The sequence below is a fragment of the Sphingomonas sp. genome (genome assembly GCF_035910975.1).
In the GTDB taxonomy this organism is placed as follows: domain Bacteria; phylum Pseudomonadota; class Alphaproteobacteria; order Sphingomonadales; family Sphingomonadaceae; genus Sphingomonas.
The window spans coordinates 166,631-280,747 of record NZ_JAMHWM010000039.1; the positions used below are offsets into that span (position 1 = coordinate 166,631).

The 114,117-nt window shown below is 67.5% G+C and carries 108 protein-coding genes, 1 tRNA gene and 3 pseudogenes (2 of these 112 only partly in view); 63 read left to right on the forward strand and 49 right to left on the reverse strand.

Features of this window, described 5'->3' with window-relative positions; all coding sequences use genetic code 11:
* From VYI76_RS14115 to VYI76_RS14135, 5 genes are all read right to left on the reverse strand, one after another.
* Positions 1-137, reverse strand: the start of a protein-coding gene (locus VYI76_RS14115; protein ID WP_326525430.1) for a malonic semialdehyde reductase. 457 nt of this gene lie to the left of the window's left edge; only the first 137 of its 594 coding nucleotides appear in the window; it begins with the start codon at positions 135-137; its stop codon lies beyond the left edge, outside the window.
* 20 nt (positions 138-157) lie between these two features.
* Complete coding sequence (locus VYI76_RS14120) at positions 158-727, reverse strand: NifU family protein (protein WP_326525431.1); 570 nt, start codon at positions 725-727, stop codon at positions 158-160.
* Between the two features lie 61 nt (positions 728-788).
* On the reverse strand, positions 789-1,676 hold the full coding sequence (locus VYI76_RS14125) for an alpha/beta fold hydrolase (RefSeq protein WP_326525432.1): 888 nt from the start codon (positions 1,674-1,676) through the stop codon (positions 789-791).
* Between the two features lie 46 nt (positions 1,677-1,722).
* Positions 1,723-2,622 carry a pirin family protein gene (locus tag VYI76_RS14130; RefSeq protein WP_326525433.1) on the reverse strand — a complete coding sequence of 300 codons (900 nt, stop codon included), beginning with the start codon at positions 2,620-2,622 and terminating at the stop codon, positions 1,723-1,725.
* Complete coding sequence (locus VYI76_RS14135; protein WP_326525434.1) at positions 2,619-2,924, reverse strand: BolA family protein; 306 nt, start codon at positions 2,922-2,924, stop codon at positions 2,619-2,621. The genes VYI76_RS14130 and VYI76_RS14135 overlap by 4 nt, the downstream gene beginning before the upstream one ends.
* A gap of 30 nt (positions 2,925-2,954) precedes the next feature.
* Between VYI76_RS14135 and VYI76_RS14140 the strand changes: the two genes are divergently transcribed.
* Complete coding sequence (locus VYI76_RS14140; RefSeq protein ID WP_326525435.1) at positions 2,955-3,575, forward strand: J domain-containing protein; 621 nt, start codon at positions 2,955-2,957, stop codon at positions 3,573-3,575.
* A 13-nt stretch (positions 3,576-3,588) separates the two neighbouring features.
* Here the strand turns inward: VYI76_RS14140 and pgi are convergent, their stop codons facing one another.
* Positions 3,589-5,082, reverse strand: a complete 1,494-nt coding sequence (pgi, locus tag VYI76_RS14145; RefSeq protein WP_326525733.1) for a glucose-6-phosphate isomerase — start codon at positions 5,080-5,082, stop codon at positions 3,589-3,591.
* Positions 5,083-5,159: 77 nt separating this feature from the next.
* Between pgi and lepB the strand changes: the two genes are divergently transcribed.
* Genes lepB through VYI76_RS14170 form a run of 5 tightly spaced genes read left to right on the forward strand, consistent with a single transcriptional unit; the run spans position 5,160 to position 9,758 of the window.
* Entirely contained in the window at positions 5,160-5,984 is an 825-nt protein-coding gene (gene lepB, locus VYI76_RS14150) for a signal peptidase I (protein WP_326525436.1), read from the forward strand.
* Entirely contained in the window at positions 5,939-6,652 is a 714-nt protein-coding gene (gene rnc / locus VYI76_RS14155; protein WP_443018979.1) for a ribonuclease III, read from the forward strand. The genes lepB and rnc overlap by 46 nt, the downstream gene beginning before the upstream one ends.
* Positions 6,653-6,695: 43 nt before the next feature.
* Entirely contained in the window at positions 6,696-7,604 is a 909-nt protein-coding gene (gene era / locus VYI76_RS14160; protein WP_326525437.1) for a GTPase Era, read from the forward strand.
* Positions 7,605-7,616: 12 nt separating this feature from the next.
* On the forward strand, positions 7,617-8,552 hold the full coding sequence (trhO, locus tag VYI76_RS14165) for an oxygen-dependent tRNA uridine(34) hydroxylase TrhO (RefSeq protein ID WP_326525735.1): 936 nt from the start codon (positions 7,617-7,619) through the stop codon (positions 8,550-8,552).
* Positions 8,553-8,594: 42 nt separating this feature from the next.
* Positions 8,595-9,758 carry an acyl-CoA dehydrogenase family protein gene (locus VYI76_RS14170; RefSeq protein ID WP_326525438.1) on the forward strand — a complete coding sequence of 388 codons (1,164 nt, stop codon included), beginning with the start codon at positions 8,595-8,597 and terminating at the stop codon, positions 9,756-9,758.
* A gap of 21 nt (positions 9,759-9,779) precedes the next feature.
* On the opposite strand, the gene VYI76_RS14175 is transcribed toward VYI76_RS14170, so the two are convergent.
* From VYI76_RS14175 to VYI76_RS14215, 9 genes are all read right to left on the reverse strand, one after another.
* The gene (locus tag VYI76_RS14175; protein WP_326525439.1) at positions 9,780-10,130 is read right to left on the reverse strand and encodes a HesB/IscA family protein; all 351 of its coding nucleotides are present in this window, start codon (positions 10,128-10,130) and stop codon (positions 9,780-9,782) included.
* A gap of 1 nt (position 10,131) precedes the next feature.
* Positions 10,132-10,578 (reverse strand): SUF system Fe-S cluster assembly protein, encoded by a 447-nt coding sequence (locus VYI76_RS14180; RefSeq protein WP_326525440.1) that lies wholly within the window; start codon positions 10,576-10,578, stop codon positions 10,132-10,134.
* The gene (locus VYI76_RS14185) at positions 10,575-11,852 is read right to left on the reverse strand and encodes a cysteine desulfurase (protein ID WP_326525441.1); all 1,278 of its coding nucleotides are present in this window, start codon (positions 11,850-11,852) and stop codon (positions 10,575-10,577) included. The genes VYI76_RS14180 and VYI76_RS14185 overlap by 4 nt, the downstream gene beginning before the upstream one ends.
* A gap of 62 nt (positions 11,853-11,914) precedes the next feature.
* Positions 11,915-12,994 carry a SufD family Fe-S cluster assembly protein gene (locus VYI76_RS14190; RefSeq protein ID WP_326525442.1) on the reverse strand — a complete coding sequence of 360 codons (1,080 nt, stop codon included), beginning with the start codon at positions 12,992-12,994 and terminating at the stop codon, positions 11,915-11,917.
* Complete coding sequence (locus tag VYI76_RS14195) at positions 12,994-13,359, reverse strand: hypothetical protein (RefSeq protein WP_326525443.1); 366 nt, start codon at positions 13,357-13,359, stop codon at positions 12,994-12,996. The genes VYI76_RS14190 and VYI76_RS14195 overlap by 1 nt, the downstream gene beginning before the upstream one ends.
* The gene (gene sufC / locus VYI76_RS14200; RefSeq protein ID WP_326525444.1) at positions 13,356-14,252 is read right to left on the reverse strand and encodes a Fe-S cluster assembly ATPase SufC; all 897 of its coding nucleotides are present in this window, start codon (positions 14,250-14,252) and stop codon (positions 13,356-13,358) included. Before sufC ends, VYI76_RS14195 begins: the two co-directional genes overlap by 4 nt.
* A gap of 10 nt (positions 14,253-14,262) precedes the next feature.
* Positions 14,263-14,577: a hypothetical protein gene (locus VYI76_RS14205; protein ID WP_326525445.1), complete on the reverse strand. Its 315-nt coding sequence runs from the start codon at positions 14,575-14,577 to the stop codon at positions 14,263-14,265.
* A gap of 154 nt (positions 14,578-14,731) precedes the next feature.
* Entirely contained in the window at positions 14,732-16,195 is a 1,464-nt protein-coding gene (sufB, locus tag VYI76_RS14210; protein ID WP_326525446.1) for a Fe-S cluster assembly protein SufB, read from the reverse strand.
* The gene (locus tag VYI76_RS14215; RefSeq protein ID WP_326525447.1) at positions 16,195-16,611 is read right to left on the reverse strand and encodes an RrF2 family transcriptional regulator; all 417 of its coding nucleotides are present in this window, start codon (positions 16,609-16,611) and stop codon (positions 16,195-16,197) included. The genes sufB and VYI76_RS14215 overlap by 1 nt, the downstream gene beginning before the upstream one ends.
* A 212-nt stretch (positions 16,612-16,823) precedes the next feature.
* Here VYI76_RS14215 and VYI76_RS14220 point away from each other — a divergent pair, with 212 nt between their 5' ends.
* The 13 genes from VYI76_RS14220 (at position 16,824) to VYI76_RS14280 (ending at position 30,864) form a co-directional block, all read left to right on the forward strand.
* The gene (locus tag VYI76_RS14220) at positions 16,824-17,843 is read left to right on the forward strand and encodes a quinone-dependent dihydroorotate dehydrogenase (protein WP_326525448.1); all 1,020 of its coding nucleotides are present in this window, start codon (positions 16,824-16,826) and stop codon (positions 17,841-17,843) included.
* Between the two features lie 144 nt (positions 17,844-17,987).
* Positions 17,988-19,781, forward strand: a complete 1,794-nt coding sequence (gene ggt / locus VYI76_RS14225) for a gamma-glutamyltransferase (protein WP_443018970.1) — start codon at positions 17,988-17,990, stop codon at positions 19,779-19,781.
* 106 nt (positions 19,782-19,887) lie between these two features.
* On the forward strand, positions 19,888-21,669 hold the full coding sequence (locus tag VYI76_RS14230; RefSeq protein ID WP_326525737.1) for an AMP-dependent synthetase/ligase: 1,782 nt from the start codon (positions 19,888-19,890) through the stop codon (positions 21,667-21,669).
* Between the two features lie 10 nt (positions 21,670-21,679).
* Positions 21,680-22,978, forward strand: coding sequence for an acetamidase/formamidase family protein (locus tag VYI76_RS14235; protein ID WP_326525449.1), 1,299 nt, complete (start codon positions 21,680-21,682; stop codon positions 22,976-22,978).
* Positions 22,979-23,039: 61 nt separating this feature from the next.
* Positions 23,040-24,311: a multidrug effflux MFS transporter gene (locus tag VYI76_RS14240; protein WP_326525450.1), complete on the forward strand. Its 1,272-nt coding sequence runs from the start codon at positions 23,040-23,042 to the stop codon at positions 24,309-24,311.
* Between the two features lie 54 nt (positions 24,312-24,365).
* Positions 24,366-24,710: a DNA primase gene (locus VYI76_RS14245; protein ID WP_326525451.1), complete on the forward strand. Its 345-nt coding sequence runs from the start codon at positions 24,366-24,368 to the stop codon at positions 24,708-24,710.
* 38 nt (positions 24,711-24,748) lie between these two features.
* Positions 24,749-25,342 (forward strand): YdeI/OmpD-associated family protein, encoded by a 594-nt coding sequence (locus VYI76_RS14250; RefSeq protein ID WP_326525452.1) that lies wholly within the window; start codon positions 24,749-24,751, stop codon positions 25,340-25,342.
* 11 nt (positions 25,343-25,353) lie between these two features.
* Entirely contained in the window at positions 25,354-25,638 is a 285-nt protein-coding gene (locus VYI76_RS14255; protein ID WP_326525453.1) for a hypothetical protein, read from the forward strand.
* Positions 25,639-25,719: 81 nt separating this feature from the next.
* Entirely contained in the window at positions 25,720-26,154 is a 435-nt protein-coding gene (locus VYI76_RS14260; RefSeq protein ID WP_326525454.1) for an ExbD/TolR family protein, read from the forward strand.
* Between the two features lie 33 nt (positions 26,155-26,187).
* Complete coding sequence (locus VYI76_RS14265; RefSeq protein WP_326525455.1) at positions 26,188-26,580, forward strand: acyl-CoA thioesterase; 393 nt, start codon at positions 26,188-26,190, stop codon at positions 26,578-26,580.
* Between the two features lie 421 nt (positions 26,581-27,001).
* Positions 27,002-27,406 carry a DUF2946 family protein gene (locus VYI76_RS14270; protein WP_326525456.1) on the forward strand — a complete coding sequence of 135 codons (405 nt, stop codon included), beginning with the start codon at positions 27,002-27,004 and terminating at the stop codon, positions 27,404-27,406.
* A gap of 39 nt (positions 27,407-27,445) precedes the next feature.
* Positions 27,446-28,711, forward strand: coding sequence for a PepSY-associated TM helix domain-containing protein (locus VYI76_RS14275; protein WP_326525457.1), 1,266 nt, complete (start codon positions 27,446-27,448; stop codon positions 28,709-28,711).
* Entirely contained in the window at positions 28,708-30,864 is a 2,157-nt protein-coding gene (locus VYI76_RS14280; protein WP_326525458.1) for a TonB-dependent receptor, read from the forward strand. Before VYI76_RS14275 ends, VYI76_RS14280 begins: the two co-directional genes overlap by 4 nt.
* A gap of 58 nt (positions 30,865-30,922) precedes the next feature.
* Here the strand turns inward: VYI76_RS14280 and VYI76_RS14285 are convergent, their stop codons facing one another.
* The 10 genes from VYI76_RS14285 to VYI76_RS14330 all read right to left on the reverse strand — a co-directional run bounded on the left by VYI76_RS14285 (position 30,923) and on the right by VYI76_RS14330 (position 42,092).
* Entirely contained in the window at positions 30,923-32,716 is a 1,794-nt protein-coding gene (locus VYI76_RS14285) for a M14 family metallopeptidase (RefSeq protein ID WP_326525459.1), read from the reverse strand.
* A gap of 30 nt (positions 32,717-32,746) precedes the next feature.
* Positions 32,747-34,678, reverse strand: a complete 1,932-nt coding sequence (locus VYI76_RS14290) for a TonB-dependent receptor domain-containing protein (protein WP_326525460.1) — start codon at positions 34,676-34,678, stop codon at positions 32,747-32,749.
* Entirely contained in the window at positions 34,675-35,964 is a 1,290-nt protein-coding gene (locus VYI76_RS14295) for a DUF3526 domain-containing protein (RefSeq protein WP_326525461.1), read from the reverse strand. Before VYI76_RS14295 ends, VYI76_RS14290 begins: the two co-directional genes overlap by 4 nt.
* A complete protein-coding gene (locus tag VYI76_RS14300) occupies positions 35,961-37,400 on the reverse strand; it encodes an ABC transporter permease (protein WP_326525462.1) in 1,440 nt (479 codons plus the stop codon). The genes VYI76_RS14295 and VYI76_RS14300 overlap by 4 nt, the downstream gene beginning before the upstream one ends.
* On the reverse strand, positions 37,397-38,134 hold the full coding sequence (locus tag VYI76_RS14305; RefSeq protein ID WP_326525463.1) for an ABC transporter ATP-binding protein: 738 nt from the start codon (positions 38,132-38,134) through the stop codon (positions 37,397-37,399). Before VYI76_RS14305 ends, VYI76_RS14300 begins: the two co-directional genes overlap by 4 nt.
* Before the next feature lie 48 nt (positions 38,135-38,182).
* Complete coding sequence (locus VYI76_RS14310; protein WP_326525464.1) at positions 38,183-40,285, reverse strand: TonB-dependent siderophore receptor; 2,103 nt, start codon at positions 40,283-40,285, stop codon at positions 38,183-38,185.
* Positions 40,286-40,379: 94 nt separating this feature from the next.
* Positions 40,380-40,838, reverse strand: a complete 459-nt coding sequence (locus VYI76_RS14315; RefSeq protein WP_326525465.1) for a MerC domain-containing protein — start codon at positions 40,836-40,838, stop codon at positions 40,380-40,382.
* Positions 40,839-40,972: 134 nt separating this feature from the next.
* The gene (locus tag VYI76_RS14320) at positions 40,973-41,326 is read right to left on the reverse strand and encodes a hypothetical protein (RefSeq protein WP_326525466.1); all 354 of its coding nucleotides are present in this window, start codon (positions 41,324-41,326) and stop codon (positions 40,973-40,975) included.
* Between the two features lie 221 nt (positions 41,327-41,547).
* Positions 41,548-41,862 (reverse strand): DUF5615 family PIN-like protein, encoded by a 315-nt coding sequence (locus tag VYI76_RS14325; protein WP_326525467.1) that lies wholly within the window; start codon positions 41,860-41,862, stop codon positions 41,548-41,550.
* Positions 41,859-42,092: a DUF433 domain-containing protein gene (locus VYI76_RS14330; RefSeq protein ID WP_326525468.1), complete on the reverse strand. Its 234-nt coding sequence runs from the start codon at positions 42,090-42,092 to the stop codon at positions 41,859-41,861. Before VYI76_RS14330 ends, VYI76_RS14325 begins: the two co-directional genes overlap by 4 nt.
* 161 nt (positions 42,093-42,253) lie before the next feature.
* On the opposite strand from VYI76_RS14330, the gene VYI76_RS14335 reads away from it, so the two are divergent.
* The 4 genes and pseudogenes from VYI76_RS14335 to VYI76_RS14350 all read left to right on the forward strand — a co-directional run.
* Complete coding sequence (locus VYI76_RS14335; RefSeq protein ID WP_326525469.1) at positions 42,254-42,490, forward strand: hypothetical protein; 237 nt, start codon at positions 42,254-42,256, stop codon at positions 42,488-42,490.
* Positions 42,487-43,743 carry a hypothetical protein gene (locus VYI76_RS14340; RefSeq protein ID WP_326525470.1) on the forward strand — a complete coding sequence of 419 codons (1,257 nt, stop codon included), beginning with the start codon at positions 42,487-42,489 and terminating at the stop codon, positions 43,741-43,743. The genes VYI76_RS14335 and VYI76_RS14340 overlap by 4 nt, the downstream gene beginning before the upstream one ends.
* A complete protein-coding gene (locus tag VYI76_RS14345) occupies positions 43,685-45,088 on the forward strand; it encodes an MFS transporter (protein WP_326525471.1) in 1,404 nt (467 codons plus the stop codon). Before VYI76_RS14340 ends, VYI76_RS14345 begins: the two co-directional genes overlap by 59 nt.
* Before the next feature lie 71 nt (positions 45,089-45,159).
* Positions 45,160-45,477, forward strand: a pseudogene (locus VYI76_RS14350) (transposase); the annotation flags it as partial.
* An 81-nt stretch (positions 45,478-45,558) separates the two neighbouring features.
* Here the strand turns inward: VYI76_RS14350 and VYI76_RS14355 are convergent.
* Positions 45,559-46,854 carry a lipopolysaccharide biosynthesis protein gene (locus tag VYI76_RS14355; RefSeq protein ID WP_326525472.1) on the reverse strand — a complete coding sequence of 432 codons (1,296 nt, stop codon included), beginning with the start codon at positions 46,852-46,854 and terminating at the stop codon, positions 45,559-45,561.
* 79 nt (positions 46,855-46,933) lie between these two features.
* Here VYI76_RS14355 and VYI76_RS14360 point away from each other — a divergent pair, with 79 nt between their 5' ends.
* From VYI76_RS14360 to VYI76_RS14375, 4 genes are all read left to right on the forward strand, one after another.
* Positions 46,934-48,109, forward strand: a complete 1,176-nt coding sequence (locus VYI76_RS14360) for a hypothetical protein (RefSeq protein ID WP_326525473.1) — start codon at positions 46,934-46,936, stop codon at positions 48,107-48,109.
* Between the two features lie 71 nt (positions 48,110-48,180).
* The gene (locus VYI76_RS14365; RefSeq protein WP_326525474.1) at positions 48,181-49,233 is read left to right on the forward strand and encodes an acylglycerol kinase family protein; all 1,053 of its coding nucleotides are present in this window, start codon (positions 48,181-48,183) and stop codon (positions 49,231-49,233) included.
* Positions 49,230-50,117: a hypothetical protein gene (locus VYI76_RS14370; protein WP_326525475.1), complete on the forward strand. Its 888-nt coding sequence runs from the start codon at positions 49,230-49,232 to the stop codon at positions 50,115-50,117. The genes VYI76_RS14365 and VYI76_RS14370 overlap by 4 nt, the downstream gene beginning before the upstream one ends.
* Entirely contained in the window at positions 50,114-50,869 is a 756-nt protein-coding gene (locus VYI76_RS14375; protein WP_326525476.1) for a nucleotidyltransferase family protein, read from the forward strand. Before VYI76_RS14370 ends, VYI76_RS14375 begins: the two co-directional genes overlap by 4 nt.
* On the opposite strand, the gene VYI76_RS14380 is transcribed toward VYI76_RS14375, so the two are convergent.
* Positions 50,850-51,518 carry an HAD family hydrolase gene (locus tag VYI76_RS14380; RefSeq protein WP_326525477.1) on the reverse strand — a complete coding sequence of 223 codons (669 nt, stop codon included), beginning with the start codon at positions 51,516-51,518 and terminating at the stop codon, positions 50,850-50,852. The two genes, VYI76_RS14375 and VYI76_RS14380, sit on opposite strands and share 20 nt — an antisense overlap.
* An 84-nt stretch (positions 51,519-51,602) precedes the next feature.
* Here VYI76_RS14380 and VYI76_RS14385 point away from each other — a divergent pair, with 84 nt between their 5' ends.
* Positions 51,603-53,621, forward strand: a complete 2,019-nt coding sequence (locus tag VYI76_RS14385) for a glycoside hydrolase family 97 protein (RefSeq protein WP_326525478.1) — start codon at positions 51,603-51,605, stop codon at positions 53,619-53,621.
* Between the two features lie 3 nt (positions 53,622-53,624).
* Here the strand turns inward: VYI76_RS14385 and VYI76_RS14390 are convergent, their stop codons facing one another.
* On the reverse strand, positions 53,625-53,786 hold the full coding sequence (locus VYI76_RS14390) for a hypothetical protein (protein WP_326525479.1): 162 nt from the start codon (positions 53,784-53,786) through the stop codon (positions 53,625-53,627).
* Positions 53,787-53,998: 212 nt separating this feature from the next.
* Here VYI76_RS14390 and hemA point away from each other — a divergent pair, with 212 nt between their 5' ends.
* Entirely contained in the window at positions 53,999-55,243 is a 1,245-nt protein-coding gene (gene hemA / locus VYI76_RS14395) for a 5-aminolevulinate synthase (RefSeq protein ID WP_326525480.1), read from the forward strand.
* A 6-nt stretch (positions 55,244-55,249) separates the two neighbouring features.
* Here hemA and VYI76_RS14400 read toward each other — a convergent pair whose 3' ends face one another.
* A complete protein-coding gene (locus tag VYI76_RS14400) occupies positions 55,250-55,726 on the reverse strand; it encodes a hypothetical protein (protein WP_326525481.1) in 477 nt (158 codons plus the stop codon).
* Positions 55,727-55,861: 135 nt separating this feature from the next.
* Between VYI76_RS14400 and rpiB the strand changes: the two genes are divergently transcribed.
* Genes rpiB through nrdR form a run of 4 tightly spaced genes read left to right on the forward strand, consistent with a single transcriptional unit; the run spans position 55,862 to position 58,290 of the window.
* Complete coding sequence (rpiB, locus tag VYI76_RS14405; RefSeq protein WP_326525482.1) at positions 55,862-56,314, forward strand: ribose 5-phosphate isomerase B; 453 nt, start codon at positions 55,862-55,864, stop codon at positions 56,312-56,314.
* Positions 56,311-57,621, forward strand: a complete 1,311-nt coding sequence (glyA, locus tag VYI76_RS14410; protein ID WP_326525483.1) for a serine hydroxymethyltransferase — start codon at positions 56,311-56,313, stop codon at positions 57,619-57,621. Before rpiB ends, glyA begins: the two co-directional genes overlap by 4 nt.
* An 8-nt stretch (positions 57,622-57,629) precedes the next feature.
* Positions 57,630-57,821, forward strand: coding sequence for a hypothetical protein (locus VYI76_RS14415; protein ID WP_326525484.1), 192 nt, complete (start codon positions 57,630-57,632; stop codon positions 57,819-57,821).
* Between the two features lie 7 nt (positions 57,822-57,828).
* Positions 57,829-58,290: a transcriptional regulator NrdR gene (nrdR, locus tag VYI76_RS14420; RefSeq protein ID WP_326525485.1), complete on the forward strand. Its 462-nt coding sequence runs from the start codon at positions 57,829-57,831 to the stop codon at positions 58,288-58,290.
* Between the two features lie 121 nt (positions 58,291-58,411).
* Here nrdR and VYI76_RS14425 read toward each other — a convergent pair whose 3' ends face one another.
* The 3 genes from VYI76_RS14425 to hrcA all read right to left on the reverse strand — a co-directional run bounded on the left by VYI76_RS14425 (position 58,412) and on the right by hrcA (position 62,897).
* Positions 58,412-61,153, reverse strand: coding sequence for a [protein-PII] uridylyltransferase (locus tag VYI76_RS14425; RefSeq protein ID WP_326525486.1), 2,742 nt, complete (start codon positions 61,151-61,153; stop codon positions 58,412-58,414).
* A gap of 115 nt (positions 61,154-61,268) precedes the next feature.
* Entirely contained in the window at positions 61,269-61,832 is a 564-nt protein-coding gene (grpE, locus tag VYI76_RS14430; RefSeq protein ID WP_326525487.1) for a nucleotide exchange factor GrpE, read from the reverse strand.
* 24 nt (positions 61,833-61,856) lie between these two features.
* A complete protein-coding gene (gene hrcA, locus VYI76_RS14435; RefSeq protein ID WP_326525488.1) occupies positions 61,857-62,897 on the reverse strand; it encodes a heat-inducible transcriptional repressor HrcA in 1,041 nt (346 codons plus the stop codon).
* 63 nt (positions 62,898-62,960) lie between these two features.
* Here hrcA and rph point away from each other — a divergent pair, with 63 nt between their 5' ends.
* On the forward strand, positions 62,961-63,677 hold the full coding sequence (rph, locus tag VYI76_RS14440; RefSeq protein WP_326525489.1) for a ribonuclease PH: 717 nt from the start codon (positions 62,961-62,963) through the stop codon (positions 63,675-63,677).
* Complete coding sequence (rdgB, locus tag VYI76_RS14445) at positions 63,674-64,303, forward strand: RdgB/HAM1 family non-canonical purine NTP pyrophosphatase (RefSeq protein ID WP_326525490.1); 630 nt, start codon at positions 63,674-63,676, stop codon at positions 64,301-64,303. Before rph ends, rdgB begins: the two co-directional genes overlap by 4 nt.
* A gap of 164 nt (positions 64,304-64,467) precedes the next feature.
* Here rdgB and VYI76_RS14450 read toward each other — a convergent pair whose 3' ends face one another.
* Positions 64,468-64,713: a hypothetical protein gene (locus VYI76_RS14450; RefSeq protein ID WP_326525491.1), complete on the reverse strand. Its 246-nt coding sequence runs from the start codon at positions 64,711-64,713 to the stop codon at positions 64,468-64,470.
* A 167-nt stretch (positions 64,714-64,880) separates the two neighbouring features.
* Between VYI76_RS14450 and VYI76_RS14455 the strand changes: the two genes are divergently transcribed.
* Together VYI76_RS14455 and VYI76_RS14460 are read left to right on the forward strand one after the other, a co-directional pair.
* Complete coding sequence (locus tag VYI76_RS14455; RefSeq protein WP_326525492.1) at positions 64,881-65,894, forward strand: hypothetical protein; 1,014 nt, start codon at positions 64,881-64,883, stop codon at positions 65,892-65,894.
* 51 nt (positions 65,895-65,945) lie between these two features.
* Positions 65,946-67,517 (forward strand): sodium:solute symporter, encoded by a 1,572-nt coding sequence (locus VYI76_RS14460; RefSeq protein WP_326525493.1) that lies wholly within the window; start codon positions 65,946-65,948, stop codon positions 67,515-67,517.
* Here VYI76_RS14460 and VYI76_RS14465 read toward each other — a convergent pair.
* Positions 67,471-68,145: a YoaK family protein gene (locus VYI76_RS14465; protein WP_326525494.1), complete on the reverse strand. Its 675-nt coding sequence runs from the start codon at positions 68,143-68,145 to the stop codon at positions 67,471-67,473. The genes VYI76_RS14460 and VYI76_RS14465 overlap by 47 nt on opposite strands.
* A gap of 98 nt (positions 68,146-68,243) precedes the next feature.
* Here VYI76_RS14465 and VYI76_RS14470 point away from each other — a divergent pair, with 98 nt between their 5' ends.
* A complete protein-coding gene (locus tag VYI76_RS14470; protein WP_326525495.1) occupies positions 68,244-69,422 on the forward strand; it encodes an MBL fold metallo-hydrolase in 1,179 nt (392 codons plus the stop codon).
* A gap of 12 nt (positions 69,423-69,434) precedes the next feature.
* Positions 69,435-69,863 carry a hypothetical protein gene (locus tag VYI76_RS14475; RefSeq protein ID WP_326525496.1) on the forward strand — a complete coding sequence of 143 codons (429 nt, stop codon included), beginning with the start codon at positions 69,435-69,437 and terminating at the stop codon, positions 69,861-69,863.
* Between the two features lie 4 nt (positions 69,864-69,867).
* Here VYI76_RS14475 and VYI76_RS14480 read toward each other — a convergent pair whose 3' ends face one another.
* Positions 69,868-70,263, reverse strand: coding sequence for a VOC family protein (locus VYI76_RS14480; RefSeq protein WP_326525497.1), 396 nt, complete (start codon positions 70,261-70,263; stop codon positions 69,868-69,870).
* Positions 70,264-70,280: 17 nt separating this feature from the next.
* Complete coding sequence (locus VYI76_RS14485; RefSeq protein ID WP_326525498.1) at positions 70,281-70,820, reverse strand: DUF3617 domain-containing protein; 540 nt, start codon at positions 70,818-70,820, stop codon at positions 70,281-70,283.
* Positions 70,821-70,877: 57 nt separating this feature from the next.
* Here VYI76_RS14485 and uvrB point away from each other — a divergent pair, with 57 nt between their 5' ends.
* A complete protein-coding gene (gene uvrB / locus VYI76_RS14490; protein ID WP_326525499.1) occupies positions 70,878-73,076 on the forward strand; it encodes an excinuclease ABC subunit UvrB in 2,199 nt (732 codons plus the stop codon).
* 94 nt (positions 73,077-73,170) lie between these two features.
* On the opposite strand, the gene VYI76_RS14495 is transcribed toward uvrB, so the two are convergent.
* Genes VYI76_RS14495 through manD form a run of 4 tightly spaced genes read right to left on the reverse strand, consistent with a single transcriptional unit; the run spans position 73,171 to position 76,789 of the window.
* Positions 73,171-73,896, reverse strand: a complete 726-nt coding sequence (locus VYI76_RS14495) for a FadR/GntR family transcriptional regulator (protein WP_326525500.1) — start codon at positions 73,894-73,896, stop codon at positions 73,171-73,173.
* A complete protein-coding gene (locus VYI76_RS14500) occupies positions 73,893-74,636 on the reverse strand; it encodes a FadR/GntR family transcriptional regulator (protein ID WP_326525738.1) in 744 nt (247 codons plus the stop codon). The genes VYI76_RS14495 and VYI76_RS14500 overlap by 4 nt, the downstream gene beginning before the upstream one ends.
* A gap of 27 nt (positions 74,637-74,663) precedes the next feature.
* On the reverse strand, positions 74,664-75,590 hold the full coding sequence (locus VYI76_RS14505) for a DUF4861 family protein (RefSeq protein ID WP_326525501.1): 927 nt from the start codon (positions 75,588-75,590) through the stop codon (positions 74,664-74,666).
* Positions 75,578-76,789, reverse strand: coding sequence for a D-mannonate dehydratase ManD (gene manD, locus VYI76_RS14510; RefSeq protein ID WP_326525502.1), 1,212 nt, complete (start codon positions 76,787-76,789; stop codon positions 75,578-75,580). The genes VYI76_RS14505 and manD overlap by 13 nt, the downstream gene beginning before the upstream one ends.
* Positions 76,790-76,917: 128 nt before the next feature.
* Between manD and VYI76_RS14515 the strand changes: the two genes are divergently transcribed.
* The 6 genes from VYI76_RS14515 (at position 76,918) to VYI76_RS14540 (ending at position 87,800) form a co-directional block, all read left to right on the forward strand.
* Positions 76,918-79,380 carry a glycoside hydrolase family 3 protein gene (locus tag VYI76_RS14515; RefSeq protein ID WP_326525503.1) on the forward strand — a complete coding sequence of 821 codons (2,463 nt, stop codon included), beginning with the start codon at positions 76,918-76,920 and terminating at the stop codon, positions 79,378-79,380.
* Positions 79,371-80,507, forward strand: a complete 1,137-nt coding sequence (locus VYI76_RS14520; protein WP_326525504.1) for a glycoside hydrolase family 88/105 protein — start codon at positions 79,371-79,373, stop codon at positions 80,505-80,507. The genes VYI76_RS14515 and VYI76_RS14520 overlap by 10 nt, the downstream gene beginning before the upstream one ends.
* Positions 80,504-82,375, forward strand: coding sequence for a hypothetical protein (locus VYI76_RS14525; RefSeq protein ID WP_326525505.1), 1,872 nt, complete (start codon positions 80,504-80,506; stop codon positions 82,373-82,375). The genes VYI76_RS14520 and VYI76_RS14525 overlap by 4 nt, the downstream gene beginning before the upstream one ends.
* Positions 82,376-82,468: 93 nt before the next feature.
* A complete protein-coding gene (locus VYI76_RS14530) occupies positions 82,469-85,450 on the forward strand; it encodes a TonB-dependent receptor (RefSeq protein WP_326525506.1) in 2,982 nt (993 codons plus the stop codon).
* On the forward strand, positions 85,447-86,718 hold the full coding sequence (locus tag VYI76_RS14535) for an alginate lyase family protein (RefSeq protein ID WP_326525507.1): 1,272 nt from the start codon (positions 85,447-85,449) through the stop codon (positions 86,716-86,718). The genes VYI76_RS14530 and VYI76_RS14535 overlap by 4 nt, the downstream gene beginning before the upstream one ends.
* A gap of 113 nt (positions 86,719-86,831) precedes the next feature.
* Positions 86,832-87,800 (forward strand): aldose epimerase family protein, encoded by a 969-nt coding sequence (locus VYI76_RS14540; protein ID WP_326525739.1) that lies wholly within the window; start codon positions 86,832-86,834, stop codon positions 87,798-87,800.
* A gap of 93 nt (positions 87,801-87,893) precedes the next feature.
* Here VYI76_RS14540 and VYI76_RS14545 read toward each other — a convergent pair whose 3' ends face one another.
* Genes VYI76_RS14545 through VYI76_RS14560 form a run of 4 tightly spaced genes read right to left on the reverse strand, consistent with a single transcriptional unit; the run spans position 87,894 to position 95,070 of the window.
* Positions 87,894-88,808 (reverse strand): LysR family transcriptional regulator, encoded by a 915-nt coding sequence (locus VYI76_RS14545; RefSeq protein WP_326525508.1) that lies wholly within the window; start codon positions 88,806-88,808, stop codon positions 87,894-87,896.
* A gap of 9 nt (positions 88,809-88,817) precedes the next feature.
* Positions 88,818-90,620, reverse strand: coding sequence for a CocE/NonD family hydrolase (locus tag VYI76_RS14550; RefSeq protein WP_326525509.1), 1,803 nt, complete (start codon positions 90,618-90,620; stop codon positions 88,818-88,820).
* Positions 90,617-92,170 carry an AbgT family transporter gene (locus VYI76_RS14555; RefSeq protein WP_326525510.1) on the reverse strand — a complete coding sequence of 518 codons (1,554 nt, stop codon included), beginning with the start codon at positions 92,168-92,170 and terminating at the stop codon, positions 90,617-90,619. Before VYI76_RS14555 ends, VYI76_RS14550 begins: the two co-directional genes overlap by 4 nt.
* A gap of 29 nt (positions 92,171-92,199) precedes the next feature.
* The gene (locus tag VYI76_RS14560; RefSeq protein ID WP_326525511.1) at positions 92,200-95,070 is read right to left on the reverse strand and encodes a TonB-dependent receptor; all 2,871 of its coding nucleotides are present in this window, start codon (positions 95,068-95,070) and stop codon (positions 92,200-92,202) included.
* 164 nt (positions 95,071-95,234) lie between these two features.
* Between VYI76_RS14560 and VYI76_RS14565 the strand changes: the two genes are divergently transcribed.
* A complete protein-coding gene (locus tag VYI76_RS14565) occupies positions 95,235-96,260 on the forward strand; it encodes a CapA family protein (protein ID WP_326525512.1) in 1,026 nt (341 codons plus the stop codon).
* Between the two features lie 85 nt (positions 96,261-96,345).
* Positions 96,346-96,960, forward strand: a complete 615-nt coding sequence (locus VYI76_RS14570; RefSeq protein ID WP_326525513.1) for a hypothetical protein — start codon at positions 96,346-96,348, stop codon at positions 96,958-96,960.
* Between the two features lie 420 nt (positions 96,961-97,380).
* Here VYI76_RS14570 and VYI76_RS16835 read toward each other — a convergent pair.
* Positions 97,381-97,716: pseudogene (locus VYI76_RS16835) on the reverse strand (DDE-type integrase/transposase/recombinase); the annotation flags it as partial.
* Positions 97,717-98,466: a DUF1134 domain-containing protein gene (locus VYI76_RS14580; RefSeq protein ID WP_326525514.1), complete on the reverse strand. Its 750-nt coding sequence runs from the start codon at positions 98,464-98,466 to the stop codon at positions 97,717-97,719.
* Between the two features lie 172 nt (positions 98,467-98,638).
* Between VYI76_RS14580 and VYI76_RS14585 the strand changes: the two genes are divergently transcribed.
* From VYI76_RS14585 to VYI76_RS14655, 15 genes are all read left to right on the forward strand, one after another.
* A tRNA-Ser gene (locus tag VYI76_RS14585) sits at positions 98,639-98,728 on the forward strand.
* Between the two features lie 175 nt (positions 98,729-98,903).
* On the forward strand, positions 98,904-100,178 hold the full coding sequence (locus VYI76_RS14590) for a tyrosine-type recombinase/integrase (protein WP_326525515.1): 1,275 nt from the start codon (positions 98,904-98,906) through the stop codon (positions 100,176-100,178).
* Between the two features lie 110 nt (positions 100,179-100,288).
* A complete protein-coding gene (locus VYI76_RS14595) occupies positions 100,289-100,774 on the forward strand; it encodes a hypothetical protein (RefSeq protein WP_326525516.1) in 486 nt (161 codons plus the stop codon).
* 134 nt (positions 100,775-100,908) lie between these two features.
* The gene (locus VYI76_RS14600) at positions 100,909-101,148 is read left to right on the forward strand and encodes a helix-turn-helix transcriptional regulator (protein WP_326525517.1); all 240 of its coding nucleotides are present in this window, start codon (positions 100,909-100,911) and stop codon (positions 101,146-101,148) included.
* 9 nt (positions 101,149-101,157) lie between these two features.
* Positions 101,158-101,403: a hypothetical protein gene (locus tag VYI76_RS14605; RefSeq protein ID WP_326525518.1), complete on the forward strand. Its 246-nt coding sequence runs from the start codon at positions 101,158-101,160 to the stop codon at positions 101,401-101,403.
* Between the two features lie 218 nt (positions 101,404-101,621).
* A complete protein-coding gene (locus VYI76_RS14610; RefSeq protein ID WP_326525519.1) occupies positions 101,622-101,927 on the forward strand; it encodes a hypothetical protein in 306 nt (101 codons plus the stop codon).
* Positions 101,893-104,061 carry a phage/plasmid primase, P4 family gene (locus VYI76_RS14615; RefSeq protein ID WP_326525520.1) on the forward strand — a complete coding sequence of 723 codons (2,169 nt, stop codon included), beginning with the start codon at positions 101,893-101,895 and terminating at the stop codon, positions 104,059-104,061. Before VYI76_RS14610 ends, VYI76_RS14615 begins: the two co-directional genes overlap by 35 nt.
* Before the next feature lie 305 nt (positions 104,062-104,366).
* Entirely contained in the window at positions 104,367-104,747 is a 381-nt protein-coding gene (locus VYI76_RS14620) for a hypothetical protein (protein ID WP_326525521.1), read from the forward strand.
* Positions 104,748-104,776: 29 nt separating this feature from the next.
* Positions 104,777-105,292 (forward strand): hypothetical protein, encoded by a 516-nt coding sequence (locus VYI76_RS14625; protein ID WP_326525522.1) that lies wholly within the window; start codon positions 104,777-104,779, stop codon positions 105,290-105,292.
* A gap of 2 nt (positions 105,293-105,294) precedes the next feature.
* Complete coding sequence (locus VYI76_RS14630; protein ID WP_326525523.1) at positions 105,295-105,546, forward strand: hypothetical protein; 252 nt, start codon at positions 105,295-105,297, stop codon at positions 105,544-105,546.
* A gap of 223 nt (positions 105,547-105,769) precedes the next feature.
* The gene (locus tag VYI76_RS14635) at positions 105,770-106,174 is read left to right on the forward strand and encodes a hypothetical protein (protein WP_326525524.1); all 405 of its coding nucleotides are present in this window, start codon (positions 105,770-105,772) and stop codon (positions 106,172-106,174) included.
* Positions 106,175-106,252: 78 nt separating this feature from the next.
* The gene (locus VYI76_RS14640; protein ID WP_326525525.1) at positions 106,253-107,458 is read left to right on the forward strand and encodes a phage major capsid protein; all 1,206 of its coding nucleotides are present in this window, start codon (positions 106,253-106,255) and stop codon (positions 107,456-107,458) included.
* 339 nt (positions 107,459-107,797) lie between these two features.
* Positions 107,798-108,283 (forward strand): Panacea domain-containing protein, encoded by a 486-nt coding sequence (locus tag VYI76_RS14645; protein WP_326525526.1) that lies wholly within the window; start codon positions 107,798-107,800, stop codon positions 108,281-108,283.
* Positions 108,261-108,767, forward strand: coding sequence for a hypothetical protein (locus VYI76_RS14650; protein WP_326525527.1), 507 nt, complete (start codon positions 108,261-108,263; stop codon positions 108,765-108,767). Before VYI76_RS14645 ends, VYI76_RS14650 begins: the two co-directional genes overlap by 23 nt.
* Before the next feature lie 132 nt (positions 108,768-108,899).
* Positions 108,900-109,622 (forward strand): toll/interleukin-1 receptor domain-containing protein, encoded by a 723-nt coding sequence (locus tag VYI76_RS14655; RefSeq protein ID WP_326525528.1) that lies wholly within the window; start codon positions 108,900-108,902, stop codon positions 109,620-109,622.
* 160 nt (positions 109,623-109,782) lie between these two features.
* Here VYI76_RS14655 and VYI76_RS14660 read toward each other — a convergent pair whose 3' ends face one another.
* The 3 genes and pseudogenes from VYI76_RS14660 to VYI76_RS14670 all read right to left on the reverse strand — a co-directional run.
* Positions 109,783-110,787 carry a hypothetical protein gene (locus tag VYI76_RS14660; RefSeq protein WP_326525529.1) on the reverse strand — a complete coding sequence of 335 codons (1,005 nt, stop codon included), beginning with the start codon at positions 110,785-110,787 and terminating at the stop codon, positions 109,783-109,785.
* 447 nt (positions 110,788-111,234) lie between these two features.
* Positions 111,235-111,969: pseudogene (locus tag VYI76_RS14665) on the reverse strand (IS5 family transposase).
* A gap of 119 nt (positions 111,970-112,088) precedes the next feature.
* On the reverse strand, positions 112,089-114,117 hold the 3' portion of the coding sequence (locus tag VYI76_RS14670; protein ID WP_326525530.1) for a TonB-dependent receptor. The gene runs 341 nt beyond the window's last position; only the last 2,029 of its 2,370 coding nucleotides appear in the window; the start codon falls outside the window, past its right edge — the gene reads right to left on this strand; it ends in the stop codon at positions 112,089-112,091.

Genomic DNA, 114,117 nt, shown 5'->3' on the forward strand with positions numbered 1-114,117 from the left:
GTCGGCCCCATCTTCACCAGCTCGTAGATCGCGTGGATATCGTCCTCGCTCACGCGGCTGTCGGGCAGATAGCCGTTGGCGGTACGCGCGCTGCGAAAGATCGTGTCGAGCGCGGTGTCGGTCAATTTCTCGGACATGGATGCTCCTTGAAGGCGGATCAGACCGCGCGAACCTCGGTCACTTCGGGGACATAGTGGCGCAGCAGCTGTTCGATCCCGTTCTTGAGCGTGGCGCTGGACGAGGGGCAGCCGGAGCAGGCGCCCTGCATCTGCAGGTAGACCTTGCCCTTGTCGAACCCGCGATAGACGATGTCGCCCCCGTCGTTGGCGACGGCGGGGCGGACGCGGGTGTCGATCAGCTCGCGGATCTGGGCGACGATATCGGCATCGGCGGGATCGTCGGCGAAATCGTCGGCCGGGACCGAGATGGCGGCGGCGGAACCGGGGCGGAACAGCGGCATGTTCGCGCTGAAATGATCGAGCAGAACGCCGAGCACGTCGGGCTTCAGCCCCGGCCAGTCGACGCCGGGCGCGGCGGTGACGCTCACGAAATCGCGGCCGAAGAACACGCCGGTCACGTCGCCCAGGCCGAACAGCGCCTCGGCCAGCGGCGAGGCCTCGGCCTCCTCGGGCGTCGCGAAGTCGCGCGTGCCGCCGTCCATCACGGCGCGGCCGGGCAGGAACTTCAGGGTCGCCGGGTTGGGCGTGGCTTCGGTTTCGATCAGCATAGGGGCCATGTGGGCCGCGCGCGGGCGCGGATCAAGCCGGGATCGGGAAACGATCGGTTGCTCAGGCACCCCAGTCGCGCATCGCCTGTACCACCGCCGGGCCGTTCTCCCACGGGACGAAGTGGCCGGCGTCCACCTTCACGACGGTCAGGTCCGGCACCAGCGCGCCAAGGCCTTCAAGCTGGACGGGGCGCAGCGCGGTGTCCCTCAGGCCCCAGATCACGAGCGTCGGCGGGACGACCGGCGGAAACGGGCCGTCGAGGAAGGCGGGGCGTTCCGGCGTCTCGCCGATGCCCGGCACGATGACGGCACTCGCGCGGTACCAGTTGAGCATCGCGGTCAGCGCGCCGGGCTGGCTCCACTGGTCGATATAGGTCGCGCGCTCCTCCGCCCCGACCTTCGACGTGTCGACGTGCGGCGCGAAGCTCTTGTCGTAGAAGCCGTCGATGCCGATGCCGGCGACGAACGTCTCGAAACCGGGGTTGCGGAACGCGGTGATATACTGGCTCGACGCACGCTGCTCCGCATCGTCGAACAGCGATTTCTGGAAGACGAACGGGTGCGGCGCGTTGACGATCACCAGCTTTGCCACCCGATCGCGATGCTGGAGCGCGGCCATCCAGGCGATCGCGCCGCCCCAGTCGTGGCCGACGAGGGTGAAGCGGTCGATGCCGAAGCGATCGGCCAGCGCCAGCAGGTCGGCGACGGGCCTGTCGGGCGCGTAATGCTCCACCCCTTCCGGCTTCGACGAGCGCGCGAAGCCGCGCTGGTCGGGCGCGAGGACGAAATGGTCGCGCGCCAGATCGGGGATCACGTCGCGCCACGTGCGATGCGATTCGGGAAAGCCGTGGAGCAGGATTACCGGCGGATCGGCCGGATCGCCCGCCACCGCGACGTCGAGTTCGATGCCGGTCGGAAGCGCCACGCGCTGCAGGTCGAAATCGGTCATCCTCTTCCTTTCACAAGCCGTTTTGCCGATAAGCGAACGGCCCTGGTTACGGATAGCTCACCGTGTTGGGCACTTCGGGGATCGGGATGAATTCCTCGCTGTCGCCGGGCACGACCGGAAACTCGCCCGCCTTCCACGCGCGCTTGGCCTCGTTGATGCGATCGCGGCGGGAGGAGACGAAGTTCCACCACACGTGGCGCGGCGTCATCGCCTCGCCGCCGCACAGCATCACCCGCGCGCCGCCCTCCGAGCGCAGGGTCGCCGCGACTCCGGGGCGCAGGACGTAGAGGTGGGTGCGGTCGAGCGGCACGCCGTCCAGAGTCGCCGCGCCGTCGCACAGATAGACCGCGCGCTCGTCCGCCTCGGCGTCGATCGGGATGGCGCCGGTCGGGCCGAGCAGGATGTCGGCGTAGATCGTGCCGGCATGGGTCGTCGTCGGCGCGGTGCGGCCCCACAGCGACCCCATGATGATGCGCGCGGTGGCGCAGCCATCCTCGATCACCGGCAGTTCCGCCTTGGTGACATGTTCGAACGCCGGATCGACTTCCTCGACGCGTTCGGGCAGCGCGATCCAGGTTTGGATGCCCGAAAGTTCCGGTCCCTTGGCGCGTTCGTCGCCGGGCGAGCGCTCGCTGTGGACGATGCCGCGCCCCGCCGTCATCAAATTGACCGCGCCGGGTTCGATCCGCGCCTTCGTCCCCAGCGAATCGCGATGGTCGATCGCCCCGCCGAACAGATAGGTGACGGTCGCCAGGTTGATGTGCGGGTGGGGCCGCACATCGATGCCCTGGCCGGCGTCGAGGATCGCCGGCCCCATCTGGTCGAAGAACAGGAACGGCCCGACCATCGTGCGGGATTTGGCAGGAAGCGTGCGATGGACCTTGAACCCGCCCAGATCGTGGGTGACCGGCGTCAGGATGGTTTCGAACAGATCGTCGTTGGTCATGCGGCGCCTCCCGGCGCGCGGGCCTTGATGGCGAGGGCATGGATACGGGTTTCGAGCAGGTCGGCCAGCGCCCGGTTGACCAGCCGCTGGCGTGCGACGCGGTTCTGCCCGGCGAAGGCCTCGCTTTCGATATCGACCGAGAAATGCGTCTCGCCCGTGCCGTCGTCGCCCATGTGGCCGGCGTGATGGTGGCTGTCGTTGGTGACGATCAGGTGCGACGGGGCGAGCGCATCCGTCAGGCGGGCGGCGATCACGCTTTCGAGCGGTTCGGGGGCGAGCGGAGCGGTGGCGGCGTCGGTCATCGGACCTATATAGGCCGTTTTCGCAAGGGAATGGGAGTGGGCGGGGACGAGCCGAAACGCGAGCGGCCGAAGGCGCGGTTCCACGGCCGGGTGGAAGCCGAAGGGCGGCTCTGCGCCGAACCGGGTTGCACCGAGCCGGGCGAGTTCCGCGCGCCCTTGCTGGAGGACGGTGGCACCGGTCGCGACGGGCCACGCCCCTATCGCTGGCTGTGCCTCGACCACGTTCGCGCCTTCAACGCGGGCTACAACTTCTTCACCGGAATGACCCCCGACGAGATCCACGATGCCCAGCGGCCGTACGCCGGGTGGGAGCGCGAGACCCGCGCCTTCGCGTCGTCCGGCGCCGATCAGGCGCCGAAATGGTCGGACTTCGCCGACCCGATCGACGCGATCGGCGCGCGGTTCAGGGAAAGGATGGCCGAGGCGAAGGGGCGGGCCGACGGCAAGCCGCTGTCGGGCGAGGATCGCCGCGCGCTGCGCACGCTGGACCTGTCACCCGATGCCGACCGCAAGGCGCTGCGCAGCCGCTATTCGGAGCTGGTCCGCAAGTTCCATCCCGACCGCAACGGCGGCGACCGCCGGCACGAGGCCGCGCTGCAGGCGGTGGTCGAGGCGTACCAGCACCTGAAGTCGGCGCCGGCTTTCGCCTGACCGGCCGCCGGCGTCAGTCGCCGAACGCGCGGGCGATCAAATCGCGGGTCGACGAATCGAGATCGCCTCCGCCCTCGCCCGCCGCGCGGGCCATTTCCTTACCCAGCTCGACGCCGAACTGGTCGAACGGATTGATGCCGAGCAGCGCGCCCGACACGAAGGTGCGGTGTTCGTAGAAGGCGATCAGCGCGCCCAGCGTCCGCGCGTCGAGCTGGTCGAGCAGGATCGTCGTCGACGGGCGGTCGCCGGGATAGGCGCGGGCCGGATCGGCGGCGTTCTCGCGCCCCTTCATCAGCGCTGCCCCTTGCGCGAAGGCGTTGAGCAGCAGCTGTTCGTGATGATCGGGGGCGAGCGCATCGCCCGCCTCGATCGCGGCGACGAATTCGACCGGCACGACATGGGTGCCCTGGTGGAGCAGCTGGAACACGGCGTGCTGCGCGTCGGTGCCGACCCCACCCCACACGATCGGCGACGACGGCCGGTCGAGCGGCACGCCCTGCGCCGTCACGCCCTTGCCGTTCGATTCCATCTCGAGCTGCTGGAGGTAGCTGGGCAGCAGCCGCAGCCGCTCGTCATAGGCGAAGGTCGCTCGCGTCTGGCAACCGCGCACCTGGGCGTAGAACAGGTCGGCGAAGGCGGCGAGCGCCGGTGCGTTCTCGTGCAGCGCGGTCAGGCGGAAATGGCGGTCCATCTCCGCCGCGCCCTCCAGCAACTGTTCGAACGCGTCCCAGCCCAGCGCCATCGCGGCGGGAAAGCCGATCGACGACCACAGCGAATAGCGCCCGCCGACCGAATCGGCGAAGGGCAGCACCCGCGTTTCGTCGACCCCCCATTCGACCGCCGCGTCGGGCGCCGCGGTCAGCGCGATGACGCGACCATAGGGATCGTCCACCCCGTCTTCGCGCAGCCACGCCAGCGCGCTTTCGGCATTGGTCATCGTTTCGGTGGTGGTGAAGGTCTTCGACGCGACGACGACGATCGTCGCCTGCGGGTCGAACGCGTCGAGCGCCTCCTCCAGCGCGACGCCGTCGATGTTCGAGACCACCGCCACGTCGTAGCGGTCGGCGTCGCGGCCCAGCGCGTCGACCAGCAGGTCCGGCCCGAGCGCCGACCCGCCGATGCCGATGTGCAGGATGTGGCGGACGGGGCCGAGCGCCTCGCCCTCGATCGCGTCGATCAGCGCGCGCATGCGGGCGCGGAGCATGGCGGCGCGGGCGACGTCCTCCTCGCTCCCCTCGCCGCGCTCGGCGGTGTGGGTGACGGCGCGCCCTTCCGTCACGTTGACCTTGTCGCCCGCGAACAGCGCGTCGCGCTTCGCCGCCAGTCCGGCGGATTTCGCCAGCCCCTCGAACGCGGCGAGCGCGGCGGCATCGAGGTGCGTCTTGGAGAAATCGAAATGGATGCCGGCGACATCGACCGAGAATTTCGCCACCCGATCCGTATCGGCCGCGAACAATTCGGTGAGCCTGGGCGGGTTGAGCGCTTCGACCTTCGACCAATCGACCATATGCACCTCGCTGACAATTGCCGCCGCTCTAGCCTGCAACGCTTGACGCGCAAGGCGTGGCGACACAGGACGATCGAATGGCCGAACCGACCACCGCCGCCAAGCCCGTATCCAAGTCCGAATGGCGCGATACGCTGAGCTTCCTCGTCAAGCTGGCCATCGTCGTGTTCATCTTTCGCAGTTTCGTGCTGTCGCCCTTTTCGATCCCCAGCCAGTCGATGCTGCCGCGCCTGATGATCGGCGACTATCTGTTCATCACCAAGTGGAACTACGGATATTCGCGGCACAGCCTGCCGTGGTCGCTGCCGCTGATCCCCGGCCGCATCTTTGCCGGCACGCCCGAACGCGGCGACGTGGCGGTGTTCAAGGCGCCGCCGGACGATGCGCAGGACTATATCAAGCGGGTGATCGGCCTGCCCGGCGACACGATCCAGATGGTGAGCGGCCAGCTGGTGCTGAACGGCCAGCGCGTGCCGAAACAGCGCATAGCCGATTTCGTCGTGCCCCTGACGCCCAACTATCCCGCATTCAAGGAATGCCCGGCCGCATTCCAGACCAGCGATGCCGGGCGCCAGGTGTGTCGGTACGAACAATATCGCGAGACGCTGCCCGGCGGGCGCAGCTATAACGTGCTCGATCGCGGCAACCTCGACGAAGCCGACAATACCGCCGTCTACACGGTGCCCGCCGGCCATGTGTTCATGATGGGCGACAATCGCGACGCCTCGGCCGACAGCCGCTTTCCGGCCAGTCCGGGCGGGGCGATCGGCATGGTTCCGATCGGCAACATCCAGGGCAAGGCGCTGGTCGGTTTCTGGTCGACCGACGGCAGTGCCGAGTGGATCAAGCCGTGGACCTGGGTGTCCGCCGCGCGCTGGAGCCGGATCGGGGAAGGCTTCTGAGCGGCCTGGACCTGGACGCCTGGCTGGCCGCGACCCTCGGCGCCGCGCCGCGCGACCGCGCCCGTTTCGTTCGCGCGCTGACCCACGGCAGCCAGTCGGGCGACAATTACGAGCGGCTGGAGTTCCTGGGCGATCGCGTGCTGGGGCTGACGATCGCCGACTGGCTGTACGAACGCTTTCCGAACGAGCCCGAGGGCGCCTTGTCGAAGCGGCTCAACGCGCTGGTGACCGGCGCGGCGTGCGCCGATGTCGCGCGCGCGCTGGGCGTGGTGCCGCACCTGAAGCTGGGCAAGCAGGCGCGCGACGACGGCGCCGCCGACAGCGACAATGTGCTGGGCGACGTGATGGAGGCGCTGATCGGCGCGCTGTACCTCGACGCCGGCTTTGGCGCGGCGCGTGATTTCGTGCGGGGGCTGTGGGCCGACCGCATCGACCACCAGGGCAAGGCGCCGCAGCATCCGAAGTCCGCATTGCAGGAATGGGCCGCCGCCAAGGGCCGCCGCCCGCCCGAATATGCGATTCTCGACCGCTCCGGCCCGCATCACGCCCCGCGCTTCACCGTGAAGGTATCGATCGGCAAGCTCGCCGAGGCGACCGGCGAGGGCGCGTCGAAACAGGAGGCGGAGACGGCGGCGGCGGTCGCGCTGCTGGCGGAGGTGGCGGGGTGAGGGTGCGGGACAAACGCCCTTCGACAAGCTCAGGACGAACGAAATGAATGAAAGTCTTTCCCCACAATCCTGCGGCCTGATCGCCGTGGTCGGCGCGCCGAACGCCGGCAAGTCGACGCTGGTCAACGCGCTGGTCGGGCAGAAGGTGGCGATCGTCAGTCCCAAGGCGCAGACCACGCGCGCGCGGCTGATGGGGATCGCGATCGAGGGCGACACCCAGTTGCTGCTGATGGACACGCCGGGCATCTTCGAACCGAAGCGCCGGCTGGACCGCGCGATGGTTTCGGCGGCATGGAGCGGCACCGAAGGGGCGGACCTGATCGCGCTGGTGATCGACGGCAAGGGCGGCGTCGCCAGCAAGGTCACCGAAATCATCGAATCGCTGAAAGGGCGGCGCGAGCCCAAGCTGCTGATCCTCAACAAGGTCGACATCGCCGACAAGCCGCGCCTGCTGGTCACCGCGGAGAAGCTGAACGCGCTGCTGGCGTTCGACGACACCTATTTCGTCAGCGCGACGACCGGGGACGGGGTGCCGGAACTGAAGGCCGCGTTCGCCGCGCGGATGCCGGCGGGGCCGTGGCATTTCCCCGACGATCAGGTCGCCGACATGACCGATCGCATGCTCGCGGCCGAGGTGACGCGCGAGCAGCTGTACCTGCAGCTCCACGCCGAGCTGCCCTACGACAGCGCGGTCGATACCGAGAAATACACCGAGCGCGACGACGGGTCGGTCGAGATCCACCAGCAGATCCTGGTCGCGCGCGATACCCAGCGCGCGATCGTGCTGGGCAAGGGCGGCAGCCGCATCAAGGAGATCGGCGCGAAGGCGCGGGCCGAACTCAAGACGCTGCTGGGCGTGCCCGTCCACCTCTACCTCCACGTCAAGGTGAACCCGAAATGGGAGGAGGATCGCGGCCTGTATCGCGATATCGGGCTCGACTGGGTGGATTGAGCCGTGGCCGACCTGCCGATCCGCGTGGCGGCGCTCTATCGCTTCGCTTCATTTCCAGACCCCGCCGCGCTCAAGCCCGGCCTGCTGGCGACATGCCTTGAACAGGGCGTCAACGGCACGCTGCTGCTGGCGGGCGAGGGGATCAACGGCACGATCGCGGGCAGCGACGACGGTATCGCGGCGGTGATCGACCATATCCGCACCTTCCCCGGTTGCGCGGGGCTGGAGGTGCGCGAATCGCGTGCCGCGACGCCGCCGTTCCACCGGATGAAGGTGCGTGTGAAGCGCGAGATCGTGACGATGGGCGTCGCGAGCGTCGATCCGGTCGCGGGGGCGGGCGCCTATGTGCTGCCCGCCGACTGGAACGCGCTGATCGCCGATCCCGACACGATCGTGATCGACACGCGCAATGACTATGAGGTGGGCATCGGCACCTTTGAAGGCGCCGTCGATCCCGCGACCGCCAGCTTCCGCGAGTTTCCCGACTGGGTCCGCGCCAATCGCGACCGGCTGGAGGGCAAGCGGATCGCGATGTTCTGTACCGGCGGCATCCGGTGCGAGAAGGCGACCGCGCTGGTGAGTGCGGAAGGGTTCGACGACGTCCATCACCTGAAGGGCGGCATATTGAACTATCTGGAGACGGTGCCGGAAAGCGAGAGCCTGTGGCGCGGCGAGTGTTTCGTGTTCGACGAGCGCGTCGCGGTGACGCACGGCCTGGCCGGGGGCACCCACGCGCTGTGCCGCGCCTGCCGGATGCCGGTGAGCGCGGCGGACCGCGCTTCGCCGCTCTACCGCGAGGGCATTGCCTGCCCCGCCTGCCATGATCGCCGGGATGACGCGCAGCGCGCGGGCTATGCCGAACGCGCGCGCCAGGCGGCGCTGGCCGAGGTGCGGGGCGAACGGCATGTCGGCGCGAGCTATCCCTTGCGCGGCGACGACTTGCCGTAAACGTCACCCTTGTGCGAGGCTGGCCGCCAAATAGGAGAGGCCATGTCCGCGATCGACGTTCCGCCACCGGCCTGCATGCGCGATCCCGAGCTGGAGATGCTCGCCGACAGCGCCGGCCGCTTCTTCGAGAGGAACGCTCCGCCGGAGCGCGTCGCGCGGTGGCGCGAGGACGGGCAGGTCGAGCGCGATTTCTGGCGCGAGGCGGGCGCGGCGGGGCTGCTGGGCGTCGCCATCCCGGCCGAATATGGCGGCGGCGGCGGCGATTTCCGCCACGACGTGGTGCTGGTCGAACAGGTCGCGAAGCACAATGTCGACGGTTTTGCGCTGTCGCTGCACAATGTCATCATCCTGCCCTATATCCTGGCGCACGGCACCGAGGATCAGAAGCGCCGCTGGCTGCCCATGCTGTGTTCGGGCGAGCGGGTATCGGCGATCGCGATGAGCGAGCCCGGCGCGGGCAGCGACCTGCAATCGGTGCGCACCACCGCCGTCAGGGACGGCGACGGATACCGGATCAACGGCGCCAAGACCTTCATCTCCAACGGCCAGATCGCCGACCTGATCGTCGTCGTCGCCAAGACCGATCCGAGCGCCGGCGGCAAGGGCGTGTCGCTGCTGATCGTCGACACCACCGAGGTGGAAGGATTCCGGCGCGGCGCCAAGCTCGACAAGATCGGGCAGGATGCGCAGGACACGTCGGAGCTGTTCTTCGACGACGTGTGGGTGCCGGCCGACCATCTGCTGGGCGGTGTCGAGGGGCGCGGTTTCGCGCAACTGATGGCCGAATTGCCGCGCGAACGGCTCATCATCGCGGTGGGTTCAGTCCAGACGATGGATAAGGCGATCGCGGCGACAATCGACTATGTCCGCGAGCGCAAGGCGTTCGGCCAGGCGGTGATCGAGTTCCAGAACACCCAGTTCGCGCTGGCCGACGCCAAGGCGAAGGCGACCGTCGCCAAGGTCTTCGTCGGCGACTGCATCGAACGCCAGATGGCCGGCACGCTCGATCTGACGACGGCGGCGATCGCCAAGTTGCGGGTGACGGAGACCGAGTGGGAGGTGCTTGACGTCTGCCTCCAGCTCCACGGCGGCTACGGCTATATCAACGACTATCCGATCGCGCGGATGTGGCGCGGGGCGCGGGTGCAGCGGCTGTACGGCGGGACCAGCGAGATCATGAAGCTGTTGATCGCGCGGTCGCTGTGATCCGGCCGCGCGGCGACGGCGTCAGACGGTGAAGCTTTCGCCGCAGCCGCACGCGCCCTTCGCATTCGGGTTGTCGAACACGAAACCGGCGGTGAAATCATCCTCCACCCAGTCCATCCGGCTGCCGACGAGATAGAGCACCGACGCGCCGTCGATGTAGAGCGTGCCGCCGGGTGTCGCGATCGCCTCGTCGAACGGTTTGGCCTCCGTCACATAGTCCACCGAATAGGCGAGCCCCGAACAGCCGCGGCGCGGTGTCGACAGCTTGACGCCGAGCGCGCCGTCGGGCGCCTTCGCCATCAGATCGGCGACGCGCGCCTGCGCACGATCGGTGAGGTTCAGAACGGCCGGGCGCGGACGGGTGGTGGCCATCTTACAGCATCCCCAGTTCGAGCTTGGCCTCGTCGGACATCTTCGACGGGTCCCACGGCGGATCCCAGACGAGGTTGACGTCGACGGTGCCGACGCCGGGCACGCCGCCGACGCGCAGTTCCACTTCGGCGGGCATCGATTCCGCGACGGGGCAGTGCGGCGTCGTCAGCGTCATGGTGACGACGGCGTGCCCGTCATCGGTCACCTCGACGCCGTAGATCAGGCCGAGTTCGTAGATGTTCACAGGGATTTCAGGGTCGAAGATGTCCTTCAGCGCGGCGATGATCGCCTCATAGGTTTCGCCGCCCGGCTCGCCGGCCTTCAGCCCCTCGGGCTTCTGCGCCAGGAAGCCGGTGAGATAGTCGCGCTTGCGCTCATAGCCATCGCGCGCGTCCTCGACCCGCGCGCGCGGCGGGGCCTCGACGCTCTCCACTTCCTCGACCTTCATCCGAATATCCTCGTGACCCGTTCGATTCCCCGCGCCAGTGCCGCGACGTCATCCAGCGAATTATAGACGCCGAAGCTGGCGCGCGCGGTCGCCGGAACGCCGAGCAGGACCATCAGCGGCTGGGCGCAGTGATGGCCGGCACGGATCGCGACCCGGCTTTCGTCCAAGATGGTGCCGATGTCGTGCGGATGCACCCCCTTCACCGCGAAACTGACGATGCCGGCGGAATCCTCCGGTCCGAACAATGTCACCGAATTGATCGCGCTCAGAGCGTCGCGAGTCGCCTGCACCAGCGCGGTTTCGTGCGCATGGATGCGCTCCAGCCCGACCCCCTCGACATAATCGATCGCGGCATGGAGCCCGAGCACGCCGACGATGTGCGGCGTCCCCGCCTCGAACCGGGCGGGCGGGGGGGCATAGGTGGTGCGTTCGAAGGTGACACGATCGATCATCGCCCCGCCGCCCTGGTACGGCGGCATCGCGGAAAGCAGGTCGGCGCGGCCCCACAACACGCCGATGCCGGTGGGGCCATAGAGCTTGTGGCCCGAGAAGACGTAGAAGTCGCAGCCGAGCGCCGCCACATCGACGGTCATGCGCGGTACCGCCTGGCAGCCGTCGACCAGCAGCTTCGCGCCGACGCCGTGGGCGAGAGCGGCGGCGCCGGCCACGTCGAGCACCGAACCGAGCACGTTCGAGACATGGGCGAGCGCGACCAGCTTATGCGCGGGGGTGAGCATCGCGGCCATCGCATCGAGGTCGATGCGGTGATCGTCGGTCAGCGGCACGACGTCGATCGCCAGCCCGTTCGCCTCCGCCACCATCTGCCACGGCACGATATTGCTGTGGTGCTCCAGCGCGGAGAGCAGGATGCGGTCGCCGGCGCGAAGCTGCGTCCCCGCCCAGCATTGCGCGACGAGGTTGATCCCCTCGGTCGCGCCGCGGACGAAGACGATTTCGTCTTCCTGCGCGCCGATGAAGCCGGCGACGCGGCGACGTGCCGCCTCATAGGCCAAGGTCATGTCGGCCGAGCGCTGGTACACGCCGCGGTGGACCGTCGCGTAATCCCGCGCATAGCCGCGCGTGATCGCGTCGATGACCGGCTGCGGCTTCTGCGCGGTTGCGGCGGTGTCGAGATAGGCCCAGCCGGCCGGGATCGCCGGGAAATCGGCGAGCGCGTCGAGCGGCGCAAACTCCTCCCCGGCACGGGGAGGGGGACCGCGGCGCGCAGCGTCGGGGTGAAGGGGGAGCGCCGCGAGCGACTCGCCAGGCGGCATGCCCCCTCCACCAGCTTCGCTGGTCCCCCTCCCCGTGCCGGGGAGGATCTGCCGCACCTCGCTCACAGCGCCGCCTCCAGCCACGCATCGGCATCTGCGGCGAACGCATCGCGCACCGCTTCGTCGCCGATCCGGTCAAGCGCGTCGGCGACGAAGGCGCGAGTCAGCAGCGCGCGGGCGCGGGCCGGCGGGATGCCGCGCGATTCGAGGTAGAACAGTGCGCGCCTGTCGAGTTCGCCAACCGTCGCGCCATGCGCGCATTTGACGTCGTCGGCGAAGATTTCCAGTTCGGGCTTGAGGTTCACCGTCGCGGTACGCTGGAGCAGCAGGCCGCGCAGCGACTGTTCGCCGTCGGTCTTCTGGGCGTGACGCGCGACCTCGACCGCGGCGGCCAGACTGGCGGTCGATTTGTCGGCGGCGACGGCGCGCCACGTCTGGTGGCTGTTGCCGTGGGCGGCGGCGTGGCGGACGCGCACCGCGCATTCCTGGCGAAGCGCGTCGCGGGTGAGCAGCGCGCCGCCCATCTCCGCATAGGCTTCCTCGCCGACCATATCGATCTGCGCGTCGAAGCGCGTGCCCGCGTTCCCCGCGCCGAGGAAGGTGGCGACATAGCTGGCGCCCTGTCCCACCGAAACCTCGTCGCGGGTCGAGACGAAGCCGCCGTCCGACAGCACCCGCACGGCGCGCTGGAGGCGGGCGGAGCGACCCAGTTCCACCTGCGTCAGCCGGTTGGCCCAGCCGGTGCCGACGAAGGTTTCGACCAGGGTGATCGCGCAATCCTCCGCGCCGACGATCCGCAGCGGCAGGTGCGCCTCGCCACCCGCCGCGACGTGGAGCAGTTCGATCATCACCGCACCGCCGGAGCGGACGTTCAGCTCATAGCCCTGCCCGTTGGCGAACAGGCCGAGTGGATGATCGCTGGTGATGCTGGCCGACATCAGCGGATCGTCGCCGACCTCGCTCCAGTCGGGATCGAGATAGCCGTCGATGAAGGTGTAGCGCGGGCCGTCCAGCCCGACGAACATCGTGGCGCGATCGATCCCGGTCGCCAGCTGCTCGATCGTCCGGGCGCGTTCGAGCGCCGGCAGGTCCGCCCACCGCCACGCCTCTTCGCGGCCGGTGGGGAGCGCGAGCGTCGCCATCACCCGCCCCTCCGCTTCGCCGCCAGCGCGGCGATGCCGGCCTTGCGCTCGCTCGTCACGCAGGCGGTCAGCTCCTGGTTGAGCGCGGCCTGCATCACCTTCTTGACGTCGGGGCGCACCGCGCGGTCGTTCGCCGCCTGGTAGCGCGCCTGATATTGCGGGAAACAGCGTTCCATCGCGGTGCAGCCGATCCGGTCGATCTCCGCATCGCCGGTCGATTTGCGGATGTCGCATTTCGTGCCCGACTTGGTGAAGCGCACACGGCCGCTCCAGTCCTTTTCCAGCCGCTGGCCGATCACCGTCACCTCGTCGGCAGGCGCGGGCGCGGGCGCCGCCTGGAGCGCGAGGAGCAGGGCGAGGATCATGCCGCCACCGCGCCATAGCCTTCGCGCTCCAGCTCGTGGGCGAGCTCCGGCCCGCCCGAGCGGGTGATGCGGCCGTCGGCCAGCACGTGGACCCGGTCAGGCTTCACATAATCGAGCAGCCGCTGGTAATGGGTGATGAGCAGCACCGCCTTGGTCGGTTGCCGCATGATCCGGTTGATGCCGTCGCCGACAATCCGCAGCGCGTCGATGTCCAGCCCCGAATCGGTCTCGTCGAGGATCGCGAAGGCGGGGCCGATGATCCCCATCTGCACCATCTCGTTGCGCTTCTTCTCGCCGCCGGAAAAGCCGACGTTGACCGGGCGTTTCAGCATGTCCTGCGGCAGGCCCAGCGCATCGGCCTGGGCGCGCGCGAGTTTCAGGAATTCCGCGCCCGACAGCGGCTTTTCATCGCGCTGCTGACGCTGGGCGTTCAGGCTTTCGCGCAGGAACTGGACGTTGGACACGCCGGGAATCTCGACCGGATACTGGAAGCCGAGGAACAGGCGGGCGGCGGCGCGTTCGTGCGGTTCGAGCGCGAGGAGGTCGATCCAGCCGCCGTCGCTGTCGGAGGGCGACCCACCCTCTCCCGTTCGTGCCGAGCCTGTCGAAGCACCGTCCTTCCTCTCCCCGTCGGTCGAAGAAAAGGGCGGCCCTTCGACAAGCTCAGGGCGAACGGGGACAGGACGGTCCGCGCCAACGGACGGGCGGAACAGGACGGACCCTTCGGTCACCTCATACCCCGGCCGCCCGCCCAGCACATAGCCGAGCGTCGACTTGCCCGCGCCGTTCGGCCCCATGATCGCATGGATCTCACCCGCGTTCACGGCGAGGGTCAGGCCCTTGAGGATCGGCTTGCCGTCGATTTCGGCGTGGAGGTTATCGATTTTGAGCATCTCGTCGCCCCTATTTGTACTGCAGCACTACCCGCCGGCCTTTAGCCCATTCTGCTTTCAGCGCATCGAAGCGCGGGGCAAAGCAATCTGGGAAGCCATTGGCCGTAGGCATCTTTGCAACCTTGGGCGGCAAGCAGGTTAGGGCGGTTTCGCATAGCTGTTTATCCAGAAGTGCGTTGCCCGAACTCGTATCGACTTTGCACGATGCACGTTGGCCCTTCATTTGAGGCGCAGCAGAGAAGCGAAACTGACGAACCATCTCGTCGAGTTTCGTTCGGTCGATTGGATCGGGCACCTGCAACAATGCCAAAATCAGCACAATCATCCCACACTCCCCTCAAGTGAAATCCTCCCCTGCAAGGGGACCGCGCCCGGCAGGGCGTGGTGGAGGGGTATCGCGCTACCGATAGGAGGACACCCCTCCGTCAGGCCTGCGGCCTGCCACCTCCCCTTGCAGGGGAGGATCTGGCGGGTGATCGTCAACCGACCGATCCTTCCAGCGAAATCCCCAACAGCTTCTGCGCTTCGACCGCGAACTCCATCGGCAGTTGCTGGAGCACCTCGCGGGCGAACCCGTTGACGATCAGCGCCACCGCCGCCTCCTGATCCAGCCCGCGCGACATGGCGTAGAACATCTGGTCTTCGCTGATCTTGCTGGTCGTCGCCTCATGCTCGATCTGTGCCGAGGGATTGCGCACTTCGATATAGGGTACGGTGTGGGCACCGCACTGGTCGCCCAAGAGCAGCGAGTCACACTGCGTGAAGTTGCGCACGCCCTCCGCGCCCGGCGCGACGCGGACGAGGCCGCGATAGGTGTTGTCGCTCCGCCCCGCGCTGATCCCCTTCGACACGATCGTCGAGCGCGACCCTCGTCCGTTGTGGATCATCTTGGTGCCGGTATCGGCCTGCTGGCGATTGTTGGTCACCGCGACCGAATAGAATTCGCCGACCGAATCCTCGCCGTTCAGCACGCAGGACGGGTATTTCCAGGTGATCGCGCTGCCGGTCTCGACCTGGGTCCACGACACCTTCGAACGGGCGCCCTGGCACAGCGCGCGCTTGGTGACGAAATTATAGATGCCGCCCTTGCCGTTCTCGTCGCCGGGATACCAGTTCTGGACGGTCGAGTATTTGATCTCGGCATCGTCGAGCGCGACCAGTTCGACGACCGCGGCGTGAAGCTGGTTCTCGTCGCGCATCGGGGCGGTGCAGCCTTCGAGGTACGACACGTACGCGCCCTTGTCGGCGACGATCAGCGTGCGTTCGAACTGGCCGGTGTTCTCGGCATTGATGCGGAAATAGGTGGAAAGCTCCATCGGGCAGCGCACGCCCTCTGGCACATAGACGAACGTCCCGTCGCTGAAGACCGCGCAGTTGAGCGTCGCGAAGTAGTTGTCGCGCTGCGGCACGACCTTGCCGAGCCACTTGCGGACGAGCTCGGGATATTCGCGGATCGCCTCGGAAATTGACAGGAAGATGACACCTGCCGCCTTCAGCTCCTCGCGGAACGTCGTCGCCACGCTGACGCTGTCGAACACCGCGTCGACCGCGACCTTGCGCGCGCCCTCCACCCCGGCGAGCACCTTCTGCTCCTCGATCGGGATGCCGAGCTTTTCGTAGACGCGCTTGATCTCGGGATCGAGCTCGTCGAGCGAGGCGATCGTCTTCTTCGCCTTGGGCTCGGCGTAGTAATAGGCGTCCTGATAGTCGATCGGGGGCACGTTGAGCTTGGCCCAGTCGGGCGCCTCCATCGTCAGCCACAGGCGGAACGCCTTCAGCCGCCAGTCGAGCATCCATGCCGGCTCGTTCTTCTTGGCGCTGATGTAGCGGACGGTGTCTTCGGTGAGGCCCTTGGGCGCGAACTCCTGCTCGATGTCCGAGCTGAAGCCCCATTCATACTTCTTGTTGGCGGCGGCGAGCGCCTCGGCATTCTTCGTCGCCATTACGCGGGCACTCCGGCGGACAGGGTGGCGAGCGTGACGCCCGCGAGCGCGCCGCGGACGGCGCCGTTGACGTGGGACATGTGCGGCTTGACCCGGCAGTTGCCCTCGACCGCGCAATCGTGCGCACCGGCCTCCACACAGGCGGTGAGCGCGATTGGGCCCTCGATCGCCTCGACGATGTCGGCCAGGCTGATCGTCGCGGGCGGGCGGGCGAGACGGAAGCCGCCGCCGGTGCCGCGCGCGCTCTCGATCAGGCCGGCGGCGCTCAGGCGGCTGACCAGCTTCTGCACGGTCGGGAGCGGCAGGCCGGTCTCCTCGGCGATCAACGTCGCGTTCAGCCGGCCCGACACGCCGCAGTGGCGCGCGGCGGCGGAAAGCATGACGACGGCGTAATCGGCCTGGGCGGTGAGACGCATTGTTGCGAACCATTCTCAAATCGGATGGAATCGATCCGATTGGGCAGATAGGGTGTTGCGTCGCAGTGCACAACCACGTTCGCCCTGAGCCTGTCGAAGGGCTGCCTTTCTTCTTCCCGCCGCTTGAAAAGAAGGGCAGGGCAACGACGGGCTCCATCAAAGTGCTACTTTGATGGGAACCCCGACAAGCTCAGCCCGAACGGTTTTTGTCCATGCCCTGGTATCACCCGCTGCTCTTCGCCCTCGACGCTGAAAAGGCGCATCGCCTGACGATCCGCGCGCTGGCCGCCGCCGGCGGGCGGACGGGCGATGTCGCCACCTCGCCGCGCCTGGCGCAGGTGGTGGCGGGCGTCCATTTTCCCAACCCGGTCGGGCTGGCGGCCGGGGTCGACAAGGACGGCGAGGCGGTGGCGGGCTTCTTCGGCCTGGGCTTCGGCAGCGTCGAGGTGGGGACGCTGACGCCGCTGCCACAGCCGGGCAATCCGAAGCCACGCCTGTTCCGGCTGGTCGAGGATCGCGCGGTCGTCAACCGCATGGGGTTCAACAACGGCGGGATCGACGCGGCGCTGGCGAGGCTGCCCCGGCAGCGCGCGGGCGTGCTGGGGGTCAACGTCGGCGCGAACAAGGACGCGACCGACCGGATCGCCGACTATGCGACCGGGGTGCGGCGCGCCGGGCGGATCGCCGATTATGTGACGATCAACATCAGTTCGCCCAACACGCCGGGCCTGCGCGACCTGCAGCACGGACAGGCGCTGGCCGACCTGCTGGCGGCATCGCGCGAGGCGGCGGCGCTGACCCCGTTGTTCCTGAAGGTCGCGCCCGACCTGGAGCCGGCGCAGATCGACGAGATCGCCCGCGCGGCGATCGATCACCGCATCGACGCGCTGATCGTCAGCAACACCACGGTGTCGCGCCCGACGCTGCGATCGCGGCACGCGGGCGAAGCGGGCGGCCTGTCGGGCGCGCCGCTCAGGATGCTGGCGCGGGCGCGACTGGTCGATTTCCGCAGCGCGACCGGCGGCGCGCTGTCGCTGATATCGGTCGGCGGGATCGACAGCGCGGATGAAGCCTATGCGCGTATCCGCGGCGGTGCGAGCCTGGTCCAGCTCTATTCGGCGCTGGTCTATGAAGGGCCGGGCCTCGCGCGGCGGATCGCCACCGGGCTCGATGCGCTGCTGGCGCGCGACGGGTTTGCGAGCGTGGCGGATGCGGTGGGGACGGACGCCTGACGCAATCCGTACCGCGCTCCGGCGGAGGCCGGAGTGCAGGCGGCATCGGGCTGCGGCTGCCGGCGCTCCGGCCTTCGCCGGAGCACGACGACAAGTGGTTGCGTCCGGTTGACGTGGCGAAGGGCCGGCCTAGGGTCGTTCGCCATGAGAGCTATCGTCCTCGCCCTCCTGCCGCTGGTCGCGGCGTGTTCCACCGTCGCCGATCGCCCCGTCGCGGTGTCCGCCCCGGTTGCGGGCACACCGGCCGCGGGAGCTCCGGCCGCGCCCGCCCCGGCGGTCGACGCACCGGGCATGGTCAGCGCCGCCGATCCGCGCGCGGTGGCGGCCGGGGTCGAAATCCTCAAGGCCGGCGGCAACGCGACCGACGCGGCGATCGCGACGATGCTGGCGCTGGGCGTCGTCGAACCGCAGAGTTCGGGGCTGGGCGGCGGCAGTTTCTGGGTGCGGCACGCCGTCGCGGGCGGGCTGGACACGATCGACGCGCGCGAGGCCGCGCCGATGGCGGCCGGACCACGACTGTTCTACGATGATGCCGGCAAGCCGCTCGGCTATCGCGAGGCGGTGGCCGGGGGGAAATCGGTGGGCGTGCCCGGCGCGGTGCGCGGCATGGCGATGGCGCACCGGACCGGCGGCAAGCTGCCCTGGGCGCGGCTGTTCGACCCGGCGATCCGCCTCGCACGCGACGGGTGGCAGCTCACTCCGCGCTTCGTCGACGGGCTGGCGCGCAACGGCGGGCATATCATGCCCGAACTGCGCGCGATCTTCTCGCCCGGCGGCGTCGCGCTGCCGGCGGGGGCGACGATCCGCAACCCGGCGCAGGCGGCGCTGCTTGAGCGGCTGGCGAGGCTGGGGCCGGACAGTTTCTACGTCGGGCCGGATGCCGAGGCGCTGGTCGGGGTCGTTCGCAGCGCCGTGCGCCCCTCGACGATGACGACAGGCGACATGGCGAGCTATGCCGCCAAGCCGCGCGACCCCGTCTGCGTGCCGTACCGGACGTACCGGGTGTGCGGCATGGGGCCGCCGTCGTCGGGCGGCCTGACCGTGCTGATGATCCTGAAGCAGCTCGAACGCTTCGACCTGGGGCGACTGGGCAAGGATTCGCCCGTCGCCTGGCATTTGTTCGCCGAGAGCTCGCGCCTCGCCTATGCCGATCGCAACCTCTACATCGGCGATCCCGATTATGTCCGCGTGCCGGTCGCCGGGCTGCTCGATTCCGCCTATCTGGCGCAAAGATCGGCGCTGATCTCGCCCGACACGACGATGGCGACGATCGCCGCCGGCACGCCCCCCGGCGCGCCGCAGCGGCAGCGCGCCGAGCCGGCCGAGACACCGGGCACCACAAGCCTGTCAGTCGCCGACCGGATGGGCAACGTCGTCGCGGTGACGACGACGGTCGAGGGGGTCTACGGTTCGGGCCTGACGGTAAACGGCATCGTGCTGAACAACGAGCTGACCGATTTCGACCGCGTGCCGGACAGCGGCGGCTGGCTGGTCGCCAACCGGGTCGAGGGCGGCAAGCGCCCGCGCAGCTCGATGGCGCCGACGATCGTCTATGATGCACAAGGCCGCGTGCGGCTGTCGATCGGCGCGGCCGGCGGCCCGACGATCATCGCCCAGATTGCCAAGGCGGTGATGGGCGTGGTCGACTTCGGCCTGTCGGCGCAGGACGCGATAGCGATGGGGCTGCTCTATGCGCCGGGACCGGGCGGGGTCGCCGAGGCGGGCACCGAGCGCGCGGCGATGGTCCCCGCGCTGCAGGCGCTGGGCGAGCGGGTGACCGTCGCGCCGCTGGGGTTGAAGGCCAACGCGGTCGAATGGGTCGGCGGGCGCTGGGCGGGCGGCGCCGATCCGCGCAGCGAGGGCGTGGCGGGCGACGAGACCGGCCATGTCACCCAGATCAAGCGGTTCAGCCGCGATCCCAACCGGCCGCCCGAATAGCCGGCCCGCGCAGATTTCGGACAGCGGCGCCACGACAGAGCGACCGCACCACAGGAGAGACATCTTGGCCGTTCGCACCTTCGAACATTTCCCCAGCCTGGTGACGATGTTCTTCACCCGCGCCGCCGAGCGGGGCGACGCGCCGTTCCTGTGGGCCAAGGAAGGCGGCAAATGGGTCTCGACCAGCTGGGCCGAGGCGGCGCGGCAGGTCGCGAGCCTCGCCACCGCGCTGAAGGCATCGGGCCTGCGCGCCGGCGACCGGGTGATGCTGGTCGCGGAGAACCGGCCCGAATGGTGTATTTCCGACCTCGCGATCATGGCCGCCGGATGCGTGACGGTGCCGACCTACATCACCAACACCGAGCGCGACCACCAGCATATCCTGGAAAACTCGGGCGCCTGCGCGGTGATCGTTTCCACCGCCAAGCTCGCCAAGGTGCTGATGCCCGCCGTTCTGCGCGCCTCGACCGCGCGGGTAGTGATCGGGATCGAGGAATTGCGGCTGGGCCAGCCCGGAACCATCGACTTCCACGACTGGCGGACGCTGATCGCCGAGCATCCGTCCGATCCCGCGACCGTCGCCGCGCAGGCGACGATGCAGCGCGGCGATCTGGCCTGCATCATCTACACCAGCGGCACCGGCGGCGCCCCGCGCGGGGTGATGCAGCACCACGGCGCGATCCTGCACAATGTCGCGGGCGCCCTGACCATCATCGCCGAGGATTTCGGCTGGGCCGACGACGAGGTATTCCTGTCGTTCCTGCCGCTCAGCCACGCCTATGAGCATACCGGCGGCCAGCACCTGCCGATCGGGCTGGGCGCTCAGATCTATTACAGCGAGGGCCTCGACAAGCTCGCGTCGAACATCGAGGAGACGAAGCCCAGCTTCATGGTCGTCGTGCCGCGCCTGTTCGAGGTGCTGCGCACGCGTATCACCAAGGCGGTGGAGAAGCAGGGCAAGCTTTCCAGCTACATGCTCGACCGCGCGGTCAGCATCGGCGGCAAGAGGGCGGCGGGCGGCGTGCCGATCCTCGACAAGCCGATGGACCTGCTGCTGGGGGCGGTTTTCCGCCCCAAGATCGCAAAGAAGTTCGGCGGGCGGATGAAGGCGATGGTGTCGGGCGGCGCGCCGCTCAACCCCGAAGTCGGCCAGTTCTTCGATTCGCTCGGCCTCACCTTCCTGCAAGGCTATGGCCAGACCGAGGCGGCACCGGTCATCAGTTGCAACCGCCCGGCGGCGGGGCTGAAGCACGACACCGTCGGGCCACCCCTGCCCGATACCGAGGTGCGCATCGCCGAGGATGGCGAGATCCTGGTGCGCGGCGAACTGGTGATGCACGGATACTGGCGCAACGAGGAGGAGACGGCGCGCGTCCTCAAGCCAGACCCGGCGGAGCCCGGCAAGGGCGCGTGGCTGCACACCGGCGACATCGGGGTGATCGACGAGCAGGGCAGGATCAAGATCACCGATCGCAAGAAGGACATCATCGTCAACGACAAGGGCGATAATGTCGCGCCGCAGAAGATCGAGGGCATGCTGACCCTGCAGGACGCGGTGGTGCAGGCGATGGTCTATGGCGACCGCAAGCCATATCTGACCGCGGTAATCGTGCCCGATCCCGAATGGACGCAGGAATATTGCGCGAAATCGGGCACCGGATGCGATTTCGCGAAGCTGAAGGACGACCATGATTTCAAGGCGGCGATCGGCGCGGCGGTGGACCGCGTCAACGCCGAGTTGTCGCAGATCGAGCGCATCCGCCGGTTCATCATCGCCGACGAACCGTTCGCGATCGAGAACGAGCAACTGACCCCCAGCCTGAAGATCCGCCGCCACGTGCTGCGCGAGGCCTATGGCGCCCGGCTCGACGCGCTGTACAAGGGCTGAGGCGAAGGCGGTGCGGTTCCTGATCGCGCTGATCGGCGCGCTGCTGCTCGCCGCTCCCGCGTCGGCCCGCTCCCCCATCGATGGCCAGTGGGTGCTGGCGGTCGACCGGTTCGGCACCGCCGAATATTGGACGCTAAACCTGGAGGCGAGGGGCAGCGCGGTCAGCGGCGACCGTAGCGGCGCGGCGCTCAGCGGCACGCGGCGCGGCGCGCGGATCGACTTCACCGTTACGGATTCGCGCGGCGGGCGCTTCGCATTCGCCGGAACGGTCGCGGGCGCGCGCATCACCGGGACCGCCGACTATCCCGACCATAACAAGGCGGGTGCCCGACTAACCCACGGCTTCACCGCGCGACGTCTGCCGGACCGGCCGCCGGGCGGGCCGCGGACGCATGACTTCGCACCGACCGACTATGCCAACGCCTTTTCGGCAGACCGCGCGCCGGTGCTGACGATCTGGCCCGGCGATACGGTGCGGACGCGGACGATCGATTCGGGCGGCGTCGATGCGGCGGGCGCGACCGTCGCGCTGTTCGGCAATCCGCAAACCGGGCCGTTCTTCATCGCGGGGGCAGAGCCGGGCGATACGGTGATCGTCCATATCCTGAAGCTGACCCCCAACCGCGACTGGGCCGACAGCCTGGATTCGATCGTCTCGCGCGCGCTGACCCCGGCACTGGCGGGGAAGGCCGGCGACCTGGGCAAGGCGGTGCGCTGGCGGCTCGACCGCGCCGGCGGCTTCGCCACGCCCGAAGGTGCTGTCGGCGCGCTCGCCGGCCACCGCGTGGCGCTGCGCCCGATGCTCGGCGGGCTGGCGCTGGCGCCCCCGTTCGGGTCACCGCCGATGTCGACCGGCGACACCGGCCGCGCCGGCGGCAATATGGATTTCCCGGAAGTGATCGCCGGCAACCGCGTCCTGCTGCCCGTCTACCAGCCGGGTGGCCTGCTCTACCTGGGCGACGGCCACGCGCTGCAGGGCGACGGCGAGACCAGCCAATATGCCCTGGAAACCTCGCTCGACGTCGAGTTCCGGGTAGAGTTGGTCAAGCGCAAGGCGATCGCGATGCCGCGCGTCGAATCGCCGGGCGAATGGATGGTGCTGGGTCAGGCCGGATCGCTCGACGAGGCGCTTCGCGCCGCCACCTCCGGTCTGGTGACATGGCTCCAGCAGGATCGCGGCCTGTCGCTGTCGGAAGCGGCGCAGGTGATCGGCACGTCGATCCGCTATTCGGTGCCCAATCTCGCCGGGCGTAGCGTCGGGGTGGCGGCGCGGATCGACAGGGCGGCGCTGCCCACGGCGCGACCCTGACGACGAAAGGTGGAAAGCAGGGTCGACCTGGCCCCACCCCCCGCCTAATGCCCCATCCGACATGACCGCGCCTTCCCCCGACGATCCGACGACCAACCGCGCGCCGATCGGCTTTCGCGAATTCGTCGCGCTGATCGCGGCGATGATGGCGCTGACGGCGCTGGGCATCGATTCGATGTTGCCCGCGCTTCCGGTGATCGCTGGCGAGCTGGGCGTCACCAACCCCAATGAGCGGCAATATGTCATCACCGCCTTCATGATCGGCTTTGCCTTCGCGATGCTGGTCTATGGCCCCGCGACCGACCGGTTCGGGCGGCGACCGGTGCTGGCGGTGGCGCTAAGCGGCTATGTGCTGACCAACCTGCTCGCGGCGTTCGCGGGCAGTTTCGAGCTGCTGCTCGCCGCGCGCGTGGCGTCGGGGGCGATGGTGGCGGGTGCGCGGACCGTCACCGTGGCGCTGGTGCGCGACTGCTACGCCGGGCGCGCGATGGCGCGGGTGATGAGTCTCGCCTTCATCTTCTTCATGATCGCGCCGGTGCTGGCCCCGGCGTTCGGCCAGGCGGTGTTGGAAGTGGGTAGCTGGCGGTGGATCTTTGGCGGGATCGCGCTGGTCGCGGCGATCATCCTGCTGTGGTTCCTGGCGCGGATGCCCGAGACGCTGGCGCCCGAGGATCGTCGGCCGATGAACCTCGCCGCGCTGGGCACCGGCGCCGCGCGGGTTGCGCGCGATCGCTATGCGCTGGGTTATACGCTGGCGGCGACGATGCTGCAGGGCGGGCTGTTCGGTTTCATCGGATCGATCCAGCAGATTGTTTTCGAGGTGTTCGGCGTTCCCCACCTGCTGGCGCTGATCTTCGCGTCGGTCGCGGGCACGATGGCGATCGGTTCGTTCGCCAATTCGCGGATCGTGATGGCACTGGGCACCCGTGTGATCTCGCACACCGCGCTGATCGGGTTCATCCTGTTCGCCGCGATCCACCTGCTGCTGGCCCTCACCCATGCCGAGACGCTCGCCAATTTCATCATTGTCCAGGCGATCATGATGATGTGCTTCGGCCTGGCGACCTCCAACTTCTCAGCGATGGCGATGGAGAATATGGGCGACATCGCCGGCACCGCGGCGAGCGTGCAGGGCTTCGTCGCGACGCTCGGCGCGGCTGTGATCGGAGCCTATATCGGCCAGAGCTACAATGGCACGACGGTGCCGCTCTACACCGGCTTCACCGTGATGGGGGTGACCGCACTCATCATCGTGCTGATCGCCGAACGCGGCCGGCTGTTCGCCCCGGCGCATGACCCGGCGGCTCGTCGCAACGACGTGGAACAGGGCTGAGCCGATACCGTTCGATCTCCTGTCCGGCATGCCGCCGGGAAAGGAGAGACGATCATGGGCGGTCATCAGGTGCCCGAGCGCGGGCCGATCGACGACGGTTATGACGGGGACGGATACGACGAGAGCCAGCGCGCCGAAATTCTGGAGGCGACGCGCGACGGGCCCGGCGACGGCACGATCCTGACCGACCTCGCGCCCGATCTGGGCGGGGAGCCGCTGGAAGACGACGATCCCGATGCGATCGAGATGCTGGCCGACGAGACCGCCGAGGAGGACGAGGACGTCGCGCAGGACGAAGCCGACATCGTCGAGGACGACCTGCAGCAGGATTTCGAGGACGGTGCTGACGACGCGGACGCGGCGCTGGGCGATGGCGACGCGGTGGCGCTGCGCCCGTGACTTGACGCCGGCCGGGGCAGGGGCGCAGCATCGCGGCGATGACCCGCGATCCCCGCGTCGATGCCTATATCGCCGGACGCGCCGCGTTTGCGCGGCCGATCCTGATATGGCTGCGCGAACGCGTCCATGCCGCCGCGCCGGGCGTCGAGGAAACGGTCAAATGGGGCGTGCCGGCATTCGTGTTCGGCGGACGGCCGCTCGCCAACATGGCTGCGTTCAAGGCCCATGCGACCTTCGGCTTCTGGAACCGCGCGGAAACCGCGACCGGCCGTGAAGGCGAGGCGATGGGCCAGATGGGAAGGATCACGGCGCTGGCCGACCTGCCCGGCGCCGCGACGTTCGAGACGCAGGTGCGCGAGGCGGCGGCACTGATCGCGAGCGGGACGGTGGCGAAGCGGGCGACGAAACTGCCCCGGCCCGAGGCAGACGTGCCCCCCGCGCTGGCCGGGGCGCTGGCGGAAGATGCGGCGGCAAACGCGACCTTCACCGGCTTCCCGCCGAGTTGCCGTCGGGAATATTGCGAGTGGATTGCGGAGGCGAAACGCGACGAGACCCGCAGGAAGCGCGTCGCGCAGACGATCGAGTGGCTGCGCGAAGGCAAGCGGCGCAACTGGAAATATGAGAATTGCTGAGGAGACCGACCATGCAGGCCTTGCTTCTGGCCATCATCGCCAGTCCGGCGACAGCGCAGACCGCGCCGCAGCCGGTCTGCGGGCCGAGCGCGCAGGAAGTCCAGGCCCGCAAGCGCCTCCCGTCGCTGAAGCTCGGCGACCAGCCCCCGGCTGCCGAGATCAAGACCGTCCTGCGCCATGATCGCAACGGTTGCCTAGACCCGCTGGTGACGCGCCACGGGATCGGCGCCAATCCCGAGAAGGCGCAACTCCTGTCGCGATCGCCGCGCATGATTCCGCGCCTGTTCATACGCTAGGGCAGGGCGGCCCACGACGTCGGCTTGACAAGCCGGCCCCTCGATGAGACGTTGCAACATCACGATCAGGAGGATGCCGTCATGCGTGCCGCCGCCCGTTACCGCCAGCCCGAGCCGCTGTCGGCGATCAACATCACCCCGATGATCGACGTGATGCTGGTGCTGATCGTCATGATGATCCTGACCATCCCGGTGATGAGCCACAAGGTGCCGATCGACCTGCCCGGTGCCGGCGACTTCGTTCCTCGCGCGCCCGACCAGCCGCATCGGCTGGCGATCGCCGCGAGCGGGGCGCTGTCATGGGACGGGCGGGCGATCGCCGATGCGCAACTGCCCGTGCTGCTCGAAGGGGTGACGCGCGATCCCGCCGCCGTGCTGCACATGCAGACCGATCCGGCGGCGCGCTACGAACGGTTCGATACGGTTCTGGCGACGGTCAAGCGCGCCAATGTGACGCGGCTGGGCTTCGTCGGCGACGCCGCGCACGCGGACTGGGACAGGAGCGCCACGCGGTAGGAAGCGCCGCCCCGATCGGCTAGACTTTCGCCCATGACGCCCTTCGCGATGCGCTTCACCGCCCTGCCCGAGCACATCGACGAGCTGGGCCATGTCAACAATGCCGTGTGGGTGCGCTGGATCCAGGACATCGCCGTCGCCCACTGGCGCGCGGTGGCCCCGCCCGAACATGCCGAAGCCTATGTCTGGGTCGTGACCCGGCACGAGATCGATTATCGCGGCAACGTGGCGGCGGGCGACGTGGTGACCGGCGAGACCTGGGTCGGCGCCGCGCCGCGCGGCGCGCGCTTCGACCGCCACGTCCGCTTCACCGGCGGCGACGGACGGGTGAAGGTGGAGGCACGGACGACTTGGGCGATCCTCGACCGCGCGAGCGGACGGCTCGTGCGGGTGCCGAAGGAGGTGGCGGCGCCGTTCCTGGGGTGAGGTGTCTTGACGGGTGGCATCTCAGTGCAACCTCGGAAAATGTGAGACTCCACGCCTTCGACGGTCTCATTTTCCCCGAGGAAACGCGCTATCCGCCGGGGCCAAGGCTGAAGCCGGTATCCGACCGAGGTCGGAAGGAGCCGCCTCTCCCAGAATTCTAAGCGAAGGACTCGACGACGATCAGGCAGGATTCGAGGCTTGCGGGATCGTCGATGCCCCCGACTGATACGCCAAGTTCTCGCGCGAAGAGGTGCACGATTGCTTGCCACGCGCCTCATCCGGAAACCGTGACGGGCGCAAACCCCAAGCGACCATCTCGACCACTGTCGCCGCCGCCGCCTTGCGGCCACGATCACCGGTTCGCCCGGCCCCGCCCCCGTTCCCGCATGACAGGTTGGCAACCGCTGGTTATGGACACCCCGTGCATTCGTTGCGTCGCCTCGTCCTGGTCAACCGGCCGCTCGCCTGCGCCATCATCGCTTTGGCTTTAATGATGAAACTCGTCATGCCCTCGGGGTTCATGACGACCGTTGTGAACGGCCAGATCGTCGTCAGCGTCTGCTCTGGCACCGGGCCGACGACCATGGTCATAACGATTCCGGATCTCGAGCACCAAAAGCCCGCCGGCAACGACCATCAAGGGAAAGTCGATCAACCCTGCGCTTTTGCGGGCTTGTCGATGCCGTCGCTTGGGGCAGCGGACCCGCTGCTGCTGGCGATCGCGACCCTGTTCGCGCTCGCGCTGGGCATGCGGGCGACTCCCGCTTCGACGGCGACCACCCCAGTCTATCTGCGTCCACCCCTCAGGGGTCCACCGGCAATCTGATCGTATCCGCCGCATGAACGGCTGAGGTCGCACGCGCTGATGCGCGTCGCGGGCGAGCGCGACATGCATCCGCGTCAGATACGGCGCAGCCGATCGCGCTGGCGGTTTCGGCTGCGCTTCGCCGGAGAATCTTATGCCAACGCTTGTACTGCGAGGTCGCGCGTGACCTCGCGAGTCCGCATCCTCTTGCGCCAGTTCCACCTCTGGCTCGGGCTCGCGCTCGGCGGCCTGTTCGCTCTGCTCGGCGCGACCGGCTCGGCCTTGGTCTTTTATGTCGAGATCGACAGCGCGCTGCATTCCCGTGCGATGCAGCCGGGATCAGGATCGGCGGCGGGATGGTCGTCGCCCGTATGGGACAGAGCACTCGCGACCGGCCGGGCGCAAAGGCCTGATCCGCACGGCAGCTGGTCGTTCGAGGTGACGGGCGAGCCAGGAGCCCTGCCGGCCCGTTTTTACCCGTCCAACCGGCACAGCCACCACGCCGAGCGTGAAATGCTGTGGTTCTCATCCGATGGGCGAAGGATCGTCCGCGCGGAGCCGTGGGGCGGCTACCTGATGAGCTGGCTCTACGACCTCCACATGCATCTCCTCGCCGGCGAATCCGGCCGGCAGGTCGTCGGCTGGTCCGGCTTCGCCATGCTGCTTTTGCTGGTGAGCGGGATCATCGCGTGGTGGCCGCGAGCGGGATGGCGCAAGGCCTTCGCGTTCAAGCGCGACGCGGTGGCACTGCGCCGCCTGCGCGATATCCACAAGCTCTCGGGCCTGTGGTCGATGGCATTGCTGTTCATCCTGGCAGGAACCGGGGCACTGCTCGCGCTGCCGGTGGTGAAGACACGGCTGTTGAGCGCAACGATCGTTGCGCCAGACACCGTGCCCGACCCACGATCGGGCGCCGCGGACGGAACCCAGATCCCGGTGTCGCAGGCACTTTCCACGGCGCGCGGCGCCCTGCCCGGTGCTCGCCTCGCCTTCATCGACGTGCCAGGTGCCGGCTCCGAGCCGTTCAGGATGCGCGTGCAGGTGCCGGGCGATCCGCACGAGCGCTTTCCAAGCAGCTTCATATTCGTCGACCAATATTCCGGTCAGCTTCTCGCCGTCCACGACGCACGGCATGGCAATGCCGGGACCACCGCCGCCAAATGGATCCGCGTGCTCCACGACGGGTCGGTCGGCGGCCTCGCGACCCGCATCCTCGCCGTGGCCCTCGGCCTGCTGCCTGTCGTCCTCTTCGTGACCGGTCTTCTCCACTGGCGCCGCCGGCTTGTCCGCCGTGCCCATGCAACCCCCACAAGGAGTCATCCATGAAAACGTCTATCCTCGCTCTCGCCACCTGCCTCACTGCATCGCCGGTTCTCGCACAGACCGCAGGGAGCGCAGAGAACGCTTCGGAGCGTCCGGACCGGGACGTCGTCGTCACCGGACAGCAGCTGGAAGAAAAGACCGAAATCTCCGGGCGGCTCGGACTCACGATCCGCGAGACGCCCGCGGTGGTCGATGTCATCACGCAGCAGGATTTCCAGCTGCAGGGCGTCCGCTCGGCGATCGAGGCGATGAACGCGGCACCGGGCGTCGCGTCCGGCAACCTGCCGGGGTCGATCGGATCGGTGTCGATGCGCGGGTTTCATCGCGCGGTGAACTACCTCTACGACGGCGTACGCATGGCCAATTCCGACGTCGGCCTGCGCAACTGGGACGCATGGTCGTTCGAGCGGATCGAAGTTATCAAGGGCCCGGCATCGGTCACATCCGGCGAGGGCGCGCTCGCCGGCGCGATCAACTTCGTGCCGCGGCGCCCGCACCTGGACGGCGTTGGCGGGGAGGTGCTCGCAAGCTATGGCAGCTTCGACACCATGCGAATTGCGGCTGACCTCAATCTGCCGCTTGGCAAGACCGTTGCCATACGCGGAAACGTATCTTTCTCACGTTCATCGGGCTGGATCGACGACACCGACAGCCGCACCTTCGCCGCCACCGGCTCATTGCTGTTCGAGCCGAGTGATCGCCTGTCGTTGGTCGTCTCGGTCGATCATTTCGAGGACCGCTTCAAGACCGCCTATTACGGCACGCCGGTTATTGCGCGCGTGTCTGCGCGCGATCCATCGTCGGCGGTCTCGGGCAGTTCGGGGATGGTGCTCGACAGGGCAATGCGGCGAACCAACTACAATTATGGCGACGGGAATGACGGATCGGTCACGACCTGGTTGCGCGCTCGCGCGGACTATGGGTTGAGCGACCAACTGAAAATTGTCAGCGATACCAGTTACTATGACAGCTTTCGCGATTACAGGGACGCCGACGAATATGGCTTCAGCGCCTCGACCGGACTGATCGGCCGCGGCGCGACCTATATCAGCCACGATCACCGATATTGGAACCAGCGGTTGCATCTCGCCTTCGATGGCCGGATCGGCGGGCTGCGCAACCGCTTCACGATCGGCGCCGAATATGGCGAGACTGACTTCTACACCGCCCGTCGGTTCGGCAGCGGAGGAGCGATCGATCCGTTCAATCCGGTGCGCGGCACCTTTCCGACCGATACGCCGGCCAATTTCGCAACCCGGCAGGACGTGACGGCGACCGTCGGTTCGCTCGCGATCTTCGCTGAAAATGCGCTCAACATAAGTGATCGATGGCTGCTTGTCGGCGGCATCCGCTACGACAACGTGACGCTCGACCGCCATGTCCTCAACGCGACGAGCGGCGCTGTGCAGCGCTACGGCCAAGCCTATCATCCGATCTCGTGGCGCGCGGGCACGGTCTACAGCGTGACGCCGCGCACCCAGGTCTTCGCGCAATACACCCATGCGGTGACACCGGTCGGCGGCCTGTTGTTCCTGAGCGCCGCCAATGCCGCGTTCGAGCTTACCACCGGCCATAGCTACGAAGCCGGCATCAAGACCTCGCTGACCGGAAGCGGCGTGGAACTGACCGCATCCATGTTCAGCATCCGCCAGGACGATATCGTGACGCGGAATCCGGCCAACCCGGCAGTCGCGATCCAGGGAGGGGCGCAGCGTTCGCGCGGCGCGGAAATTTCGCTCAACCTGCCGGTAACGCCAAGGCTGACCGTGACCGCGAGCGCAACCGTGCTCGACGCGGAATATCTCGAGTTGATCGAAGCTGGCGGCGTGAACCGTGCGGGCAACCGGCCGCAGAATGTTCCCGAGCGGCTCGCCGATTTTGTCGTCACCTGGTCGCCAAGAGCCTTGCCGATCACGCTGACTGGCAGCCTGCGACACAATGGCGATTTCTACACCGAGTCCGCCAACGTCACCAAGGTGAGCGCCTTCGCGACCATCGACGCATCGGTATCGTGGAACGCGCAGTTCGGCACGCTGACCCTGCGCGGGCGGAATCTCGCCGACGCATTCTACGCCGATTGGTCCGGCTATGCCCCGGGGCTGGTGTTCGTCGGCGCGCCGCGAAGCATCGAGCTGTCGTTCAGCAGGCGGTTCTGATCCGATCGGAGGCTGTGCCGTCCGAGCCGCACCCGTTGCGGCTCGGGCGGAGGACGGTCTAGCGCTCGCGTCGGACCGGATAGATATGGTGATAGGGACTGCGATCCGGGAGTTGCGCGGCGAGCCAGGCCAGCCGGGCGGATGGGTCCGCCGCGAAGGCGGGATCCGCGGCGAGCCTGGCTTCGAACGTCGCCCGGATCGACGCATTCCGCGCAAGCAGCGCCTCTGCGAGTGGCGCGAGCACAAAGTCCTCGGCGCCGGACGGGGACGAAATCATCTCGGGAAAGAAGCCCCATGCAAGAAAGGCGTCGGGCGCTTCCGGTTCCAGCAGCGCGGCGGCGAGCCGGCCCAGCGGCTGGTCGGCGGGGACCCGTACCGATCCGGCCGGCAGGGTTTCGGACACCGTCTCGTGTCGGAACGACGCCTTCAACGGCAGCCGGCCATCCTGGGCGCGGTGCCCGACCGGGTTTTCCAGCCGGACGCGGTCCAGTGTCAACGTGCGCGGCGCCTTCAACGCCGCGAACTGGATACCATGGAGGCGCAGTCGATCGATCACTTCGGTCTGCTCCTGGGGCACCCACCACGCCTTCGGCAGCGTGACGGTCTCGACCGGATCCTGGCCTATGATCGGCATACGGAAGGTGACCGGCTTTCCGGTCCAGCGCTGTTCCAGCCGACCGCTGGCCGGCGAGCGATATGTTTCGAACGCGACGCCCTTGAAGGTCTCGACCCAGTCGACCGGCTGCGCCGCCGGTTTCCACCGTACCAGCATGTCCGCCGGGCGGCTGGCCCGGTCGCGGATCTTTGCCGCGACAATGCGCTCACGATCCTGCGCTGCCACCTTCAACGCAGCTTCGATCAGTACATAGGTGCCGAGCACACGCTGGCGATAGGGCTTGAGCATGTGGTTCTCGACCAGCACGGTCGGCACGCCGATGAAATCACCATAGCCCGTCGAATAGCGCGGGCCCTCGGGCGCCTGCCGGATACCCTTTGCGGGCTCGCGCGTGTCGATCGGGCTGGGATAGATCGTCGGCAGGTGCCCGGCTCGCTCGAGGGCAGCCATCGCCTGCGGTCCGAAGCGGTTCATGAGCCAGTCGGCGGTGGCGCGATGATAAGCGTAGCGGCCCCAGCCGGCATAGGTGAAGGTGATGTCATACTGCATGTCGAAGCCGCCACTGACATGGCAATCGATGTAGAGAATCGGATCGAGGCGGCGCAGCAGAGCGATCATCGCGCGCGTTTCCGGCGCGTCGGCCTTGGCATAGTCCCGGTTCAGGTTGATGTTGCGCGCGTTGCCGACATAACCCTTCTCGCGCGGGCCGCGTAGCGCCGGGAAGTTCCACCGGCTCGCGCGCTCATGGCCGTCGATGTTGTAGATCGGCACGAATACCAGATCGACCTGATCGAGCAGGGCGTCCTTACCGCGCAGGGCAATGTCGCGCAGCAGCATCAGCCCAGCGTCCTTACCGTCGATCTCGCCGGCATGAATGCCTGCCTGCACCAGTACGACGGGCTTGCTCGCCCTGCCTTTGCTCGCGCGTACCATCAGCAGGTCACGCCCTTCGCCGGTTCGTCCGAAGCTCTCGATCGAAATGAGCGGTGATGCGGCGGCGAGCCGCTCAAGCCACGCGCGCGTCTCGGCATAGGACGGCGTGGTGGCGAAGCGTGCGCGTTCGGCGGGCGTGATCCAGGGGTCGTCGCGACCGGCGACCAGCCGCTCGCTTGCGCCGGACCAGGGCAGCGCGGGCGGCAGCACGGACGCGGGCAGGTCGACAAGCGACGCGGGTGATTGTGCGTGGGCAGGCGCCGGAACGAGCGCTGCAAGACCGATGAAAAGAAGGGTACGCATATGACCTGTGACTGGGGATTGATCGGGAGGCTAGAAGTCGGTGGCGAGGAACAGCAGCATGCGCCGCTTGTCGGTCAGGCCGTAGCTGTTGCTGCCGACGACATTCCACGCGAAGGCATCGGTGATGTTGGCGACCTGGAAGCGCAGCGTCGCCGGTGCGTCGCCGATCCTGAAGCGGTAGCGGACACCCAGATCGACCAGCGTATAGCCTGGTACGAACACCTTGTTCTCGCGCGAGGCGGCGCGCCGTCCGAAGTTCGCGATCGCGCCGTCGATCGAAAAACCGGGCAGGAAGCTCGGCCTCCATTCGATATTCGCGCGCAGCACCCGAGCGGGTTGGTTGAGCGGAAGTTCGCCGACCCTGCCCAGTTCGACGCCCAGGCCAGTGACGCGCGGACGCATCAGCACCGCACCCGCGATCAAGCTGACGCCGTCGAACGGATTGCCGGCCAGGCTGATCTCGGCGCCGCGATGGCGGACGTCGCCGAGGATCGTGAAAACGCTCGCCTCGTCGGTGTTGAAATAGGGCTTGCGCACATCGAACACGCCGGCAACCAGTTTCATGTGATTGTCGAGCGTCCAGCGAATGCCGGAGTCGGCTTGGCTGGTGCGGATCGCGGGCAGCGCCTCGTTGCGGTTGGCGGCATTGATCGGCGCAATGCCGCTCTCCTCGAGCCCGCGCGTATAGCCGCCATAAGCCGCCAGTCGGCCGGTCAGATAACCTGCTGCCGAAATATTGAAGAGCCAGGGAGCGTCGCTACGCCGGGCGTCGGACCCGATGCCGGGCAGGTCGATCGTCTTGCGATAGCCGGTCCGCTGAACGCCGAGGCTCAGTTCTCCGACGTCGCGCCAACGGCCCTCATAGGCGATACCGAACGTCGTCTGGCTGACGCGGTCGCGTGTCTGTTCGCCGAACCCGAATACCACCGGTCGCGGTACGGGCACGATGTCGCCGAGCCGCCGGAGTCCCAGGTCGATGGCGGCCGCCGCGCCGCCGTAGAGGCTGTCGAGCCGACGCGCGCGGGCGGAGGCATGTAGGGTGTGAAGTCGTGACCCTTCCGCGAAGCTTCGGCTGACGCGCAACTCCCCGCTCAGCGATGCATAGCGCTGTCCGGGGTCGGGGATGACCCGCTCGATCGTGATCCCGTCTCGGGAGGTGTCGACGAACAACTCGGCGAAGTTCTGCGCATTCTCGGCCGATGATCGGAATACGCCCCCCGACACCGCCCAGTTCTCGCCGACGCGGGCTTTGACGATCATCCCGGCGTTGATGCTGCGGCTGTCTCGGAACGCCCATTGCTGGCCGAAATAGCGGCGGCGCGGGGCATCGGGCGGGACGAACGCGCCGCCAGCGATGATCGTCGGGGCGACCTGTTCGTCGCGGCCGATCGACATCGACCAGAAGGGGATGACCTCCATACCGTCGCGCGGCCGCCAGCGCGGGATCACCGCAAAGCGGCTGTAACGCGCGTCCGAGCCGTCATAATATTCCTCGTGCGCATGCGAGGCGCTCAACGCCACGCCCAGCCCCCGGCCGGCAATCGGCAGTCGGGCGTCGATCTCGATCGATGGCGCGCCGTAGGCCAGACTGCCCGCGACGACGCTGATCCCGCGTTTCTCGCCAACGCTGCGCAGGCGGTAGTCGACAATGCCGGTCGGCGCCGGAAACGGATATCCTTGCGCACTCAACCCCACGCGGATCGTCGAGCCATCGACCAGCCGCTGGGAGATGACGCCCTGGCGATCGACGTAGACGCCCTCGATCCGCACATTGCCGGCGGTAACCGGCGAGAAGCCACGCACCTGGCTGGGTGAATAGAGGCCGATGCTTTCACTCCCGACCGACGAGCCGAATGCATCTTCTGCCTCCGTCACGGCATTGTCGTTGGCGCGCTGTGCTTCCGCAGGCGACGTCACCGCAATCACCGCCCAGGAAGCCAGCGCGGCACCGGATCGCTTCATGCCGGATCGACCGGAACCCGGCCGCGCGCGCATGCCTCTTCCGCAAACTTCGGAGCGCGATCGAAATCCGCCTTGCCGAACGGCAGGTCGCGGAAGAGGTAGCCGTAGTAAAAGGTCCGGACACGCTTGTGATAGGCGCGGATACAATCCTGATACGCAAGCTGGCCGGTGAGATCGCTGTCCGCCAGCCGGGTGAGCAGCGCCTGAACGCCCACCGACGGCAGCACCCAGCCGAGCGAGCGCCCTGCGCTCTCGCGCGCTTCCAACCCCTGGCGATAAGCCTGGACGCGGTCGGCGACGCTCTCGTCGCCATTCTGATGGAAGGCGAGATACCATTTATAGTGGAACTTGTGTCCGAGCGGCGGCGAGTTCGCCCATTCGGGATGTTTCGCGAAAAAGCGGTCCATCGTGTCCTCGCGCGGGATGTCCCAGGCGCGGTTCACCGCTTCGCGTTGGGCAAGAGCGATCTCGGCCCCTTGGCTGACAGGAATCGCCCGGTTGATCGCGACGTTGGCGAGCGTCGGCACGACCAGCACGAGCACCAGCCACGCGGCGGCAAGGGTCGCGGCATTCGCGACCGAACTCCAGCGCAACCGGCCAACCAGCGCGGCAAGCGCGATCCAGAACAGGAGATAGGCGACGATGAGCGTGAGGACGATCGCGATCGTTGGAGGGGCGACGCCCTCGATGACGGCACAGAGTGCGAAAGGTCCGCCGAGCACGAGCCAAAGCAATCCGAGGCGCAGCAGCGTGCGGCGCCGCCAGAGCGCGCGACCGCCATTCGGCAATGCCTGCAGCGCGCGATGCCGACCCGCCTCGCGCTCGCCGGAGACCAGATCGTGGAACAGCGCGATCACGAACAGCGGTGCGAGGAACACCAGCACGAACGCGAAGTCGAACCGCCCCGGCAGCGCCAGCTCTGGATTGAAGGTGTCGCCGTCGTAGATCTGCGCCTCCAGCCCGAGCGAACGCACCCGCAGGATGTAGGGCGAGACATCGCGCATCCCGAGCGCGGCGAAAGCGAGCGGAGCTGGCGCGTTCCACGTCGGATGAAAGCTATAATAGGCCGCGCTACCGGCATCCTTGGCCTTTTCGATCCAGGCGGCGATCGCGCCGATGTCTTCAGCCTGCGCCGCGGGGATCGCGGCGATCGCGGCGCGCTGGCGAGATACCTCGGTCATCCCGGCGGCAAGCGCGGCGATGGTGAGCATACCGAGCAAGGCAAGCGCGATGACGGTCAGCCGCTGACGCAGCAGCAGGCGGAATTCATGGTTGACGAGGCTCATCGGCGTGCTCCCAGGCGACGTGTCGCAACCGCCAGCAATGCGGTGGCGGCGGCGAGCCAGGCAAGGATGATGGCAAGGCCGGGCAGCGCACCCTGGGCGAGGTCGGCGCCCGCCGGCGGCTCGAACGTGAAATCGGGCATGGCCGTCCAGTTGCTCGCCGCGACGCGCTTCCGGGCGTCCGCACCGGCATCCTGCGCGGTGTCGTCGACGAAGCTGACGTCGTCCGCCTGAAGCTTGTTGAGCCGCTGGACCAGCGCATAGCGATAGGCCTCGGCTTGCTCGAGGAACCGGCGGTGTCCTGTGAAGTCGGTGCCCGCTGCCGCCATGGACAGCGATCTGATGGCGATGGCGGGGCTGAGCACGCCCGCCGCCTCGACCAGCCCGTTCTGGCGCGCCTGCGAGGCGTAGCTTTCGCCTGCATAGCGATCGAAGAGCGAGGATGTGAGTCGCTCGCCCTCCACGCCGAGTACGCCCTTGTAGTTGACCGGCAGATCTTCCACGCGGGTCACGCCGTAGCGATCGAGCACCGATTGCTTGAACTGCGCGAAATGCGGATCGTCGGGGTTGTGGCTGTCGCCCATCTTGCGCAGGTCGCGTGCAATGGCGACATCGGTCTGCAGGCGATTGTGCAGCGGCACCGCTGCACTGGCGATGTCGGGCGCGACGCGCGGCAGCAGCACGACCATCACCGCCCAAAGCGCGACCAGCGCGAGCAAGGCATCGCGGCTCCGATGAACGAGCGCCGATACCGCCAGGATGCCGACGACCCACAGTCCGAGATAGGCCAGATAGCCCAGCGCGATCGTCAGCATGGGCAGCGCGAGCGCGCCCGGTTGACCGGCGATCAACACGAAGCCGATCATCGCCGGCAGTCCGGCGAGCAGCGCGACGATACCGAGCGCGAGCAGCTTGCCCACGACCAACTGCCGCCGGCTGGCGCCCTGCAGCATGAGCAAGCGGAGCGTGCCGCGCTCGGTTTCGCGCGAGAGTGCGCCGTAACCGAGGAAGACCAGCAGGAGTGGAGCGACCACCTGGAGCACGAAGGCCGGAGTGAGCTGTCCGAAGCGGACGAGCAGTGAACTCTGTCTCACGTCTCCGAAATTGGCGGTGTTCTGGCGATGGCCTTCCAGGAACATGCTGTTCCCGGTGAAGCCGTCTACTCCGGGATCGAACGCGGCGAGCGGACCAAGCGGGCGGAAGATGAACGTGCCATAGTGCACGACGCGGTGGGGGTGGCGATCAGGTTGCGCATCGAACGCTGCGTCCGCGGCCTGCGCATGGCGGGCGCGCAGTTCGGCGATACCGCGCTGGTGCGACCAGCTGCTCGCCACCGCCACGAGCGTCAGCAATACCAGCAGGACGAAGGCAATGACGGCGACGCGGTTGCGCGCCATCAACCGCAGTTCGTCGCGGGCGATCAGGCGGGGGATGCTCATGCCGCGACTTGCTCCGAACCGACCTGGAACCGCTCGTGGAGCGCGCGGACATCGAAGCGTTCGGCCCCTTCGGCGGCGACATCATAGGTGACGCGGCCATCTTCCAGGAAGGCAATGCGGTCGGCGACGTCGGCGGCGGACAGCAGGTCGTGCGTGACCATCAGCACCGCGGTGCCACGACCGCGGACCTCGGTGACCAGCGCGTTGAAGTCGGCGGTGGCGCGCGGGTCGAGTCCGGAGGTTGGCTCGTCGAGCAGCAATATCGGCACCTGCCGCAACAGCGCGACCGCAATTGCAACCTTCTGGCGCATGCCTTTCGAAAAGCCGCCAAGCCGCTGGCCCCAGGCGCGTTCCTGCAGGCCGGCGGCCGCAAAGGCTGCGGTGATTTCGCCAGGCGCGGGCCGCTCGCCCGACAGCGCAAGGAGATATTCGGCGTTTTCGGTCGCGCTAAGATGCTCATAGAGCGCGACATTCTCAGGCAGATAGGCGATGCGCCTTCGCGCCGCGTCCGGGTCGCCGCCGGGGTCGATCCCGCAAACCGATATCGTCCCCGACTGCGCAAGAACGAAACCCAGCAACGCGGCGAGCGTCGTCGACTTGCCCGCGCCATTGCCGCCGAGCAATGCGGTGATGCTGCCACCGGGTACAGAAAGCGTCAGGCCTTGCAGTACCTGGTGGGCGCCATAGGCAAGCGAGACATCCTGCACCCGGATGGCGGACGGATCATTGGACATTGCGGTCTCCGGACGGCGGAAAAGATCGGGCGAGCATGTCGGGCCGTCTCAAATCTTGAGCTTGAGCGTGGCGAGCGCGGTGCGCGGTGCGCCGGGCATGACCCACATGCGGGCGTAGGAATTGACGAAAAAGCTTTCGTCGAAGAGGTTGTTGACGACGATCGACGCCTCGATGTTGTCTGTGAAGGCGTAGGAACCGAACAGGCGGGCGGTGGTGTAGGAGGGAAGCCGGAAGGTCGTGCCGACCTCGCCTAGCCGCGAGCTCACATGAAGCATCGCGCCACCCAATTTGAGGTCGCGCCCGCCGATGGCAAACACCCGCGACGCCTGAGCACTCAGCGTGTGCTTCGGCACGTTGAGCAGCCGGTCCCCGGGGCTGATCGCGACGCCGTTGGCATTTCGCGCGCCCGAGACCACCTCGGCATCGAGATAGGTGTAGGACAGCAGTGCATCGATCGCGCCCGGGAGGCGCCCCGACACCTCGAACTCGATGCCTCGGCTGCGCGCCTTGCCGACGGCGATCGCGAACCCCGGATTGGCAATGTCGCTGGTCAGGATGTTGGTCTTGCGCAGCTCGAACACGGAAGCGGTCGCGCTCAGGCCGCCGATGTCGAGTTTGGCCCCGAACTCGATCGATCGCGATGTTTCCGGATCGAAGGTCTCGCCCGACACGCTCGCGCCCGTGTTCGGTCGGAAGCCCTCGCCATAGGCGGCATAGAGATGGAACGGCTCAGATACCCGCCACACGATGCCGGCCTGCGGGCTGATGCGGGTCTCGGACTGCCGTGCGATCGTCGCATTGAGCCGGTTGTTGATCGTCTGGGTGAACTCGTCGTAGCGCGCGCCGACGCGCACCTCCAGCCGATCCCCGATGCGGATCTGGTCCTGCAGATATGCACCCCACGAACGCTGGATGATCGAGCGATTGTTGAGCGGGCTGAGGACCGGCGTCGGGAACCGGCCATAGACGGGGTTGAAGATGTCTATCTCAAACCCTTGCTGGGCAGTCGGCGTCGTCGACAACAGCGGCGCGCGATAACCGGCGACGAACAGCCCCTGGTCGAACGCATCCCGGTCCGCACCGATGATCACCCGGTGAAGGCCGAGCGGGCCGTCGAACCGGCCGCCCAGTTCCGCGCGGTAAACCTTGTGGTCGGCGTCATAGTCGCGATAGCGCACCTCGCGGGTCAGCGTGCGCCCGTCGACGAACAGCCGCTGTCGCGCGGCGGCGAGTTCCGCATCGGCCGAGCTGCCCTTCAGTTCGGTGTCGCGCAGGCCCACGCCGACCAGCAGGCTCCAGTCGGCGGAAAAGTCGTGCTGGAGCTGAAACTGGTGACCGAGCGCGGTGGCGACGTTCGGACCCAAATTGGGTTCTCCGAAGAAGCGGCTAGGCGGTACGATACCCAGATTGCTGCCGAGCGCGAATAACCCGCGATCGAGCGGAATCTCCGTGCGTGTCGCCTCCAGCTCATAGGTCAGACTGGTGTTCGCTCCGAGGCGCAGCAGGACCGACGGGGACACGCCGTACCGCTCGGAACGGATCGTGTCGCGGAAACTGTCCGCCGCCTCGTAGAAGCCGACCAGGCGTATCGCCGCAAATTCCGTTACGGGCAGGTTCGCATCCGCCTCGACGCGCCTGAAGTCGAAGCTCCCATATGTGGCTTCGAGCTTGCCGGCGAATGCCGATGTCGGCCGCTTGGTGACGATGTTGATGCTGCCACCCGGTTCACCGCGACCAAACAGCGCCGCGTTTGGGCCTTTCAGGATCTCGATCCGCTCGATGCCGGACGCATCCCGCGGCCCGGCAAAGCCGCGACCGGCGTTGAAGCCGTTCGCCAGATAGCCGCTCGGGTTGTTCTCGTCGCCGACGAGCCCGCGGATGGCAAAACTTTCCCAAAGCCCACCGAAATTGTTCTGGCGCGCGATGGAGGACGACAGGTCGAGCGCATCGGCAAGGCGCGTGATCTGCGCCTCTTCCAGACGCTCCTCGCCGAGCAGCGTGATCGCCTGCGGAATGTCAGCAGGCGCGATAAGGCCGCGATAGGCCTGGCGTTGCGCGGTAACGAGGATGTCCGCGTTCTGCGGGGCTGCCGGCTCCTCGACCGTGCTCGCGCTGGGAACAGGGGTCTCACCGGCCGATGTCGAATTCATGGAACGCGCCGCTGACGGCGTTACCGGAACCGCCAGGGCGGCGAGCGCAGTGCCGACAAGTAAACCAAGCTGCATGTGAATATCCCCCAAGTTTCTATTTCGCGATCGGGCCGCCCGTCATGCCGAGCGGTGACGCGGGCAGGCTGCGCTTCGTGGGCAGTCGCCAGTTGATGATGTGGCCGATCGCGAGGACGAGACTGCCGCCAACGCTCAGCCCGGTCTCGTAGAGCGCGGGCAGCCCTGCGGCCGCGCCGATGCCCAGGCACGCGAGACTGGCCACGCTCAATCCGATCGGCAGCCAAATCCCGTGTCGCCGGAACCCGCGGAGCATCGCAACCGCGCTGATCGGAACGACCATGCCGAACGCGAGAAGATGGAAGCTCTCCGGCACGTCTAGCAGTTGCGCCAGCGCAGGCCCTGCCGCGATAAGCAGCGGCAGGAGCAGGCAGTGGGCAAGGCATGCGCATGACGCGCCGATCGCGAGGCGATCGAAAATGGGCATCGACCCGCGCGCGCGCCGACCGGCCCGCGCTGCAGTGCTGGAAATGGACATGACGAAGTCCGATAGGGATCGCCTTCCGGCGATCGGAGCGACAGCCGGCACGCGTCGTGCGGGCATACGACGGGCCTGGAATCGGCGCGGAGCCGCCAGACCGCCTCGGCCCGCAATCGCGGACCGAAGCAGGATCAGCCGAGCGGGGGTTCCAACAGCGGCGGCGAGCTTCGACCAATCAACGAGGCTGGCGCGGCAACGAACCAGGCAACCGCCCGTGTGATGGCCCGCGTGGCCAGCGCCTGATCGTTCGGAACCAGGATTGCCGACAGCGTCGCGGCGGCGAAATCGGCCAACGACCCGTGCTTTTTCGCCGCGGCGTCGGCCTCGTTCTCGAGCTGTGCAACGAGCGCTTCCGACGCATCCGTGCTGGCGAGCGCCATCGCATGCGCCTGAGCGTCGGCGTGCCGGCATACCGAGAACGGCGCCGCGAACACGCCGCTCACGACAAAGGCGATCACCAGAAAGATATGCGACGCTCTGTGCATGAGTGATGAGATAACATTAACTTCGACCAACTTGCAAGGGGCGGCAAGGCGGGTTGGCCGGGCCACTGCCACCGGGCAAGTCGCCTGAGCCCTCCCTGTGTGGTCCCGGCATTTGACGGTGCATCCTCCGCAAGTAGGTGGAAGGATGGGCTATGGGCCAGTTTCTATATGAGTCTACAGCCTAGCTTGAAGATATTCAGCCGGACCGAGCTATCGGCAACCTACCGCACCTCGACGAACCGCTCACCCGCCGCCAGCAGCCGCTCGATCTGGTCCCATCTCGGCTCCAGCCACGCCGCCAGTGCGCGGTTGGTGGCGTTCCCGCACCGCAGCGCGAAGCGATCAGGCAGCCGCAGCGTCACGAAATCCTCGTCCTTGCTGACCAGGATCGCACCGTCCGCCTCCACGCGCGTTGCGATCGCGCTGTCGCTCGCCGAGACCATTCCGATATCCACGACATGCGCCGCCTCAAGCCCGCGCTCGCGCACACACGGCACCAGCGCCAGCGACAGTTGCGCGTCGATCAGGAAGTTCATTCGGCGGCGATGACGACCGGGTGATCAGCCAGCCCGGCCGTATAGGCCAGCCCCGCGCGCACGTCGGCTTCGCTGACATAGGGGAAGGCGGCGGCGATCTCCTGCGCGCTTGCCCCGCCCGCTAACGCCTCCAGCACGTCGCTGATCCGCATCCGCGTGCCCGCCGCGGTCGGCCGCCCGCCGCAAATCGCCGGGTCGATCGAGATGCGCGGATGGCCGTCGAGCGTCATGCCGGCAAAGTGCGGTTATTTCCGCTCCGGTCAATTTTATCAGCCGAACGCGTTGGCGCTGGCGCATTATGGCCAACCGTCCGCAGGAAAATTGCCTCTCTGGAAAAGTTGGAAATTCCCCTATAACTGGTCGCCCCTCTTTTGTTCTCATGGAGGGTCCCATGCCGATCGACATCAGCCACCTGCCGCACGCGCCCGCCTGGTTCGAGCCCATCCCCAGCGATCTCGAACCGCACCGCCACACCCCCGACAACCCCCGCCGCGCCGTCCACGAATGGCTCGGTCACATCGCCGCCGGCCGCATCGGTACGCGCACCCCCACACCCCCGCAGGTCGCCGCCAACCGCGACGCCACCGCCGCGCTGTTCGCGCGCATCGCCCGGGAGCGCCACGCATGACCGTCCATACGCCGATGGAGGGCCTCACCGCCCCGCGCCGCGCCGCCAAACCGGGCGCGCCCGTCACGCCCGCGCGCTATCTCAACCCCGCCGACATCGCCGACGACCGGCCCGACGCCATCGACACCGGGGTTCCGATCGAGGATTTCGCCGCCGAGGCCGCACAGGACGGCCCCGCCTTCACCCCGTCGCGCCGCCACGACGGCTGGACCGCCGATCGCCAGCGTGCCTTCCTCGATTACATCGCGCAAGGGTGCACCGTCGACGATGCGGCCACGCTCGTCGGCCTTTCCGCGGCGTCGGCCTACGCCTTTCGCCAGCGCGCCGCCGGCGCCGCCTTCGCGGTCGGCTGGCAGGCCGCGCTGCTGCTCCAACGCAATCGCCTCGCCGACGATCTCACCAGCCGCGCCTTTCGCGGCCAGATCGAGACGGTGATCCGCCCCGACGGCACCCAGGTCGAGCGCCACCGTTATGACAACCGCCTCGCGCTCGCTTTGCTCACCCGGCTCGACAGGATCGCCGCCGCAGACCTGCCCGATCGCACCGGCGATGCCCGCGCCGCGCGCCTCGCCGCGCAGGATTGGGAACGCTATCTCGATCTCATCGCCGACGAGGCGTCACCGGCCCGCGCCGGCCTGTTCCTCGCGCTGCGCGTCACCGAGGGGGAGGCCGCCGCGATCGCGCCGATCGCCGCGCTCGCCCGCGCAGACCTCTATCGCCGCACCCGCGCCGGCCATGCGGGCGAGATCGACACGTCCGATCTCGATCCCGCCACCCGCGCCGAATGGACCGCGGAGCAATGGGCGCGCGCCGAGGCCGCCGGGCTCGTCACGCTCGCCGCGCCGCCCCCGGAAGCCGAGCCCGAGCCCGAGCCCGAGGACGCGCGTGGCAACTCTCAACTTTCTCAACATTCGCCCGGATCCGTCCCCGCCGATCCCGTGTGGTGGGATGACGTTCGCCAGGGCTGGCGGACCCGTTTCCCGCCGCCCGACGGCTTCGACGGCAACGAACGGGGGCAATATGACGCCGAACGGTACGAACGCGACCTGACCGATCATGAACGCGATGCGTGGGAAGCCGCGTGCGAGGCGTCGCTCGACCGCCTGATCGCCGCCGACGCGCCCGCGCGCGACGCCTTCTTCGCGAGCCTGGCGGGCTTGCAGGCGGACGCGGATTCGCCCAGGATGTCCGACAATGAAAACGGTTCCAGAGGATGCGGTGATGGTCGGACAGGCGGCGCGGGGAACGGATAGCGGCGGCGGCGTCACGGGGTCCGGCGCGGGCGCGGCCTTCGCCACCGTCACCACCCTGTTCTTCGCCTGGGGCTTCATCACCTCGCTGATCGACCCGCTGGTCGCGGGCGTGAAGGGGATCTTCAACCTCACCGATCTCCAGGCCCAGCTCTCCGCCTCGGCCTTCTTCATCGCTTACGGCCTGATGAGCTTTCCCGCCGCGGTGCTGCTGTCGCGGATGAAGTCGGTGCCGACGGTGCTGGTCGCGATCCTGATGATGATCGCCGGCTGCATGGTCATGCTGCTCGCCGCCAACATCGCCGAATACAGCCTCGTGCTGCTCGGCCTGTTCGTGCTCGCCAGCGGGATCACCATCCTCCAGGTTGCCGCCAATCCGCTCGCCGCCGCGCTCGGCCACCCCAGCCGCAGCCACTTCCGCCTGACGCTCAGCCAGACGTTCAACTCGCTCGGCACCTTCCTGGGGCCCTGGATCGGCGCGACCCTGTTCCTCCAGGGGGTCGAGGTGAAGGAGGGGACGGTCATCACCGACGCGGTCCGCGATGCGGCGCTGGGCGGCATCGACCGCGCCTTCTTCTGGATCGCCGGGCTGCTCGTGCTGCTGTTCTGCTTCATCTTCGCCATGCGCCGCGTCGTCACCGCCGCCGCGCCGGCTGGCGCGCCGCCCAAGGGCTTTGTCGCCGCGATCCGGGAAGCGGTGTCGTCGCGCTGGGCGCTGCTCGGCGGGCTCGGCATCTTCCTCTATGTCGGCGCCGAAGTGGCGATCGGCACGATGATGACCCTGTTCCTCCACTCCGACGCCGTCTGGGGCCAGTCCGACGTCGCGTTCGGCGTGCCGCTGCTGGGATGGGCGATGGGCAGCGACGGCGTGCCCGGCGTGTCGCTGCAAGAGGCTGGCAAGGCCGTGTCCTTTTACTGGGGCGGGGCGATGGTCGGCCGGATGATCGGCACGATGCTGCTCACCCGCGTCCGCGCCTCCACGCTGCTCGCCGTGTTCGGCACCGTCAACGTCGCACTGGCGCTCTACGTCTTTTCGGTCGGCGGGGTTGCGGCGGGCTTCGTCGCGCTGTCGATGGGGCTGTTCAACTCGATCATGTTCCCGGTGATCTTCACCCTGACGCTGGAACGCTCCACCGCCAGCGAGGAAGCGACCTCGGGCTTTCTGTGCTTCTCGATCATCGGCGGCGCGGCGATCCCGCCGCTGACCGGGCTGGTCTCCGACGCCGCGGGCTACACCACCGCCTTCCTGGTGCCGGCGGCCTGCTACGCGCTCATCGTGCTGTTCGCCCTCGCCGCGTCACGGGCGATGACGAAGTCCGCCCCGCCCCCGGCTGCGGTGATCCACTAGGTTCAGGACCTACTAGATTGCTTGAGTGTGCGGCTCGGGGTGGTTCGTTGGTGGTGCGAGGAGGCGCTGCCATGAGCGATCCGGTCTGGTTGTCGGAGGCGCAGATGCGCCGGATCGAGCCGCATTTTCCGCTATCGCTCGGTGTGCCCAGGGTCGATGACCGGCGGATCGTCAGCGGTATCATTTTCGTGATCCGCAACGGGTTGCGCTGGCGCGACGCGCCAAAGGAATACGGGCCGCACAAGACGATCTACAACCGCTTCATCCGCTGGAGCCGTCTGGGCGTGTTCGACCGGATCTTCGCTGCGCTGGCGGCCAGGGGTGGCAAGAGCGACACGCTCTTGATCGACGCAACCCACCTCAAGACGCTCTGCACGCCTGACGCCCTATGAATACGTCGCCAGGATCCGAACCCCAGAGCAGGATCGCTTCATCGTCAACCCGACCCACCTTTTGCCGGGACTGAACAGCTAGGACCTGACGGCGCGACTGGCGGCGGGCCACAGCAGTGCGAGCGCGACGCTGGAAGCGGCGAGCGTGGCGAGCGCGGCGCCCAGCGCATCGAGCCGCGGCATCAGCAGCGCGGCGGCCACCGCCAGCACCACGACGGCGGCGAGACGGATCCGGAAAGCGGCGCCCGCCCGCCCGGTGCCGAGCAGCACGGGTTCGAACCCGATCCCCATCACGTCGATCGCAACCGCGAGGCTGAGGATCAGCACAAGCGGCCAGGCCCCGGCATAGGCGTTGCCGCCGACCAGCCGCAGGACATGCTCGCCCGCCAGCGGCACGAACAGGCAGATCACCGCGCCGACTGCGACGGTCAGCCGCGTCGACTGGCGGAACAGCCGTTTCAGGTCGTCGCGGGTCGCGCCGCGATCGGCGCGGCTGAATTCGGGGAACACCCCGCGCGAGAACATCTCCGCGATCTGGGCCAGCGCCTGGCTGAGCTGGAAGGCGAGGCGATAGGCGCCAGCCGCAGCGGGGCCGGTCACCAGCCCGACCAGGATCACCATTCCCTGCTTCGACGCGGCGTTGAGCGTGGCGGACACGTTGGTCAGCAGCGCGAACTGCCACAGCCCCGGATGCTCGGCGGGCGCCGACAGCGTTCCGGCCCAGCCGCGCATCAGCCCCGGCGCGACCCGCCACACCGCGCGCCAGTGGACGATCGCCGTCACCACCTCGGCCGCGGCCCAGGCGATCAGGAAGCCGCGCACGCTGGGTCCGGTCGCCACCACCGCCAGCGCGCCGACGAAACGCATGATCGGGGTCGCCGATTCAGCCAGCGCGCCGATGCCATAGCGGTCGTGAAGGCGCAGCACCCCGATCGCGCTGGAGCGGACCGACAGCATCAGCACCGCGCAGAACAGCATCGCGTCGCGCATCATCGCGCCGTCCCAGCCGAACCGGCCGGAAAGCAGCCACAGCGCAGCGGTCACGACGACGCACCCGACCACGGCCCCGCCGATGTCGAGCATGGCGCAGAACCGCACCAACCGGCCAAGCCCCGCGGTATCGCCGCTGCTCAGTTGCGGCACGCCGTAGCGCACCACCACCTGCCACGACTGGAAGAGCACTACCGCCGCCACCGCCTGGCCGACCGACAGGATCAGCATGAAATCGCCGAAACCGTCGAGCCCCAGCGTCCGCGTAGCGAGGCCGAGGTAGACAAGACTCAGGACCGCGCCGACTCCCTTGCCGGTCAGCAGCCAGCCCACGTTGCGCAGCGCGCGGGCGAACGGGCTGCGGGGGGCGGGCGCGTCGGTCACGCCGGTCCCCTTAGCGGCGCGGGAGGCCGCGTCAAAAGGAAGGTTGCCCGAGGCACCATGCGCTTCCTACATCGTGGCCATGCCGATCACCGTTGGTTTCCTCCTCAATCACGACGCGCTCCACCAGATCGGCCATGTCGCGTCGGCGATCCGCGCACTGGCGGAGGACGCCCGCGCCAGCGTGTGCGTGCTGACATCGACCGACGCGCAGCAGGCCAGGGTCTGCGAGCTTATCGGCGCCGAGGCGGCGGCGCGGGTTCGGTTCGTGGCACTAGACCTCAGTACCGTTGCCCGGTTGCTCGACAAGGGATTGCGGCGCGTGCTGCCGTTCCGGCGCGTCGCGGTGCTGTGGGAGAACCGCGCCGAGTTCGCCCGGCTAGACGTGCTGGTGGTGCCCGAATCGACCTCGCTGATCCTGCGGGACACATTCGGGCTGAAGCGGTTGTGCTTCGTGCGCATCCCGCATGGATCGGGCGACCGGTCGATCAGCTATCGCAAGGTCGGCAAGGGGTTCGACCTGACATTGGTGTCCGGCGAGAAGGTCCGCCGCGGGATGATCGACAACGGCGTCGTCACGCCGGATGCGATCGAGGTGGTCGGCTATCCCAAGTTCGACACCGTAGATATCCGCGGTCCCCGCCCCCCGCTGTTCGACAACGGCCGGCCGACCGCGCTGTACAATCCGCATTTCGATCCCCGGCTGTCGTCCTGGTATCCGATGGGTGAGGCGGTGGTGGACTGGTTCGCAACCCAGGCGCATCGCATCAACCTGACGGTCGCGCCGCACGTCATGCTGTTCAAGCGGCGGCTGCACTCGTCAGTGGAGCACCGCAGGATCGCGCGGCGCCGCGACCTGCCCGCGCGGTGGCGGGGGTTGCACAACGTGGCAGTCGACACCGGCAGCGTGCGATCGACCGACATGAGCTACACGCTGGGCGCCGACCTCTACATCGGCGACGCGTCGAGCCAGATTTACGAATTCATCGCGCGGCCGCGCCCGGCGATCTTCCTCAATCCCAACCGTCTCGACTGGCGCGACCGCCCGGAATTCGAACATTGGCGGCTGGGCGAGGTGGTGGAGACGATCGAGGAACTGGACGGCGCGGTGACCCGCGCGCTCGCCGATCCGCACCGTTTCGACGACCTCCAGCGCGCCGCGTTCGACTGGACCTTCGACCGTGCGGACCTGAACGCGGGCGCACGCGCGGCGGAGGCGATCCTGACGCATTTCGCCGGATTCAGGCCGCGGGCGTAACTTTCCGGCCATCTTCACGTCACAAATCTGTAGCGAAAGCGTTGGGGAAACGGACAGACCCGACGAATCACGTGAAGAACAGCATCTACGACATATTGGCGCTGCCGCGCCTGGCCTGGGAACCGGCGGGAGGTGGCGGCACCTCGTCGCTGATCGCGCTGCGGCCTTTCGCGCTGGGACGCGCCGCGCCGGGCCTGATCGGATTGATCCGCAACCCTCGCGCGCGCCACAATCTGGGCACCGACGCCTGCGTTGCGCGTCGCGACAACGTGCTCGCGGCCGCGCCGGCCAACCGCGCCGAACTGCGCGACGTGCTGGCGAGCTTCGCGGCGCGCGGCATCGATCTGCTGGTGATTGACGGAGGGGACGGCACGATTCGTGACGTGCTGACCTGCGCGGGCGACGCCTGGGGCAGCGCCTGGCCGCGCATCGCCATCCTGCCGTCGGGCAAGACGAACGCGCTGGCGGTCGATCTGGGCGTGCCGGCGGGCTGGACGTTCGACGACGCGATCAAGGCCGCGACGGACGGGCGGATCGTCAAGCGCGCGCCGCTGGAAGTCGGCCCGCGCGGCGGCGGCCTGGCGGTGCGCGGGTTCCTGTTCGGCGGGGGGGGCTTCGTCGCCGCGACCGAACTCGCCCAGCACACGCACAAGGCGGGCGCGTTCAACGGGCTGGCGGTCGGCCTAGCGCTGGCCGGTGCGATCGGATCGACGCTGTTCGGCGGTGCGGACAACCGCTGGCGGCGCGGCAGCCGCATCGCGCTGCGCTATACCGATGGCGTGTCGGCGATGCATGGCGCGGCGATCCACAGCGACGGCAACCGTTATGTGATGCTCGCCTCGACGCTGGAACGCTTCCCGATGGGGCTGAAGCCGTTCGGCACCCCGCGGCCGGGCATGAAGACTTTGGTGGTGGATGCGCCGCCGCGCCTGCTGGCGTGGAGCGCGCCGGGGGTGCTGACCGGCAGCGAGGCGCCGGCGTATGAGGCGCGGGGCTATCACCGCATCGACGCCCAGGCGGTGGAGATCGACCTGGAGGCCGGCTTCATCCTCGACGGCGAGATGTTCCCGGGCGGCGCCTATACGCTGCGCCGCGCCGCGCCGCTGCGCTTCGTCGCGCCGTGAGCCAGCCGCTTTCGGCGCTGGTGGCAGCGTCGCTCGACCGTTCGATGATCGATTGCGTACGCGGCATCGCCGCGACGCTGGGGCGGGAAACCGGCGCGCGGGCGGTGCTGTTCTACGGCTCCAACCTGCGCACCGGCGCGCTCGACGGCGTGCTCGATTTCTACGTGCTGCTCCCGGGCCCGCGCGAAAGCGGCATCTGGCCGCGCGTCGGATATCGCGAGTTTGATCACGGCGTGCGCACCCTGCGCGCCAAGATCGCGACGATGCGGATCGGCACGTTCCAGGCGGCGGCGGCGGACGAGACGCTGGATACGACGATCTGGACCCGTTTCGTCCAGCCCAGCGCGATCGCCTGGGCGGCGGATGACGCCGCGCGCGACGAGGTGACGGACGCGATCGCGGCGGCGGCGGTGACGGCATCGCGCTATGCCGCCGCGCTTGGGCCGGACAGCGGAGACGCCGCCGCCTACTGGCGCGCGCTGTTCCGCGCGACCTATGCCGCCGAGTTCCGCGTCGAGGCGAGCGGGCGCGAGGAGCAGATCATCGGCGTCAACCGCGCGCATCTCGACGCCCTGCTGCCCGCCGCCTGGAGCGCGGGTGGCGTCGCCTTCGCCGATGACGGTACTAGCCTGCGACCGCGACTTTCCGCCTGCGATCGCACGCGCGTGCTCGCCCGCTGGCGTACGCGGCGGCGGCTGGGCAAGCCGATCAACGTCGCCCGGCTTATCCGCGCCGCCTTCACCTTCGACGGCGCGGCGCGCTATGCCGCGTGGAAGATCGAGCGGCATACCGGCGTCCATGTGCCGATTACCGGCTGGCACGAACGCCATCCCGTCCTCGCCGCGCCGGGCGTGCTGTGGCGGGTGTGGCGGGCGAAGCGGTGAACGCTCCTGCGGCGCTGATCCTCGCCGGATCGCGCGGTGGGATCGATCCGGTCGCCGCCGACGAAGGCGTCAGCCACAAAGCGCTGATCGCCGTTGGCGGACAGCCGATGCTGGCGCGCGTCGCTGAGGCGCTGCGCGGCGCGGGCATCGCGCGAATCGCGGTGTCGGCGGATGACCCCGGCGTGGTCGCGCTGGCGGGCGAACTGGGGCTGGCGGTGCTCCCCCCCGCGGCCGGGCCGAGCCGCAGCGTCACGGTAGCGCTCGGCGAGCTGGGTACCCCGTTGATCGTGACCACCGCCGATCACGCGCTGCTGGAACCGCGCTGGGTGATCGATTTCCTCGCCGATGTGCCGCCGGGTGCCGATGTCGCGGTGCTGCTCGCCGAACGCGCGGTGGTAGAGGCCGCGATGCCCGGCACCCGGCGGACGTGGCTGCGCTTCGCCGACGGCGCCTGGTCGGGCTGCAACCTGTTCTATCTCGCAACGCCGCAGGCCGCGCGCGCGATCGACCTGTGGCGGACGGTCGAGGCCGATCGCAAGCGGCCGTGGCGGATCGTGCGGCGGTTCGGTGTCGGCACGCTGCTGCGCTATATCGCCGGGCGGCTGACGCTGGCGGAAGGCGTGGCCCGGCTCGGGCGGACGGCGGATGTCGCGGCGGCGGCGGTGCCTGCGCGCGCCGGGCTGGCGGCGGTCGATGTCGACAAGGCCGGCGACCTCGCCGACGTCCGCGCGATCATCGCCAGTCGAGGATAGGCCAGCCGCGCTCCGCCGCCAGCGCACGCAACGGTGCGTGGGGGTTCACCGCGAACGCCTCGTCCGCCCAGTCGAAGGTCGGGGCGTCGGTCGCGTGATCCGAATAGAAGCGGACGTGCGATTGCGCGCGATCGATCCCCTCGCGCGCCATCCATGCCGCGACCATGCGCAGCTTGTCCGGACCGTAGCAGTTGGCGCCGTCGATCCGCGAGGTCACGCGGCCGCGCGCGTCGATCGCAGCCTCGGTCGCCACAACATCGTCGATCCCCAGCGCGGCGGCGATCCGCGCCGAATAGAAGCGGTGTGCTGCGGTGGCGACGACGATTCGGAATCCCGCCGCCCGGTCCTCTGCGATCCGCGCACGAGCCTTGTCATAGATGTGCCGCGCGACGAATGCGTCGGCAAAGCGCTGCGCCAGAGCATCGGCCCTGTCCTGCGGCAGCGGCCCGACCAGCAGCCAGTGCATCGCCTGCTTCAGGCTGCGCCGTTCGATCAGGCCGATGCGATAGGCGAGCATCGCCGCGATCACGACAGGCGCCAGCAGCAGCCGCCACGGCGCCGCCGTGCGCGCGGCATACAACAGGTACGGCGTCCAGGTAGGGATGCGCGTGATCGTGCGGTCGAGATCGTAGATGGCGAGGCGGTGCATCACGCGGGACATAGCCAGCCCGTTCGCGAGCGGGAATGACGAAATACGGCGAGGCCTGTAGAGGACACGGCAGGAGATTTTCCGATGCGCCTGTTGCTTGCCCTGATCGCCCTGTTCGCCGCTCAGGCGTCCCACGCCGAAACGGTCGCCACCGCGCAATCGCCCGGCAAGGTGATCGCCGTCACCGTCGCGATCGATGCCGACGGCCGCGCGACCTACGCCGTCAGCCGGCGCGGCAAGCCGGTGCTCGCCCCCAGCGCGCTCGGCTTCCTGTTCACCGACGCGGCCAAGATCGACAGGAACCTCGAACTCGCCGATGCGACGACGTTGGCCAGCGACACGCGCTGGACCCAGCCGTGGGGCGAATGGACGACGATCCGCGACAATCATGTCGAGCTGCGGGTACGGCTGCGCGAAAAGGCGCTGCTCAAGCGCGAGATGACCGTCGTCTTCCGCCTGTTCGACGACGGGATCGGCTTTCGCTACGAAGTCCCGAAGCAGCCCAATCTGGGCGAGGCGCGCATCGCCGAGGAACTGACCAGCTTCGCCTTCGCGGGAGGCGCCACCGCCTGGTGGATCCCGGCCTATGAATGGAACCGCGAGGAATATCTCTACCGCAAGACCCCTCTCGCCGAGGTCGGCACGGCGCAGACGCCGATCACGCTGAAACTGGCGGACGGGATGCACGTCGCGCTGCACGAGGCGGCGCTGGTCGATTATTCGGGAATGAACGTCACGAGGGTCGACGGTTCCACGTTGCGCGCCAGCCTGACGCCGGGATCGGACGCGCCGAAGGTCGTGCGGACGGCCCCCTTCGCGACCCCGTGGCGAACGCTGGTGATCGCCGACGACGCGCCCGGCCTCTACATGAGCCACATCACGCTCAACCTGAACGAGCCGAACAGGCAGGGTGACGTCGCCTGGGCGAAACCGGGCAAGTTCATGGGTATCTGGTGGAACATGATACGCGGCGTCTGGTCGTGGGACCTCACCGACCGCCACGGCGCGAGCAACGCCAATGTGCGCCGCTACATCGATTTCGCCGCCGCCAACGGCATCCCCAACCTGCTGGTAGAAGGGTGGAACGTCGGCTGGGAAACCAACTGGGCGCGGCAGTATTTCACGAAGCCCACCGCCGATTTCGACGCGCCGGCACTGGCCGCCTATGCGAAGTCGAAGGGCGTGCGGCTGATCGGCCACCACGAGACCGGCGGCGGCGTGAGCTGGTACGAGGATCAGATGGACGCCGCCTTCGCCTATGCCGCCAGCCTCGGCATCGGCGCGGTCAAGACCGGCTATGTCGCCGACGCCGGCCAGATCGAGCGGGTCGACGCCGACGGCCGCAAGCGCCGCGAATGGCACGAGGGCCAGTGGATGGTGAACCACTCCCAGCGCGTGGTGGATACCGCCGCGAAGTATCGCATCGCGATCGACGCGCACGAGCCGGTCAAGGACACCGGCCTGAGGCGCACCTACCCCAGCTTAATGACGCGCGAGGGCGCGCGCGGCTATGAATATATGAGCTGGGCGGTGAAGAACACGCCCGAGCATGAGGCGAACCTGGTCTTCACACGGATGCTCGCGGGTCCGATGGATTACACGCCGGGACTGTTCAGCCTGAAGGGATCGAACGACAGCGACGTGCCGGCGACGCTCGCCAAGCAGCTGGCGAATTATGTCGTCATCTATTCGCCGCTGGTGATGGCGGCGGATACGCCGGAGACCTACGCGAAATACCCTGAGGCCTTCCGCTTCATCCGCGACGTGCCGACCGACTGGTCCGACACGCGGGTGCTGGCGGGCGAGGTGGGCGACCATGTGACGATCGTCCGCAAGGATCGCGCGTCGGACGACTGGTATCTGGGCGCCGTGGGCGACGAACAGGCGCGCACGACCGGGATCACGCTCGATTTCCTCGACGCCGGCCGAACCTATACCGCGCAAATCTATCGCGACGGGCCGGACGCCGATTATCGCACCGCCGGACGCCATTCGATCGCGATCGAGGAGCAACGGGTCGGCAGGGGCGACCGGCTGACGATCGCGCTGGCGCCCGGCGGCGGGCAGGCGATCCGGTTCGCCGCGAGCGCGCGCCGGCGATAAGGCCTATTCGGCCGGCGATCCGTCGCTGATCGTCAGCATGTCGTAGCGATCGGCGAGTTCCAGGTGGACACGGCGCGCCACCGGGTCTTCGCTGCGGTCGGCCGCACGCCGCTCCTGCTCGGCGCGTCGCGTATAATAATCGTGTGAAAGACGTGGTCCGGTCATGACGGGAGACTCCGGCACGCAAGCGGGGAACTTTCCAGTTGTTCTCTGTCGGCGGCGCGCTTGAAGCCGGGGCCCGCCGATGCCCTTTCGTTAGCATGCGAATCAAGGGCTGTCCTTGATCGAAAGCAGTTGCCGCGCGTGTAACCGCGCCGCCCACCCTCCGCCGCAAACGGGGTGGCGCGACGGGTGGCTTTTCGCTACGGGCGATGCCCATGAACGGTGAGGGCATGCCGCCGCGCGCGGTCGATTATTCGCGCGTCTTTTCCCAGGCGATCGACCGGCTGCATGCCGAGGGCCGCTACCGCGTGTTCATCGACATCCTGCGCAACAAGGGCATGTTCCCCAACGCGCGCTGCTTCGCGGGGCACAACGGGCCGAAGCCGATCACGGTGTGGTGCTCGAACGACTATCTCGCGATGGGCCAGCACCCCAAGGTGATCGCGGCGATGGAAGAGGCGCTGCACGATGTCGGCGCTGGTTCGGGCGGCACGCGGAACATCGGCGGCAACACCCATTATCATGTCGATCTGGAGGGCGAGCTCGCCGACCTGCACGGCAAGGAAGGCGCGCTGCTGTTCACGTCGGGCTATGTCTCGAACGAGGCGACGTTGTCGACGCTGGCCAAGGTGCTGCCGGGCTGCGTCATCTTTTCCGACGAACTCAACCACGCCAGCATGATCGCCGGCATCCGTAATTCAGGGTGCGAGAAGCAGGTGTGGCGCCACAACGACCTCGCCCATCTCGAACAATTGCTGGCCGCCGCCGATCCCTCGGCGCCCAAGCTGATCGCGTTCGAGAGCGTCTATTCGATGGACGGCGACGTCGCCCCGCTCCACGCGATCTGCGACCTGGCGGACAAGTATAACGCGCTGACCTATCTCGACGAGGTCCATGCGGTCGGCATGTACGGCCCGCGCGGCGGCGGGATTTCCGAACGCGACGACGCGGCGCGCCGGATCACCGTGATCGAGGGCACGCTGGGCAAGGCGTTCGGCGTGATGGGCGGCTATATCGCCGCCGACCGCACGATCATCGACGTGATCCGCAGCTATGCGCCGGGCTTCATCTTCACCACCAGCCTGTCGCCGGTGCTGGTCGCCGGCGTGCTGGCAAGCGTCCGCCACCTGAAATCATCGAGCGTCGAGCGCGAGGGGCAGCAGGCCGCCGCCGCGACGCTCAAAGCACTGTTCGAAGGCGCGAACCTGCCGGTGATGCCGACCGAAACGCATATCGTCCCGCTGATGGTCGGCGATCCGGTGAAGGCTAAGCGGATCAGCGACATCCTGCTCGCCGAATACGGCGTCTACGTCCAGCCGATCAACTATCCGACCGTGCCGCGCGGCACCGAGCGGCTGCGCTTCACCCCCGGCCCCGCGCACGACGAGGTGATGATGCGCGAGCTGACGCAAGCGCTCGTCGAGATCTGGGGCCGGCTGGAACTGAAGCTGGCGGCGTAAGAGCCCTCAGTCCCGGCAGTAACCTTCGCCGGGCTTGACCGTCAGGCAGTCCTTCTTGCCGGCCAGCCATTTCAGGCCGGTCGCGTCGCCATCTGTGTGGACTGCCGTCTCGGCGACGCCGCCGCGCATGAAGCGCAGACCCTCGGCCGTCACCGATCCGTCGAACCGGCCCTTCATGTCGGCGTCGAGGCCCCACACAATATCGAGTGTCACGCCGCCGCCGGGCTTCGCGGTCACGTTCAGCATCATGCCCTCGACCCCGACCCAGCGGCCGACATAATCGGCATCGGTTCTGGCCATCATCGCGCCGGCGGCGTTGGTTCCGTTCGCCGCCGACACCTCGGGCGCCAGGTCGCCCTCGGCCGGCATCACGTCCTCGGTGCCGTTGACCTCCACCGCGCTGACGTTGTTCGCGACCGGGAGGGGATCGGAACAGGCGGCGAGCAGGCCGGTGGCAGCAAGGATAAGGGCAGGGGCTTTCATGGGCGGTCTCCGACGGGTTGGGACGGTTCAACCCCGCAACCGTGCGGGACGTTCCGGCGCTTTCCGGGTGGCGCTTCCCGGCCGGTGGCGCTAGAGGGCGCGCGACCCCAGAGTCAAAGGACCATCGCCGCCTCCATGCGCATCGCCATCGCCGCGGATCATGCCGCGTTCGCCCTCAAGCAGGAGCTCAGCCGCTGGCTGGCCGAGACGGGGCACGATGTGCTCGATCTCGGGCCCGACAGCGACGCCCGCGTCGACTACCCAGATTTCGGCTACCGGTTGGCGCGCGCGATCAGCGACGGCGCGGCGGAACGCGGCGTGGCGCTGTGCGGATCGGGCATCGGCATCTCGATCGCCGTCAACCGCGAACGCGCCTGCCGCTGCGCGCTGGTCAGTGAGCCGCTTTCGGCCGAACTCGCTCGCCGGCACAATGACGCAAACGTCGTCGCGCTCGGCGCGCGCCTGACAGGCATCGACATGGCCAAGGCGTGCGTCACCGCCTTCCTGAACACCGAATTCGAAGGCGATCGCCACACCGCGCGCGTCGCCAAACTGTCCAGCCCCGACCTCGATGGAGACGCCGCATGAGCACCAACCCCGTCATCGCCAATGATGTTCAGCCCGACGGCTTCTTCACGCGCGGCCTGGCCGATGCCGATCCGGCGGTGTTCGCCGGCGTCGCGCACGAACTGGAGCGCGAACAGACCCAGATCGAGCTGATCGCGTCCGAGAATATCGTGTCCAAGGCGGTGCTGGAGGCGCAAGGGTCCGTCTTCACCAACAAGTACGCCGAAGGCTATCCGGGCAAGCGCTATTATCAGGGCTGCCACCCGTCGGACGAGGTCGAGCAACTCGCGATCGACCGGGCGAAGCAGCTGTTCGATTGCGGCTTCGCCAACGTCCAGCCGCATTCGGGCGCGCAGGCCAACGGCGCGGTGATGCTGGCGCTGACGAAGCCCGGAGACACCATCCTGGGCCTCAGCCTCGACGCCGGCGGCCACCTGACCCACGGCGCGAAGGCGGCGATGAGCGGCAAGTGGTTCAATGCCGTCCCATATGGCGTGCTGCCCGACAGCCACCTGATCGATTATGACGAGGTGGAGCGGCTGGCCGTCGAGAACAGGCCGACGCTCATCATCACCGGTGGGTCGGCCTATCCGCGTCAGATCGATTTCGAACGCTTCCGGGCGATCGCCGACAAGGTGGGCGCGAAGTTCATGGTCGATATGGCGCATTTCGCCGGGATCGTCGCGGGCGGGCTGCACCCCTCACCGCTGCCCTGGGCCGATGTGGTGACGACGACGACGCACAAGACCCTGCGGGGCCCGCGCGGCGGCATGGTGCTGACCAATGACGAGGGGGTCGCCAAGAAGATCAATTCGGCCGTCTTCCCCGGCCTTCAGGGCGGTCCGCTGATGCACGTCATCGCCGCCAAGGCGGTCGCGTTCGGCGAGGCTCTGCAACCCGAATACAAGGGTTATATCAAGGCGGTGGTGGAGAACGCCAAGGTGCTGGCCGCGACGCTGAAGGAACGCGGTGCGGACCTGGTTTCGGGGGGCACCGACACGCATCTGGCGCTGGTCGATCTGACGCCGCTGGGCGTCACCGGGCGGGACGCGGACGAGGCGCTGGAACGCGCCGGCATCACCTGCAACAAGAACGGCATCCCCAACGATCCGCTGCCCCCGGTCAAGACCAGCGGCATCCGCGTAGGCAGTCCGGCGGGTACCACCCGCGGTTTCGGCACGGCGGAATTCCGCGAGATCGGCAACATGGTCGCCGACGTTCTCGATGGGCTGAAGGCGAAGGGCGAGGCGGGGGATCAGAATGTCGAGGCGGACGTTCGGACCCGCGTGCGCGCGCTGTGCGCACGTTTCCCAATCTATCAAGGATAAGCGATCCCGTGAGCATCGAAGACACGATCAACGCCGTGCCCGAAACCGTCCGCAACACGCCGGGCCTGGGCAAATCGATGGCGAAGTGGGCCGCGCTGGGCGCGGTGGTCGCGATCCCGCTGCCCTTCACCATGCCGCTGGGCGCGGTGGCGGGCGCGACCTACGCCTATTGGAAGCGCAACCGGAAACCGGCGGCCTGATCGGCGGATGCGCTGCCCCTTCTGCGCCCATGAAGACAGCCAGGTGAAGGACAGCCGCCCCACCGAGGATGGGGCGGCGATCCGGCGGCGGCGCCAGTGCGAGGCGTGCGGCGCGCGCTTCACCACCTTCGAACGCGTCCAGCTGCGCGAACTGACGGTGCTCAAGTCCGAGGACCGCCGCGAGCCGTTCGAGCGTGACAAGCTGATCCGTTCGGTCTCGATCGCGTGCCGCAAGCGGCCGATCGACGCCGGCCGCATCGAACAACTGGTATCGGGCATCCAGCGCCAGCTGGAGACCGCCGGCGAGCCCGAAGTGCCGTCGGCGCGGATCGGCGAACTGGTGATGGAGGGGCTGAAGGGTGTCGATTCGGTCGCCTACATCCGCTTCGCCAGCGTCTACAAGGACTTCACCGAAGCGAAGGACTTCGAGGAATTCGCCGGCAGCGTCGAGGAAGCGGGACGGGAGTGATCTAAAAGCCCGTTCGTGCTGAGCTTGTCGAAGCACCGCTCTGTGATCCGCAAGCGAGGCCGCCGCGGCACGAAGTACGGTGCTTCGACAAGCTCAGCACGAACGGTCACGGTGGCTGCTTCTAAGCCGCGACCGCGACATCCTCGCCGATCGCGGCCTCCAGCAGCCGTTTCTCGATCGCCTTCAGCCGCTGGCCGGTGATCTTGTCGCCGGTCAGGTCGGTCACATAGAAGGTGTCGACGGCGCGCTCGCCATAGGTGGCGACATGCGCGGACCGGATCGTGACCCGCGACTGGAACAGCGCGTTGGCGAGGTGATGGAGCAGCGCGGGGCGGTCGCGGGCGTTGACCTCCACCACGGTGAAGCGGTTTGACGCGTTGTTGTCTATCAGCACATTGGCCTGGACGGCGAAGGCGTCGGCGCGCGGACGTGGCGGCGCCTTGGCCTTCAGCCGGTCGCGCAGCTTCACCCGGTTCGCGAGCGCATCGGCGATGCCGGTTCGAATGCGTTCGAGCTGGCCGGGGTCGGCGAACGGCCGGCCCAGCGGGTCCTGGACCAGGAAATTGTCGAGCGCCATGCCGTCGCGCGTGGTGTGGATGCGCGCATCGATTATGTTGCCGCCCGCCGCGTGGATCGCGCCGGCGATGCGATAGAACAGGCCCGGATGGTCGGCGGCATAGACCGTCACAAGCGTCGATCCGCGCTCGGTATGCGGGCTGGTCTCGATCGACAGCTCGGTCTTGCCCGCCGCCTCGATCAGGCGGAGGTTGCGTTCGAGAACATCGGTCGGCTCGGCCACCCAATAGGCTTCGGGCAGACGGCGCACGACCGCCGCCAGACGCCGGTCGTCCCAGCCGAGCGCCGCGGCGATCTCGGCCTGCTTGGCGGCGACCCGCTCGCCGCGGCCGCGCTGCTTGTGGCCCAGCCGCAGCACCTCCTCGGCGCCTTCGTACAGGTTGTGGAGCAGCTGGCGCTTCCACCCGTTCCAGATGCCGGGGCCAACCGCGCGGATATCGACGATGGTCAGCACCATCAGCATCATCAGCCGCTGCGGCGACTGCACCTGTTCGGCAAAGTCGAGGATCGTCTTGAAATCCGACAGGTCACGCTTGAACGCGGTCGCCGACATCAGCAGATGGTATCGCACCAGCCAGGCCACCGTCTCCGTCTCCGCCGGGGTCAGGCCGAAGCGCGGGCACAGACGCTCCGCCACCTCTGCGCCCAGCACCGAGTGGTCGCCACCCCGCCCCTTGGCGATGTCGTGCAACAGGACGGCGACATAGAGCGCGCGGCGCGCCACCACCTGCGGCAGGATCGCGGTGGACAGCGGGTGATCGTCCTTCAGCTCGCCCCGCTCGATGCGGCTGAGCAGCCCGATCGCACGGATCGTGTGCTCGTCGACGGTGTAGTGATGATACATGTCGAACTGCATCTGCGCGACGACGCGGCCGAAATCGGGCACGAAGCGGCCGAACACCCCCGCCTCGTTCATCCAGCGCAGCACCTTTTCGGGATCGCGGCGGCCCGCGAGCAGATCGACGAACAGCTCGTTGGCCCGCGAATCGCCGCGTACCCCGTCGACCAGCCGCGCGTCCCGCGACGCCGCGCGCATCGCCAGCGGATGGATTTCGAGCGCATTCGCCTCGGCCAGCGTGAAAATCTCGATCAGCCGCACCGGATCGGTCCGGAAGAAATCGTCGGACGGCAACGCGAGGCGCCCGCGATCGAGCACGAATCCCTTGAGGTTCGCCGGCCGCCGCCGGATCGTCGGCAGGCCGAAGCGGCGCCCGCGCGCGGCGAATTTCTCGTCGAGGTGGGCGAGGAACACGCCCGTAAGGTCACCGACCGCCTTGGCCTGGAGGAAGTAGAATTGCATGAACCGTTCGACCCGCGACTTGCCGGGCCGATCGGTGAAGCGCATCCGTTCCGCGATCTCGCGCTGGAAATCGAAGGTCAGCCGGTCCTCGGCCCGGCCGGCGATCAGGTGGAGGTGACAACGCACCGCCCACAGGAAATCGTCGGCGCGGTGGAAGCGGCGATATTCCTCGCGCGTGAACAGGCCGGCATCGACCAGCTCGGCGGCGCGCCCGACATGGTAGGCGTACTTCCCGATCCAGAAGAGCGTGTGGAGGTCGCGCAGCCCGCCCTTGCCCTCCTTGACGTTGGGTTCGACGACATAGCGGCTGTCGCCCATCCGCGCGTGGCGGGCGTCGCGTTCGGCCAGCTTCTCCGCGATGAACGCGCGCGCCGTATCGGCCTGCACCTCCGCCTTGAAACGGCCGATCGCCTCGTCATGCAGCGCCTCGTCGCCCCAGACGTAGCGCCCTTCGAGCAGCGCGGTGCGGATCGTCACGTCCGCCTTCGCCTGGCGCACCATCTCGTCCAGCGAGCGTGACGAATGACCGACCTTCAGCCCCATGTCCCAGAGGGCATAGAGCATCGATTCGATCACCTGCTCGCTCCACCCGGTCTGTTTCCAGGGGGTGAGGAAGCCGATGTCGATATCCGAATGCGGCGCCATCTCGCCACGGCCGTAACCGCCGACGGCGACCAGCGTCATCCGTTCGGCGGCGGTGGGATTGGTGTTGCGATAGAGCCGCTGGACAGTGAAATCCCACAGCAGGCGCAGCAGCTGGTCGGTCAGGTAGGCGCCGGCATTGGCCGCCTCCAGCCCGCGCGACGGATGCTCGGCGAGGCGACCCGCGATCTCCGTTCGGCCGGCGTCGAGCGCCGCCTTGAGCAGCACGGTGCCCTCGCGCCGCAGCGCCGCCGAATCCTTCGCCTCGATCGCGGCCAGCGCATCGGCGACCGATCGCCGATCGATCAGCGCGCGGCGATTGGGGACGTGATCGAAGCGGGACATCGTTCGGCCATACCTGTCCTACCTCCGTCATCCCAGCGAAAGCTGGGATCTTGGGCAGCCAAGGCAGGTCTACTCACTTGAGACCCCAGCTTTCGCTGGGGTGACGGCACTGCGGCTACCCCGCTTTCGCCACGCCGACGAGCGCTGGTCGCAGCAGGCGATCCTTGAGCACATAGCCCGCCTGAATTTCCTGCACGACCGTACCCGCCTCGGCATCGGCGGTCGGCACCTCGAACATCGCCTGGTGGCGGTTGGGATCAAGCTTTTGCCCGATCGCCTCGATCCGGGTGATGCCGTGGCGGGCGAAGACGCTGTCGAGCTCGCGGCCCGTCGCCTCCAGCCCGGTGACCAGGCCTTTCAGCTTTTCGTCGTCGCGCAGTTCGGCCGGAATCGCCTCCAGCCCGCGCGACAGATTGTCGGCGACGGACAGCAGGTCGCGCGCGAAGCCGGTGACGGCATAGGCGCGCGAATCCTGTGCTTCCTTCTCGGCGCGGCGGACCATGTTCTGCGCGTCGGCGCGGGCATAGAGTACGGCGGCTCTGGCCTCGGCCAGTTCGGCCTCCAGCTTCGCCACATGATCATGGTCGGCGACTTCGGGGGCAGCGTCGGCGGTGTCGCCGCGCAGATCGACGGCATCGGCGGTCAGGCCGGCGTCTTCGGTCTTGGTGTCTTCGGTCATGCTGTCCGTTCTAGAGAATTGGCGTCACGCCAGCAATCGCGCGAGCGTCGCGGCGGTGAAATCCACCATGGGAACAACTCGTGCATAGTTCAACCGCGTCGGGCCGATCACGCCGACCACGCCGACCACCTGACCGTCGAGCGCGCGGACCGGCTGGGCGATCACCGACGATCCGCTGAGTGCGAACAGCTTGTTCTCCGATCCGATGAAGATGCGCGCCGCCGCGCCCTCCCGCGCCGAATCGAGCAGGCGGGCGATTTCCTCCTTGCCCTCCAGCTCGTCGAGCAGGCCGCGCACCCGTTCGAGGTCGGCCGCGGCGCGCGGATCGATCAGGTTCGCCTGGCCGCGCACGATCAGCACCGGGCGGCGATCGCCGTCCTCGCTCATCACCGCGATGCCGCGTTCGACGAGCGCGCGGGTCGCGTCGTCCAGCGCGGCACGCTCGGCGGCGATCTCGCCGGCGATGCGGCGGCGCACATCGGAAAGCGTCTGCCCCACCGTATGCGCGCTCAGGAAATTGGCCGCTGCTTCCAGCGCGCCGGGCGCGAGGCCGGGCGGCAGGTCGATCACCCGGTTCTCGACCGATCCGTCCTCGCCAACCAGCACCGCCAGCGCACGATCGCCGCCCAATCCGACGAAGCTGAACTGACGCAGCCGCGGCTCGCGCTTGGGGACCAGGACGAGGCCCGCGCAAGCCGACAGGCCCGAAAGCGCGGCGGTGGTCGCGGCGATCGCCTCCTCGACCGGCCCGCGCGCGCTGGCGCCGGCGTGGATCGCGGCGCGTTCCTGCTCGCTCGGCGCGACCGCGTGCATCATGCCGTCGACGAACAGCCTCAGGCCCGTCTCGGTCGGCATCCGCCCGGCGGAGGTGTGCGGCGCCGCGAGCAGCCCGGCTTCCTCCAGATCCTGCATCACCCCGCGGATCGATGCCGGGGAGAGGTTCAGCCCCGGCAACCCCGCCAGCGTCTTAGAACCGACCGGCGTGCCCGAATCGAGATAGGACTGGACGACGAGCCGGAAGATGTCGCGCGCGCGGTCGCTCAGCTCGGGAAAAGGGGGCGTCACGCGAGGCAATCTAGGCACAGGCACGCCGCGCGGCTAGGGCAGCGGAAAATCACGGAGATTCTCATGCGACCTTCCGGCCGTGCGCCCGACGAAATGCGCGCCATCACCATCACGCCCGGCTTCACCCGCCATGCCGAAGGGTCGGTGCTGATCGGCTTCGGCGACACCAAGGTGCTCGTCACCGCCTCCGTTGAGGAAAAGGTGCCGCCGTTTCTGCGCGGCAGGGGCGAGGGCTGGGTTACCGCCGAATATGGCATGCTGCCCCGCGCCACGCACACGCGCGGCAGCCGCGAGGCGGCGAAGGGCAAGCAATCGGGCCGGACCCAGGAAATCCAGCGGCTGATCGGCCGCAGCCTGCGCGCCGTCACCGACCTGAAGGCGCTGGGCGAACGCCAGATCGTGCTCGACTGCGACGTGATCCAGGCCGACGGCGGCACGCGCACCGCCTCGATCTCCGGCGCGTGGGTCGCGCTGCGCATCGCGGTCGACAAGCTGCTGGCAGAGGGCAAGCTGACGACCGACCCGATCCTGCACAAGGTCGCGGCGGTCAGCTGCGGCATATACCGGGGCACGCCGGTGCTCGACCTCGATTACCCCGAGGATTCGAATGCCGAGGCCGACGCCAATTTCGTGCTGCTCGACGACGGCAAGATCGCAGAGGCGCAGGCGACGGCGGAAGGCGCCTGTTATGACGAGGAAGGGCTGCTGCGGCTGTTGCGCCTCGCGCGGATCGGCTGTTCGCAGATCTTCGCCGCGCAGGACAAGGCTTCCGGCCGGTGAGCGGAGAGGGTCGCGATCCCCAGGCGATCCGGCGGCTCGCGCCGGGTCGGCTCGTCATTGCCAGCCACAATGAAGGGAAGGTGCGCGAGATCCGCGACCTGCTCGCGCCCTATGGCATGGACGTCGTTTCCGCGAAGGAGCTCGACCTGCCCGAGCCCGAGGAGACGGGCACGACCTTCGTCGCCAATGCTGAATTGAAGGCGATGCAGGCGGCCGACCTGTCGGGCCTGCCCGCGCTCGCCGACGACAGCGGGCTGTGCGTCGAGGGGCTGGGCGGCGACCCCGGCATCTTCTCCGCGCGCTGGGCCGGGGAGGCGAAGGATTTCGACCTGGCGATGCGGCTGGTCCACGAGCATCTGGCCGCCAAGGGGCCGGACACGCCGCGCGACGCGCATTTCATCGCCGCGCTGGCGCTCGCCTGGCCCGATGGCCATGTCGAATGGTTCGAGGGGAGGGTGGACGGCACGTTGGTATGGCCACCGCGCGGGGCCAACGGCTTCGGCTATGACGCGATGTTCCTGCCCGTAGACGGCGAACAGACGTTCGGCGAGATGGAGCCGCAGGCGAAGCACGCGATCAGCCACCGCGCGGACGCGTTCCGTCAGCTAGTCGCGGCCGTCTTCTGAAACGAAAAGCGGCCCGGCAGGGGAACTGGCCGGGCCGCAGGATGCGCCAGATCTGGGAGCTTCCAAGCGCAGATCGGACTATATCCTACTCTCGAAGTAGGAAAATGGTAGCGGTGCTTTGGCCGGCGATAGCTCCGCTATCCGGCCGGCACCGCCACCCTTTCTCAGTGCGCGTTGGTGACCGTGGTGGTCGTCGTCTCGGTCGTGGTCAGCGTCGCGTCCACGCCGTTCGCCACCGCGTCTGCGCCGTTGAGCGTATCGACCGCGGTCAGGTTCGCATCGACGGGCGCTTCTTCGAGCAGCACTTCGTTGGTGGTGACGGTGGTGTTCTCGGTGGTGGTGGTGCCGCCGCAGGCAGCCAGACCCAGCGAGGCGGCGGTCAGCGTGGCAATGACGATCGACTTCTTCATGCTGTATTCCCTTCCGTGTTCGTAACCGGCGCGGTCGCCTGTGCAGCGGCCGTCCCCCACTCGCCAATTGAGTGCCGCGGTGGTCTAGCGCCATTCCCACCTTGTTGATGGGATAGAAATTCTTTTGGGCTCGACAGCATGCGACGGCATCGCGCAGTGTTACCGTCATGATCGGACGGATGATTGCGCCGCTGACCCTTGCCGCGGCCACCCCCGCGCTGGCCCATGCGCAGGCTCCCGAACGGCCGCCATGCCGCGAGGTGGGCGACGTTGCCGTCCTGACCATTGACCCCGCGACCGCCGCTCGGCTCGCCCCGATCGGGCTCGACCGCGCCGCCATCTTCGAGCGGATGCGCGAGACGTCGATCCCCGAGACGATGGGCTGCTGGGCGATGCCGGTCGGCAATTTCGACAGCCAGTTGATCTCGGTCGGCATGTCGCAGTGGAACTACGGCACCGGCAGCCTGCAACCGTTGCTGGCGGCGTGGCGCAAGGGCCTCGGCCGCCACTATCGGCGCACGCTGAAGGCGCTCGCGCCGACCTATGGCAAGCTGCTGTTCTCGAAGGACTGTCGCGCGGTGCCGGTGCGCCAGCGCTGCCGCGACGGCATCCTCGCCGCGCATGGACCGGACGGAAAGATCAACGCGGTGCTGATGGCGGAGCTGACCGCGATCTTCGAAAGCGACGCGATGCTTCAGGTCCAGCTCGACTCCTATCTGCGCCTGCTCGACGAGGTGCGCGGCGAACTCGTCCGCATCTGGCCGCAGGGCCCGTACACGATGCGCAAGGTCCGCTGGGCGATCGACACCCGCGTGCAACAGAAGAGCTTTCCGAACGACGAGGACATCGCCCGCCTGCGCGGCAAGCTGGCGGTACTGCCCGAGGCGGAGAGGCCGGCGAAGCTGCGGGCGATTCTCGGCTGGTATCAGGGCCTGGCGCAATCCGCCGACCAGGACGGGATCGGCCGCGACTGGGCGTGGAACGTCGCGCAATGGAACTGCCTGATCGATCGCGGGCGGATCGACCCCGAACAATATGAGATGCTGCACCTGACGTTCCTGCGCAGCCGTACCGCGACGGGCAATTCGGGGCGCTGGCAGGCGCTGACCTTCTCGCGCCGGGCAAAGATCGTGCTGGGAACCGGCAGCGTCAGCGGGGTACGCGACGGCGGCTGTGAATAGGGTCGCGCGACGCCGGTTGCCCCGGCCGAATCCCCCGCTATCGTCGCGCCCGTGAAAGCGCAGTTCGCAACCCTCGACTGGGTCGTCGTCGCCGCCTACGTCGGGGTGCTGATCCTCGGCGGCTGGGCGTTCTCCCGCCGCAAGAGCGGGGACGCCGACGATTATTTCCTCGCCAGCCACAGCGTGCCCGCATGGCTCGCCGCCATCTCGGTCCTGTCGGCGACGCAATCGGCCGCGACTTTTCTAGGCGGGCCGGACTATGGCTATCGCAGCGACTATACCTACCTTGGCGGGGTGCTCAGTTCGGTGCTGGCGGCGGTGTTCGTCGCGCGGGTGCTGATCCCCCGTTTCTACGCGGCGCGCGTCACCACGGTGTACGAGTATCTGGAGCATCGGTACGACCGGCGGGCGATGCGCTGGGCCGGCGGCATGTTCCTGGTCGGCCGGGTGCTGGCGATGGGCGCGCGCGTTTATCTCGCGGCGATCGCCATCGCGATGGTGATGTTCTCCAGCGTGGACGCGACCAGCATCATCCTGGCCGCCGCCGCGGTGATGGTCGCGGCGTTCCTGTTCACCTTCGTCGGCGGCCTGCGCGCGGTGCTGTGGAACGACCTGATCCAGTTCGCGATCTACATCGGCGCGGCGGTGGCGGTGGTGATCTTCCTGCGCATGTCGATCCCGGCGAGCAACGGCGAGATCGTCGAGGCGCTGCGCAACAGCCCCGGCGGCGTCAACAAGCTGTTGCTGTTCGACACATCGACCGATCTGGCCAAGCCGTTCACGCTGCTGACGATCTTCACCGGCCTGTTCCTGCTCAACGTCGCCAATGCCGGTCTGGACCAGGATACCACCCAGCGGCTGCTCGCCTCGCCCGACGCCAAGACGGGCGCGCGCGGCCTGTATCTGTCGGCGCTGATGTCGATCCCGATCATCGCGATGTTCATGACGATCGGGGTGCTGCTGCACATCTTCTACGACCGGCCCGAGGTGATGGGCACCGCCAACGCCGCCGCGGCGACCTTCTCGGGCGAGAAGGTGACGATCTTCCTCCACTATATCCTGACCCAGATCCCGCCCGGCCTGCGCGGGCTGGTGACGATCGGGGTGACGGCGGCGGCGGTGGCGACGACCAATTCGGCGCTCAACGCGATGTCGTCGGTGCTGATCTCGGACTTCTACCGCCCGTGGCGCGAGAAGCGCGGGAGCGCGCCGCAGATCCATTACGTCCGCGCCGGCCGCTGGGGGATGGGCGTGGTCGGCATCGCGATGTTCGCGATGGCCGTGCTCAGTTTCTACTGGCAACGCTATACCGACACCCCGCTGCTCGAATTCGCGCTGTCGGTGATGAGCTTCGCCTATGCCGGGCTGCTCGGCATCTACATCGCGGCGGTGTTCACCACGCGCGGCACCACGGGGTCGGTAATCGCCGCGCTGATCGGCGGCTTCGTCGCGGTGCTGCTGCTCCAGCCGTGGTTCGGCGCGATCGCCGGCTACACGGTGCCGAAGCTCGCTTTCCCTTACCAACTCTGCTTCGGGACGGCGGTGGCGACGCTGATCGCCGTGCTGCCGCGCGGGGTCAGCCGCCCGACGGCCGCCGCTCCACCCGCGGGGCCGGCCGGGTGAGCAGCGCCAGCGCGATGGTGAGCGACAGCGACAGCAGCGCCGCCGCCGTGATCGCGCCGGCCAGCGATCCGGTGCTGGCCACCGCGCCCAGCACGCCGCCGCACAGGAACCCCAGCCACAGCACCAGATAGGGCGCCCACGCCAGGCGAGCGCCCGTCCCCATCAGCGCTGCCGCCATATGCTGGCCGCACCGCACCAGCGTGCCGGTCATATAGGTCAGGCCGATCGATACCTCGCCGTCGCGGTGGAACACGCCGTTTTCCGCCCCCATGGCAAAGGCAAGCAGCAGCAGCGCGGGCATCGGCTGGCCCAGCCATGCGCACAGCGCGGCCGTCGCCAGCGCCAGCGTGGCCAGCGCCATCACCGGCGGCTTGTGGCGGCGGTCGAACCGGTGGGCGACGACGGTCGCGGCGATCACCCCCGACAGGAACATCAGGATCAGCCCGCCGGCCATCCGGGCCGCCGCCCAGTCGCCGTGTCCGATGCCAATCCCCAGCCGCGTCGTATTTCCGCTCATGAACGAGGCGAAGAAACCGACGAGTTCGATCCAGGCGACGGCATCGACGAAGCCGGCGAGCGCCGCCAGCGCGGTCGCCATGACGATCATCGCGGGGGACGTCCGGGTCACGCCCGTCCGATAGCCGCTCCCCGCGCCCTGATGCCACCCCTTTTCGGCGAACCGTCCCGGTTGCGCAAAGTCGCCGGGGCGCATAGCGCTGGTGCGGCATGATCCGGCGCGCGCTTCGCATCCTGTTCTGGTCGCTGCTCTGGCTGGTCGCGCTCGCCGGGCTGGCGGTGACGATCGTGCCGCGCTTCCTCGACCGCATCTATCACGACGGGCCGGCGACCGGCCATTTCGACGGCGCGCGATTCCTCAATCCCGGCATCGACGACACCCGCCACGTGCCGACCGGCGGCAGCCGCGCCGGCTTCCTGTGGAAACAGGCGACCGGCGACGATGACCGCCCGGAATGGCCCGCATCGGTGCCGGTCCGCCCGTCGAAGCCCGCGCCGCGCGTCGAGGGTGACCAGATGGTGGTGACGTGGATCGGCCACGCCACCGTGCTGGTGCAGACGCACGGCCTCAACATCCTGACCGATCCGGTGTGGAGCGACACCGCCGGCCCGTTCGGCATCGGCCCGCGCCGGGTGACCGCGCCGGGCGTCGCGTTCGACGACCTGCCGAAGATCGACGTCGTGCTGGTCAGCCACAACCATTACGACCACCTCGATCTCGCGACGCTGAAGCGCCTGTGGGACCGGGACAGGCCACGCATCGTCACCAGCCTGGGCAACGGCGCGATTCTGAACGGGGCGGGGATCGATTCGACCGCGCTCGATTGGGGCGGCAGCGTGCCGGTGGGACCGCAGGCACGCGTCCACGTCACCCGCAACCACCACTGGACCAGCCGCTGGTTCGTCGATCGCAACCGCGCGCTTTGGTCCAGCTTCGTCGTGGCGCTGCCCGGCGGCAACCTGTTCTTCGCCGGCGATACAGGCTTCGGCGACGGGCGCTGGCCGGCGGAAGCCGCGGCGCTGGGGCCGATCCGCCTCGCGCTGATCCCGATCGGCGCGTTCCGCTTCGAACCCGGCCAGATGCGCACCGGCAGCCATATCGGACCCGTGGAGGCGGTCGAGGTGTTCCGCCGGCTGGGCGCAGCGCGGGCGATCCCGATCCACTGGGGTACCTTCCGCCTGAGCTATGAGGCGCGGGACACGCCGCCGCGCCTGATGGCGGCGGCGCGCGACTGTGCCGGGATGGCGCCGGATCGCTTCGCGGCGGCGCAGGTCGGCCAGCCGGTCAGCGTGCCGCCGATCGACGCCCCGCTACCACCAAGCCCCGCTACCGACGCGGCCGCGATGGCGCGCTGCCTCGACACGCCCGCGGTGCGCGCGTTACGCTGATCGGCAGGATCCATGTTCCGTCGCGGCGCGCCCCCCTATTACGTCACGTCCCCCGACCGGCTCGGGCTGGCCCTGGCGTCGGGCTCCGGGATCATGGGGGTTCTGGCGGCGGTGCTGTCTGCGTTGGGCGGCGAGCGGGCGCCAGCCGCGATCGGCGTGATCGCGATCGGCGGCGCGCTGATCGCCTGCGTCGGGATCGTGCTGGTGTTCGGCCCCGTCTGGTTCGCGCTGCACCGGGCGGAACGGCGCGGGCCGCTGACCGCCGCGGCGGTCGCCGGCACGCTCGCCTTCGGCCTCACCACCATCGCGCTGATGATCGGCAGCGATCCGCGCGAGGCTACGCTATGGGCGATGGCGGCGATCACCGCCCTGCCGCCCGCGCTCGCCGCTGCCGCGACCGGCGCGGCGATGCAGCGGATCGCCTATCGCCGGCTGCTGTGAACGGTTATTCCGGTCCGACGCGGTACGCGCACACCTTGTTGCCCGCCGGATCGCGGAAATAGGCGCCGTAGAACTCCTGGTCGCCCACCCCGCCGCGCAGGCCGGGCGCGCCCTCGTCGCTGCCGCCCGCGCCCAGCGCCACGGCATGGAGGTGATCGACCCCCGCCCGCGTCGGCAGCGGCAGCGCAAGCATCGTGCCGTTGCCCGGGTGCGCCGCGCCGCCGTCATAGGGTCGGGTCACCGCAAGCATCGGCTTGTCCCGCCCGGCGCCATAGAGGGTGAAGCCGCGCCCGTCTGGCAGCGTCGTCAGCCGCTTGCCGCCAAGCGGAGCCGTCACCGCGTCCCAGAACGCCAGGCTGGCGTCGATATCGTTCGCGCCGATCACCGAATAACCGATCATGTCGCCGTCCCTCCCCGTCAGGCGTCGCAGGCGCCGAGGCGCTTGCCGGCGACGGTGGACCGCACGGTCATCTTGCCCGCACCGGGCACCGCCATCTCCATGACGTTGCCGACCTTGTATTCGGTCGCGGCGAAATCGCCGCTGGTCGTCATTTTGACGGCATCGGGCTGGCCGGCGGGCGAACAGGTCATCACCGCGTCGATCCGCCCTCCCGCCATGCTGAACCGGTCGTAGCGGCATTCGCCATTGTCCTTGCCGGAGAACAATTCGCCGGTCGGCTTCTCCGCCATCTCCTTCGTCACGCAGCTTGTGTGGACCTGCCCGGTGCCGGACGCCATCTGCTGCTTCATCATCGCCGCGGCCTGCGGCGGCATGCCGGGCGCCTCCGCCGAATCGATCGTCACGCGGGTTTCCCACTTGCCGGGTTCCATCTTCACCGCGCCCTGCGCGGCGGCGGCGACCTCGGCGATGGAGGCATTCTCGGCGGTGACGGTCGGCTCGCCGCCGCAGCCGGCAAGCGCCAGCAGCAGGCCCGCCGGCAGGACGATGTTACGCATGATATCCCCTCTCGATCGCGTTGCGCGGATGGGCGAGGATTCCCATATTCTCGCGCGATGGCAATCCAGATTCGCACCAGCCTCGACGAGCCGGAAACCGGCCAGTCGTTCGTGCCCCACCGTCCGGCGCGCCCGCCCAAGGCGGAAGGGGGCAGGCGGTTCGAGATCGTCAGCGATTACCAGCCGTCCGGGGACCAGCCCACCGCGATCGCGGAGCTGGTGTCGGCGGTCGAGGCGGGGGAGCGCGACCAGGTGCTGCTGGGCGTGACCGGATCGGGCAAGACCTTCACCATGGCGCAGGTGATAGAGCGGGTACAGCGCCCCGCGCTGGTGCTGGCGCCCAACAAGATCCTCGCCGCGCAGCTCTATGGCGAGTTCAAGAGCTTCTTTCCCAACAACGCGGTCGAATATTTCGTCAGCTATTACGACTATTACCAGCCCGAGGCCTACGTCCCCCGGTCCGACACCTACATCGAGAAGGAAAGCTCGGTGAACGAGGCGATCGACCGGATGCGCCATTCGGCGACGCGGGCGCTCCTCGAACGCGACGACGTCATCATCGTCGCGTCGGTTTCGTGCCTGTACGGCATCGGATCGGTCGAGACCTATTCGGCGATGATCTTCGACCTGAAGAAGGGCCAGGTCGTCGACCAGCGCGAGATCATCAGGAAGCTCGTCGCGCTCCAGTACAAGCGCAACGACGCGGCATTCCAGCGCGGCAATTTCCGCGTGCGCGGCGACAATCTGGAGATATTCCCGTCGCACTATGAGGACACCGCGTGGCGCGTGTCCTTCTTCGGCGACGATATCGAGGAGATCGTCGAGTTCGATCCGCTGACCGGCAAGAAGGTCGCGTCGCTCGACTATGTCCGCGTCTATGCCAACAGCCACTATGTGACGCCGGGCCCGACGCTGAAGCAGGCGATGGAGGCGATCAAGTTCGAGCTGGCCGACCGGCTGACCGAGCTGGTGACCGAGGGCAAGCTGCTCGAGGCGCAACGGCTGGAGCAGCGTACCAACTTCGACCTCGAGATGATCGCCGCGACGGGATCGTGCGCGGGTATCGAGAACTACAGCCGCTTCCTGACCGGGCGCATGCCCGGCGAACCGCCGCCGACCCTGTTCGAATATCTGCCGGAAAACGCGCTGCTGTTCGTCGATGAAAGTCACCAGACGGTGGGCCAGATCAACGGCATGTCGCGCGGCGACCACCGGCGCAAGATCACGCTGGCCGAATATGGCTTTCGCCTGCCGTCGGCGATCGACAACCGCCCGCTCAGGTTCAACGAATGGGACGCGATGCGTCCGCAGACCACCTATGTCTCCGCGACGCCCGGCGACTGGGAGATGGAACAGACCGGCGGCGTCTTCGCCGAACAGGTGATCCGTCCGACCGGGCTGATCGATCCGCCGGTCGAAATCCGGCCGGTCGAGGAGCAGGTCCAGGACCTGATCCAGGAGTGCAAGGCGACCACCGACCTTGGCTATCGCACCCTAGTCACCACCCTGACCAAGCGGATGGCCGAGGACCTGACCGAATATATGCACGAGGGCGGCATCAAGGTCCGCTACATGCATAGCGACGTCGAGACGCTGGAGCGGATCGAGCTGATCCGCGACCTTCGGCTGGGCGTCTACGACGTGCTGGTCGGCATCAACCTGCTGCGCGAAGGCCTCGACATTCCCGAATGCGGCCTCGTCGCGATCCTGGACGCGGACAAGGAGGGGTTCCTGCGTTCGGAAACCTCGCTGATCCAGACGATCGGCCGCGCCGCGCGCAACGTGGATGGCCGGGTGATCCTTTATGCCGATCGCATGACCGGCAGCATGGAACGCGCGATCAACGAGACGAACCGCCGCCGCGAGAAGCAGCAGGCGTATAATATCGAACACGGCATCACGCCGACGACCGTCAAGAAGAACATCGGCGACATCATCGCCCATGTCGCGTCGAGGGATCAGGTGACGATCGAGATCGACGAGGACCGGCCGCACATGGTCGGCCACAATCTGCGCGCCTATATCGAGGCGCTCGAGAAGAAGATGCGCGACGCCGCCGCCAACCTCGAATTCGAGGAAGCCGGGCGTCTGCGCGACGAGATCCGCGGGCTGGAGCAGGAGGAACTCGGTCTGCCCGCGTCGGACCACAAGGCGCCGCTGATGGGCCGCAGCAACGAGGGCAAGCCGGGCACCCGCAAGACCCGCTACGGCAAGATGCAGAAGATGCGGATGGGGGGGCAGCGCAAGGGGCGGTGATGCCCTCGCCGGTAGCCGACGGCCTTCGCCCCGGCGGATCACGCGGGTCCGCGCTTAAATAGGGCGGGAGTCCTCGCGCGCCCGGCCGCGCCGGTCAGGTGCCGGCGTCGCGATACTTCTCGCGCATCGCCATGTGACGGCGATAGCTGGTATCCATGTGCCGGCGTGCGGCGTCGCGCGCGGCCTCTGTATCGCGATCGGCGATCGCCTCACAGATGGCGCGATGTTCGGCGTTGATCGTGCGGGCATAGTCGCGCGGCGTCATCGCGCCGACCCCGTCGAGGTAGAGCCGCCGCGGCGGCACCAGGCGGATGCCCAGGAAATCGGTGAAGCGCACGAAATAGGCGTTGCCGGTCGCGCCGGCGATCGCGGCGTGGAACCGGGTGTCGATCGCCATCGAGCTGTCGAGATCGTCGCTCGCGTCCATTTCCGCGACCAGCGCGCGCAGGATCGCGACCTGGGCGTCGTCGCGACGCTCTGCGGCGAGGCCGGCCATCTCGGTTTCCAGCGCCATGCGCATCTCCAGCAGGCGCAGCACGTCCTCGATCGCGACCAGATCCTCCGGCACGACCTGGAAGGCGCGATACTGTGCGTTGGCGGGCACATAGGCGCCCGATCCGCGCCGCGATTCGAGCAGGCCCTGCGCCGCGAGCCGGGCGAAAGCCTCGCGCACGACGGTGCGGCTCACCCCAAACCGCTCGGTCAGGTCCTTTTCGGTAGGAAAGCGCGCGCCGGCCCGCATTCGGCCCGATTCGATCTCCGAGACGAACTGGATCACCAGATCGTCGGCCAGCGACGCCGCCTTGGTCGGGACGCTCATGCCGACAATGCCCCGTCGGGATCGCGCAAGGCGGCCCCGGCGTCGCGCAACGCCCGGTAGCGTTTGAGCGAGGTCGTCATGTGCCGCCGCGCCGCGCGGCGGGCGGCGGCGGGATCGCGCGCCAGGATAGCGGCATGGATCGCCTCATGATCGCGATTGATGGCGCGGGCATAGCGCCGGTGCGTCGCCGGATCATTGGCGTGAAGGTACAGCCGCCGCGACGGCACCAGGCGAACCCCCAGGAAATCGGTGAAGCGGACGTAGTAATCGTTGCCGGTGGCGCGGGCGATGGCGGCATGGAACGCGGCGTCCGCTGCGATCGAGGCATCGACGTCGCGGCTGTCGTCCATCGCCGCCAGTGCCGCGCGGATCGCGGCCAGATCGCTGTCGGTGCGGCGTTCGGCGGCGAGGCCGGCCATCTCCACCTCCAGCGCGATGCGCATTTCGAGCAGGCGCAGCACATCGTCGATCTCGGCGACTTCCTCCGCCGTCACCTGGAACGCGCGGAAGCGGGCGCCGTCGGCGACATAGGCGCCCGATCCACGGCGCGACACCAGCAGGCCGCGCGCCGCCAGCCGGGCGAACGCCTCGCGCACCACGGTGCGGCTGACGCCGAAATCCTCGGTGATCTCACGTTCCGTGGGAAAGCGCGACCCGGGCGGCATCGCGCCGCGATCGATCCGTTCCTCGAACCGGGCGACGAGATCGTCCGCGAGCGATGCTGCCTTGGTGACGGCCATGATGGTCACGCTAACAGTCCATCCTCGTCACTGGCTAGCCCTGCTGCGCGGCGCGGCGAAATCGGGTGACTGCGCCGCGACATGCGCGTCCCACGCGGCACGGGTCGCGAACGCCGATCCACGATCCCAGGCGGCGCCGGCATAATAGACCAGCGGGCGACCCGGCGTCGCGCGGACGAGGATCAGGTAATTGTCGGCATCCTCGGCGAAACCCGCGAAGGCGCCGGGATCGACCATCACGGCCGCCGCCATCGTGCCGCGCGCGGGATCGGTCGGCCCCCACCAGACGAGCCGGGCGCGCGGCGCGTCCTTCGTCACCTGTCCCAGCTGAAAGCCGCCGATCGGACGTTTCGAGATGCCGATGCCGACGATCAGCGGCCCCGCGCGGTTCGACGTGAGCGTCGAGACCATCTGCGTGAAATGCGTTCCCGCCGGCAGGGTGAAGCGCCGCGTCTCGCGCACCCAGCGGCCGACATCGACCGGCCATGAGGGGTAATCGACGGTGAAGTCCGCGACCTGCGGCCCCGCGCTCAGGATGCGGGCGCGGACGTAGTTGCGCGACGTCCACAGCTTGTTGTCCTGCCAGATGCCCAGGCCCCCGGTGCCGCGCCCGGTCCCGACATTGTAGAAATCGAGTCCCTCGCCGTGATCGGCGTGCTGGTCACCTGTGCGCAGCTGGCGGTCCATGTACGGCCAGGGCACGCGCCGGCCCCAGGCGTCGATGCCCGACGACGACGGCGGCTCGATCGCCTCCAGCGCGCGGCCGTAGATGCGGTGGGCGGTCAGATCATTTTCCCACAACAGGTCGTCGTGGCGGTAGCCGGCGATCACCACCGCCGCGCGGGCCGTCCTTTCCGCAGGCGTCGCGGCGCGCATCGGCGCACGTTGCTGCGCCGGTGCGGCAACGCCCAGCGCCAGCGCGGCGAGTCCGAGGACGGGCTTCACCAGTTCCACAGCGTTCCATCCTCCAGCCGGTTCACGGGCAGGAACGCGCGCCTGTACTCATGCCTGGCGGCCAGTTCCTCGTCGATGTCGACGCCCAGCCCCGGCGCGTCGCCGGGGTGCATCATGCCGTCCTCGAACGAATATGCGTGCGGGAAGACCGCATCGGTTTCCGCCGTATGCCGCATATATTCCTGGATGCCGAAATTGGGCACCGACAGGTCGAAATGGAGCGCCGCGGCCATCGCCACCGGCGACAGGTCGGTCGCGCCGTGGCAGCCGGTACGGACCTGATAGAGATCGGCCAGCGCGGCGATGCGGCGCAGGTGGGTGATGCCGCCGGCATGGACCACGGTCGCGCGGATATAATCGATCAGCTGGTTCTGGATCAGGTCCTTGGCGTCCCAGATCGAATTGAACACCTCGCCCACCGCCAGCGGCGCGGTGGTGTGCTGGCGGACCAGGCGGAACGCCTCCTGATTTTCGGCCGGGGTCGCGTCCTCCAGCCAGAACGGGCGATAGGGCTCCAGGTCCCGGCCAAGCCGCCCCGCCTCGATCGGGGTCAGCCGGTGGTGGATGTCATGGAGCAGGTGGACATCCCACCCCAGAGCCTCGCGCGCGGCGGCGAACAGTTCGGGCACCACGCGCAGATATTTCGATGTCGACCAGATATTTTCGGTCGGCAGGTCGGCATCGGCGGGTTCGTAGAAATAGCGGTCGTTCGACACGCCGTAGGTCGATCGCATCCCCGGCACGCCGCACTGCAACCGGATCGCCCGGTAGCCTTGGCGCTGATAGTCGAGTGCGGCGTCGATCGTGTCCTGGATCGTCGCGCCGTTGGCGTGGCCGTAGACCATCACGCCGTCACGCGAGGCACCGCCGAGCAACTGGTACACCGGCAGGCCGGCGATCTTTCCCTTGATGTCCCACAGCGCCACATCGACCGCGGCGATCGCGGTCATGGTCACCGGCCCGCGCCGCCAGTACGCGCCCTTGTAGAGATACTGCCAGATATCCTCGATCCGGTGCGCGTCGCGCCCGATCAGGCAGGGGATGACGTGATCCGCCAGATAGCTCGCCACCGACAGTTCGCGGCCGTTGAGCGTCGCGTCGCCGACGCCGGTCGTGCCGTCGTCACATTCGATCTTCAGCGTCACGAAATTGCGCCCCGGACAGGTGACGATCACCCGTGCCGACGTGATCCTTGGCATCGCGTCCCCCGATGGGCCTTTTGGCCTGAGTTGTGTGACAACCTTATTGACAGCCTCGCCGGAAAAGGAAAGAGATATGCTACCGGTGTCAAGCACAATGACGCGCAATTGACCTGTGGGAGAGGGGTGTGAAGCGAGGCTTGGGGTGGCTGTTGACGGGCGCGTTGCTCGCGATGCCGTCGGCGCTGGCCGCGCAGAATCGCGGCATCGCCGAACCGGGGCGCTGGCCTGCGATCGCCGCGTCGCCGCGCGATGTCGCGATCGAACACCGGATCGATCGGCTGCTCGCGGCCATGTCCGTCGAGCAGAAGGTCGGCCAGATCGTCCAGGGCGACATCGCCAGCACCACGCCCGAGGATGTCGCGCGCTATCACCTCGGTTCGGTATTGAACGGCGGCAGTTCCTCCCCCGGCGGCGATGAATTCGGCCCGGCATCCGCCTGGGTAGCGGCGGCCGATGCCTATTATGATGCGTCGATGCGCCCGTCGGGCAGGCTGCCGCGCATTCCCGTCATGTGGGGGTCCGACGCCGTCCACGGCCACAACAATATCGTCGGCGCGACGCTGTTTCCGCACAACATCGGCCTGGGCGCGGCGCGCAATCCCGACCTGATGCGCCGGATCGGCCAGGCGACCGCGATCGAGCTGCGCGTGACCGGGCTGGACTGGACCTTCGCGCCGACGATAGCGGTGGCGCGCGACGATCGCTGGGGGCGCACCTACGAGAGCTTCGCGGAAGATCCGGCGGTCGTACGCGACTATGCGACCGCCTTTGTGGAGGGGCTTCAGGGGCGACGCGGTGCCACGGACTGGCTGCGCGGCCCCCATGTGATCGCTACCGCCAAGCATTTCGTCGCCGACGGCGGCACGCTGGACGGCCGCGACCGCGGCGACGCGCAGATCGACGAAGGTGAACTGATCCGCCTCCACGCCCCCGGCTATGTCGCCGCGTTGAACGCCGGAGTGCAGAGCGTGATGGCGAGCTTCTCCGGCTGGAACGGCGTGAAGATGCACGGCAATCGCAGCCTGTTGACCGGGGTGCTGAAGGATCGCTGGGGCTTCGACGGCCTGGTCGTCGGGGATTGGGACGGGCACGCCAGGGTGCCGGGGTGCACGCCGACCGACTGCCCTGCCGCGATCGCCGCCGGCCTCGACATGTACATGGCGCCGGGCAGTTGGAAAGGCGTGTGGGACTCGACGCTCGCCGCGGTGAAGGCCGGCAGCTTGCCGATGGCGCGGCTCGACGACGCAGTCCGCCGGGTGCTGCGGGTCAAGCTGCGCGGCGGATTGTTCGAGAGCGGACGACCATCGTCGCGGCCCTATGCGGGGCGCTACGAACTGCTCGGCGCCCCCGAACATCGCGCGGTGGCGCGGGCTGCGGTGCGCGAATCGCTGGTGCTGCTCAAGAACGCCGGCGTGCTGCCGCTCAAGGCCGGCGCGCGCATATTGGTCGCCGGTGACGGTGCCGACGATGTCGCGAAGCAATCGGGCGGATGGACGCTGACATGGCAGGGCACCGGCACGAAGCCTGAGCATTTCCCCGGCGCAACATCGATCTGGGCGGGGCTGCGCGACGCGGTGACGAATGGTGGGGGCAGTGCCGAATTGTCGATCGACGGCCGTTATACGACAAAGCCCGACGTCGCGGTCGTCGTGTTCGGGGAAGACCCTTACGCCGAATTCCAGGGCGATCGCGCCGACCTGTTGTTCGACGATCCGAAGGATTCGCTGACACTGCTCCGGCGGCTGAAGGCGGCGGACATTCCCACCGTCGCGCTGTTTCTGTCGGGTCGGCCGCTGTGGGTGAACCGCCACATCAACGCCGCCGACGCCTTCGTCGCCGCCTGGCTGCCGGGCTCCGAAGGTGGCGGGGTGGCCGATGTGCTGTTCGGCAGGGTCGATTTCACCGGAAAGCTGCCTTTTTCCTGGCCAGCCGATGCGACCGGACGGCCAGTCAACGTCGGTGACGCGGACTATCGCCCGCTCTATCCCTACGGCTTCGGCCTGACGCTGAAAGACCGGACGCCCGCCACGCCGATTGCGGAAAGCCCCGGCATCAGCATCGACGCCTCGCCGGTCGGCACGCTGTTCGCGCGAGGCCGGGCAACCGGCGCGCGGCGGTTCCAGATCGACGGCACCGGCGACAGCCCGCAGGCGATCACCGGCGCCACCGACAATGGCAGCATCGCCGTCCGCCCGGTCGATCGTGACGCACAGGAGGATGCCCGCGCAGTCCGCTGGAGCGGCCGGGGCCGCGGCACGCTGGCGCTGGCCTATGCGCGGCCTGCGGACCTTTCCGTCGGCGGCCCGCTGACGATCGCGGTCGAGCTGAAGGTCGATGTCGCGCCCGCCGGACCGGTCACGCTGGACCTGCGTTGCGGCTCCGATTGCAGCGCACGCCTCGACGTCACGAAGCAGCTTGCCGCGCTCGCCGGGCGCGGGTGGACGACATGGCGCGTGCCGCTCGCCTGTCTGCCCGAGCTCGACCGCTCGCGCGTCACCCAGCCGTTCGCGCTGTCCACTTCCGCCCGGCTCGACCTGACGCTGTCGTCGGTCGCCCTCGTCCCGCACAAGGATTCGCCATGTTCCTGAGCCTGCTCGCCCCCATCGCAGTCGCCGCCGCGGCACAACCCGCTGCCCCGCGCCCGGCCGAGATCCTGGCGGTCACGCGCCGCGTCGCCGACTGGCAGCTCGCCCATCGTACCACCTTCGATCACATGCCTGCGGCGCGTGCCAGCGTGCGCAACCCGCGCGACTGGCAGCAGGCGACCTTCTGGGTCGCGCTGACCGAGCTCGCCAGCCGCGACCGGCGCTACCGGCCGTACCTGCTCGACCTCGGCCGCGCGGAGGACTGGCGGCTCGGCAAGAACCCGTTTCACGCCGACGATCAACTGATCGCCCAGGCGTGGATGTGGGCGGCGCGCAACGGCGCGGGCAAGGCGGTGGTGACATCGACGATCGCCTATTTCGAGAACGTCCTGGCAAAGCGACCGAGCGGCAGCCTGGAATTCGTTCCCACCCGTCCGGGCGCTGGCACGTCGGTGTGCACCGATCGCTGGTGCTGGTGCGACGCGATCTTCATGGCGCCGCCGACATTGCTGCAACTCGCCAACATGACCGGCGACCGGCGCTATGCCGATTTCGCGCACCAGGAATTCCGCGCAACCACCGACTATCTCTACGATCCGTCCGAACGGCTTTACTTTCGCGACAGCCGCTTCTTCGACCGGCGCGACGACAAGGGGCGCAAGCTGTTCTGGAGCCGGGGCAACGGCTGGGTGATGGGCGGCCTTGTCCGCATGCTCCAGGCGCTGCCGGCGCGCGATCCGACGCGGCCCTATTACGAGAAGCTGTTCCGCGACATGTCGGCAAAGCTGGTCACCCTGCAGAAAGCGGACGGGTATTGGGCGCCATCACTGCTCGACACCGATGCCGGCACCCCGCCCGAGACGAGCGGAACGGCGTTCTTCGTCTACGCCTTCGCCTGGGGCATCCAGGCCGGGCTGCTCGATGCCAGGACATATGAGCCAGCGGCGTGGAAGGGGTGGGCGGCGTTGGGCCGCGCGGTGCAGCCCGACGGCATGCTCGGCTGGGTCCAGCAGGTCAGCGATCGGCCAGACGCGGTCGCGCAGAAGGATACGCAATATTACGGCACCGGCGCCTTCATCCTCGCCGGCACCGCACTCGCCGATCTCGCCGGCCGGCGAACACGGCGATGAGGCGCGTTCTCGCGCCCGCCGCGCTGCTCCTGCTGCTAGCCGGCGCCGCGCCCGCTGATCGCTGGGCGGGCAGGCCGCACGGCCCGGTCTACCGCGACCGGGTCACGCCGATGGACACGACGGTGCGCGACCGCCTATCGCCGCAGGTCGAACGGCTGATCGAACAGCTGCTGCGGGAACGCCGCGCGATGACGCTCGACGGGGTGAGGGTGTTCGAAAGCGGCGACAAGTTCCTGCCCGGCAAGATCGCCTATGCGATGGCCCATCGCGTCACCGTGCTGGACAAGGGCGATCCGCGCATCGACCGGCGTCTGGGGGACTTCGCCGACATCGCCGACCTGACGGTCGACGACGTCAACGACAGCTGGGGCATCTATTACTATGTCTCGGCGCTCAACATGCTGCATGAGCGCGGGCTGCTGGCCCGTGCCGTACGCCCGGCGACGCTGGCGAAACTAAAGGCGAAGCTCAACTGGCGGCGGTTCGTCGGCGACGATCTCGCCCTCATCGACCTGCCCAACAATTATTACGGCGTCGCCTTTTCGATCGCGCGGCTGCGCTACCGGCTGGGCTGGGAGGATGCCGGAGCGGGTGATGCGCTGTTGGCCAGGATGCTCGATCACTATCGGAAATATTCGGGCGAGTTCGGCTTCGCCGACGAGACCGAGGGCAAGGGCCGGTTCGATCGTTACTCGGTGCTGCTGGTCGGCGAGATCGCACAGCATATGCTGGAAACCGGGCTGACCCCGTCGTCCGAGGTCAGGGGCTGGCTCCGCCGCTCGATCGACGTGATCCTGCCGCGCTTCAACCTGAACGGCGAGGGCTTCGAGTTCGGCCGCTCGATCGGCCCGTACGGGGAAACCGCGATCCTCGAGGTGCTGACCGCCGCCGCGCGGTTGAAGGTGCTGACGCCGACCGAGGAACGCATGGCCTATGCCTTCTCCAGCCGGATCATGGCGCGTTACATGGATTTCTGGATCGACCCGGCGATCGGATCGGTCGACATGTGGGGCCAGGGGCGGCGCACCGATGCGTATCGCGCCAAGCACCGCATCTTCGGCGAGAACCTCAGCCTCGCGCGACAGTATATCTATACCAACGCGATCTGGAACGAGCTGGGCTATCGCGGGCAGGCGCCCGATCCCGGCTATGCGCGGTGGCTCGACACCCTCCCGCGCGTGACGACCACCTGGTTCGCGCGCGGCGAGTATGACCGCGCGCTGCTGACGATCCGCGATCGCGGGCGTGTGATCGGCCTGCCGATCATCAACGGGGCGCAGGGGCAGCACATGAACAGCCCCTATTTCCCGATTCCGCAATCGCCCGGCATGCTGCAGGGATCGGCCGACGGCGCCTTCCCCCAACTGCTGCCGCGGATCACGCTGGCGGACGGGGCGGTGCTTCAGCCGCTGGCGTTCTTCAGGGGCGTTACCGTGACCCGCAACGGCGCGGCGACCGAGGTGCGCTGGCGGCAGGATGCGCTCGACCGGATGGGCGCCAACGACGCGCGCGCCGACACGCGCGTGGCGATCGAGACACGCTATCTTTTCTCGCCCGGCCGGATCGTCCGCGAGGACCGCATCCTGCCGCAGCGAGGCGTGGCAATCCGCGCGATCAACCTGGAATTCGCGAGCTTCTCGACCCGCGTAAAGCGTCCCGGCAAGGATCGCGTCACCTTCGGCGCGGGCGAGGTCGGCAGCTTCGCAACCACCGGCTTCGACGGCTGCACCGCGCGCCCGGCGGACGATCCGCTCTATCGCTCGCCGACCGGGCCGTTCGCGACGGTGGTCCGCTGTATGCGCGGCGGGTCAGCCGCCGGTGCCCCGGCCACCCTGACCTGGACGTTGTCGTACAACCAGGCGCGATAGCCGTTGACACTCCGGCACGCAGTTGTAATACATCTTTTGACACCGGTAGCAGTCGGGTTGCGCGCGTTCGCGCCGATTATCAGGGAGGAATCGATGGGCAAAGCTGCATTCACGCTGTTCCGGGGAGCGCTGCTCGCTTCCGCCGCCGCCGTCGCGGTGCCCGCGATGGGCCAGGCCGGGCCCGCCGCGGACCCGCAGGATCAGCCCGTCGGTTCGGCCCTGGCCGATCCCGTCGCGCAGGCGGCCCAGGCAGCGCAGGACAGCGATGTCGTCGTCACCGGCGCGCGCGATACGCAGCGCACCTCGATCGAATTCAAACGCAATTCGAGCATGATCGTCGACGGCATCGTCAGCGACGAGATCGGCGCGACGCCCGACAACTCGGTCGGCGACACGCTGGAGCGGATCACCGGCGTCACCGCCGATCGCTTCAAGGGCAATGCCAACGAACTGTCGGTGCGCGGCCTCGGCCCCACGCTCAGCTTCTCGACGTTCAACGGCCGCGAGGTATCGACCGCCGGCCCGGACCGCTCGGTCGCGTTCCAGCAGTTTCCGTCCGAGCTGGTCAACGGCGTGCTGGTCTACAAGTCGCAGCAGGCCGACCTGCTCGAAGGCGGTGTTGCCGGCGTCATCGAGCTGCGATCTCTGAAGCCGCTCGACTATGGCAAGCGCCGCATCCAGTTCGAGGTGCGCGGCGATTTCCAGCCCAAGGATGACGACGTCTACGGTCACGACGGCCTCGGCTACCGCGCCAACATCTCCTACACCGACCAGTTCAGGACGGGCATCGGCGATATCGGCATCTCGATCGGTTACCAGCGTCAGGATACCAGTGCGCCGGAAGATTATTACAACGGCAATTCCGTGTTTCAGGTCTGCAACACGATCGCCAACAATCCGTCGCAGGTGACCGGCGCCGCCGCGGCGCTGGTCGCGTCGGGTGCGGGCGCCAACTGCGCCTTCGCCACCGGCCCGCGTTCGGTCGCGCCATCGACGGGCGCGACACCGGTGCTGGTCGGCGAGACGCGCGGCGACTATTATTTCGCCAATTCCTCGCGCAGCTTCCGCACCCAGGCGACGTCCGAAGTCCGCGACGGCCTGATCGGCGCTCTGCAATGGCGCCCGCATCCCGATTTCGAGATCGCTTTCGACGGGCAATATTCGAACCGCGCCAGCCTGGAGGATCGCAACGTCCTGCAGATCACGGAAGGGCTGCGCGGCCTCCAGCCGCTGGTGATCGGCAACGGATCGAACGGCTATTCGACCGGCGCGCTGATGAGCTATCGCGGCAATTCTAACCTGGAAAACCAGCTCGAGACCCGCCAGCGCAACGAGGAATATATCGGCGGCGGCCTCAACCTGCGGTGGACGCCGGATCGCTGGACGATCTCCGCCGACGCCAGCTTCTCCAGCTCGCACCGCACCGAGACACAGAAACAGACGCGCATGCGCTCGACGACGCGCGTGCCCTACACGCTGACCTATGAAGGCGAGAATGTCGTACCCACCGTCGATTTCGGCGCGTTCGACATCACCAGCCACGCCAATTTCCTGGCGCCCGCCGCCAACGCGGTCTACGCGCGCCGCCGCTTCGCGACCGACCGGCGCGACGAGATCTGGGCGGGCCGGTTCGACGTCACGCGCGACTTCGATGGCTTCATCCGTTCGGTGAAGGCGGGCGGGCGGTTTTCCGACCATCACCGCACCAACGACAATGCGCGCAACAACGACCTGAACACCCTCGTTGCGCTGAACGGCCAGACGCCGGCGCAGCTCATCACCCAGGCGAACCAGAACTGCCGCGTGCCGTTCACCACGCAAAGCTACATGAAGGGCGAAGGCACCAACGTCACCCGCTGGGCGACATTCGACAACGATTGCCTGTTCCGCACCTTCACCGGCAGCGACGACGCGCTGCCCACCCCCGCCGACGGCCGCGACCCGAGCGACATCGACGTGCGCGAACGCATCTGGGCGGCCTATGCGATGGCGAATTTCCGTTCCGACCTCGGCGCCACGCCGATCAGCGGCAACGTCGGCCTGCGCTGGGTGAAGACCGACATCACCTCGGTCGGTTTCCGCCAGGCGTATCTCATCACGGTGGATAGCGGCGCCGACAGCTACACCGTCGCGGTCGATCCTACGGGCACGCTCCAGACCAACACGGCGAAGGGCAGCTATAATTACCTGCTGCCCAGCGCGAACGTCGCGTTCGACGTGTCTCAGCAGCTGAAGCTGCGCCTCGCCGCGTATCGCGCGATCGCTCGTTCGGGAATCGAGAGCTTCGGTGCGGGGATCAACCTCAACCCGTCGACCGGTACCGGGGGACTCAACACCATCATCTTCAACGCGACCACGGGCAATCCGAACCTGAAACCGCTGCGGTCTTGGAACGCCGATGCCAGCGTCGAGCTCTATGCGTCGAAAGACACGTTGATCGCGCTCGCCGGCTATTACAAATGGGCGACGGGCGCGGTGATCGGCCGGTCGGAAGCGATCCCGACCAATATCACCGTCACCACGATCACCGATGGCGGTCCGCGCCAGACGCAGAATTTGACGATCAACCCGGTCGCATCGGCCAACGACACCGAGACGCGCCACGTCTACGGCATCGAAGGGACGCTGAACCACGCCTTCACCTGGTTGCCCGCGCCGCTCGACGGGTTCGGTATCCAGGCGTCGGCCAACCGGGCGTTCGCCAACTTCGAATACTCCGACACGTCGAGCAACCCAATCTCGGCCTATCTCGACCCGTCGAACCTGATCGGCCTGTCCAAATGGTCGGCCAGCGGATCGGTCTATTACGAGAAATGGGGCCTCTCGCTGCGCGCGAACCTTCGCTACCGCTCGGGCTATTACAAGCCCAACGGCGGCACCAACCGCGAGATCCGCGACGGCACCTATCTGAACCTGTCGGCGCAGTACAACATCAACCGCAACGTCCAGCTGAAGCTGCAGGCGCTCAACGTCACCGGCGAGAAGGACGTGATGTACAAGGCCGGCTACGACAGCATCGCCGAGGTGTCGAACGGCAGCACCCAGTATTTCTTCGGCTTCCGCGTCCGCCTGTGACGCCCGTGAACCTTGGCTGGACCATCCTCCTCCCGGTCCTTGCCGCCACCGCCGCCGCGGGGCCAGCCCTCGCGGCGGCGGATTTTTCGGTTCCCCGTCTCGAACGCGCCTCGATGTGCCGGGGCGTCGATGGCCATGCCGCCGGGTTCGGCGGGCGACGCACCTTCGTGCTCGATCCTGCGCAGCTGACCGCGACGAAGGCGGCACGTGACAGCGATCCCGCCGTCCGCGCCGCCTACGCCCAGCTGATCGCGCGCGCCGACGCCGCGCTGGCGCGCAAGCCCGGATCGGTGATGGACAAGACGACCATCCCGCCATCGGGCGACCGCCACGACTATATCAGCCTCGGCCCCTATTGGTGGCCCGATCCCGCCAATCCCAAGGGGCCATACCAGCGCCGCGACGGCGACGTGAATCCGGAACGCGACGGCCGCCGCTTCGATCGCACCGCGCTCGGCCGGATGAACGGCGACGCCGCGACATTGGGCCTTGCCTATTACTTCAGCGACGACGCGCGCTATGCGACACAGGCGGCGGCGGTGGTGCGCGCCTGGTTCCTCGATCCGGCGACGCGGATGAACCCCAACATGACGCATGCCCAGATGGTGCCGGGCCGCGCCGACGGGCGGCCGGAGGGTGTGCTCGACACGTCGGGCATGATGGCCGTGATCGAAGCGGTCGGGCTGATCGCTCCCTCAGGCGCGCTGAACCCCGATGAGGTAAGGGCGCTGGAGGCGTGGTTCGGACGCTATCTCGACTGGTTGCAGTCGAGCCCCAACGGCAAGGGCGAGCGCGCCGCGCGCAACAACCACGGCATCTGGTACGACGCGCAGGCTATGAGCTTTGCGCTGTTCGCGCGCCGCCCCGATGTCGCTGAAAAGACCCTGCTGGCCTTTCCCAAGACGCGGATCGCCACACAGATGACGCCGGACGGCGCCCTGCCCGCCGAACTCGCCCGCACGCGCAGCTTCCATTACTCGATCTACGCGCTGGCGCCGGCCTATGACGTCGCGGCACTCGGCACCTGCCTCGGCTACGACCTGTGGCGCTATGCCGACGCGAAGGGCCGCGGCCTCAGGCGCGCGACCGACTATCTCGCCCCCTATCGTGGCCGGGCGGAAGCGTGGCCGGGCAAGGAGATGACATGGCCCGCCGAGGCGCTCGACACGCTGTTGACCCGCGCCGAGGCGATCTGGGGGCCGGGCGCCTATCCGGCCGAAGCGAGCGAGGCGGCGCTGCTGCAATATCGCCCCGCGAACCCGCGCTGATCGTTGCACTGGCCGCGGCGGCCGGGCTGGTTGCCAGTCCGCCGGCATCGGCGCAGGTCGCGACCGAGCGGTTCGGCACAGCCGAGGGCGGCCGGCCGGTCGATCTCCATCGGCTGGTCAACGCGCGCGGCATGACGGTCGAACTCACCGGGCGCGGCGCGGCGATCGTGCGGATCGCGCTGGCGGAAGCGGACGGGCGCCTGACGGAGATGGTGGTCGGCCCGCCAGCCCTTGCCGGGCTGATCGCCAGTGCGCGGCGCTATGGCGCGATCGTCGGACGCTATGCCGGCCGTCTGCGCGGGTCGGTGGAGATCGCCGGGCAGCGCCATGACCTCGCGGTCAACGCGAGCGGCGTCACCCTCCATGGCGGCGATCCGGGCTTCGACCGCGCGCTGTGGAGCGCCCGCCCGTTCGAGACCGCCGACACGATCGGCGTCGCCTTCACCCATGTGAGCCGCGACGGCGACCAGGGATTTCCGGGGACGCTGAGCGTCACCGCGCGCTACACGCTGGCGCGCCACGCCGACGCCCTGACCCTCGATATCACCGCGACGGCTGACCGTCCGACGATCGCAAACATGACCAACCACGTCTATTTCGATTTGTCGGGCGGGCGGGGCCTTGGCTGCCAGACCCTGACGGTCGACGCGCCGCGGCGGGTGGCGATCGATGCGCGCAAGCTGCCGACCGGCACGCTTCCAGCGGTGGCGGGCACACCGCTCGATTTCACGCGCGGTCGCGCGCTCGCCGGGGTGATCGCGGACGGCGGGGTCGACGAGATGCTGGTGCTGGGCCGCAGCCGTACCGCCCGGCTGACCGATCGCCCGACCGGGCGGGTGCTGACGCTGACCACCGACCAGCCGGGCCTGCAGGTCTTCACCGGCAACGGCTTCGACGGCACCGATCGCGACAGGGCGGGGCGGCCGATCGTGCGCCATGCCGGGATCGCGCTGGAACCCGGCAATTTCTCCGATGCCCCCAACGTTCGCGGCTTTCCCGACGCGCGGGTTGCGCCGGGTCGATCCTATCGCTGGCGCGCGACATGGCATTTCACGCGCGAGGCGGCGCAGCCATGCCGGTGATCGGCCGGCACGCGCTGCCGGCAATGCTCGCCTCGGCAAGGTCTGGACGGCCCCGGCCTGCATCGCCTTCATGCCCCCATCGCGACGGGCGCGTCAGGCCGCGAGCAAACTGCGCGCCTCTTCGTGAAAGGCGAGCGCCAGCCGCGACGGCTTCGACTGGGCCGAGGTGACGAAGGCATAGTCGTGCAGGATGTCGGGCGCGAATGGCCGCGCGACCAGCGGCGGCGCGAGATAACGGCGGGCGAGTAGCGCATTGACGATGGCGATACCCACGCCCCGCGCGGCGAGCGCGCATGCCGATCCATGCGTATGCGTCTCGATCGCTACGGTCGGGCGCAGGCCGGCGCCGGCAAACACCGTATCGACCTGCGATCGCCACTGCCGTCCCGATCCCAGCAGGATCAGCGGGGCGCCACGCAGCAGCTCGGGTGTCAGCACGCTCTCCCGCGCCAGCGGATGCCCCTCCACCAGCGCACAGATCGATCCGCTGGACACCAGCGGCGTGCAGTGCAGGTCGGCATCGTCGACCGGCATCTTCATGAAGCCGCAATCGACCACGCGGGTCGCGATCATCATCTTCGCGGTCTCGGCGCTGCGCGAATCGAGATTGAAGCGCACGCCGGGAAATCGCGCGAGGAAGCTGGCGACGATCTCCGGCAACAGCCCCTCGGCGAAGCTGGGTGGTGCCACCACGCGCAGTTCGCCCACCGCCGATGTCGCGATGTCGGCGACCAGGCTATCGACGCGGCGCAGCCCGGCGAGCGCAAGCTCCACCTCCGCCGCCAGCAATATGCCGTCCTTGGTGGGAATCAGCCGCCCGCGATCGCGGTAGAACAACTCGAAGCCCACGCTCGCCTCGACCTGCGCCAGGATGCGGCTGACCGCCGGCTGCGTCATACCCAGGTTGCGCCCCGCCTCGGTCGCCGAGGTCGTCCGCATTATCTCCGCGATTGTCGCCAGCGCACGCACGCTGAGGCCGCGGGCCGGCTGGCGCGGCTCTCCGCTCATCGTCCGCGCTCAGGGGATGACGGGCAGCACCACATGTGATGCCCGCGCGCCGCCCAGATGGATAGTGTTGCGCGCGACCTGCGGCGGCGCGTCCGCATCACGCCAGTCACTGTTGGGATTGACGTCGAAATGCGGGAAGTTGCTGCTCGACACCTCGATGCGGATGCGGTGGCCGGCCAGGAACAGGTTGCTGGTCGGGAAGCTGGCAATGGTGATCGCATGAACCTCGCCCGGCGTCATCGGTTCGGGATGCTCGAAGGAATTGCGGAACCGCGCGCGCAGGATGCCATGCGCGAGGTTCATCGCATAGCCCTGCGGATAGTCCGCGCTCGCCGGATGGACATCGACCAGCTTGATCGTGAAATCGGTGTCGATCGCCGACGAACTGACGAACAGGTGCGCGACCACGCTGCCGGTCACCTCGACGGCGGCGTCGAGCGGCGCGGTCTCGAACACCAGCACGTCGTCGCGGTCGGCCAGCGCGCGGCCGGGATGGCGCGCGCCGAACAGCGTGGCCGTCTCGCGCTGGTCATAGGCGCCGGCGAACATCAATGGCGCGCCCGACGCGATCGCGCCGCCGATCGTCGGCACCGGATCGGACGGATCGAAATCATAGGACAGCGTCGCTTCCGGTGCCGCCTCGGCATCCAGGCGTCCGTCGGCATGCAACTCCAGCCGCGTCGGCATCGTCCGCGCAGGCGGCCATTCGCCCTCGTCGCGCCAGTGCCCGCCGTGATCGAGCCGTCCCTCCGCCGTCCGCCGTCCGCTACCGCCCCCCATCACGAAGATGCGCACCGGCGCCGACAGCGGATCGGGTGTGTCGAGCCCGCGCAGGTGGCGATCGAACCAGGCGCGGCGCAGCGCGAAATAGTCGGCGCCGACCTGCCCGTCGAGCACGGCATCGGGGCCGAAATCGACGTCGCCGGCATGCGAGACGGACCGCTGCCCGTGCGTCCACGGCCCCAGCACCAGCCTGACCGGCCCGCGCTTGATCGGGGCAAGGCCGGTGAAATTGTCGATCGCGGTCTGCGAATAGGGATCATACCAGCTCGACAGGTGCACCATCGGCACGTCGGCGAAGCGATCATATGAGCCGCGCGCATAGAGCCCGTTGCGGCGCCAGAAGGGCGAGAAACGATCCTCGTCCCATTGTTCGACGACGTAGCGTTCATATTCGGGCGCGGCGGCGAGCGGGGAGTGGCCAATCCGCCACCGCCGCCCGATCCAGTCGCCGATATCCTCCGCCTCCAGCGCGGCGCGGCGCGACGGATCTGCCTCGGTCTCCGGCGCGAGCAGCGCGTGCTTGCGTGCCCAGGTCAGCTGCTTCAGCTCGAACGCCCCGCCCTGCCGCGCGCCACCGTGGAACGCGCTGGAGAACCCCCCTGAATCGAGGAACATCGCCGCCAGCCCCGGCGGATCGAGGCAGGCGAGCGCCGCCTGGACATGCGCGCCGTAGGACAGGCCGAGCGTGCCGATGCGACCGTCGCACCACGGCTGGTCGCGCAGCCACGCGAGCGTATCGACACCGTCATCGCCTTCCGACAGATATTTGGTGAAGGCGCCTTCCGATCCATATCGCCCGCGACAATCCTGCAGGACGAAGGCATAGCCCGCGTCGGCGAACCAGCGCGCGATCTCCGGCTTGGATCGCGGCTCGGGCGCGGCGCGGGTGAAGTCGCCGTGGTTGGTGCCGCGCTTGTCATAGGGCGTGCGTTCGAGCAGCACCGGGAACGGTCCGTCGCCCGCCGGCAGATAGACGTCGGTCGCCAGCCGCACGCCGTCGCGCATCGGCACCATGATGTCGGCGATCATCGCGCGACGGGCATCGCATAGGTCGCCGGCGCGCCGGGGCCGACCGGCAGCGACAGCGCGGTCCAGCCGGTCACCAGGATCAGGCCGGTCAGCCCGATCGCGATCGAGAAGGGCAGCATCATCGCGATCAGCGATCCGACGCCGAACCCCTTCACCCAGCGCTGGCACATCACCAGCACCAGCACGAAATTGGACGCGACCGGCGTCACGATGTTGAAGATCGAATCGCCCATCCGATAGGCGGCGGTGGTCATTTCCGGGCTGACGCCCAGCAGCATCAGCAGCGGCACCGCGATCGGCGCCATCACGCTCCACTTCGCGCTGGCCGATCCGATCAGCAGGTCGAACACCGACGACATCAGCAGCAGCATGACGAGCAGCAGCGGCACCGGCAGCGCGATCGCGCGGAGTTGCTCGGCGCCCTCGATCGCCATCACCGGCCCGAGGTTCGACCAGCCGAACAGCGCGACGAAATGCGCGGCGAAGAAGACGATGACGACATAGGGCGAGAGATCGCGGATGCCTTCACCCATCATCCGCACGACGTCGCGGTGCGACCGGACCGTCCCCGCCGCCGCGCCGAAAGCCCAGCCACAGGCGAGGAACAGCAGGAAGAAACCGGCGATCAGCGCGGTGTAGAAGGGCGACAGCCGCGCCGCGCCCTCTGCCGTGTCGTCGATCAGCGGGCTGTAGCCGGGCATCAGCGCGAGCGCGGCGAAACCGGCGATCACGACCAGCGCGGCGATCCCGGCGCGTCGCAGTCCGCGCCGCTGCGCCTCGGTCAGCACATCGACCGGCGCGGCGAGCCCGGCGTCGGGGCCGTCAGCCCGCCAGCGCGCCAGGCGCGGCTCGACGATGCGGTCGCACACGAACCAGACGACCGGGACCAGCACCAGCCCGAGTACCGCGGTGAACCACCAGTTGCCCAGCGGGTTGAGCGGGTAGGCCGGCACGATCAGTTGCGCCGCCGCCTGGGTGATGCCCAGCATCAGCACGTCGAACTGGCCGGGCAGCAGATTGGCGGCGAACGCGCCCGATATGCCGGCATAGGCCGCCGCGATGCCGGCCAGCGGGTGGCGCCCCGCCTCGGCATAGACGATCGCCGCCAGCGGGATCAGTACGACATAGGCCGCGTCCGCCGCCTGGTGCGAGAGGAGGCCGACGAAATAGGTCGCCGGTGTGAGCCAGCGGATCGGCAGGTTGCGTACCGCCCGCGCGATCAACACGGTGAACAGCCCGGCGCGCTCGGCGACCGCTGCACCCAGCATCACCACCAGCACGAAGCCCAGCGGCGGGAACGCCGCCAGCGTCTTGGGCATGTCGACCAGCAGGCGGCGCATGTTCTTTTCGGAGAACAGGCTTTCCACCGCGATACGCTCGCCCGACGACGGATTGATCGCACTCCACCCCGCCTGCGCGGCGATGGCGGAGGCGATCATCACGCACGCGATCAGCGCGACGAAGATGAACGCCGGGTCGGGCAGCGCATTGCCCAGCCGCTCGATCCGGTCGAGCCAGCCGCGCCGCCCGCCTCTCCCCTGCTCGTCCACGATGGTCAGCCCCCGATCGGTCGGTCGGCCTACATCTTCACCGAGAAGCGCGCGTAGAGGAAGCGACCCCGCGCGTCATAGGTGTAGATGTCATAGTTGATCGGCGCATTGGCGTAGGACGCCGGCGGCTGGCGGTCGAACAGGTTGTTGACCCCCAGCCCGAAGCGCGCGCGGCCGTCCTGCACGTCGAAGCCGACTTCGGCATCGATATAGGTGACGGAACGGGTCCGCGCGTCCTTCACCGCGTTCACCACGTCGGTGGTCGGGCCGATATAGCGCGCGCGCAGCACGACGTCGGCGGCTTCGCTGGTCCAGTTGAGCGATGCCTGTCCCTTCCACCGCGGATAGGTCGATCGCGGCTGGTCGCCCTTGCCGGCGCGGTTGTCGACGATCGTGCCGCCGGTTGCCGGATCGGGCGAGACGGTGCGGAACGAGCCGAGGTAGCTCGCGTCGACCACCGCGCCGAACCGGCCGATCCCGGTCGAGAAATCATAGCGCAGCGTCGCATCGACGCCGTCGGTGCTGATCGAATTCAGGTTCTGCGCGCCCTGCAGCAGGCGCAGCACCGCACCGGTGCCGGCGTCGCGCTGGACGAGGTCGCAGAACACCCCGGCCCGCAGCGCGCAGAGCTGCAGGATCTGCGTCGCCGACTGGGCGGCGATCGCGTCCTTGATCTTGATGTTGTAGTAATCGACCGTCAGCGACAGCCCGCGCATCGGCGTCAGCGCGACGCCGGCGCTGATGCTGTCCGACGTTTCCGGCTTCAGGTTGCGGTTGCCGCTGATGACGCCGGGGATCAGGCCGTTGAGGTTGTAGTTCGCCTGGTTGTAGGCCGCCGGAATGCCCGCGCAGCCGGGCCGCGCGGGGTTGGCGCCGCCGTTGCACGGATCGGTGCCCTGGAAGCTCGTCTCGCGCGCGCCCTGGTAGAGTTCGAGGATGGACGGAGCGCGGAACCCCTGGGCATAGGTGCCGCGCAGCAGCAGTGCCTCGAACGGTCGGTATCCGGCGCCGGCCTTGAACGTCGCCTTGCCGCCGACCGTCGAATAGTCGGAATAGCGACCGGCGAGGCTGAGATCGAGGGCCTTGCCGAGCGGCGAATCCTTGAGCAGCGGGATCGACAGTTCGCCATACACCTCGTGCAGGTCGTAGCTGCCGACGGTGGCGGTGCGCGTCTGCGCCGTGGTGCGCGCATAGAGCGAGGGATTGAGGTAGAGCGAGGCCGAATTGGCGAAGGCGTCGGGCCGGTCGACGCCCTTGTTGCGGCGATATTCATAGCCGACCGCAAGGCCGACGTCCCCGGCCGGCAGCGCGAACAGGGTGCCCGTCGCGTTGACGGTCGCGTTCCACAATTCGGTCTGGTTCGATTCGCGCGTGGTGAAGCGGACATATTCGGCCTGCGCCGCCGTCATCGGGCCGAACAGGTTGACCGGCACGCACCCCGCCGTCGCCGCGCAGGTCGCCGGATTGCCCAGCCCCAGGAACAGATTGTCGTAGTTGATGCCGTTCAGCGCGGACGATTGGATCGCGTTCTTCGAATAGCTGGCGAACACGTCCCATTTCCAGCGGTTGCCGAACAGCTGCAGGGCGCCGTCGAGCCCGCCGGCGACGCGCCACGTCTCGACATCCTGGATGTTGTCGCGGTTGCCGACGTCGGTCATCACCCGGCGGATGCGGAACGCCGAGGTAGCCGCGAAGCCCAGCGCGTTGGCGGTCGGCACGCCGTTGGCGGTGCCGAACGGGTTGAACGCCTGGGTGTTGGGGATCGAGAAGCCGCGCACCGTGCCTGCGGTGCCGCCGATATCGAGCAGCACCGGCGAGAACAGCTGGTTCGACTTGCGGCGGTTGTACAGCCCCTCGACATGGAACTCGATGTCGTCGGACAGGTCATAGCCGAACCGGCCATAGGCGCCCCAGCGTTCGGACGGGCCGGTCGAATAGATGCCCTGCGCCTGGGTGTTGTAGAAATCGCCGGGCAGCGCCGCGGTGCGCAGCGAATTGTCGGCCAGCGCACCGGCGCCGTACGGCGTCCCGGTGAAGGTAACCGGGGATGCCGCGCTGGCGAAGCCGGCCGCCGTTCCGAAATAGGCGTTGGCGGCGAGGCCAGGCAGGATGAACAGCCCCGCCGGGCTGGTGCCGACCGCGGTCGCGGGAACCAGCGTCTGCGTCGTGAGCGCGCGCGCGTCGGTGCGGATCGGCTCGGACTTGAAATAGCTGCCCGACAGGATCAGCGAGGCGCGGTCCCAGCGCTTACCCGCGGTCAGAATCGCGGTATATTCGGCACCGTCACCCCTGTCGGTGGTCGCCGCGCGGGCCGACGCGCGCAGGCCGTCGAACGGGCGCACCGTCTTGATATTGACCACGCCCGCGATGGCGTCGGCGCCATAGATCGCCGACGCGCCGTCCTTCAGCACCTCGACCCCGTCAATCATCCCCATCGGCATGGTGTTGAGATCGACGAAGTCGCGGAAGCCGCGCTGGCCGACACCGTCGACCCAGCGATGCCCGTCGACCAGCACCAGCACGCGGTTGCCACTGCCTTCACCGCCGCCCAGGTAGCGCAGGTTGATCGATGCCGCGCCGTAGGACGTGCCCTGGGTGCCGTTCGAATTGAGGCTGACGCCGGCCGACGGCAGCTTCTGGAGCAGTTCGCCGGGCGATGCCGTGCCCGATTTGGCGATATCGTCTGCGGTCAGCGTCAGCAGCGGGCCGAGCGTCGCGGTGTCGCGGCGCTGGATGCGCGATCCGGTGACGATCACCTCGCCGTCGTCGGCCGGACTGGCGGCGGTCGCATCGTCGGCGGTGACGACCGGCGCACCCTGCTGGGCGGCGGCCGGCGCGGCCAGCGCGATCGTGCTGGCGGTGAGCAGGGCGATGCCCTTCAGACGGTTCGCTAAGGTCATCTTCAATCTCCCCCCTCGGTCATCGCCGATTCGCCGCCAAGCTAGCCGCATCGACGCGGCGCGAAACGGGATGATGCTGCTTCATCGGGCCATATCGCGGATGATATGGCGTTGCCGCCCTGCGGCGTTGATCGATATGCCCTGTCGGCGAAAGGGGAGCGGGGATGATCGAAGGCTTCACTCGCCGGGGGGTGCTGGCAGGCGCGATGGCGCTCCCGGTCGCGCCGGCGCTGGCGCAGCGGCGGCGGCCGATCCGCGCGATCCTGCTCGGCCAGTCGCTGATCCACGAGGATCTGTGCGCGGGGCCGTGGCCCGGCCTCGACGGCATCCGCGCGGCGCTGGCCGGCGCCGATGTGGTGTTCACCGATCTGGAAACCGCGATCGAAGGCCCCGGCGCCGGACCGGCGACACGCACCGGCGAGACGCTGCATACCGCGCCTGCCTATGTCATCGACTGCCTGAAGTCGCTCGGCGTGTCGATCGTCACCACCGCCAACAACCATGCGTGGGATCTCGGATCGACCGGCATCCTGACCGCGATCGATGCGCTCGACCGTCGCGGCATCATCCATGCCGGCACTGGCCGCGATATCGATACCGCCTTCGCGCCCGCGGTCCAGCAGACGCCGGCCGGCGCCTTTGCGCTGGTATCGGCCGCGACCGGCGCGATCCGCGACGGCGCGGGCGCCACACCCAACCGCGCCGGCGTGGCCGAACTGCGGCGGCTGGCGTCGGGCGAGCTTGATGCGGGCGATGTCGCGCGATCGCTCGATGCGATCCGCCGGGCTCGTGCCGACGGCGCAACGGTGTTGTTCTGCCTGCACAACCATCATTGGGAGCCGGTCCAGTCGGACACGCCGGCGTTCCAGCGGGCCTTCGCGCGCCAGTGCATCGACGCTGGCGCCGCCGCCTTCGTCGCGCACGGCACTCCGCTGATGCAGGGGATCGAGCGCTACAAGGGGGCGCCGCTGTTCCACGGCCTGGGCAATTTCATCTTCCAGACCCGCAAGGTCGACGGCTTCTACAAGGAACCGACCTGGCGCTCGCTGATCGTCGACGCGCGCTTCCGCGACGGTTGCTTCCTGTCGGCGACGCTGATCCCGGTGGGGCTCGATGCGAGCAAGCATGGCGGAGAATTCTCACGCGGCACGCCCGGCCTGCTGGCGGGCGCCACCCGGCGGCGGCTGTGATTTTGGGATTCCCGCTCGCAAGGCAAGGGGCATCGGCCCTCCGACCACGCCATCGGCAGCACGGGATTCCGCCAATACGACGGGCGTGACCGTCGCACGGCGCGTGCGTTCCAGCGTTCAGCGGGTTGAGCCGCTCGGCCGCATCGGCCATGAAGCCTCCATGCGTTTCCTTGCCTCCGCCGCGCTGATCGCCTCGATGGTCGTGCTGGCCAGTTGCGTGCCGCAGCCCAGGGCACCGGCCCCCGCTCCCGCGCCGCCGCCGCGCCCGGTCCCTGTGCCAAGGCCCGCACCGCCGCCGGCGGCGCCAGCTTCCAGCGACTGGCGCGACTGGCCGATCACGCCGGGGACGTGGAGCTATGCCTCGCGCGGCGCCGGGGCGACGGCGAGCTTCGGCCAGCCCGGCACCACGCCGCTGCTGACCCTGCGTTGCGACAAAGGGGCCAACGCCGTCCATCTGATCCGCGCGGGCGACGCGCGCGGAACCGGCTTCACCGTCCGTACCTCCACGACGATGCGCGCGCTGCCTGTCGAGCCGACCGGATCGGGCGCGACCACGGCGGTACTGAAGCCCGACGACCGGCTGCTCGACGCGATCGGGTTCAGCCGGGGGCGCTTCGTATTGGAAAGTCCTCCGCTCGGCACGCTGGTGGTGCCAGCCTGGCCCGAGATCCTGCGCGTGGTCGAGGATTGTCGGGGCTAGGGTCAGGACCCATTATTCGTGGTGGTCGTGATTGCCCGAACGTGTTCGTCCGGCAAGGAGCGGGGTGCAGCAGGTAGCGGCGCTACCTGCAAGACCCGCGACGCAGCCGGCGGGCGCGTCCGGGCAACCGCACAAGCGGCGGGCGGAGCAGGCCAAGGCTCCGACGAGGCGCAGCATCGTCGGACAGGCTGCGGAGGGGGATTTAGGCCCAGGGCGTCGTCGCTCGTCGGTCACGATGCACAAGCATCGCTCCGTTCCTCGCTTCTAGCCCTGAACCGAAATCCGCTCCGTCACGACCACCACGAATAATGGGTCCTGACCCTAAACACCCAACGCGGTTCGTAACATCGGGCGAGACTGTCGGAACGCCTGTTCAAGTGTTGCGCGATCGCGGTAATCGTTGCGGCGACCTGGCAAATATAATGTATTCGTCCGATTGAATCTCAGCATCGCCCGCTCTCGTTGTCGGAAGGGGAGGGGGCTGTTCTCCGCCCCATTACTCAACCATTGGCGCTATCGCGCGGCGATCCAAATTGCCCAGGTCACGCATCGCCGCCGGGTAGAAACGAAGGCCGTCGGTGACGAGGGTTTCCGCTTTGCCGTGCCGCCTCAGTGCCTTTTCAGGAAGGTCGGAACCGCCGATTTGTCGCGTTTTCCGGTGACATGGCTCTCCAGAATTTCGCACTGCTGATCGATGGCGCGCCAGAGATACACCATCTCGCCGTTCAGCCTGACCTACAGTTCATCAAGATGCCATTAGAACGGCAGCCACTTGGATTTCTCGCTGAAGCGCATGTAACCGATGTTCGCGCCCAGCCGCCAGCCGACGCCAAGGCGGATCGGGATCAGCACGATGTTGCCGCGCCGCAGATAGGTCGCGGCGAACCCGCCGACGAAGAACACGCGGCCCTCGCCCGCCGGAAAGCGCTTGTAGATGTCCTGCGTGTCATAGAGGTTGTAGGCCAGCACGAAGACCTTGCTGGCGTCACCCCCAACGTCGAAGCCCAGCGACGGCCCGGTCCAGTATATCTCGCGCTGCCCCTCCACCCGGTGGGTCATCACGCCCGAGCCGTAGCGCAGCCCGACGACGAAGGCGCCGCCTGCCTCGCGACCGGCGATATAGGCGTTGGGCTCGCCCTGCTCGCGCAGGATACGCTCGACCATCCCGGCAAGCCCTTCCGCGCCCTTGCCGAACACGCCTTCGGCGGCGGCGAGCAGATCGTCGCGCTTGTAGGTCGGCGCGGCCTCGGCCGCTGTGGCGCGGGCGGGATCGATCGCCGGGGTGGCATAGGCGTCGGGCGGGGGGAGGTCGGTGCCCGGATCGACCGGCATGTCCGGTGCGGGGCGATAGGGGGTTGCGGGTGCCTGCTGGGCAGCCGGCGGGCGCGGCGCCAGATCGGCGTCGATCGCGCTGTTGGGATCGACGCTGCGTACCTGGGCGGCGAGCGGCGTCGCGACGAGCGAGAGCGCGACCGCGATGCGCCCCATGACCTTCAACAGTCGCATGATTTCAAACCCCCAACCCGACCCGCCGCCGACTATGCGCGCGCCGGATTGCCCGGCAATGAACGCGCGACGAACCGAATCGAATTCGGGGTCGAGCCGAGTCGAAAAACCGCGTGACGACGCGGTTGATCCCCCGGCGCCCCATCGCTATAGCCGCGCTTCCGCCGCATCCGGAGACGTGGGTGAGTGGCTGAAACCAACGCTTTGCTAAAGCGTCATACGGGAAACCGTATCGAGGGTTCGAATCCCTCCGTCTCCGCCAATTGCACTCCCCGAGCGTAGCCTTTCGAAGCCGCCTCACGTTCGGAAACACACGAAAAACAGCCATTTTGTCCACCGGTTCGCGAACGGTTGCGCCGTTCGTGTCCGTTCGTATTCGCTCTTTCCCTTCCAAAATCGGGGTCCTAAACGGGGTCCCAGATGAACGGAGCGCGAACATGAAGCTTACCCACGCGAAAATTAGGGCGGCGAAGCCCCATCCCAGCCCGTCCAGCGCTCGCCGCCGCGCCAAATATGGCGACGGACGGGGTCTGTGGTTGCTGGTGGACCCGGAGGGCAACAAGACATGGGCGTTCTTCTACACAGTGGATAAGCGCTCGCGCCAAATTGGGCTGGGCAGATTGAGTGTCCGCGACGGCGACGAAGGGCTCACCCTCGATCAGGCCCGCGACAAAGCGCAGGACTATCGCAGATTGGTCAAGGGAGGCATCGACCCCGCGCCAGTGCAGCGCGAGCGCCGGGCCGCGCCGCCGCCCCATGCGCCGGTGATCGAGCAGACCGGCCCGACATTCAAGGAACTGGCCGAAACCGTCGTCAAGCAGCAGACCGCGACGATGACGAACAAGAAGGCGGTGGCGCAATGGACCTCCACCCTCGAAAGCTACGCCTTCCCGACGCTCGGCACGAAACCGATTGAGACTGTCACCGCCTCCGACGTTCGCAAGGTGCTGGAAGCGATCTGGCAGGAGATACCGGAGACGGCCAGCCGCCTTCGCCAGCGTATCCTCAAGGTGCTCGACTACGCGGCGGAGCATGGTCACTTGGGAGAGGACGCGCTGCTCAAAATCAGGCGATCCGCGCTCGCGCTCAAGAAGGTGACGAGCGACGATGACGAGGGCCACGCCGCTATGCCCGCCGACGAAGTTCCGATGTTTATGGTTAGGCTGGCGGATCGGCCCGGCTTCGCAGCGCGAGCGCTCCAGTTCTTGATGTTGACCGCGACGCGGTCCGGGCAGGTGCGTGGCGCGACTTGGGATGAGATCGACCTCGACAAGGGGCTTTGGGTCACGCCGCGCGCTCGCATGAAGAAGCGCCATAGCGATCATCGCGTGCCGTTGAGCGCGCCAGCCTTAGCGCTGCTTCGGGCATTGCCCCGCGACGCGGAGAGCAACCTCGTTTTTCCATCCCCCACAAAGCCCGGCAACCCTGTCTCAGATGGAACGCTCGGCAAGATTATGCGCGACATGGGCGTGACCGACGCCGTTCCGCACGGCTTTCGCACCAGCTTCTCTACATGGGTGGCGGAGCGAACCGGCTTCGATAGCCAACTTGTCGAGGCGGCGCTTCACCACGCTGACGAGAACAAGGTGAGGAAGGCATATCAGCGCACCGACTTCCTCGACAAGCGCGGGCCGCTGATGGAGGCGTGGGGCGCGTTTGTCACCGGCACCGGCTCAGGCGATAACGTCGTGCCCTTGCGGGCCGCGCAATGACCGATAATGAGACGCCACGCCAAGCTACCGCGCGGATTGTCGCGCGTTACGCGGACGCCGCACATTGTCCTGATTGGACAGGCGATGGCTCTACGCCGCCGTGGGACACAGTGAGCGCAGCCGATAAGGCGGGCTTCGAGGTGTTCGTTAATCGAGCGCTCGATTGGCTTGAGGCGGAGGTTCGGCGGGTACGGATAGCGGAGATCGAAGCGGCAGGCATCCTTGAACGCGCCGCGCCGCTGCTCTCCAAGGCTTTAGAGCGAGCCGGGCCGGGGTTAGCGAACCGCGCCGCCGGAATGCGGCTCATCAAACCCAATCTGACAATCAACGACATGGTCAGATTAGAACGGCGCGCGGAGAACGGTCAGCTTGAGCGGTCTGGCCCTACATCGTCCGATGACGCGGAGCGGGCGCAAACGCCGACCGCGCGAGCCGCGCGAGACGTGGACTGGATGCGGCTCGCAATCTTTCCCCGCTTCTGGCCGGGAAATGAGCGACGCACCTTGTCGCCGAAGGCCGAAGAAATTGCAGCGAGGCGGCAAAGCACGACGGCGAAGGCCGTGAAGAGTTGGCGTGAAAACGACAAACCTAGATAAGCACCCTTGCATTCCTATAGTTTCGAGTGTTTCTAATACTTCTCCTGTCCTCTTTTATCTGCGGAAGTATTCTTTAATTTCTCTCTATCGACAAGCCGATAGTGAGATAAGCAATGCAACCGATGTTCTTGCGGATGAAGGACGTTTCGACCTTAATCGGTTTGAAGCCTGCTGCGATTGATCGAGCGATCCGCGCGGGAGCTTTCCCCCGTCCTTTTCTCATCGGCGTCAAGGCGAAGGGATGGGATCGGGAGGAAATTGAGGCTTGGAGACGGCAACGCGCCGCCGACCGCGCTAACTATGCTGACCCGGCTGTTCCGACGCCCTTGAGCGATGGTGAGCGAGCCGCGCGATACGAAGCCGCGCGCGGTTGAGCGCGGGTCGTGGGCGGCGATGACGAATGCGAGTTCACCGGGCCGCTAGTCGTCCTCCGCGCGGAAGGCGACGCGATCCTTGTGCTGATCGAACCGCCGTTGCCGGACGGCGATCATCGTCGCGCCTTCGCCGCGAAGGAAACCGCCTGGCAATACGCGCAGTCTCTTTGGACCTCTGCGCGCACCGGCGTGCGCGACGAAACCATCGGCAACTTCGGGCACGTCGGGCCGCGTAGCGCAACGCGAGAAAGATAGGTCTTCGATCTGAATTACGGTCAGGGTTTATCAAAATCGGAAAGGATATTCCGATGACTGAGATGTATCTAACTTCAAAGGACGCCTCGGAAGCAAGTCGCTCCGGCGTCGGTATTTATCAGGTTCACGACGACGCCACGTGCCAGTCTTGGCTGCCGCAGATTAAAGGACGCGGCAAGTCCCGGCGTTACAATCGCAACCAGCTTCTTCTCTTGTCGATGCACAGTGACCTCGTGCGCTGGGGCGCTTCGATCCCGTTCGCGGGGCGGTTGGTATCGCGGATGGCGGAGACGTTGCTGTTCGCGCCGGGGGCGGGCGAGCTGGTGATCGAGTTCCATGTCAACGGCGCGAGCTTCTTCTACGGCGTGGAGCGGCATGACCTAGGTTTCGAGCGAAGCGACGCCGCGCGCGCCGCCGGTAGCGCGCGCTTCAAGGTGACGCTGGACCTCGCCGCCTATCGCGAAGCGGTCGACTCCGCGTTCGCGATCTATGGACGTCCGGTCGGCGACGACGATGCGGGGTGAATCACGGCCAGACAAACCCGTCGCCGGTCGCTTCGCGGCGGCACAGGGCGCGGGCTTCTCGGTCATCCCCCTCGGAGCGCGTAGCAAGGTGCCGGAGGGCGAATGGGCGCGTTACCGCGATGCGCCCGCCACCGCCGACGACGCGGCGCGTTGGGATCGAACCGACAAGAACGTCGGCATCATTACCGGGCAACCGTCCGGGGTGTTCGTGTTGGACCTCGACGGGCCGGACGGCATCGCCGAAGCACATCGTCGCGGCTGGGTAGTTCACACCGCTAAGGTGCAGACCGGCAAGGGCGAACACCACTTTTACAAGCTGCCCGATTTCAGGATCGGCAACAAAGCGGGCGTCGCGCCGAACGTCGATATTCGCGGCGACGGCGGGCAAGTCGTCGGCGCGGGCAGCGTCCATCCGAATGGCAACCTTTACGCTTGGGCCATCCCGGCGGATCAGATCGCCGACGCGCCCGCCGCGCTGCTCGACGTGTTGCGACCGCAGCGCCGCCCGCGATCTGCGAACCGCCGCCCGGTCAACGGCGGCGGTGAGTTCGATCAGATTATCAACGAGCTTCTCAACGCCGGGCAAGGCACGCGCAACGATCTATTCAATCGCGCGGCTTTTCGCGCCGGACAAATGTCGGCGGCGGGTCTGTTGGACGCAGTTAACGCGGAGGAGCGGCTTGCCGACGCCGCGCGGGACGCGGGCCTAGACGAACGCGAGATAGATCACATCCTCCCGCGCGTCATAGACGAAGGCATGGCCTCCCCGCGCAACAGCGATGGCGAGGAACCGATTAGCCAGGTCGTGATGGCGAATATCTGGGCGGAGCGGCGCGCGCGCGACCGGCGGCACGATCATACCGCCGGCAAGTGGATGCACGTCGATCCGACAAGCGGCGTCTGGCGCGCCGACGATTGCCGCGCCACGTTTAACGAGATCGGAACCGTGATTCACGAGTTCGGCGCGGGCGCGCCGCGATATTCTAACGCGGGCTTCATCGGCGGCACGGAAACGATCGCGCGCGGATTGCCAGCCGTCGCCGTGACTCACGAACATTTTGACACCGACAAAATGATGCTCGGCACACCCGCCGGTCCCGTCGATCTACGCACGGGCAAGACGCTCAGGCCCAATCCGTCCCTGCTCATCAGCAAGAGCGCGTCCGTCGCGCCCGCCGCCGGTGAGCCGACGAAATGGCTGACCTTCCTCATGCAATCGACCGGGCAAGACGCGCTCATGGTCGAGTTCTTGCAGCGCGTGGTCGGCTATATGCTGACCGGGCTGACCGTTGAACAGGCGCTGTTCTTCATCTACGGCGACGGCGGCAACGGCAAAGGCGTGTTCATCAACGTCATTCGCCGCATCATGGGCGAATACGCCGTGACGGCGGCGATGGAGACGTTCACCGCGTCTCGCAACGAGCAGCACCCTACCGGGCTGGCGATGCTTCGCGGCTCACGGCTCGCGACCGCTAGCGAAACCGAGCAGGGCCGTCCGTGGGCGGAAAGTCGTCTCAAGCAGCTCACCGGCAGCGACGAGATCAGCGCGCGGTTCATGCGGCAGGACTTCTTCAGCTACGTGCCGGAGTTCAAGTTGCTTATCATCGGCAATTTTCATCCGGTGTTGAATACCGTTGATGACGCGATGAAGCGGCGCTTCAATATCATCCCGTTCACGCGCAAACCGGAGTTTCCCAATCCTCACCTCGAACAAGAGCTAGAGGCGGAGTTTCCGCAAATCCTGAGTTGGATGATCGAGGGTTGCCTGAAATGGCAGTCGGACGGGCTGCGGCGACCCTTCGCCGTGATCGACGCCACCGCCGATTATTTCGATGACCAAGATGTGTTCGGTCAGTGGCTGGAGGAGTTCTGCGAGATCGCGCCGGGACACGCCGCCGGTTCGCAAGAGCTATTCCACAACTGGACGTTGTTCGCGGACGAAATGGGCGAGCAGGCCGGGACCATGAAGGGCTTCGGCTCGCTCATGTCGAAGCGCGGGTTTCGCAGCGCGCGTGCCACCGCCGGCAATCGTGCGCGCTTCTGGAAGGGGTTGAAGCTCCAGACGGTGCTCGATCCGCGAACCGGGGTCGATGTGACCAAGACGCCGGTGAACGCGCCGCAGCAGGTAATGTGATGCCCGTCGTCTCGCCTCCTTCGACCGCGACCCGGACGGCGGCTAAACGCATGAGTTCGCATAGCGAATTGCCCGTTAGCCGGTCGATCCGTCCGGATACGTCCGCTTACGCCACCAGTTTCCCGTTACGCTCTTACGCGGGCGCGGGCGGGCGCGCGATAACGCCTATAAGGGAATACCCGGTCGTATCCGGACGTGACCTCGCCGAATTGGCGAATATCCCAACCTCTTCAACAAGTTACCTGCCGTCCGGATCGTCGCCCTATCCGGACGGCTCACCCCCACGGGCGTCGAAGGAGAAAGATATGGCAGATGATCGCGGCGATAGCGCGGATCGCGACAGCTACTTGGCCGCCAATCCGGGCCAAACGGCGCGCGACTACAAGGGCAAGGGCTTTGATGAGTTCCACCCCTTCCTAAAGCACCACGTCACACCGGGCGAACGGGCTTGGGACAAGCTCAACCCAATCGAAGTGCGGCGGGCCGCGACGACAGAGAAGGCCCGGTTCCTCTCGCGTGGCGAGAGACAGGCCGCTGGGCGTGATCCTGGCTTGGTTTGGGACGAACGCAGCCGATCCTACCGCCTCCGCGCCGACATCCCTCCCGCACCACCGGAGGGGCCGGGGGGCCATGAAAGTTTCGACCAGGCCCGCTTCCAGACCGGCGCTGGCCAACGGTGTGATTGAAGTGACCGTTTTTCCATCGGAGAATAGTGATGTCTGACAAGAAGAAGCCCCAGCGGCCTCGCGTGGATAGTCCGTCCAGCGTGTCGTCCGCGATCCTCGCATCGGGCCGCATCGTGCGCCCGCCCGCTGGCATGAAGCTCACCGCCGCCGAAACGGCTGTGTTCGCCGAAGTCGTCGCCGAAATCCCTAAGGTCGATTTGAGCGATCATCAAATCCGCTTGGCGGGCATGTTGGCGCGGGAAATTCATAGCCAGACAGTCGAAAGCCAGACCCTAGCGCGAGAGGGCAAGGTGATCGCCGATCGCCACGGCGTTCCGATGCAGAACCCCCGCACGAAAGTCGTGCAGCAATGCACCGCGTCCGTCCTGTCGCTGCGTCGAACCTTGGGCCTCACGGCTCGGGCGTTGGCCGGTGGCGACAGTCGTCGCGTCGCGATCCGGCGCGCCCATCATCTCGCCAGTGAACATATGCTCGACAATATGGACGATGACGACTTGCTCGCACGTCCGCCAGCCGACCACGATGAACCGCGAAGGGACAACTGACCGTGACCCACGATGAAGAAGTCGCGTCGGTAAAGGTCATCGACTTTTGCCGAACGCATTTCCGCCGGTTGGGGGCGGAGGAGTTCACGAAGCTCGGTGCGCGCTCCGACGACATCGCTATCGCCGCGACCGCCGCCGCCGTCGATCTAGCCCAACATCACGCGGGCGATCCCGTCGCCGCAATCGCTTGGGTGCGCCGCGCGCTCGAAGTCATCGAAGCCGATCTGCCTTTGACCGTGGAGACACTGCAATGAGTGGCCTGGCTTCTCTCATTACCGCGCCCGCCGCCGTGCGAGCGGCGACTCTAGCACTGCTGGATGAACTCAGCGCACCTCTCGCGCCGCGCGCGTTGGAGCGCGCGTTACAGGACGGCGGTTTGACCCGGACACAGGCGCGCCGCGCGATGCACGCCCTTCGCGACGTTCACGTCGTCGCATTGGTGCCGAAGTGCTCCCCCGCGCCCTAATCGGGCCTGTCATGGCGATGGCGCGCGGGCCTGCCCGTCCGTCCCTTGAACGTCACTTAGTCCGCGTCGCCGTCGCCAACGTCGCACCACCGCAAGCGCCTCGTGATCCGCTGGCGCGCGATCTAGCGCGGCGCGTGGTGGAGGAGTTGACCGCGTTTCTAGCGGAACCGGATGACCCCTTGCTGAGCGTTATCGGCGAAATGAACCGCAAGGTGTTCCCTTCGCCCGTCGTCGCGCTGGCGACCGATCCGGACATTGATACTCTCGCGCTGTTCGTTGATGCGCGGGCGGAGGCGTTGCGTTCCCGGTCGGGCCGTGGGCTCACTCCCGGCGACGACGCCGCCGAACGCCGCGCGATCATGGGCGTTGTCGAGAAACGGCTCGCGCGTCGATACCTTCGACACCTTCGCGAATAAATCTCGCGGCGCTGCCGTGACCGCCAACCCCGGCAAACTCGATGGCCGATACCTCCTCCCGACCAAGGAGGATTTACAATGCACATGACCGCACTTCCCCGCGCCCTGACCCGCTCCGGCGGGCGCATCATGGCCAACGGCTCGCAGAACCCCGAAACGCTGTTCCGCGAACTCCGCACCGCCGTCGAAGCTCATATTTCGCGGAACAGTGAGCAGGTCACCAACATCGAGGCGGCGTTGCAGGCCGTACAGCATCAGGTGAACGGCGGCGCGGGCGGCGGCGCGATCACTGTCCTGCCCGTGGACGGACCTTACACCAGCGCGTTCGCGTCCTACGCGCGGCGCGGCGACGGCGTGGATGCGCTCAAGCTCGCCAACGCGAGCGGCGACCGCGCGACGGTTCACGCGGCCATGTCGGTCGGCACGGCTACGGACGGCGGCTATCTCGCGCCGGTCGAATGGGACCGCCAGCTTCACGAGCGCCAGCGCGCGACTTCGCCGATGCGTCGTCTCGCCAACGTGCAAATCACGTCGGTCGGCGCGTTCACGAGCCTGTGGAACGGTGACGAATGGGGTTCGGGCTGGGTCGGTGAGACGGCGGCGCGCCCTCAGACGACCACGGCGACGCTCGCACCGATCCCGTTCGGCACCGGCGAAATCTACGCCAATGCCGCCGCCACGCAGCGTCTGCTCGATGACGCCGCGATCAACGTGGATAGCTGGCTGATCCAGTCGCTTGACCGTGAGTTCACGCGTCAGGAGAACATCGCCTTCCTGTCCGGCAATGGAATCAACAAGCCCAGCGGCCTGCTGACGTTCGCGGTCGGCGGCTCCAACGCAGCAGCGCACCCCGGCGGGCCTATCGCGGTCGCCGAAATCGACATCGATTACGACGGGCTGGTGGACTTCCTGTACGGGTTAGGCGCTCCCTACCGCCAGAACGCATCCTGGCTGATGTCGTCGCTGACCGCTGCGGCCATCGCGAAGCTGAAGGACGCCAACGGCACGCCGATCTGGCGCGAGGGCTTGATCGTCGGACAACCAGCAACTCTCTTGGGTCGCCCGGTTGAGATTGACGAGGGTATGCCGGCACCGGTTGCGGGCAACCTCGCCATCGCGTTCGGCGACTTCAAGGCGGGCTATCTCATCAATGACCGCATCGGGACGCGGGTGCTTCGCGATCCGTACACGAACAAGCCGTTCGTGATGTTCTACGCGACCAAGCGTGTCGGCGCGGGCGTACTTGATCCGAATGCGATCCGGCTGCTCAAGGTCGCGGCGTAAGGGTTCCGCGCCAGCGTTACGGGCTGGGGCGCTGGCGCGGCGGACGGCGGGATGGAACTAACGCTCTCCCGCCGTCCCTCAGCTATTAAAATGCCAATAGATCGGCCTCAGGAGGGCCGCAGAGCCAATCAAATTTATTTTCGGAGCGCGAGTGCGTTTCGTACTCAAAGCGTTCTTTGGGCCGTTCTAGCCGCTCTACGGGCATGCGGCATATTTTCGATGTCAACCCTGAATTTGACATTTCCACAGCTAAGCACGAAATCTGTGGAGAAGTCGGTGCACAGGGTGCGCCGCCTTTTTCGTGAGTCAAGTGCCACTAGTCGAAGGAGGGCATCGTCAATGACCGCATTCCCGCCTCTCGCAGTCGCCAACGCCGTACTTGAGGAAGCGCAAGCGCAAGGCAAATCCTTGACGATTATGCAGCTGCTCAAGCTCGTATACATCGCTCATGGCTGGTCGCTCGCGCTGTTGAAAGCTCCTCTTGTAAATGAGGAGCCAGAGGCGTGGCAGCACGGCCCTGTGTTCCCGGCGATCTATCGCGAGTTCCGCCGGTTCGGGTCGCAGCGCATTTCTGGGCTGGCTTCTGGACCTTTCGGTTCCGTTCCTCATGCCGATCTCTCGGAGCCACAGCGCTCCGTCGTGCGATCCGTAGTGCAGAACTACGGCGATATGCACGCCTTCGCGCTTTCACGGATGACGCACGAGGTAGGCACGCCTTGGTTTGACACTTATCGTGGCGGAGCGGGCGTCTCGGATGACATTCCTAATGCAATAATTGCCGAACACTATACAAAGCTCTCCCATGAGCGACGAGCGAACGCCTGACGAGCGCATTGGCGACATAATCAGGCAAGCTGCCGTTGGTGAAAGCGCGACGTCAGGCAATCTATCTCAAGAAGACATCAAGGCGCTCGCAGATCGGGTGGACCTTCTCACCGCTGACTTCGGCAGGTGGGAAGGGTACAAGGCGGCGTCAGAAGAATACATCAGCGCCTTCAAGACCGAGGTTGATTGGCACTGGCGTATCCGTCTTGCCGTCGCGGTTGCCTGCGGCGTCCTCGTGCTGTTCCTCGCAACCGGACTAGTGCTCGGAGTGCTTTGGGCTGGCCCCCTTTTCCGGCCTGACCAGTCCCATGCTCTTACCGCATTGATCGTGGGCTGCATCACGGGTTGTGTGGTGGTGACAATCGCGCTCGTCAAAGGCGCATTCTCTAATTTAGTTGATCGCAACGCAGGTCTCCCCATGCCGGAGCATATGAAGGAAATCGTGGAAGCCGCGAAGAACATCGTCGGCGGAAGCGGCCATTAACGCGCGTAGTCAGACGGCGTTCGCGCTCACCAAAATATTCAAAATGGATGCATCGGCTGCTTTGGAAGTTGCGCGCGCGTAACTATCTATAGCCTCTACTTGATTGTCTCTGACAGATGAGGGGAGGTTTCGATGGCCAGATGCACCGCACCAACGAGGGGACACCGATCAGCCGCTGCGGCAGCCGACTGCCCCGCGTGTGGCGGTCGGTCACGGGGATATGGAGGTTACGGCGGCTACAGCAGCTACAGTAGCTATGGCTATCATCCGTCACCTTCACCGTCGCCTTCTCCCTCCTCATCTAGCAGCAGTGGCGGCGGCTCAGGCAAGCGCAGTTCGAAGCCACGCTGGTCGTCCTCAGGTTCAGGAGTGTGGTACACACCCGAACAGGTCCGGGCGCTTACGCCGGTTCGTGAGGCTGTCGAAAACCTTGCGGCTACGCAGCCCGACTTGAGAGATGTTTTCCTGTGTCACGCTTGGGATGACCGTCAGGGTGCCGCCAAAGATTTGCATGATCTGCTTGAAGCGCGGGGAGTGCGGGTCTGGTTTAGTGAGAAAGACCTAGGCCTAGGTGTTCCTATGATGCGGGCGATCGACAAAGGGCTAGTGAACTCCCGTGTCGGCATCGTTTTAGTCACCCCTGCAATGCTGAGCCGCCTGCCGGCGGAGGGGGTAGCCGATAAGGAGCTATCAGCGCTGTTGCGCCGCGAACGGCTTGTCCCAGTGGTTCACGGGACGACTTACGAGGAGCTTGAGAAGGTCAGCCTTATGCTGGCATCGCGGGCAGGCTTGAGCACTGGCGAAGAGTCGATGGCGGAGGTTGCGGCGAAGATCGCTGAGCTAGTGAAGGCTTAGCGGCTCAGGGTCCGAAACGGGGTCCGGCCCACTCGCACCGAAATCACCCTCAGTGATTTCATGCGGTTAGGAACGAATATGGCGGCCTCCGTCTCCGCCATTGCTCCGTGATTTCATTGGATTTTTCTGAAATAGAGCTTTCCGGCCAACATACCGGCCATTATTGATTCGGGCTTGCGTGGGCAATGATTGAGACAACAGCGGTCGTTGATGCGGCCGCTTCGACGCAAAGCGCGGCGAGTTGCCGGGTTGCGGTTCGGCGATGTTGAAGGTTCAGTGCTAACGCAAGCGATGCGCGATGATGCGCCCGGACTTCCTTGTTGCTCGCGCTGGGAAAGACGTGGGCGATATACGCTTCAAGCATCCGGTTCGCATCGGTTTCGCTTGGCCGAACGCTATCTAACGATTCGTGGATTGAGGGATCATAGACCGCCTGCGCCAGCGATATGATGACTTCGCGGCATAGCAGACCGATCGCTTGGCAATCTTCTTCGGCGGATGCGGTTTCAAGCTGCGCCCGCGCCTTCGACAATGCACGGTCAACCCGTTCCCATCCCGTCGCCTCGCGCGGTTCCGATGGTAGCGACGATCGCTCTGCTACAGCTTCGATAGCCGGGCCGAATAGCTGGCGGACGTAGAACCGCCGGTCCTTGTATTGCGGTAGTTCTGCGCTCCAATGGCGATACCATGCCCACAAATCGGCGTGCGGGTTATCGTATGTGACGCCTTCGGGGATCGCTTGTCGGATGCGGACTTCTCGCGCCCGATAATAGTCGTCAACGTCCTGAATGCGTGCGCCGCCGGTCGCAACGTCGATCATCATTGCGCGATGGATCAACAATTCCGACAACAGCGCAGCCGCGCCGGTTGCGTTGGGGCCGTCCAGTGTTTCGACGCGGATATCTTCGTGTTGCCGACTGGCTTGCAGCACGCTCAAAATAGCTTCGGCGATCCGCTTCCGATCCTGCTGCGACAACGATCGCAATGCTTCCACGATAGGCGCAGGGGCGCGAACGATGATTGCTTCGTCTGCCAGGTCCGAAAACCAATCAGGCGCGGTTTCGAATTGTTCGACCGATGCCCGGCAATGCCGCAGCAACATCGATAGATCCAAGCGTTGGAGACTTTCGAGAAAGCCGCAAGCGTTATCCGTCGTGTTCTCCATTTGATCCTTATGCCGGTTACGGCGATTCCGATCAATCTTCCGGCAAGGCGCAAAAAGAAGCTCGATCCTATGGCGGGGACCGGGCCTAGGTGGCGCGCGCCGGAAGAAACGAAGCCCCGGCCGGCAATGGCGCTAGGGGACCGGGACTTTGCCCCATCACAAGCCGTGGACGGAAGCCTGTGAGAATCAACCCGACGCTGAAGGTCACAGCGCCGGGGAGGGGTTACGGAAGCACTGGAAGGCGTCCGGCTATGATGGCGCGATCGGCGGCGCTAAGGGCTTACAGGGCGACGGCGACAACGGGATAGGTGCCCACATTCACCGCATCGGCCCCGGCGCGCTCCAACTCCAGCCGTCGATGGCAGCTTGATCAGTTTCGCATCCAAAAGCCGTTAGGTCGCTACCGGCCCAATTGCCGTCATTTGGCCTGGGGTCAGGACTCGCTGGTCAAAGCCAGAAGATGACGGTTGCGGCGAGGGCGATAGCTGAGAAGAAAATTGTGGGGCGCCGATCGTAGCGTGTGGCGACGCGGCGCCAGTCCTTCAGACGGCCGAACATGATCTCGATGCGGTTGCGGCGTCTGTAGCGGCGTTTGTCGTATTTGACCGGGGATGCAGGGCTTTATGCCTTTCTCCTGCAGTGCGTCCCTGAACTAGTCAGCGTCATAACCCCGGTTGGCGAGCAGCCATTGTGCTTTGGGCAACTCGTCCAGCAGAGCAGCAGCGCCGATATCGTCGCTGACCTGACCAGCGGTCATGAAGAAGCTCAAAGGGCGACCGTCCGCATCGCTGACGGCGTGAAGCTTGGTATTCATGCCGCCTTTGGTGCGGCCGATCAGACGCCCGAGATCCCCCTTTTTACCCGCAGGCTGGAAGCCGTGCGGTGCGCCTTGAGATAGGCCGCGTCGATCATTACCGTCTTGCGCTCCGCGCCCGCAGAGGACAGCCCTTCCATCATCCGGGTGAAGACGCCCATCCGACCCCACCACTTCCAGCGATTGTAGAGCGCCTTGTGCCGCCCATATTCTCTCGGCGCGCCCCGCCAGCGCAGCCAATTGCGGTTCACGAAGATGATCCCGCTCAACACCCGCCGATCATCCACCCTCGGCTTGCCATGGCTCTTCGGAAAATAGGGCTCAAGCCGCGCCATCTGTTCGTCCGTCAGCCAGTACAAATCGCTCACATCCAGTCTCCTCACGGAGCCTGAATAAGATCGCGCCGCTCACATCAATGGGTCCTGAGCCTAGCTCGGCACTTGCACGACGGCTCTCGGCGGGAGGTAGCACACAAAATCCGACCTGATCACAGCTCCGTAGACAAGGTAAATTGGACAGTCCGCGGCGCTAATGGCCGGAACAGGCCGTCGGCGGTCAGCTGCGGGCTGATGAAGCTCAGCGTGTCCTTGTCGAACAGATTGTCGATGTTCAACCGCGCCCGCACGTTCTTGACCGGGCCGAGGCGGAAGCCGTCGCCGATGTCGACATAGGCGTTGAACACCGTGAAGCCCGGCACACTGAACGTGTTCACGAAGTTCGCATGGCGTTGCGACGTGTAGCGGCCCGAGATGTTGGCGACGAGCCAGCTGGCCGGCTCCACCGTGACCCCGCCGGCGACGATCCATTTGGCGCTGTCGGGCAGGTATTTGCCGGACAGGGCGGCGACGTTGGGGATGTCGTCCTGGAACTTCGCATTGTTGTAGGTGGCGTTGGCACTGAAATAGGCGAGGCCGTTCAGCGCCGACGGCTTGAAGGTGCCGGTGAGCTCCAGGCCATAGGCGCGCGCGCGGCCGACGTTCTGGAAGAAGGTTTCGACGACGTTGGTCGTGCCGGGCAGGATGCCGGCGACCGACTGGATGCGGTTCTCGAACGCGGTGTAATAGCCGGCGAGCGAGGCGAAGAACTGGCTTTGGTTGGTGCGGATGCCCAGTTCGAAATTGCGCGCTCGTTCGGGCGCGGGGGCGGGCACCTTCGCCGCCGACGAATTCAGCGCGACCGAGAAGATGTCGTCCAGCCCCTTGGGCAGCGCGTAATTCTCCGCATAGGACACGAAGACCTGGGTGCGCGACGACAGGCGATAGAGCAGGCCCGCGGTCGGCAGAGAATGGTCGGAGTAGTGCGCGCTGTTGAACTGCGGGCCCCAGCCGGGCAGGGCGACGCCGCCGACCAGCCGCGCATAGTCGTTGAAGTCGCGATAGCCGCGCTGCTGATAGTCGAGGCTGAGCGATTTGACGCCCAGATCAAGCACCAGCCGGTCGTCGGCCAGGCTGATCGTGTCGCGCAGGAACAGCTGCGTCGTCTCGCGCTTCGATCGATAGTCGCGGCGGCGGAATACCACTTCGTTCCACAGTACTTCGCCGGCCGGTGACCCGCCGGTCAGGTTGTAGCGCAACTGGGTGCGGTGATATTTGTCGAGCTCGGCCCAGATACCCGCCTGGATCGTGTGTGCGCCCGCCTTCCATTCGAGGCGCGAGGTGATGCCGAAACGGTCGCCGCCGACTTCCGACAGGCCATATTGCGATCCGCGCGGCGCGACCACGGCCTGGCCGACGGCGATCTGGCGCTGATAATTGGTCAGGCTGTTGGTATAGGTGTCGGGCGAGACGCCGTAGCCGTCCTTGTCCTCCCAATAGCCGGTCGTTTCCCAGGTGACGCCCGGCGCGACGCCGACGTGCAGCGTGGTGCCGTAGAGCCGGTCGTTACGGATGTTGACCGCGGTTCCGTAATAATAGGCGTAGCGCGGGTCGGAGAAGGCGACGCCGGGCGCAGTCGCTAGAGGCGGATAGCTGGGCAGTGTGCCGATATAGCCGCGCCACCGCCCCAGCTTGCCGCCGGCATCGGGCGTCGTCGACAGATAATCGGCGCGCGAGAGGGTCGGCGAATCATAGTCGAAGAAGTCGTTCGACACGAATTTGAAGCGCAGCCAGCTGTCGCGGCCGAGGTCGGCGATCAGCTGCGCCTCCCAATGCTTGCGGTCGATCGTGCCGGCACCGCGCCACAGATCGCTCGACAGCTTGGTGTAGCTGACATAGCCGCGGAGCGGCCCGACGCGGCCGGAACTGGCGCGCACGAAGGTGCGGCGGACGCCATATTCGCCGAAGGTCTGGCCGACGAACAGGCCCAGGTCCTCCTGCGGCGCGATCGATTTGTACTGCACGATCGGGCCGAGCGAGGCGTAGCTGGGCAGCGATACGCCGCCAGCGCCGGGCGATGCCTCCACAACTGCCAGGTTTTCATTGTCAACGTAGCGGAACACCGGGCTGCCGCCGAACGGATCGCTGCGCCCGGTCGGGATGCCGTCGACGATGAAGCCTATCTGGTCGAGGTTGAAGGCG

Bases quoted from the DNA above. Each gene is read 5' to 3' on its own strand.
- VYI76_RS14640 (WP_326525525.1), top strand. From the start codon at position 106,253: ATGCACATGACCGCACTTCCCCGCGCCCTGACCCGCTCCGGCGGGCGC.
- VYI76_RS14340 (WP_326525470.1), top strand. From the start codon at position 42,487: ATGACCGTCCATACGCCGATGGAGGGCCTCACCGCCCCGCGCCGCGCC.
- VYI76_RS14485 (WP_326525498.1), bottom strand. From the start codon at position 70,820: ATGCGTAACATCGTCCTGCCGGCGGGCCTGCTGCTGGCGCTTGCCGGC.
- uvrB (WP_326525499.1), top strand. From the start codon at position 70,878: ATGGCAATCCAGATTCGCACCAGCCTCGACGAGCCGGAAACCGGCCAG.
- VYI76_RS14525 (WP_326525505.1), top strand. From the start codon at position 80,504: ATGAGGCGCGTTCTCGCGCCCGCCGCGCTGCTCCTGCTGCTAGCCGGC.
- VYI76_RS14315 (WP_326525465.1), bottom strand. From the start codon at position 40,838: ATGTCCATTTCCAGCACTGCAGCGCGGGCCGGTCGGCGCGCGCGCGGG.
- nrdR (WP_326525485.1), top strand. From the start codon at position 57,829: ATGCGCTGCCCCTTCTGCGCCCATGAAGACAGCCAGGTGAAGGACAGC.
- VYI76_RS14205 (WP_326525445.1), bottom strand. From the start codon at position 14,577: ATGATTGTGCTGATTTTGGCATTGTTGCAGGTGCCCGATCCAATCGAC.
- VYI76_RS14480 (WP_326525497.1), bottom strand. From the start codon at position 70,263: ATGATCGGTTATTCGGTGATCGGCGCGAACGATATCGACGCCAGCCTG.
- VYI76_RS14360 (WP_326525473.1), top strand. From the start codon at position 46,934: ATGCCGATCACCGTTGGTTTCCTCCTCAATCACGACGCGCTCCACCAG.
- VYI76_RS14345 (WP_326525471.1), top strand. From the start codon at position 43,685: ATGAAAACGGTTCCAGAGGATGCGGTGATGGTCGGACAGGCGGCGCGG.
- VYI76_RS14565 (WP_326525512.1), top strand. From the start codon at position 95,235: ATGATCGAAGGCTTCACTCGCCGGGGGGTGCTGGCAGGCGCGATGGCG.
- rph (WP_326525489.1), top strand. From the start codon at position 62,961: ATGCGACCTTCCGGCCGTGCGCCCGACGAAATGCGCGCCATCACCATC.
- VYI76_RS14190 (WP_326525442.1), bottom strand. From the start codon at position 12,994: ATGGCGACGCTCGCGCTCCCCACCGGCCGCGAAGAGGCGTGGCGGTGG.
- grpE (WP_326525487.1), bottom strand. From the start codon at position 61,832: ATGACCGAAGACACCAAGACCGAAGACGCCGGCCTGACCGCCGATGCC.
- VYI76_RS14130 (WP_326525433.1), bottom strand. From the start codon at position 2,622: ATGACCAACGACGATCTGTTCGAAACCATCCTGACGCCGGTCACCCAC.
- VYI76_RS14335 (WP_326525469.1), top strand. From the start codon at position 42,254: ATGCCGATCGACATCAGCCACCTGCCGCACGCGCCCGCCTGGTTCGAG.
- VYI76_RS14470 (WP_326525495.1), top strand. From the start codon at position 68,244: ATGATCCGGCGCGCGCTTCGCATCCTGTTCTGGTCGCTGCTCTGGCTG.
- VYI76_RS14550 (WP_326525509.1), bottom strand. From the start codon at position 90,620: ATGATCGCCGACATCATGGTGCCGATGCGCGACGGCGTGCGGCTGGCG.
- VYI76_RS14500 (WP_326525738.1), bottom strand. From the start codon at position 74,636: ATGGCCGTCACCAAGGCAGCATCGCTCGCGGACGATCTCGTCGCCCGG.
- sufC (WP_326525444.1), bottom strand. From the start codon at position 14,252: ATGCTCAAAATCGATAACCTCCACGCCGAAATCGACGGCAAGCCGATC.
- VYI76_RS14125 (WP_326525432.1), bottom strand. From the start codon at position 1,676: ATGACCGATTTCGACCTGCAGCGCGTGGCGCTTCCGACCGGCATCGAA.
- VYI76_RS14635 (WP_326525524.1), top strand. From the start codon at position 105,770: ATGGCGATGGCGCGCGGGCCTGCCCGTCCGTCCCTTGAACGTCACTTA.
- VYI76_RS14400 (WP_326525481.1), bottom strand. From the start codon at position 55,726: ATGAAAGCCCCTGCCCTTATCCTTGCTGCCACCGGCCTGCTCGCCGCC.
- VYI76_RS14170 (WP_326525438.1), top strand. From the start codon at position 8,595: ATGTCCGCGATCGACGTTCCGCCACCGGCCTGCATGCGCGATCCCGAG.
- VYI76_RS14215 (WP_326525447.1), bottom strand. From the start codon at position 16,611: ATGCGTCTCACCGCCCAGGCCGATTACGCCGTCGTCATGCTTTCCGCC.
- VYI76_RS14230 (WP_326525737.1), top strand. From the start codon at position 19,888: ATGTTCTTCACCCGCGCCGCCGAGCGGGGCGACGCGCCGTTCCTGTGG.
- VYI76_RS14660 (WP_326525529.1), bottom strand. From the start codon at position 110,787: ATGGAGAACACGACGGATAACGCTTGCGGCTTTCTCGAAAGTCTCCAA.
- VYI76_RS14380 (WP_326525477.1), bottom strand. From the start codon at position 51,518: ATGCACCGCCTCGCCATCTACGATCTCGACCGCACGATCACGCGCATC.
- VYI76_RS14580 (WP_326525514.1), bottom strand. From the start codon at position 98,466: ATGCGACTGTTGAAGGTCATGGGGCGCATCGCGGTCGCGCTCTCGCTC.
- VYI76_RS14185 (WP_326525441.1), bottom strand. From the start codon at position 11,852: ATGCCGCCTGGCGAGTCGCTCGCGGCGCTCCCCCTTCACCCCGACGCT.
- VYI76_RS14280 (WP_326525458.1), top strand. From the start codon at position 28,708: ATGAAAACGTCTATCCTCGCTCTCGCCACCTGCCTCACTGCATCGCCG.
- VYI76_RS14285 (WP_326525459.1), bottom strand. From the start codon at position 32,716: ATGCGTACCCTTCTTTTCATCGGTCTTGCAGCGCTCGTTCCGGCGCCT.
- VYI76_RS14295 (WP_326525461.1), bottom strand. From the start codon at position 35,964: ATGAGCCTCGTCAACCATGAATTCCGCCTGCTGCTGCGTCAGCGGCTG.
- VYI76_RS14655 (WP_326525528.1), top strand. From the start codon at position 108,900: ATGGCCAGATGCACCGCACCAACGAGGGGACACCGATCAGCCGCTGCG.
- VYI76_RS14545 (WP_326525508.1), bottom strand. From the start codon at position 88,808: ATGAGCGGAGAGCCGCGCCAGCCGGCCCGCGGCCTCAGCGTGCGTGCG.
- VYI76_RS14530 (WP_326525506.1), top strand. From the start codon at position 82,469: ATGGGCAAAGCTGCATTCACGCTGTTCCGGGGAGCGCTGCTCGCTTCC.
- VYI76_RS14615 (WP_326525520.1), top strand. From the start codon at position 101,893: ATGGACGTCCGGTCGGCGACGACGATGCGGGGTGAATCACGGCCAGAC.
- VYI76_RS14475 (WP_326525496.1), top strand. From the start codon at position 69,435: ATGTTCCGTCGCGGCGCGCCCCCCTATTACGTCACGTCCCCCGACCGG.
- VYI76_RS14250 (WP_326525452.1), top strand. From the start codon at position 24,749: ATGACCCGCGATCCCCGCGTCGATGCCTATATCGCCGGACGCGCCGCG.
- VYI76_RS14330 (WP_326525468.1), bottom strand. From the start codon at position 42,092: ATGACGCTCGACGGCCATCCGCGCATCTCGATCGACCCGGCGATTTGC.
- VYI76_RS14590 (WP_326525515.1), top strand. From the start codon at position 98,904: ATGAAGCTTACCCACGCGAAAATTAGGGCGGCGAAGCCCCATCCCAGC.
- VYI76_RS14245 (WP_326525451.1), top strand. From the start codon at position 24,366: ATGGGCGGTCATCAGGTGCCCGAGCGCGGGCCGATCGACGACGGTTAT.
- VYI76_RS14600 (WP_326525517.1), top strand. From the start codon at position 100,909: ATGAAGGACGTTTCGACCTTAATCGGTTTGAAGCCTGCTGCGATTGAT.
- VYI76_RS14180 (WP_326525440.1), bottom strand. From the start codon at position 10,578: ATGAAGGTCGAGGAAGTGGAGAGCGTCGAGGCCCCGCCGCGCGCGCGG.
- VYI76_RS14135 (WP_326525434.1), bottom strand. From the start codon at position 2,924: ATGACCGACGCCGCCACCGCTCCGCTCGCCCCCGAACCGCTCGAAAGC.
- VYI76_RS14305 (WP_326525463.1), bottom strand. From the start codon at position 38,134: ATGTCCAATGATCCGTCCGCCATCCGGGTGCAGGATGTCTCGCTTGCC.
- VYI76_RS14455 (WP_326525492.1), top strand. From the start codon at position 64,881: ATGATCGGACGGATGATTGCGCCGCTGACCCTTGCCGCGGCCACCCCC.
- VYI76_RS14140 (WP_326525435.1), top strand. From the start codon at position 2,955: ATGGGAGTGGGCGGGGACGAGCCGAAACGCGAGCGGCCGAAGGCGCGG.
- hemA (WP_326525480.1), top strand. From the start codon at position 53,999: ATGAACGGTGAGGGCATGCCGCCGCGCGCGGTCGATTATTCGCGCGTC.
- VYI76_RS14625 (WP_326525522.1), top strand. From the start codon at position 104,777: ATGTCTGACAAGAAGAAGCCCCAGCGGCCTCGCGTGGATAGTCCGTCC.
- rpiB (WP_326525482.1), top strand. From the start codon at position 55,862: ATGCGCATCGCCATCGCCGCGGATCATGCCGCGTTCGCCCTCAAGCAG.
- VYI76_RS14495 (WP_326525500.1), bottom strand. From the start codon at position 73,896: ATGAGCGTCCCGACCAAGGCGGCGTCGCTGGCCGACGATCTGGTGATC.
- VYI76_RS14290 (WP_326525460.1), bottom strand. From the start codon at position 34,678: ATGAAGCGATCCGGTGCCGCGCTGGCTTCCTGGGCGGTGATTGCGGTG.
- VYI76_RS14260 (WP_326525454.1), top strand. From the start codon at position 25,720: ATGCGTGCCGCCGCCCGTTACCGCCAGCCCGAGCCGCTGTCGGCGATC.
- VYI76_RS14620 (WP_326525521.1), top strand. From the start codon at position 104,367: ATGGCAGATGATCGCGGCGATAGCGCGGATCGCGACAGCTACTTGGCC.
- VYI76_RS14520 (WP_326525504.1), top strand. From the start codon at position 79,371: ATGTTCCTGAGCCTGCTCGCCCCCATCGCAGTCGCCGCCGCGGCACAA.
- VYI76_RS14300 (WP_326525462.1), bottom strand. From the start codon at position 37,400: ATGAGCATCCCCCGCCTGATCGCCCGCGACGAACTGCGGTTGATGGCG.
- pgi (WP_326525733.1), bottom strand. From the start codon at position 5,082: ATGGTCGATTGGTCGAAGGTCGAAGCGCTCAACCCGCCCAGGCTCACC.
- VYI76_RS14390 (WP_326525479.1), bottom strand. From the start codon at position 53,786: ATGACCGGACCACGTCTTTCACACGATTATTATACGCGACGCGCCGAG.
- ggt (WP_443018970.1), top strand. From the start codon at position 17,988: ATGAGAGCTATCGTCCTCGCCCTCCTGCCGCTGGTCGCGGCGTGTTCC.
- VYI76_RS14320 (WP_326525466.1), bottom strand. From the start codon at position 41,326: ATGCACAGAGCGTCGCATATCTTTCTGGTGATCGCCTTTGTCGTGAGC.
- VYI76_RS14610 (WP_326525519.1), top strand. From the start codon at position 101,622: ATGCACAGTGACCTCGTGCGCTGGGGCGCTTCGATCCCGTTCGCGGGG.
- VYI76_RS14220 (WP_326525448.1), top strand. From the start codon at position 16,824: ATGCCCTGGTATCACCCGCTGCTCTTCGCCCTCGACGCTGAAAAGGCG.
- VYI76_RS14325 (WP_326525467.1), bottom strand. From the start codon at position 41,862: ATGAACTTCCTGATCGACGCGCAACTGTCGCTGGCGCTGGTGCCGTGT.
- glyA (WP_326525483.1), top strand. From the start codon at position 56,311: ATGAGCACCAACCCCGTCATCGCCAATGATGTTCAGCCCGACGGCTTC.
- lepB (WP_326525436.1), top strand. From the start codon at position 5,160: ATGGCCGAACCGACCACCGCCGCCAAGCCCGTATCCAAGTCCGAATGG.
- VYI76_RS14645 (WP_326525526.1), top strand. From the start codon at position 107,798: ATGACCGCATTCCCGCCTCTCGCAGTCGCCAACGCCGTACTTGAGGAA.
- manD (WP_326525502.1), bottom strand. From the start codon at position 76,789: ATGCCAAGGATCACGTCGGCACGGGTGATCGTCACCTGTCCGGGGCGC.
- VYI76_RS14560 (WP_326525511.1), bottom strand. From the start codon at position 95,070: ATGACCTTAGCGAACCGTCTGAAGGGCATCGCCCTGCTCACCGCCAGC.
- VYI76_RS14385 (WP_326525478.1), top strand. From the start codon at position 51,603: ATGCGCCTGTTGCTTGCCCTGATCGCCCTGTTCGCCGCTCAGGCGTCC.
- VYI76_RS14195 (WP_326525443.1), bottom strand. From the start codon at position 13,359: ATGATCCTCGCCCTGCTCCTCGCGCTCCAGGCGGCGCCCGCGCCCGCG.
- VYI76_RS14265 (WP_326525455.1), top strand. From the start codon at position 26,188: ATGACGCCCTTCGCGATGCGCTTCACCGCCCTGCCCGAGCACATCGAC.
- VYI76_RS14310 (WP_326525464.1), bottom strand. From the start codon at position 40,285: ATGAATTCGACATCGGCCGGTGAGACCCCTGTTCCCAGCGCGAGCACG.
- VYI76_RS14650 (WP_326525527.1), top strand. From the start codon at position 108,261: ATGAGCGACGAGCGAACGCCTGACGAGCGCATTGGCGACATAATCAGG.
- sufB (WP_326525446.1), bottom strand. From the start codon at position 16,195: ATGGCGACGAAGAATGCCGAGGCGCTCGCCGCCGCCAACAAGAAGTAT.
- VYI76_RS14275 (WP_326525457.1), top strand. From the start codon at position 27,446: ATGCGCGTCGCGGGCGAGCGCGACATGCATCCGCGTCAGATACGGCGC.
- era (WP_326525437.1), top strand. From the start codon at position 6,696: ATGAATGAAAGTCTTTCCCCACAATCCTGCGGCCTGATCGCCGTGGTC.
- VYI76_RS14450 (WP_326525491.1), bottom strand. From the start codon at position 64,713: ATGAAGAAGTCGATCGTCATTGCCACGCTGACCGCCGCCTCGCTGGGT.
- VYI76_RS14240 (WP_326525450.1), top strand. From the start codon at position 23,040: ATGACCGCGCCTTCCCCCGACGATCCGACGACCAACCGCGCGCCGATC.
- VYI76_RS14120 (WP_326525431.1), bottom strand. From the start codon at position 727: ATGCTGATCGAAACCGAAGCCACGCCCAACCCGGCGACCCTGAAGTTC.
- VYI76_RS14425 (WP_326525486.1), bottom strand. From the start codon at position 61,153: ATGTCCCGCTTCGATCACGTCCCCAATCGCCGCGCGCTGATCGATCGG.
- VYI76_RS14255 (WP_326525453.1), top strand. From the start codon at position 25,354: ATGCAGGCCTTGCTTCTGGCCATCATCGCCAGTCCGGCGACAGCGCAG.
- VYI76_RS14175 (WP_326525439.1), bottom strand. From the start codon at position 10,130: ATGGCCACCACCCGTCCGCGCCCGGCCGTTCTGAACCTCACCGATCGT.